Origin of the sequence: Ferrovibrio xuzhouensis, assembly GCF_042648965.1 — a bacterium.
Lineage (GTDB): Bacteria > Pseudomonadota > Alphaproteobacteria > Ferrovibrionales > Ferrovibrionaceae > Ferrovibrio > Ferrovibrio xuzhouensis.
Window position 1 is genome coordinate 220,805 of record NZ_JBHRYJ010000002.1, and the last position, 107,490, is coordinate 328,294.

At 66.8% G+C, this 107,490-nt stretch carries 114 protein-coding genes and 1 tRNA gene (2 of these 115 only partly in view); 61 read left to right on the forward strand and 54 right to left on the reverse strand.

The annotated features are described in order from the left end of the window. Together ACFOOQ_RS11095 and aceB are read right to left on the reverse strand one after the other, a co-directional pair. Positions 1-60 carry the start of a hypothetical protein gene (locus tag ACFOOQ_RS11095; protein WP_379726058.1) on the reverse strand. 249 nt of this gene lie to the left of the window's left edge, so only the first 60 of its 309 coding nucleotides appear in the window; it begins with the start codon at positions 58-60; its stop codon lies beyond the left edge, outside the window. Positions 61-248: 188 nt separating this feature from the next. Continuing rightward, complete coding sequence (aceB, locus tag ACFOOQ_RS11100; protein ID WP_379726061.1) at positions 249-1,859, reverse strand: malate synthase A; 1,611 nt, start codon at positions 1,857-1,859, stop codon at positions 249-251. Positions 1,860-2,101: 242 nt separating this feature from the next. On the opposite strand from aceB, the gene ACFOOQ_RS11105 reads away from it, so the two are divergent. Then, positions 2,102-3,016 carry a GntR family transcriptional regulator gene (locus tag ACFOOQ_RS11105; RefSeq protein ID WP_379726064.1) on the forward strand — a complete coding sequence of 305 codons (915 nt, stop codon included), beginning with the start codon at positions 2,102-2,104 and terminating at the stop codon, positions 3,014-3,016. 19 nt (positions 3,017-3,035) lie between these two features. Here the strand turns inward: ACFOOQ_RS11105 and ACFOOQ_RS11110 are convergent, their stop codons facing one another. Then, complete coding sequence (locus tag ACFOOQ_RS11110; protein WP_449265804.1) at positions 3,036-3,779, reverse strand: SDR family oxidoreductase; 744 nt, start codon at positions 3,777-3,779, stop codon at positions 3,036-3,038. A 129-nt stretch (positions 3,780-3,908) separates the two neighbouring features. On the opposite strand from ACFOOQ_RS11110, the gene ACFOOQ_RS11115 reads away from it, so the two are divergent. Next, positions 3,909-4,592 (forward strand): TetR/AcrR family transcriptional regulator, encoded by a 684-nt coding sequence (locus ACFOOQ_RS11115; RefSeq protein WP_379726067.1) that lies wholly within the window; start codon positions 3,909-3,911, stop codon positions 4,590-4,592. A 103-nt stretch (positions 4,593-4,695) separates the two neighbouring features. Further along, a complete protein-coding gene (locus ACFOOQ_RS11120) occupies positions 4,696-5,313 on the forward strand; it encodes a class I SAM-dependent methyltransferase (RefSeq protein ID WP_379726069.1) in 618 nt (205 codons plus the stop codon). Here the strand turns inward: ACFOOQ_RS11120 and puuE are convergent. Genes puuE through ACFOOQ_RS11135 form a run of 3 tightly spaced genes read right to left on the reverse strand, consistent with a single transcriptional unit; the run spans position 5,310 to position 8,793 of the window. After that, positions 5,310-6,308, reverse strand: a complete 999-nt coding sequence (gene puuE / locus ACFOOQ_RS11125) for an allantoinase PuuE (RefSeq protein WP_449265805.1) — start codon at positions 6,306-6,308, stop codon at positions 5,310-5,312. The two genes, ACFOOQ_RS11120 and puuE, sit on opposite strands and share 4 nt — an antisense overlap. 5 nt (positions 6,309-6,313) lie before the next feature. Next, positions 6,314-7,549: an ArgE/DapE family deacylase gene (locus tag ACFOOQ_RS11130; protein ID WP_379726072.1), complete on the reverse strand. Its 1,236-nt coding sequence runs from the start codon at positions 7,547-7,549 to the stop codon at positions 6,314-6,316. A gap of 8 nt (positions 7,550-7,557) precedes the next feature. Then, on the reverse strand, positions 7,558-8,793 hold the full coding sequence (locus ACFOOQ_RS11135; protein WP_379726075.1) for an allantoate amidohydrolase: 1,236 nt from the start codon (positions 8,791-8,793) through the stop codon (positions 7,558-7,560). 111 nt (positions 8,794-8,904) lie between these two features. On the opposite strand from ACFOOQ_RS11135, the gene ACFOOQ_RS11140 reads away from it, so the two are divergent. From ACFOOQ_RS11140 to ACFOOQ_RS11165, 6 genes are all read left to right on the forward strand, one after another. After that, positions 8,905-10,200, forward strand: a complete 1,296-nt coding sequence (locus tag ACFOOQ_RS11140) for a glycerate kinase type-2 family protein (RefSeq protein WP_379726078.1) — start codon at positions 8,905-8,907, stop codon at positions 10,198-10,200. A gap of 100 nt (positions 10,201-10,300) precedes the next feature. Continuing rightward, positions 10,301-10,852 carry a 2-oxo-4-hydroxy-4-carboxy-5-ureidoimidazoline decarboxylase gene (gene uraD, locus ACFOOQ_RS11145; RefSeq protein WP_379726081.1) on the forward strand — a complete coding sequence of 184 codons (552 nt, stop codon included), beginning with the start codon at positions 10,301-10,303 and terminating at the stop codon, positions 10,850-10,852. A gap of 18 nt (positions 10,853-10,870) precedes the next feature. After that, positions 10,871-11,224, forward strand: a complete 354-nt coding sequence (uraH, locus tag ACFOOQ_RS11150; RefSeq protein ID WP_379726084.1) for a hydroxyisourate hydrolase — start codon at positions 10,871-10,873, stop codon at positions 11,222-11,224. Between the two features lie 4 nt (positions 11,225-11,228). After that, positions 11,229-11,699, forward strand: coding sequence for a nucleoside deaminase (locus ACFOOQ_RS11155; protein ID WP_379726087.1), 471 nt, complete (start codon positions 11,229-11,231; stop codon positions 11,697-11,699). A gap of 40 nt (positions 11,700-11,739) precedes the next feature. After that, positions 11,740-12,288, forward strand: coding sequence for a Crp/Fnr family transcriptional regulator (locus tag ACFOOQ_RS11160; protein ID WP_379727543.1), 549 nt, complete (start codon positions 11,740-11,742; stop codon positions 12,286-12,288). Then, positions 12,285-12,857 carry a hypothetical protein gene (locus tag ACFOOQ_RS11165; RefSeq protein WP_379726090.1) on the forward strand — a complete coding sequence of 191 codons (573 nt, stop codon included), beginning with the start codon at positions 12,285-12,287 and terminating at the stop codon, positions 12,855-12,857. The genes ACFOOQ_RS11160 and ACFOOQ_RS11165 overlap by 4 nt, the downstream gene beginning before the upstream one ends. Before the next feature lie 21 nt (positions 12,858-12,878). Here the strand turns inward: ACFOOQ_RS11165 and ACFOOQ_RS11170 are convergent, their stop codons facing one another. The 4 genes from ACFOOQ_RS11170 to phnF all read right to left on the reverse strand — a co-directional run bounded on the left by ACFOOQ_RS11170 (position 12,879) and on the right by phnF (position 16,143). Beyond that, positions 12,879-14,066, reverse strand: coding sequence for a urate hydroxylase PuuD (locus ACFOOQ_RS11170; protein ID WP_379726093.1), 1,188 nt, complete (start codon positions 14,064-14,066; stop codon positions 12,879-12,881). A 108-nt stretch (positions 14,067-14,174) separates the two neighbouring features. Then, positions 14,175-14,756 (reverse strand): PAS domain-containing protein, encoded by a 582-nt coding sequence (locus tag ACFOOQ_RS11175; RefSeq protein WP_379726096.1) that lies wholly within the window; start codon positions 14,754-14,756, stop codon positions 14,175-14,177. A 27-nt stretch (positions 14,757-14,783) separates the two neighbouring features. Further along, the gene (locus ACFOOQ_RS11180) at positions 14,784-15,347 is read right to left on the reverse strand and encodes a tetratricopeptide repeat protein (protein WP_379726099.1); all 564 of its coding nucleotides are present in this window, start codon (positions 15,345-15,347) and stop codon (positions 14,784-14,786) included. 70 nt (positions 15,348-15,417) lie between these two features. Then, positions 15,418-16,143 carry a phosphonate metabolism transcriptional regulator PhnF gene (gene phnF / locus ACFOOQ_RS11185; protein ID WP_379726102.1) on the reverse strand — a complete coding sequence of 242 codons (726 nt, stop codon included), beginning with the start codon at positions 16,141-16,143 and terminating at the stop codon, positions 15,418-15,420. Positions 16,144-16,307: 164 nt separating this feature from the next. Here phnF and phnG point away from each other — a divergent pair, with 164 nt between their 5' ends. The 10 genes from phnG (at position 16,308) to ACFOOQ_RS11235 (ending at position 23,966) form a co-directional block, all read left to right on the forward strand. Beyond that, positions 16,308-16,805 carry a phosphonate C-P lyase system protein PhnG gene (gene phnG, locus ACFOOQ_RS11190; protein WP_379726105.1) on the forward strand — a complete coding sequence of 166 codons (498 nt, stop codon included), beginning with the start codon at positions 16,308-16,310 and terminating at the stop codon, positions 16,803-16,805. A 3-nt stretch (positions 16,806-16,808) separates the two neighbouring features. Then, positions 16,809-17,429: a phosphonate C-P lyase system protein PhnH gene (gene phnH, locus ACFOOQ_RS11195; RefSeq protein ID WP_379726108.1), complete on the forward strand. Its 621-nt coding sequence runs from the start codon at positions 16,809-16,811 to the stop codon at positions 17,427-17,429. A 1-nt stretch (position 17,430) separates the two neighbouring features. Beyond that, on the forward strand, positions 17,431-18,546 hold the full coding sequence (locus tag ACFOOQ_RS11200; RefSeq protein WP_379726111.1) for a carbon-phosphorus lyase complex subunit PhnI: 1,116 nt from the start codon (positions 17,431-17,433) through the stop codon (positions 18,544-18,546). Next, entirely contained in the window at positions 18,543-19,472 is a 930-nt protein-coding gene (locus ACFOOQ_RS11205; protein ID WP_449265806.1) for an alpha-D-ribose 1-methylphosphonate 5-phosphate C-P-lyase PhnJ, read from the forward strand. Before ACFOOQ_RS11200 ends, ACFOOQ_RS11205 begins: the two co-directional genes overlap by 4 nt. Positions 19,473-19,477: 5 nt before the next feature. Continuing rightward, the gene (phnK, locus tag ACFOOQ_RS11210) at positions 19,478-20,245 is read left to right on the forward strand and encodes a phosphonate C-P lyase system protein PhnK (protein WP_379727549.1); all 768 of its coding nucleotides are present in this window, start codon (positions 19,478-19,480) and stop codon (positions 20,243-20,245) included. Position 20,246: 1 nt separating this feature from the next. Next, positions 20,247-20,966 (forward strand): phosphonate C-P lyase system protein PhnL, encoded by a 720-nt coding sequence (phnL, locus tag ACFOOQ_RS11215; protein ID WP_379726114.1) that lies wholly within the window; start codon positions 20,247-20,249, stop codon positions 20,964-20,966. Further along, on the forward strand, positions 20,963-22,123 hold the full coding sequence (locus tag ACFOOQ_RS11220) for an alpha-D-ribose 1-methylphosphonate 5-triphosphate diphosphatase (RefSeq protein WP_379726117.1): 1,161 nt from the start codon (positions 20,963-20,965) through the stop codon (positions 22,121-22,123). Before phnL ends, ACFOOQ_RS11220 begins: the two co-directional genes overlap by 4 nt. A 24-nt stretch (positions 22,124-22,147) precedes the next feature. Beyond that, positions 22,148-22,699 carry a phosphonate degradation HD-domain oxygenase gene (locus ACFOOQ_RS11225; protein ID WP_379726120.1) on the forward strand — a complete coding sequence of 184 codons (552 nt, stop codon included), beginning with the start codon at positions 22,148-22,150 and terminating at the stop codon, positions 22,697-22,699. Positions 22,700-22,703: 4 nt separating this feature from the next. After that, complete coding sequence (gene phnN, locus ACFOOQ_RS11230) at positions 22,704-23,267, forward strand: phosphonate metabolism protein/1,5-bisphosphokinase (PRPP-forming) PhnN (protein WP_379726123.1); 564 nt, start codon at positions 22,704-22,706, stop codon at positions 23,265-23,267. A gap of 69 nt (positions 23,268-23,336) precedes the next feature. Then, on the forward strand, positions 23,337-23,966 hold the full coding sequence (locus ACFOOQ_RS11235) for a LysE family translocator (protein ID WP_379726126.1): 630 nt from the start codon (positions 23,337-23,339) through the stop codon (positions 23,964-23,966). A 9-nt stretch (positions 23,967-23,975) separates the two neighbouring features. Here ACFOOQ_RS11235 and ACFOOQ_RS11240 read toward each other — a convergent pair whose 3' ends face one another. After that, complete coding sequence (locus tag ACFOOQ_RS11240) at positions 23,976-24,671, reverse strand: DUF1045 domain-containing protein (RefSeq protein ID WP_379726129.1); 696 nt, start codon at positions 24,669-24,671, stop codon at positions 23,976-23,978. Between the two features lie 144 nt (positions 24,672-24,815). Between ACFOOQ_RS11240 and phnC the strand changes: the two genes are divergently transcribed. The 3 genes from phnC (at position 24,816) to phnE (ending at position 27,653) form a co-directional block, all read left to right on the forward strand. Continuing rightward, positions 24,816-25,703 (forward strand): phosphonate ABC transporter ATP-binding protein, encoded by an 888-nt coding sequence (gene phnC, locus ACFOOQ_RS11245; protein WP_379726132.1) that lies wholly within the window; start codon positions 24,816-24,818, stop codon positions 25,701-25,703. Positions 25,704-25,764: 61 nt separating this feature from the next. After that, positions 25,765-26,766, forward strand: a complete 1,002-nt coding sequence (phnD, locus tag ACFOOQ_RS11250) for a phosphonate ABC transporter substrate-binding protein (protein WP_379726134.1) — start codon at positions 25,765-25,767, stop codon at positions 26,764-26,766. A gap of 74 nt (positions 26,767-26,840) precedes the next feature. Next, positions 26,841-27,653 carry a phosphonate ABC transporter, permease protein PhnE gene (phnE, locus tag ACFOOQ_RS11255; RefSeq protein ID WP_379726137.1) on the forward strand — a complete coding sequence of 271 codons (813 nt, stop codon included), beginning with the start codon at positions 26,841-26,843 and terminating at the stop codon, positions 27,651-27,653. Positions 27,654-27,685: 32 nt separating this feature from the next. Here phnE and ACFOOQ_RS11260 read toward each other — a convergent pair whose 3' ends face one another. The 3 genes from ACFOOQ_RS11260 to ACFOOQ_RS11270 all read right to left on the reverse strand — a co-directional run bounded on the left by ACFOOQ_RS11260 (position 27,686) and on the right by ACFOOQ_RS11270 (position 28,771). Beyond that, complete coding sequence (locus ACFOOQ_RS11260) at positions 27,686-27,838, reverse strand: hypothetical protein (RefSeq protein WP_379726140.1); 153 nt, start codon at positions 27,836-27,838, stop codon at positions 27,686-27,688. A 96-nt stretch (positions 27,839-27,934) separates the two neighbouring features. Beyond that, positions 27,935-28,354, reverse strand: a complete 420-nt coding sequence (locus ACFOOQ_RS11265; protein ID WP_379726143.1) for an RT0821/Lpp0805 family surface protein — start codon at positions 28,352-28,354, stop codon at positions 27,935-27,937. 186 nt (positions 28,355-28,540) lie between these two features. Beyond that, positions 28,541-28,771: a YMGG-like glycine zipper-containing protein gene (locus ACFOOQ_RS11270; protein ID WP_379726146.1), complete on the reverse strand. Its 231-nt coding sequence runs from the start codon at positions 28,769-28,771 to the stop codon at positions 28,541-28,543. 443 nt (positions 28,772-29,214) lie between these two features. On the opposite strand from ACFOOQ_RS11270, the gene ACFOOQ_RS11275 reads away from it, so the two are divergent. From ACFOOQ_RS11275 to ACFOOQ_RS11285, 3 genes are read left to right on the forward strand one after another with little or no spacing between them, the layout of a single operon-like run. Next, the gene (locus ACFOOQ_RS11275; protein ID WP_379726150.1) at positions 29,215-29,646 is read left to right on the forward strand and encodes a hypothetical protein; all 432 of its coding nucleotides are present in this window, start codon (positions 29,215-29,217) and stop codon (positions 29,644-29,646) included. Then, the gene (locus ACFOOQ_RS11280; RefSeq protein WP_379726154.1) at positions 29,630-30,382 is read left to right on the forward strand and encodes a response regulator transcription factor; all 753 of its coding nucleotides are present in this window, start codon (positions 29,630-29,632) and stop codon (positions 30,380-30,382) included. The genes ACFOOQ_RS11275 and ACFOOQ_RS11280 overlap by 17 nt, the downstream gene beginning before the upstream one ends. Continuing rightward, the gene (locus ACFOOQ_RS11285; protein ID WP_379726157.1) at positions 30,375-31,886 is read left to right on the forward strand and encodes a sensor histidine kinase; all 1,512 of its coding nucleotides are present in this window, start codon (positions 30,375-30,377) and stop codon (positions 31,884-31,886) included. The genes ACFOOQ_RS11280 and ACFOOQ_RS11285 overlap by 8 nt, the downstream gene beginning before the upstream one ends. Positions 31,887-31,894: 8 nt before the next feature. On the opposite strand, the gene ACFOOQ_RS11290 is transcribed toward ACFOOQ_RS11285, so the two are convergent. Further along, positions 31,895-32,467 carry an HdeD family acid-resistance protein gene (locus ACFOOQ_RS11290; protein ID WP_379726160.1) on the reverse strand — a complete coding sequence of 191 codons (573 nt, stop codon included), beginning with the start codon at positions 32,465-32,467 and terminating at the stop codon, positions 31,895-31,897. Between the two features lie 121 nt (positions 32,468-32,588). On the opposite strand from ACFOOQ_RS11290, the gene ACFOOQ_RS11295 reads away from it, so the two are divergent. Next, entirely contained in the window at positions 32,589-33,608 is a 1,020-nt protein-coding gene (locus ACFOOQ_RS11295) for an adenosine deaminase (RefSeq protein WP_379726163.1), read from the forward strand. Here the strand turns inward: ACFOOQ_RS11295 and ACFOOQ_RS11300 are convergent. After that, entirely contained in the window at positions 33,598-34,497 is a 900-nt protein-coding gene (locus ACFOOQ_RS11300; protein ID WP_379726166.1) for a LysR substrate-binding domain-containing protein, read from the reverse strand. The two genes, ACFOOQ_RS11295 and ACFOOQ_RS11300, sit on opposite strands and share 11 nt — an antisense overlap. 162 nt (positions 34,498-34,659) lie before the next feature. Between ACFOOQ_RS11300 and ACFOOQ_RS11305 the strand changes: the two genes are divergently transcribed. Together ACFOOQ_RS11305 and ACFOOQ_RS11310 are read left to right on the forward strand one after the other, a co-directional pair. Beyond that, positions 34,660-35,853: an acyl-CoA dehydrogenase gene (locus ACFOOQ_RS11305; RefSeq protein ID WP_379726168.1), complete on the forward strand. Its 1,194-nt coding sequence runs from the start codon at positions 34,660-34,662 to the stop codon at positions 35,851-35,853. Positions 35,854-35,884: 31 nt separating this feature from the next. After that, positions 35,885-37,102: a CaiB/BaiF CoA transferase family protein gene (locus ACFOOQ_RS11310; RefSeq protein ID WP_379726171.1), complete on the forward strand. Its 1,218-nt coding sequence runs from the start codon at positions 35,885-35,887 to the stop codon at positions 37,100-37,102. Between the two features lie 25 nt (positions 37,103-37,127). Here ACFOOQ_RS11310 and ACFOOQ_RS11315 read toward each other — a convergent pair whose 3' ends face one another. Then, positions 37,128-38,093 (reverse strand): SAM-dependent methyltransferase, encoded by a 966-nt coding sequence (locus ACFOOQ_RS11315; RefSeq protein WP_379726173.1) that lies wholly within the window; start codon positions 38,091-38,093, stop codon positions 37,128-37,130. A gap of 481 nt (positions 38,094-38,574) precedes the next feature. Here ACFOOQ_RS11315 and ACFOOQ_RS11320 point away from each other — a divergent pair, with 481 nt between their 5' ends. Next, positions 38,575-39,741 carry a hypothetical protein gene (locus ACFOOQ_RS11320; RefSeq protein WP_379726176.1) on the forward strand — a complete coding sequence of 389 codons (1,167 nt, stop codon included), beginning with the start codon at positions 38,575-38,577 and terminating at the stop codon, positions 39,739-39,741. Positions 39,742-39,792: 51 nt separating this feature from the next. On the opposite strand, the gene ACFOOQ_RS11325 is transcribed toward ACFOOQ_RS11320, so the two are convergent. From ACFOOQ_RS11325 to ACFOOQ_RS11350, 6 genes are all read right to left on the reverse strand, one after another. After that, positions 39,793-40,287, reverse strand: coding sequence for a helix-turn-helix domain-containing protein (locus ACFOOQ_RS11325; RefSeq protein ID WP_379726179.1), 495 nt, complete (start codon positions 40,285-40,287; stop codon positions 39,793-39,795). Positions 40,288-40,337: 50 nt separating this feature from the next. Continuing rightward, positions 40,338-41,159, reverse strand: a complete 822-nt coding sequence (locus ACFOOQ_RS11330) for a hypothetical protein (protein WP_379726181.1) — start codon at positions 41,157-41,159, stop codon at positions 40,338-40,340. Positions 41,160-41,248: 89 nt separating this feature from the next. Next, on the reverse strand, positions 41,249-42,070 hold the full coding sequence (locus ACFOOQ_RS11335) for a hypothetical protein (protein ID WP_379726184.1): 822 nt from the start codon (positions 42,068-42,070) through the stop codon (positions 41,249-41,251). A gap of 232 nt (positions 42,071-42,302) precedes the next feature. Further along, complete coding sequence (gene metA / locus ACFOOQ_RS11340; protein WP_379726187.1) at positions 42,303-43,223, reverse strand: homoserine O-acetyltransferase MetA; 921 nt, start codon at positions 43,221-43,223, stop codon at positions 42,303-42,305. A 186-nt stretch (positions 43,224-43,409) separates the two neighbouring features. Beyond that, positions 43,410-43,483: transfer RNA gene (locus ACFOOQ_RS11345), tRNA-Gly, on the reverse strand. A gap of 36 nt (positions 43,484-43,519) precedes the next feature. Beyond that, positions 43,520-44,263, reverse strand: a complete 744-nt coding sequence (locus ACFOOQ_RS11350; RefSeq protein ID WP_379726190.1) for an ArsR/SmtB family transcription factor — start codon at positions 44,261-44,263, stop codon at positions 43,520-43,522. Between the two features lie 126 nt (positions 44,264-44,389). On the opposite strand from ACFOOQ_RS11350, the gene ACFOOQ_RS11355 reads away from it, so the two are divergent. Both ACFOOQ_RS11355 and ACFOOQ_RS11360 read left to right on the forward strand, forming a co-directional pair. Then, the gene (locus ACFOOQ_RS11355; protein WP_379726193.1) at positions 44,390-44,593 is read left to right on the forward strand and encodes a DUF1127 domain-containing protein; all 204 of its coding nucleotides are present in this window, start codon (positions 44,390-44,392) and stop codon (positions 44,591-44,593) included. A gap of 143 nt (positions 44,594-44,736) precedes the next feature. Continuing rightward, entirely contained in the window at positions 44,737-44,967 is a 231-nt protein-coding gene (locus tag ACFOOQ_RS11360) for a DUF1127 domain-containing protein (protein ID WP_379726196.1), read from the forward strand. 110 nt (positions 44,968-45,077) lie between these two features. Here the strand turns inward: ACFOOQ_RS11360 and ACFOOQ_RS11365 are convergent, their stop codons facing one another. Continuing rightward, on the reverse strand, positions 45,078-45,608 hold the full coding sequence (locus ACFOOQ_RS11365) for a PaaI family thioesterase (RefSeq protein WP_379726199.1): 531 nt from the start codon (positions 45,606-45,608) through the stop codon (positions 45,078-45,080). 135 nt (positions 45,609-45,743) lie between these two features. Here ACFOOQ_RS11365 and ACFOOQ_RS11370 point away from each other — a divergent pair, with 135 nt between their 5' ends. From ACFOOQ_RS11370 to ACFOOQ_RS11380, 3 genes are all read left to right on the forward strand, one after another. Next, on the forward strand, positions 45,744-46,262 hold the full coding sequence (locus tag ACFOOQ_RS11370; protein ID WP_379726202.1) for a MarR family winged helix-turn-helix transcriptional regulator: 519 nt from the start codon (positions 45,744-45,746) through the stop codon (positions 46,260-46,262). A gap of 158 nt (positions 46,263-46,420) precedes the next feature. Then, complete coding sequence (acs, locus tag ACFOOQ_RS11375) at positions 46,421-48,364, forward strand: acetate--CoA ligase (RefSeq protein WP_379726204.1); 1,944 nt, start codon at positions 46,421-46,423, stop codon at positions 48,362-48,364. A 159-nt stretch (positions 48,365-48,523) separates the two neighbouring features. Beyond that, complete coding sequence (locus tag ACFOOQ_RS11380; protein ID WP_379726207.1) at positions 48,524-48,757, forward strand: hypothetical protein; 234 nt, start codon at positions 48,524-48,526, stop codon at positions 48,755-48,757. On the opposite strand, the gene ACFOOQ_RS11385 is transcribed toward ACFOOQ_RS11380, so the two are convergent. Then, on the reverse strand, positions 48,750-50,867 hold the full coding sequence (locus tag ACFOOQ_RS11385; protein WP_379726210.1) for an FUSC family protein: 2,118 nt from the start codon (positions 50,865-50,867) through the stop codon (positions 48,750-48,752). The two genes, ACFOOQ_RS11380 and ACFOOQ_RS11385, sit on opposite strands and share 8 nt — an antisense overlap. Before the next feature lie 356 nt (positions 50,868-51,223). Between ACFOOQ_RS11385 and ACFOOQ_RS11390 the strand changes: the two genes are divergently transcribed. Beyond that, entirely contained in the window at positions 51,224-51,988 is a 765-nt protein-coding gene (locus tag ACFOOQ_RS11390; protein WP_379726213.1) for an outer membrane protein, read from the forward strand. A 126-nt stretch (positions 51,989-52,114) separates the two neighbouring features. Here the strand turns inward: ACFOOQ_RS11390 and ACFOOQ_RS11395 are convergent, their stop codons facing one another. After that, complete coding sequence (locus ACFOOQ_RS11395) at positions 52,115-52,624, reverse strand: GNAT family N-acetyltransferase (protein WP_379726216.1); 510 nt, start codon at positions 52,622-52,624, stop codon at positions 52,115-52,117. Positions 52,625-52,730: 106 nt separating this feature from the next. Between ACFOOQ_RS11395 and dgt the strand changes: the two genes are divergently transcribed. Together dgt and ACFOOQ_RS11405 are read left to right on the forward strand one after the other, a co-directional pair. Further along, a complete protein-coding gene (gene dgt / locus ACFOOQ_RS11400) occupies positions 52,731-54,038 on the forward strand; it encodes a dGTP triphosphohydrolase (RefSeq protein ID WP_379726219.1) in 1,308 nt (435 codons plus the stop codon). A gap of 131 nt (positions 54,039-54,169) precedes the next feature. After that, positions 54,170-55,288 carry a PQQ-dependent sugar dehydrogenase gene (locus ACFOOQ_RS11405; RefSeq protein WP_379726222.1) on the forward strand — a complete coding sequence of 373 codons (1,119 nt, stop codon included), beginning with the start codon at positions 54,170-54,172 and terminating at the stop codon, positions 55,286-55,288. 27 nt (positions 55,289-55,315) lie between these two features. On the opposite strand, the gene ACFOOQ_RS11410 is transcribed toward ACFOOQ_RS11405, so the two are convergent. After that, complete coding sequence (locus ACFOOQ_RS11410; protein WP_379726225.1) at positions 55,316-56,188, reverse strand: hypothetical protein; 873 nt, start codon at positions 56,186-56,188, stop codon at positions 55,316-55,318. Between the two features lie 91 nt (positions 56,189-56,279). Then, positions 56,280-57,689: an aspartate aminotransferase family protein gene (locus tag ACFOOQ_RS11415; RefSeq protein WP_379726228.1), complete on the reverse strand. Its 1,410-nt coding sequence runs from the start codon at positions 57,687-57,689 to the stop codon at positions 56,280-56,282. 126 nt (positions 57,690-57,815) lie between these two features. Here ACFOOQ_RS11415 and ACFOOQ_RS11420 point away from each other — a divergent pair, with 126 nt between their 5' ends. Beyond that, a complete protein-coding gene (locus tag ACFOOQ_RS11420; protein WP_379726231.1) occupies positions 57,816-58,748 on the forward strand; it encodes an alpha/beta hydrolase in 933 nt (310 codons plus the stop codon). A 6-nt stretch (positions 58,749-58,754) separates the two neighbouring features. Here the strand turns inward: ACFOOQ_RS11420 and ACFOOQ_RS11425 are convergent, their stop codons facing one another. The 11 genes from ACFOOQ_RS11425 to ACFOOQ_RS11475 all read right to left on the reverse strand — a co-directional run bounded on the left by ACFOOQ_RS11425 (position 58,755) and on the right by ACFOOQ_RS11475 (position 67,287). Then, on the reverse strand, positions 58,755-59,249 hold the full coding sequence (locus ACFOOQ_RS11425; protein ID WP_379726234.1) for a MarR family winged helix-turn-helix transcriptional regulator: 495 nt from the start codon (positions 59,247-59,249) through the stop codon (positions 58,755-58,757). A gap of 16 nt (positions 59,250-59,265) precedes the next feature. After that, complete coding sequence (locus tag ACFOOQ_RS11430; RefSeq protein ID WP_379726237.1) at positions 59,266-59,658, reverse strand: response regulator; 393 nt, start codon at positions 59,656-59,658, stop codon at positions 59,266-59,268. Between the two features lie 106 nt (positions 59,659-59,764). Further along, the gene (locus ACFOOQ_RS11435; protein ID WP_379726240.1) at positions 59,765-60,817 is read right to left on the reverse strand and encodes a protein-glutamate methylesterase/protein-glutamine glutaminase; all 1,053 of its coding nucleotides are present in this window, start codon (positions 60,815-60,817) and stop codon (positions 59,765-59,767) included. A 26-nt stretch (positions 60,818-60,843) separates the two neighbouring features. Beyond that, positions 60,844-61,731: a CheR family methyltransferase gene (locus ACFOOQ_RS11440; RefSeq protein ID WP_379726243.1), complete on the reverse strand. Its 888-nt coding sequence runs from the start codon at positions 61,729-61,731 to the stop codon at positions 60,844-60,846. Between the two features lie 23 nt (positions 61,732-61,754). Continuing rightward, entirely contained in the window at positions 61,755-62,312 is a 558-nt protein-coding gene (locus ACFOOQ_RS11445) for a chemotaxis protein CheW (protein ID WP_379726246.1), read from the reverse strand. A 15-nt stretch (positions 62,313-62,327) separates the two neighbouring features. Then, on the reverse strand, positions 62,328-64,586 hold the full coding sequence (locus ACFOOQ_RS11450) for a chemotaxis protein CheA (protein WP_379726249.1): 2,259 nt from the start codon (positions 64,584-64,586) through the stop codon (positions 62,328-62,330). A 39-nt stretch (positions 64,587-64,625) separates the two neighbouring features. Continuing rightward, positions 64,626-64,991: a response regulator gene (locus ACFOOQ_RS11455; protein ID WP_379726252.1), complete on the reverse strand. Its 366-nt coding sequence runs from the start codon at positions 64,989-64,991 to the stop codon at positions 64,626-64,628. After that, positions 64,988-65,302, reverse strand: coding sequence for an STAS domain-containing protein (locus ACFOOQ_RS11460; protein ID WP_379726255.1), 315 nt, complete (start codon positions 65,300-65,302; stop codon positions 64,988-64,990). The genes ACFOOQ_RS11455 and ACFOOQ_RS11460 overlap by 4 nt, the downstream gene beginning before the upstream one ends. A 174-nt stretch (positions 65,303-65,476) precedes the next feature. Continuing rightward, positions 65,477-65,932, reverse strand: coding sequence for a hypothetical protein (locus tag ACFOOQ_RS11465; RefSeq protein WP_379726258.1), 456 nt, complete (start codon positions 65,930-65,932; stop codon positions 65,477-65,479). Positions 65,933-66,105: 173 nt separating this feature from the next. After that, entirely contained in the window at positions 66,106-66,663 is a 558-nt protein-coding gene (locus ACFOOQ_RS11470) for a hypothetical protein (RefSeq protein WP_379726261.1), read from the reverse strand. Between the two features lie 99 nt (positions 66,664-66,762). Next, positions 66,763-67,287, reverse strand: coding sequence for a hypothetical protein (locus ACFOOQ_RS11475; protein ID WP_379726264.1), 525 nt, complete (start codon positions 67,285-67,287; stop codon positions 66,763-66,765). Between the two features lie 272 nt (positions 67,288-67,559). On the opposite strand from ACFOOQ_RS11475, the gene ACFOOQ_RS11480 reads away from it, so the two are divergent. From ACFOOQ_RS11480 to ACFOOQ_RS11495, 4 genes are all read left to right on the forward strand, one after another. Next, positions 67,560-68,765 (forward strand): pentapeptide repeat-containing protein, encoded by a 1,206-nt coding sequence (locus ACFOOQ_RS11480; protein ID WP_379726267.1) that lies wholly within the window; start codon positions 67,560-67,562, stop codon positions 68,763-68,765. Between the two features lie 10 nt (positions 68,766-68,775). Continuing rightward, positions 68,776-69,432: a chemoreceptor glutamine deamidase CheD gene (locus ACFOOQ_RS11485; RefSeq protein WP_379726270.1), complete on the forward strand. Its 657-nt coding sequence runs from the start codon at positions 68,776-68,778 to the stop codon at positions 69,430-69,432. A gap of 21 nt (positions 69,433-69,453) precedes the next feature. Continuing rightward, entirely contained in the window at positions 69,454-70,005 is a 552-nt protein-coding gene (locus tag ACFOOQ_RS11490; protein ID WP_379726273.1) for a response regulator, read from the forward strand. A gap of 121 nt (positions 70,006-70,126) precedes the next feature. Beyond that, entirely contained in the window at positions 70,127-70,531 is a 405-nt protein-coding gene (locus ACFOOQ_RS11495; protein ID WP_379726276.1) for a DUF2794 domain-containing protein, read from the forward strand. 114 nt (positions 70,532-70,645) lie between these two features. On the opposite strand, the gene ACFOOQ_RS11500 is transcribed toward ACFOOQ_RS11495, so the two are convergent. The 4 genes from ACFOOQ_RS11500 to ACFOOQ_RS11515 form a co-directional block, all read right to left on the reverse strand. Continuing rightward, entirely contained in the window at positions 70,646-70,864 is a 219-nt protein-coding gene (locus ACFOOQ_RS11500; RefSeq protein ID WP_379726279.1) for a hypothetical protein, read from the reverse strand. A gap of 159 nt (positions 70,865-71,023) precedes the next feature. Then, positions 71,024-72,331: a tetratricopeptide repeat protein gene (locus ACFOOQ_RS11505; RefSeq protein ID WP_379726282.1), complete on the reverse strand. Its 1,308-nt coding sequence runs from the start codon at positions 72,329-72,331 to the stop codon at positions 71,024-71,026. A gap of 26 nt (positions 72,332-72,357) precedes the next feature. Continuing rightward, positions 72,358-73,842: a M81 family metallopeptidase gene (locus tag ACFOOQ_RS11510; protein WP_379726285.1), complete on the reverse strand. Its 1,485-nt coding sequence runs from the start codon at positions 73,840-73,842 to the stop codon at positions 72,358-72,360. 178 nt (positions 73,843-74,020) lie between these two features. Beyond that, entirely contained in the window at positions 74,021-74,746 is a 726-nt protein-coding gene (locus tag ACFOOQ_RS11515) for a Bax inhibitor-1/YccA family protein (RefSeq protein WP_379726288.1), read from the reverse strand. Between the two features lie 242 nt (positions 74,747-74,988). Between ACFOOQ_RS11515 and ACFOOQ_RS11520 the strand changes: the two genes are divergently transcribed. Continuing rightward, complete coding sequence (locus ACFOOQ_RS11520) at positions 74,989-76,164, forward strand: Bcr/CflA family multidrug efflux MFS transporter (protein WP_379726291.1); 1,176 nt, start codon at positions 74,989-74,991, stop codon at positions 76,162-76,164. Here ACFOOQ_RS11520 and ACFOOQ_RS11525 read toward each other — a convergent pair. Together ACFOOQ_RS11525 and ACFOOQ_RS11530 are read right to left on the reverse strand one after the other, a co-directional pair. Further along, positions 76,161-78,671: an ABC transporter permease gene (locus ACFOOQ_RS11525; RefSeq protein WP_379726294.1), complete on the reverse strand. Its 2,511-nt coding sequence runs from the start codon at positions 78,669-78,671 to the stop codon at positions 76,161-76,163. The two genes, ACFOOQ_RS11520 and ACFOOQ_RS11525, sit on opposite strands and share 4 nt — an antisense overlap. Next, positions 78,672-79,403, reverse strand: coding sequence for an ABC transporter ATP-binding protein (locus tag ACFOOQ_RS11530; protein ID WP_379726297.1), 732 nt, complete (start codon positions 79,401-79,403; stop codon positions 78,672-78,674). A gap of 60 nt (positions 79,404-79,463) precedes the next feature. Here ACFOOQ_RS11530 and ACFOOQ_RS11535 point away from each other — a divergent pair, with 60 nt between their 5' ends. The 5 genes from ACFOOQ_RS11535 (at position 79,464) to ACFOOQ_RS11555 (ending at position 84,255) form a co-directional block, all read left to right on the forward strand. After that, a complete protein-coding gene (locus tag ACFOOQ_RS11535) occupies positions 79,464-80,105 on the forward strand; it encodes an arylesterase (RefSeq protein ID WP_379726300.1) in 642 nt (213 codons plus the stop codon). 90 nt (positions 80,106-80,195) lie between these two features. Further along, positions 80,196-81,251 (forward strand): NADP(H)-dependent aldo-keto reductase, encoded by a 1,056-nt coding sequence (locus tag ACFOOQ_RS11540; protein ID WP_379726303.1) that lies wholly within the window; start codon positions 80,196-80,198, stop codon positions 81,249-81,251. Positions 81,252-81,334: 83 nt separating this feature from the next. Continuing rightward, positions 81,335-81,973, forward strand: a complete 639-nt coding sequence (thpR, locus tag ACFOOQ_RS11545; RefSeq protein ID WP_379726306.1) for an RNA 2',3'-cyclic phosphodiesterase — start codon at positions 81,335-81,337, stop codon at positions 81,971-81,973. Then, complete coding sequence (cobB, locus tag ACFOOQ_RS11550; RefSeq protein WP_379726309.1) at positions 81,973-82,710, forward strand: Sir2 family NAD+-dependent deacetylase; 738 nt, start codon at positions 81,973-81,975, stop codon at positions 82,708-82,710. The genes thpR and cobB overlap by 1 nt, the downstream gene beginning before the upstream one ends. A gap of 132 nt (positions 82,711-82,842) precedes the next feature. Continuing rightward, positions 82,843-84,255: a sensor histidine kinase gene (locus ACFOOQ_RS11555; protein ID WP_379726312.1), complete on the forward strand. Its 1,413-nt coding sequence runs from the start codon at positions 82,843-82,845 to the stop codon at positions 84,253-84,255. A 6-nt stretch (positions 84,256-84,261) separates the two neighbouring features. Here ACFOOQ_RS11555 and ACFOOQ_RS11560 read toward each other — a convergent pair whose 3' ends face one another. Beyond that, positions 84,262-84,666 carry a metallopeptidase family protein gene (locus tag ACFOOQ_RS11560; protein WP_379726315.1) on the reverse strand — a complete coding sequence of 135 codons (405 nt, stop codon included), beginning with the start codon at positions 84,664-84,666 and terminating at the stop codon, positions 84,262-84,264. A gap of 69 nt (positions 84,667-84,735) precedes the next feature. On the opposite strand from ACFOOQ_RS11560, the gene ACFOOQ_RS11565 reads away from it, so the two are divergent. The 7 genes from ACFOOQ_RS11565 to ACFOOQ_RS11595 all read left to right on the forward strand — a co-directional run bounded on the left by ACFOOQ_RS11565 (position 84,736) and on the right by ACFOOQ_RS11595 (position 89,780). Then, complete coding sequence (locus ACFOOQ_RS11565) at positions 84,736-85,134, forward strand: 4a-hydroxytetrahydrobiopterin dehydratase (RefSeq protein ID WP_379726318.1); 399 nt, start codon at positions 84,736-84,738, stop codon at positions 85,132-85,134. Between the two features lie 4 nt (positions 85,135-85,138). Next, the gene (locus tag ACFOOQ_RS11570; RefSeq protein ID WP_379726321.1) at positions 85,139-85,747 is read left to right on the forward strand and encodes an SCO family protein; all 609 of its coding nucleotides are present in this window, start codon (positions 85,139-85,141) and stop codon (positions 85,745-85,747) included. A gap of 202 nt (positions 85,748-85,949) precedes the next feature. Then, a complete protein-coding gene (locus ACFOOQ_RS11575; protein WP_379726323.1) occupies positions 85,950-87,179 on the forward strand; it encodes a polyhydroxyalkanoate depolymerase in 1,230 nt (409 codons plus the stop codon). 57 nt (positions 87,180-87,236) lie between these two features. After that, positions 87,237-87,707: a YcgN family cysteine cluster protein gene (locus tag ACFOOQ_RS11580; protein WP_379726326.1), complete on the forward strand. Its 471-nt coding sequence runs from the start codon at positions 87,237-87,239 to the stop codon at positions 87,705-87,707. Between the two features lie 80 nt (positions 87,708-87,787). Next, positions 87,788-88,252 (forward strand): hypothetical protein, encoded by a 465-nt coding sequence (locus ACFOOQ_RS11585; RefSeq protein WP_379726329.1) that lies wholly within the window; start codon positions 87,788-87,790, stop codon positions 88,250-88,252. An 83-nt stretch (positions 88,253-88,335) separates the two neighbouring features. After that, positions 88,336-88,842 carry a KdsC family phosphatase gene (locus tag ACFOOQ_RS11590; protein WP_379726332.1) on the forward strand — a complete coding sequence of 169 codons (507 nt, stop codon included), beginning with the start codon at positions 88,336-88,338 and terminating at the stop codon, positions 88,840-88,842. 29 nt (positions 88,843-88,871) lie between these two features. Beyond that, positions 88,872-89,780 (forward strand): SDR family NAD(P)-dependent oxidoreductase, encoded by a 909-nt coding sequence (locus ACFOOQ_RS11595; protein WP_379726335.1) that lies wholly within the window; start codon positions 88,872-88,874, stop codon positions 89,778-89,780. On the opposite strand, the gene ACFOOQ_RS11600 is transcribed toward ACFOOQ_RS11595, so the two are convergent. After that, on the reverse strand, positions 89,777-91,084 hold the full coding sequence (locus ACFOOQ_RS11600) for a 3-deoxy-D-manno-octulosonic acid transferase (protein ID WP_379726338.1): 1,308 nt from the start codon (positions 91,082-91,084) through the stop codon (positions 89,777-89,779). The genes ACFOOQ_RS11595 and ACFOOQ_RS11600 overlap by 4 nt on opposite strands. An 88-nt stretch (positions 91,085-91,172) precedes the next feature. On the opposite strand from ACFOOQ_RS11600, the gene ACFOOQ_RS11605 reads away from it, so the two are divergent. Then, the gene (locus ACFOOQ_RS11605) at positions 91,173-91,943 is read left to right on the forward strand and encodes a crotonase/enoyl-CoA hydratase family protein (RefSeq protein ID WP_379726341.1); all 771 of its coding nucleotides are present in this window, start codon (positions 91,173-91,175) and stop codon (positions 91,941-91,943) included. Here ACFOOQ_RS11605 and mutY read toward each other — a convergent pair. Beyond that, positions 91,900-92,991 carry an A/G-specific adenine glycosylase gene (gene mutY, locus ACFOOQ_RS11610; RefSeq protein ID WP_379726344.1) on the reverse strand — a complete coding sequence of 364 codons (1,092 nt, stop codon included), beginning with the start codon at positions 92,989-92,991 and terminating at the stop codon, positions 91,900-91,902. The genes ACFOOQ_RS11605 and mutY overlap by 44 nt on opposite strands. 182 nt (positions 92,992-93,173) lie before the next feature. Here mutY and ACFOOQ_RS11615 point away from each other — a divergent pair, with 182 nt between their 5' ends. The 4 genes from ACFOOQ_RS11615 to ACFOOQ_RS11630 all read left to right on the forward strand — a co-directional run bounded on the left by ACFOOQ_RS11615 (position 93,174) and on the right by ACFOOQ_RS11630 (position 99,795). Next, positions 93,174-94,322 carry an ABC transporter substrate-binding protein gene (locus ACFOOQ_RS11615; protein WP_379726347.1) on the forward strand — a complete coding sequence of 383 codons (1,149 nt, stop codon included), beginning with the start codon at positions 93,174-93,176 and terminating at the stop codon, positions 94,320-94,322. 61 nt (positions 94,323-94,383) lie between these two features. Continuing rightward, complete coding sequence (locus ACFOOQ_RS11620; protein WP_379726351.1) at positions 94,384-94,899, forward strand: DUF721 domain-containing protein; 516 nt, start codon at positions 94,384-94,386, stop codon at positions 94,897-94,899. Between the two features lie 115 nt (positions 94,900-95,014). Next, complete coding sequence (locus ACFOOQ_RS11625) at positions 95,015-95,638, forward strand: DsbA family protein (RefSeq protein WP_379726354.1); 624 nt, start codon at positions 95,015-95,017, stop codon at positions 95,636-95,638. 32 nt (positions 95,639-95,670) lie between these two features. Beyond that, positions 95,671-99,795, forward strand: coding sequence for an AAA family ATPase (locus ACFOOQ_RS11630; RefSeq protein WP_379726357.1), 4,125 nt, complete (start codon positions 95,671-95,673; stop codon positions 99,793-99,795). Between the two features lie 128 nt (positions 99,796-99,923). Here the strand turns inward: ACFOOQ_RS11630 and ACFOOQ_RS11635 are convergent, their stop codons facing one another. The 6 genes from ACFOOQ_RS11635 to ACFOOQ_RS11660 all read right to left on the reverse strand — a co-directional run bounded on the left by ACFOOQ_RS11635 (position 99,924) and on the right by ACFOOQ_RS11660 (position 106,124). Beyond that, entirely contained in the window at positions 99,924-100,805 is an 882-nt protein-coding gene (locus ACFOOQ_RS11635) for a pentapeptide repeat-containing protein (RefSeq protein WP_379726360.1), read from the reverse strand. 242 nt (positions 100,806-101,047) lie between these two features. Beyond that, complete coding sequence (locus tag ACFOOQ_RS11640; protein ID WP_379726363.1) at positions 101,048-102,040, reverse strand: 2-hydroxyacid dehydrogenase; 993 nt, start codon at positions 102,038-102,040, stop codon at positions 101,048-101,050. 175 nt (positions 102,041-102,215) lie between these two features. Continuing rightward, a complete protein-coding gene (locus ACFOOQ_RS11645; RefSeq protein ID WP_379726366.1) occupies positions 102,216-102,884 on the reverse strand; it encodes a hypothetical protein in 669 nt (222 codons plus the stop codon). Positions 102,885-103,020: 136 nt separating this feature from the next. After that, on the reverse strand, positions 103,021-103,950 hold the full coding sequence (locus ACFOOQ_RS11650) for an Hsp33 family molecular chaperone (protein ID WP_379726369.1): 930 nt from the start codon (positions 103,948-103,950) through the stop codon (positions 103,021-103,023). 21 nt (positions 103,951-103,971) lie between these two features. Then, positions 103,972-104,934: an ornithine carbamoyltransferase gene (gene argF, locus ACFOOQ_RS11655; protein WP_379726372.1), complete on the reverse strand. Its 963-nt coding sequence runs from the start codon at positions 104,932-104,934 to the stop codon at positions 103,972-103,974. Further along, complete coding sequence (locus ACFOOQ_RS11660; protein WP_379726375.1) at positions 104,931-106,124, reverse strand: aspartate aminotransferase family protein; 1,194 nt, start codon at positions 106,122-106,124, stop codon at positions 104,931-104,933. The genes argF and ACFOOQ_RS11660 overlap by 4 nt, the downstream gene beginning before the upstream one ends. Positions 106,125-106,354: 230 nt before the next feature. Here ACFOOQ_RS11660 and ACFOOQ_RS11665 point away from each other — a divergent pair, with 230 nt between their 5' ends. Beyond that, positions 106,355-107,490: the 5' portion of an iron-containing alcohol dehydrogenase gene (locus ACFOOQ_RS11665; protein ID WP_379726378.1), read on the forward strand. It continues 31 nt past the right edge of the window; 1,136 of the gene's 1,167 nt are visible here — the first part of the coding sequence; the start codon lies at positions 106,355-106,357; its stop codon lies beyond the right edge, outside the window.

Sequence of the window (107,490 nt, forward strand, 5' to 3'; positions counted from 1 at the left end):
GCCGAGGCGCAGCACCGCGTCGGTTTCGTTCAGCGGCTTTTTGTCCGGTTTCTTCGCCATGATCAGTCTCCCGCACGTATGGTCTGCAGCGGCGGGACGGAATGCCCCGTCTACCGGAAAACCATCACGCCCGAATGCGGCGACAGCGCGCCGCCGGCGTGAGAAAAGCGGGACAAAGACGGGTCCGCAAAACAAAAAAGCCGGGCGGATTGCTCCGCCCGGCCTGACTTTTGCGGGTGGTCGCCAGCTTACATGCCTTGGGCGACGATCTCGTCGTAGGCGGGCAGGGTGAGGAATTCGGTGAACTCCTCGGCCAGGGCCAGCTTGCGGAAGATCGCGGCGGCCTCGGCATACTTGCCGCCGTCGAACTTGTCGGCGCCGACCATGTCGCGGGTCTTGGCCAGTTCTTCCTCGATGGTCTTTTCGATGAGGGCGGCATCGATCAGCCGGCCGTCATCGAGCTTGGACTTGTGGTGGCGCCACTGCCAGACCTGGGCGCGGCTGATTTCCGCGGTCGCGGCATCCTCCATCAGGTTGTACAGCGGCACGCAGCCGATGCCACGCAGCCAGGCTTCCAGATAGCCGATCGAGACATTGACGTTCTGGCGCAGGCCGGCCTCGCTGATGCTGCCGTTCGGCATCGCCAGCAGGTCCTTGGCCTCGACATGCACGTCCTGGCGCTGGCGGGCGATCTGGTTTGATTCCTTCATCACCGCGTCGAACTCGGCCTTGGCGATCGGCACGAGGCCCGGATGCGCCACCCAGGTGCCGTCATGGCCGTCGGTCGCCTCACGCTGCTTGTCGGCCGAGACCTTGGCCATCGCCTCGGCATTGGCCTTCTCGTCGTTCTTGATCGGGATCAGCGCCGCCATGCCGCCCATGGCATGCACGTTGCGGCGATGGCAGGTCTTGATCGCCAGCAGCGAGTAGTTGCGCATGAACGGCACCGTCATGGTGACCTGGCCGCGGTCGGGCAGCACGGCCCAGGGCTGCTTGGCGAATTTCTTGATGAAGCTGAAGATATAATCCCAGCGGCCGCAGTTCAGGCCGGCGGAATGGGTGCGCAGCTCGTAGAGGATCTCGTCCATCTCGAAGGCGGCGAGGATGGTCTCGATCAGCACGGTGCCGCGGATGGTACCGCGCGGCATCTTCAGCGTGTCCTCGGCGAAGTCGAACACCTGGTTCCACAGCCGGGCTTCCAGATGGCTTTCCATCTTCGGCAGGTAGAAATACGTGCCCTTGCCCTGGTCCTTGCGGATCTTGGCGTTGTGGAAGAAATACAGGCCGAAATCGAACAGGCCGCCCGACATCGGCACGCCGTCGACGATGACGTGCTTCTCCAGCAGGTGCCAGCCGCGCGGCCGCACGAACAGGGTGGCCGGCTTGGGGCCGAGCTTGTAGGCCTTGCCCGAGGTCGGGTCGGTGAAGTCGATGCTGCCCTTGTTGGCGTCGACCAGGTTGAACTGGCCGTCGATCATGTTCTCCCAGCTCGGCGTCGAGGCATCCTCGAAATCGGCCATGAAGACATAGGCGCCAGAGTTCAGCGCGTTGATGATCATCTTGCGGTCAACCGGACCGGTGATCTCGACGCGGCGGTCGAGGATGTCGGCCGGCAGCGGCGCCACCGTCCAGTCGCCGTCGCGGATATGCTTGGTCTCGGGCAGGAAGTCCGGCTTCTCGCCGGCATCGAGGCGGGCCTGGCGCTCGATGCGTTTCTGCAGCAGCTTCTTGCGCTCCGGGCCGAAGCGGCGCTCGAGCTCGACCACGAAGGCCAGCGCCTCGGGCGTGAGGATGGTTTCGAAGCCCGGCTTGAATGTGCCGGTGATCTGTACGCCCGGCATCTGCGGCCAACCCGTCATGGGGCTTTCTCCCTTTGCTATGTATGCGTCGACGGGCCAATTAATCCGCCAACTGATGATTTACGGCAAAATTTGTCTGACAACTTTTAACGGGTCCGGGGGGTGCCCGTCTAGCCGCGAACTGGACCGGGAATCGAAAAAACGTATACAGTCCGGGAGGAAATTGTCCGGCCGATTCGCCATTTGCCGCCCCGGCGGGTGGCGCCAACCCGGGCAGGACATCCAGCCAGGCAGGACACCAGATGGTGCAGGGCACCGCCAAGGCCGTAGCCAGACCGCGGAAGGACACCGCCGCTTCCGACGGCCCGGCTGCCGATAGAGCAGGTTCACGGCTGCGCAAAATCACCGCCGCCGAGATGCAGGCGGTGCCGGCGCTGGCCGGTCGCGCCGGGCGTCCGGTTCCGGCCAAGGCGGGCAGCCGCGGCAGCGGCCCGGCCGGACGGCCTCGTCCGGTGGACGACGCCACCATCTACGACAGCGTCTACACGGCGATCGTCGAACACATCATCATGCCGGGCACCAAGCTGCCGGAAGATGTGCTGGCGCGCGCCTTCGGGGTCAGCCGCACCCGCATCCGCAAGGTGCTGCAGGCGCTGGCGCACGACAATCTGGTCACGCTCCAGCACAACCGCGGGGCCTCGGTGGCCAAGCCGGGCGTGCAGGAGGCCCGTGAGGTGTTTGCCGCCCGTCGCGTGGTCGAGACCGGCATCGCCGCCGAACTGGCGCGCCGCGCCGCCGCCCGCCAGATTACGGCGGCGCAGATGGCGTCAATGCGGGCCTTCGTCGCCCGCGAGCATGCGGCCGAGACGGCGCGCGACCGCCGCCGTAGCATCAACCTGGCCGGCGAATTCCACCTCGAACTCGCCAAGCTGCTCGACAATGCCTCGCTGGCCGGTTTCCTGCGCGCCCTGGTATCGCGCACCTCGCTGATCATCGCGGTCTACGAGGCGCCGGGGAACAGCATGTGCAGCCATGAGGAGCACGGCATTCTGCTCGACCGGCTCGCTGCCGGCGATGCCACCGGTGCGGTGGCCTATATGGAAGAGCATCTGCAAAGGCTGGAAGACGGCCTTGACCTTGCTGCCGCGAGGCGGCGCCCCGTCGATTTGCAGGACGTCTTCGCCCGGCTCGCCACCGGTCCGAAGACCGGCGGCTGAACCGGGCCGGCTCTGTCCGTCAGGCGTTGATGCCGCCATCCACCGTGATCTGCGCGCCGGTGATATAGCTGGCACCCGGCCCGGCAAGAAACACCACCGTATCGGCAATTTCCTGCGGCCGGCCATAGCGGCCGAGCGCAGTCAGTGCCGTCATGGCGGGGGCATTCTCGCCATCGACCGGGTTCATGTCGGTATCGATCGGGCCGGGCTGCACGACATTCACCGTGATGCCGCGGGGCCCGAGGTCGCGCGCCAGGCCGCGCGTCATGCCGGTCATCGCCGCCTTGCTCATGGAATAGAGCGTGACGCCGGGGAAGCGCACATTTTCGCCCAGGCAGGAGCTGATGGTAATGATGCGGCCGCCCTCGGGCATCAGCGGGGCGGCAGCCAGCGCGGCCACATACGGTGCGCGGGTGTTGATCGCCACCATGCGCTCGATGTTCTCCAGCGAGTCGTCGCCATAGGCGACGCCGGCATTGTTGACCAGGATATCCAGCCGGCCGAGCGCCCTGGCGGCTTCGGTCACCGAGGCCTGCACGGCCCTGGCATCGGCGCTGTCGGCCTTGATCGCCACGGCCTTGCGGCCCAGCGCCTGGATCTCCTGCACCACCATCTGGGCCTTGTCGGGCGAGGCGCTGTAGGTGATGGCTACATCGGCACCGGCGGCGGCCAGCGCCCTGGCGGTGGCCGCGCCGATGCCCCGGCTGGCGCCGGTGACCAGTGCGGCCTTGCCCTGCAGGGCGGTGGAAGAAAACGTCGTCATGGGATGCCTCCATATATTATTTAGTGATCGGTACAGAATGAGGGGCGGAAGGTAGGGGCTTGCCGGCCGGGGTCAAGCGCTTTATTTATCGATCGATACAGAATTTGAATCAGATCGCAGGAAACGGTCATGGCCGTGCGCGCAGTCACATCCCGGAAGACGGGCGAGGCGAAGCCGAAAGGCCGGCCGCGCGGCTTCGACCGTGATGCGGCGTTGCAGGCGGCCATGCAGGTCTTCTGGCTGCGCGGTTATGAGGGGACCTCGCTCAGCGACCTGACCAAGGCCATGGGCATCAACGCGCCGAGCCTCTATGCGGCGTTCACCTGCAAGGAGGCGCTATTCGAGGAGGCACTGGAGCTTTACGAGACTGCCGAGGGCGCCTTGCCGCAGCGGCTGCTGCGGGAGGGCAAGACGGCGAAAGAGGGCTTCGCCGCCATGCTGCGTTTCTATGCCGGCTATTACGTCCAAACGGACCACCCGCCGGGCTGCATGGTAGTGCTGTCGGCCATCGTCGGTGCGCCTGAGAACAAGAGCGTGCGCGCCCTGATGACCAGGAGCCGCCGCGCGGCGATGGAGTCACTGGCGGACCGCGTCCGGCGCGGCCAGGCCGAGGGCGATGTGCCGGCGACCGCCGATGCCTCTGCGATAGCGGCCTTCTATACGACTCTGGTGCAGGGCATGTCGATCCAGGCGCGCGACGATGCGACCAGGAAGCAGCTGCTCGCCTCTGTCGAGATGGCGCTTGCCGCCTGGGACGGGTTGATGGCGGCGAAATCAGCGAAAGCGAAACCAGCCGGTCAGGTCAGATCCTGATGCTTCCCCGCGCGGTCAAGACATCTCCATGACGCTGTCTTGAGAAGGCGGCGACCTGCGCTATGTTCATCCGGCACGGCCATGTAACGGGCAGGAGCCGGCCATGGAAGACCTCAGAAAACACCACTGGACCGGCGTCTATGACCATAAGGCCGAAGACGAGGTCAGCTGGTTCCAGGCCTCGCCGCTGCGTTCGCTCGACTGGATCAGGGGATCGGTCGCCGGAACCGAGGCGCCGATCATCGACATTGGCGGTGGCGCCTCACGGCTGGTCGATGAGCTGGTTGCGGCCGGATATGGCGATGTCACCGTCCTCGACATCGCCGAGAGCGCATTGGCGAAGTCCCGAGCCCGCCTCGGGGGCGGTGCTGGTGGCGTCCGCTGGGTGGCTGCCGACATAACGGCATGGCGGCCGGAGCGGCAATACGACCTCTGGCATGACCGCGCGGTTTTCCATTTTCTTGTGGATGCCGCCGACCGTGCCGCCTATCTGGCGGCACTGGACAAGGGCACGAAGCCGGGCAGCCGCATCATCATTGCCACCTTTGCGCCTGACGGCCCGGAGCGCTGCAGCGGCCTCCCGGTGCAGCGTTATAGTCCGCAGACGCTGGCGAAGGTCTTCGGCGCCGGCTTCGATCTGCTGGACGCTGCCGGCGAGGAGCACCTGACGCCTGCCGGATCGGTGCAGCGTTTCCAGTACAGCCTGTTCGGGCGCCGCTAGCCCCGGTAGGGATGCACCTGCATCCAGTGGCGGGCGATGTCGATGCGGCGCGCGATCCACACCTTGTCGTGGCCCTGGATGTAATCCATCAGCCGGGCCAGCGCGGCGGCGCGGCCGGGCCGGCCGATCAGCCGGCAATGCAGCGCGATGGTCATCATCTTCGGCTGTCCCTGCTCGCCCTCGCGGTACAGCATGTCGAAGGCGTCCTTGACGTGGTTGTAGTAATCCACGCCGGTGGCGAAGCCGTGCAGCTGGCCGAACTTCATGTCGTTGTTGTCGAAGGTATAGGGCAGGATCAGCTGCGGTTTCTTGCCCACCGTGGTCCAGTAGGGCAGGTCGTCGTCGTAGGTGTCCGACGAGTAGACGAAGCCGCCATCCTCGGCGACCAGCTTCAGCGTGTTCTCCGAGAAGCGGCCGGTGTACCAGCCGAGCGGGCGCTGGCCGGTGGCCTGGCGGATCGCCTCGATGGCCAGCTTCATGTCGGCGCGTTCTTTCGCCAGCGGCATGGTGGCGTAGTCGAACCAGCGCCAGCCATGGCTGGCGACCTCGTGGCCAGCCTCGTGCATGGCGCGCGCCGCTTCCGGATTGCGCGCCACCGCCATGCCGACGGCCCATGACGTGAACTTGATGTCGCGTTCGGCGAACAGCCGCAGCACGCGCCAGACGCCGGCCCGCGCGCCGTAGTCGTAGACCGACTCGGTGGCATGGTCGCGCATCTTCACGCGTGGGGTGCCGCCGGGAATCTCGGTCAGGTAGGTCTCCGAGACCTTGTCGCCATGCAGCACGCTGCGCTCGCCGCCTTCTTCGTAGTTCAGCACGAAGCTGACCGCGACTTTCGCGCCGCCCGGCCATTTCGGATCGGGCGGATTGGGGCCGTAGCCGTAGAGATCGCGCGGATAGGGCTTGCTGCCGAGCGCCGCGGCGACGATATCCATTCTCTTCGTCGCAGGCTTCTTCTTCGGGGCGGCTTTCTTCGCGGCGGTCTTTTTGGCCATGGCTCTCAGCTCAGCAGTTCATAGAGGGTGCGGGCGACCACCTCGGTGGCCTTGTTGAGGTCGCTCAGGACCAGCTTCTCGTCGGCACGGTGGCCGTTGGCCTCCAGCAGGTTGCGCGGCCCGGCGCCGTACAGCACCGTCTTGACGCCCCTGGCCGAATAATGCCGCGCATCGGTATAGAGCGGGATGCCCTCGGTGCCGACCGGCTTGCCCATTACCGCTGTGGCGTTGCGGGTCAGGATGTCGATCAGTTTCTCCACGCCGGGCACCATGCCGAAGGGCCGCGCCAGCATGATGCGGATGACCTGTGCGGTGATGCCGGGCAGGTGTTCGACCGCATGGGAGACGAGGTTGCGCAGGTTGGTCTCGACCTGTTCGGGGTTTTCTTCCGGGATCATGCGACGGTCGAGCCGGAAGGTGACGCGGTCGGGTACCACATTGGTGTTGATGCCGCCCTTGATCAGGCCGACCACCAAGGTCGGCGAGGTGATGCCCCCGACCTGCGAATGGATCGCCGCCAAGGTGTCGCGATAGGCATAGAGCGCGTTCAGCACATGGACGGCGGCTTCCATCGCGTCATGACCGGTGTCGGGCCGTGCCGCATGGGCCGACTTGCCGTTGACCGTGACTTCCAGGTGCAGGCAGCCGTTATGGGCGGTGGTCACCGCGTAGGAGAAACCGGCCGAGAAGGCATAATCGGGCTTCGAGATGCCCTGTTCCAGCAGCCATTGTGGGCCAATGGCACCGCCGGCTTCCTCGTCGTAGGTTAGGTGCAGCTCGATGGTGCCCTTGATCGGTTTGGCGAGTTTTTCCAGCGCCAGCAGGGCATAGGCGTAAGTGACGAAGTCGGACTTGGAGACGGCGGCACCGCGGCCATACATCACGCCGTCTTTTACCACGGCCGCGTAGGGATCGACGCTCCAGCCCTCGCCCGGTGCCACCACGTCGCCATGGGCGTTCAGCGCCACGACCGGCCCGTCGCCGAATTTTTTCCGCACCACGAGATTGACGCAGGAGATCATGCCATTGGCCTTGACCAGGTCGTCCGGCACCGGATGGCGCTCGACAGTGAAGCCAAGGCCCTCCAGCAATTCGGCGGCGCGTTTGGCATGCGGCGCGCAGTCGCCCGGCGGGTTGTCGGAGGGCACCTTCACCAGCTCGGCCAGCATGCCAGCCATGGCATCGGCGTTGGTGGTGACGAAATCGTGGATGGTGGCGGCAACCGCCTTGTCGATGGTCATGGACGGGTTCAGTTCACGGGATGGAAGTTTTCGATGAAATGCAGCAGCGTGGCGGTCGCCAGCTCGACATCCTCGGCCAGCACGGCCTCGAGCGGATTGTGGCTGATGCCGCGCGTGCAGCGCATGAAGATCATGGCGACCGGACAAAGCGGGGCGAGGGTTGCGGCATCATGGCCGGCGCCGGACGGCAGCCGCATGGTCGGCACGCCCTGGGTCTTGATTGCCGCCTCGGCGGCATCCATCAGTCCCGGGTGGCAGGGTGTTGCCGTCGAGCGGTACAGCTCGGTCAGTTTGTGTTCGACATTGCGGCGGGCGCAGACGCGCGCGATCTCGGCGAATACGTCGTCGGCGGCGGCATCGCGCACTGAATCTTCCGCCGCGCGGATGTCCAGCGAGAAGACGGCCTTGCCGGGGATCACGTTCATGGCGCCGGGCAGCGCCTCCATCATGCCGACGGTGCCGACCAGCGTCTCCGTGCCGGTGCAGCGCGTCTCGACATAGGTGACGATCTCGGCCGCCGCGACCAGGGCATCCTGGCGCTGGCCCATCGGCACGGTGCCAGCATGGCCGGCCAGCCCGGTGATCTCGACGCGGATGCGCCGGGCGCCGGAAATCGCCGTGACCACGCCGAGCGCGAGGCCCTTGTTCTCCAGCACCGGGCCCTGCTCGATATGCAGTTCCATGAAGGCGGCGATGCTGCCGGGCCGGCGCGCGCAGCTGCCCACTTGCGCCGGATCAAGGCCGAAGGCCCGGTAGGCCTCGCCCATGCTGACGCCCTGCTTGTCTTTCGTCTCCAGCATGGCCGGATCAAAGGTGCCGGCGATGGCGCGGCTGCCGGCCATCGAGGCGCCGAAGCGGGTGCCTTCCTCGTTGGCGAAGCCGACCACCTCGATGGTATGCGGCAGCCGCACGCCGCGCCGGTGCAGGTCGGCAACGCAGGCCAGCGGCGCGATCACGCCCAGCATGCCGTCATACTTGCCGGCATTGCGCACGGTATCGAGATGCGAACCGCTCATCAGCACCGGGGCGTCGGGCGTGGCACCGGCATAGCGGCCGACCAGGTTGCCGGCGCTGTCATGCTCGACCTCCATGCCGGCCTCGCGCATCCACTGCGCCACGGTCTCGTGCGCCGCGCGATGCTCGGGCGTCAGGAAGGTCCGGCACAGGTAATCCGGGCTTTCGCTGATGCGGCCGAGTTCGTCCAGCTGGGCGAGCATGCGGTCGGCGAAGCGGAAGGCAGGCATCGGGGAGGGCTCCTTGCCGGATGATTGTATACAGTTTTTCGACCTTACACTGGCCGGTGATACTGGCCAAGGGCGCAGGCATGCATTAGCAACGGGATGGGAGAATAAAGCATGTCGTTCGAGCCCGAGTTACTGTTGCGCGCAATGTTCGAGGCCGCCCGCAAGGCAGCCGATCCTGCCGTCTGCGTGCCGCCGTTTCTGCCGGCCGCGCCGGTGCGCAAGGATGGCAGCTGGGGCCGCACCATCGTGGTCGGCGCCGGCAAGGCGGCGGCCAGCATGGCGCGCGCCGTCGAACTGGCCTGGCCGGAAAAGAATCACGATGCACCGCTCGAGGGTCTGGTGGTCACCCGCTACGGCCATGACGTGCCCTGCGACCGTATCATCGTCGTCGAGGCGGCTCATCCGGTGCCCGACAGTGCCGGCGAAAAGGCTGCCGCGCTGATCCTCGGCAAGGTGCAGGGGCTGACCGCCGACGATCTGGTGCTGTGCCTGATCTCGGGCGGCGGCTCGGCGCTGCTGGCGCTGCCGGCGCCGGGCCTGACCTTGGCCGACAAGCAGGCGGTGAACCAGGCCCTGCTGAAATCCGGCGCCAACATTGCCGAGATGAATTGCGTGCGCAAACATCTCTCGGCGATCAAGGGCGGCCGGCTGGCGGCCGCGGCGGCACCGGCCCAGGTGGTGTCGCTGCTGATCTCCGACGTGCCGGGCGACGATCCGGCGGTGATTGCTTCGGGTCCGACGGTGCCCGACCCGACCGATTTTGCCGAGGCACGCGCGGTGCTGGAGAAATACGCCATTGATCTGCCGCCGGCCGTGGCGAAGCATATGGCCGCGGCGGCGGACGAGACGCCCAAGCCCGGCGATCCGGCGTTCGAGCGGACCCGCACGGTGATGGTGGCGGCGCCGCAGATGGCGCTGGAGGCGGCAGCGAAAGTCGCCCGCGCCGCCGGTGTGACGCCGGTCATCCTCGGCGATGCCATCGAGGGCGAGGCCCGCGAGGTGGCGACCGTGATGGCCGGCATCGCCAGCCAGGTGCGCCGCCATGCCCAGCCGGCCGGGGTGCCCTGCGTGCTGCTATCGGGCGGCGAGACCACGGTGACGGTGCGCGGCAAGGGCCGCGGCGGCCGCAACGCCGAATTCCTCACCGCGCTGGGGGTGGCGCTGGACGGCGCCGAGGGGGTCTGGGCGCTGGCCGGCGATACCGACGGCATCGACGGCAGCGAGGATAATGCCGGCGCGCTGCTGACGCCCGACAGCGTTGCCCGGGCGGCGGCCAAGGGCGTGGATGCGAAGGCCTGCCTCGCCGACAACGACGGCTACAGCTTCTTCCAGGCGACCGGCGGGCTGATCATGACCGGGCCGACCCTGACCAATGTCAACGACTTTCGCGCCATTCTGGTTCTGTGATCCGGCGGGCAGCCCAGCCGGCATGACACGGCGGCGCTGGCCCCGCGGCCGGCGAAACTGTATACAGAAATACAGACGCTGACCGTCCTCCGCAGGGGCCATGACCGACTTCCCGCTCGTCCACACGGCGCTGACGCTCGCCGACCTCAACCGCATCGCGGCGCCGGATTTCGTCATCGCGCTCGACGGCATCTTCGAGCATTCGCCCTGGATCGCCGAGCGTGCGGTGGTGCGGCGGCCGTTCGGCAGCCTCGATGCCCTGCATGGCGCGCTGGTGGCGGCGATGTGGGCGGCCACCCCGGACGAACAGCGCGACCTGCTCTGCGCCCATCCGGAACTGGCCGGCAGGGAAGCCGATGCCGGCACGCTGACCGATCATTCGACCGGCGAGCAGGACAGCGCCGGGCTGACCCGGCTGAGCCCAGGCGAAAAGCAGCGCATCCTGCAGCTCAACGCGACCTACCGCGACCGTCACGGGTTTCCCTTTATCATCGCCGTGAAGCTGCGTACCAAGCGGCAGATCTTTGCCGAGTTCGAACGCCGCCTGAACAACACGCCCGACGTCGAATTCGGCACTGCGCTGGCCGAGGTGGGGCGCATTGCCCGCATCCGGCTCGACGCGCTGCTGTCGGCGGCACCGGTGCAGGCCTGACAGCATGGAGAGACCGCGATGGGCCGCCTGACCACTCATGTCCTCGACACCATGCATGGCCGGCCGGCCGCCGGCCTGACCATCGACCTCTATGCACTGGACGGCGACAGCCGCCGTCTGGTCAAACAGATCACCACCAACAGCGACGGCCGTGCCGACGCGCCGCTGCTGGACGGTCCGGAGTTCCGTGCCGGACGCTACGAGCTGGTCTTCCATGTGGCGCCGTATTTCCTGGCGCGCGGTGTCTATCTGCCCGATCCGCCCTTCCTCGACGCCGTGCCGATCCGTTTCGGCATCGCCGAGGAAGGCAGCCATTACCATGTGCCGCTGCTGGTCTCGCCGTGGAGTTTTTCCACCTATCGCGGCAGCTGACGTCATGGATCATGCCGGTTTCATGCGCCATGCCATCGCCTTGAGTCGCCGGCACATGCAGGCCGGCGACGGCGGGCCGTTCGGTGCGGTGATTGTGCTGGATGGCAAGATCGTCGGCGAAGGCTGGAACCGGGTGACCTCACAGAACGATCCGACCGCCCACGCCGAGGTGGTGGCGATCCGCGAAGCCTGCGGCCGGCTCAAGCGGTTCGATCTGCGCGGCGCCGTGCTCTATACGAGCTGCGAACCCTGTCCGATGTGTCTTGCCGCCACTTACTGGGCACGCATCGACCGGCTGTATTACGGCAACACCCAGGCCGATGCGGCGGCGATCGAGTTCGACGATGCCTTCCTCTATCGCGAGCTTGCCCTGCCGATGCCGCAGCGCAGCCTCCGGTGCGAGCAGATCCTGCACACGGAAGCGCGATCCGTATTCGAGGAATGGGCCGCGAAGCCCGACAAGGTGTGGTATTAGCGGCGCCCCGGACTGGCTCTCTCTTGTTCCGCCCGGCCGCCTGCGCCGTCGGACCCTCGCGGCCGGCGAGGTGGCATTCCGCCAGGGCGACCGGGCAACGGCGATTTTCCGGGTCGAAGCCGGCCGCTTTCGACTGGTCCGGCATCTTGAGGATGGAGCCGGTGTCGCGCTGCATGTGGCTCGTGTAGGCGAAACGTTTGCCGAGGCAGCGCTGTTTGCAGCCAGTTATCATTGTGATGCCGTGGCCGAGGTCGAGAGCGTGCTGCTGGCAGTCCCAAAAGCCGATTTGCTGGCGGCACTCACGCGCGAGCCGGAGGCAGCGCTTGGCTATGCCCGGCATCTCGGCCGCCAGGTGCGCGATCTGCGCGCACAGCTGGAATTGCGCAATATCCGGAATGCCCCGCAGCGGTTGCTGGCCTGGCTGCATCTGCATGCTTCAGGCGATCCGCCGGTCGTGATGCTGGATCGGCCCTGGACCGAGATCGCACCGGAACTCGGGCTGACGCATGAAGCCGTCTACCGGGCACTGGCGGCCTTGCAGAAGGCGCGGCGGATCCGCCGAAACAAGGATATGATCCGGATCATATGATGGTGCCATGGGCGGCAGTAGCATTCATTCGAATCACCGGGGATGCACCCATGTGCCTTGTTCGAATTCTGCTGGTTTCTGTGCTGATGGCCGGTGCGGCCGGCTTCGCTCTTGCGGCCGATGACATGCATCAGCATCAGCAACACATGCCCCAGCAACAGATGCCGATGGGTGACCGCGCGGCGCAGCAGGCAGCGTCGGATGAGCGGCAGCTGGTCACCTACCCCGAAGCCCTGCGGATCCGGACCCTCGCCAACATGCGTAATCACCTGCTGGCACTTTCCGAAATCCAGGAGGCGCTGGCCACAAGTGATTTCGACAAGGCGGCGGATATCGCCGAAAGCCGGCTTGGCATGAACTCGCTGAGCCTGCATGGCGCCCACGAGGTCGCGCCGTTCATGCCGGAGGGCATGCAGCTTGCCGGCACGGCGATGCATCATGCCGCCAGCCGGTTCGCCCTGGCAGCCAAGGATGCCGGAGTGACCGGCGACATGAAGTCGGCGCTGTCCGCCCTGGCCATGACGACGCAAGCCTGCACCGCCTGCCACAGCGCATACCGGCTGCAATAGGCTCGGTCGGAATCCGGAAGCTTAGTCGAGCGGCGCGCCGGCGGCGATCCAGGCGCCGATCTTCTGGCGCTCTTCCTCGGTCACCCCGGTGGCATTGCCCGGCGGCATCGTTTCGGTGCGCACCGCCTGCTGGTTGATCAGCGCGGCATAGCGTTTCAGCTGCTCCGGCGTTTCCAGCATGATGCCCTTCGGCGCCTCGGCGATGCCGTCGAAGGTCGGCTTGGCGGCGTGGCACGGCGTGCAGCGGCTGGCGGTGATCCGGTGCACCTCTTCGGCGCTGACGGCCTCGCCGAAGGCCTTCTTGCGCGGGTCCCAGTGGGTGAAGAACACCAGCCCGACCACCAGCAGGAAGGCGACGGCGAGGAATTCGTAGCGCCGGCCGCGGCCCTGGTTCTTCAGGTTGAAGAAATGCCGTACCAGGCCGCCGATCACCATCACCACGGCGAGGATCACCCAGCCGTAGGGATGGCCGTAGGTGATCGGGTAATGGTTGCTGATCATGGCGAACAGCACCGGCAGGGTCAGGTAGTTGTTGTGCAGCGAACGCTGCTTGGCCTGCTTGCCGTAAGTCGGGTCCGGTACCTGGCCGGCCAGCATCTCGGCCACCGCCTTACGCTGGTTCGGAATGATGTTATGCGCCACGTTGGCCGCCATGATGGTGCCGATCAGGGCGCCGACATGCAGGTAGGCGGCGCGCGCCGAGAAGATCTGGGTATAGCCCCAGGCCGCGGCGACCAGCAGCACGAAGCCGACGATGGCGAGCAGCGCGTCATTCTTGCCCAGCGGCGACTTGCACAGCAGGTCGTAGACGATCCAGCCGAGAAACAGCGAGGCGAGGCTGAGGCCGATTGCCTCGCCCTGGCTGAGCGGCAGCACCTTGGGGTCGATCAGATACAGGTCGGCGCCGACGTAATACAGCACGCCGAGCAGGAAGAAGCCACTGATCCAGGTGAAATAGGCCTCGTATTTGAACCAGTGCAGTTCCGGCGGCAGGTGCGCCGGCGCCACCGAGTATTTCTCGGTGAAATAAAAGCCGCCGCCATGGATCAGCCAAGCCTGGCCGAGCACGCCGGGCTGTTGGGTCTCGCCCTTGCGCAGCGAATTGTCGAGCCAGACGAAAAAGAAGGACGAGCCGATCCAGGCGATGCCGAAAATCAGGTGCATCCAGCGCAGCACCAGATTGAGCCATTCAAGGGCCAGGTCGGTCATGGGGGCAGGAACTCCGGGAGCGCGGTCGGGGCGGGCAGGCCGTTCAACCCGTAATGGCGCGCCCTGCGATCGTCAACCGGAATTGTGTACGATTTTCCGGGGCGTGCGTCAGCGGGCGCTGCGGTCGAAGTCGGTGCCGACATTGCCGGCCAGAAGCCGCGTGACCGTTCCGTCTGGTCCATGCAGGGGCAGCACCAGCCGGTGCCAGGTGTTCACGGTGATGTCGACCGGCATCTGATGCCAAGTGTAGACCGGCTGAGGGCGCAGCAGAACGGCCTGGTAAACGGCGATGAAAAACCGGCTGGCCAGCGAGCCGGTCGGCAGTTCCGAGGTGCACTTTCCCGTCATGTCGAAACCGGCGCGCTGCGCGATCTCGCTGCCATAGAGGCGATAGCGGTAATCGGCGCCGCCATCGAGAACATCCAGCAGCATGATATGGCCGAGCGCCGGCCGCATCTGCAGCGGATCGATCCGGTCCGGCGCGACGCGGCCAGCGATATCCTGCAGTCCCTGCCAGTAGCGCAGCAGAAAGGACAGCTGCGGCGTCGGCACCGCATGGGGCTCGGGGTTCCAGACCACGATCGGCGGATCGACGCCATAGCCGTCGAACAGGCCGGCGGCTGCCGTCAGCCGGCCGGCAATCAGGTCATCGCGAAGGGCGGCGAGGCGATCCTCGTCGGCGGTCGGCATTGGTCCTGGTTCCTGCGTTGAATTGCGTCAGTTTAGCCGACGCGGGCGGCCCGGCGCCAGTTGTGCCAGCACGGCGCGGACGCTGTCGAGATGCGGATTGATCGCCAGCGCCGCGGCAAAGGCCTCGGCGGCGGCGGCCATCTCGCCGTGGCGCAGGCAGATCTGGCCGAAACCGCAGATCGCGCCGAAATGGCGCGGTTCCAGTTCCAGCGTATGGCGGATGTCGGCCACGCTCTCGGCGTCGCGATGGGTCAGGTAGTAGAGAGTCGCTCGCTTGTTCCAGGCTTCCGCCCAGTCCGGCGCGGCGGCGACCAGGTCGTTAAGCTGGGTTTCGGCATCGCTAAAGCGGCGCTGGGCGATGGCGCCGATCGCCTGCTGCATGCGGTTTTCCAGGTGGGGATCGTCATGGGCGATCCAGATTGCCCAGATATCATCCTCGATGGCATGGGCGGCGGGGCCGGGCGGATCGGCCTGCAGGTTGCGGAACAACTCGCCAAGCCGGCCGCGACCGCCGGGCGCCGTACCGCGCGGCGGCGGGCGGCGCGGGCTCGCAAGGATGATCTTGAGTGTTTCGGCCAGCGGCAGGGACATCTCGGCTCGCCCTCCGGCTCCAGAAGATAGGTCTGATGCGGCCGGTGGCGAGGGCTGTTCCCGGTCTTCGCTATTCCCAGTGTTCGATGGTCAGGGTGACGTGATCGGCGGCGAACCGCGCGCGCACGAATTCCACCGGTTTTCCGCGCTCGTCGACATTGACGGTTTCGCTGACCAGCACCGGCCGGGTGCGTGGCAGTTCGAGCAGGCGGGCATCGCCGGCCGAGATCAGCCGTGCCGCCACCCGGGTCATGCGGCGGTGATAATCGGGGATGCCGGCCAGCTTGAGCGCGCCGGTGATCGAGCCGGCGCGGCGGAACAGTTCCGGCATGTCGGGAAAGCGGTCGGCGGCGAAGAAATGACTGCTGACGCCGACCGGGCGGTCGTCGGCCTTGTTGCGGGTCTCGATCTGCCACAGGGCGGCGCCGGTCGGGATGCCGAGCGCGCGGGCGATGTCGGCCGGTGCCGGCACATTGTCGGCCGACAGCAATTCGCGGGTCGGTTTCTTCTGACGGGTCAGCAGGTTCTCGGTGAAGCGGGTGCGCGGGCCCAGCGCATAATCCAGCGAGCCCTCGGCGACGAACATGCCGCGGCCCTGCTCGATGCTGACGATGCCCTGTTCGGCCAGCCGGTTCATCGCCTGGCGCACGGTATGGCGGTTGACGCCGAAGCTGTTGGCGAGCTGCTTTTCGGTCGGCAACTGGATGCCGGGTTTGTAATCGCCGCGGCGGATTGCCTGTTCCATGGCGGCGGCGATCTGCCGCCAGACTGCCATGCCGCTGCCGCGCTCGATCATCGGTTGCGCTCCGTCCGTCCTGCCGGCCGCGACGCGGCCATGTCATAAAAGATTCGCCCAAACATGGCTTGCTAAGACCCGGGTGTGGGGATAGATATATAGATGTCTAGACCAATTTAGACCTCTGCGCAAGTGGTCTGCATCGCCGGAGCCGAGATTTCACAATGACCGCCCAGCCGGACAGCCAAGCCAGCCCCAGCCCCGAAACCGTCGCCTCGGATGTTGGTGCGCGCCAGCGGCGCCTCGCCATCCTCGTCCGCACCGGCCGCGCCGAACTGGAGGCAGCCTGGAACGGCCTGGCCGACCAGCCGGCCTATCGTCGGCTGAAGGCGCCGGAAACCGGGCTGGCGATGATCCGGGCGCGCGCCGGCGGCGTCGGCCAGCGCTTCAATTTCGGCGAGATGACCATGACCCGCTGCGTGGTGGCGCTCGACGGTACGGGTGCCATGGGCGTGGGCTATGTCCAGGGCCGCGATGCCCGCAAGGCCGAACTGGTCGCGCTATTCGATGCGCTGAGCCTCGATGCCGCACGCTGCGCCGAGATTGAGCATGCTCTGATCGCGCCGGCGGAAGCCGCGCAGGTGGCGGCGCGGGCGGCGCGTGACGCCAAGGTGGCTGCCACCAAGGTCGATTTCTTCACCCTGGTTCGCGGCGAGGACTGATCCATGCAGCAGGACACGATGATCCCCACCGCACCCGCCCCCGGTTTCGCCGATGCAGTGCAGCAGAGCCAGCTTGCCTTCCGCGCTCTGCTCGATGCCATGGCGCGGCCCGGCCGTGTCGCTGCGATGCCGGGCGATATCGGCAATCCCGCCGGCATGGCGCCGGCGCTCGCCGCTGCGGCGCTGACGCTCTGCGATCTCGACACCCCGGTCTGGCTCGGGCCCGGCCTCGATACCGATGCCGTGCGCGGCTGGCTGCGTTTCCATACCGGCGCACCGCTGGCCGCCACGGCGGAGGCCGCCGATTTCGCGCTGCTCGATGCCGCCGCCGGCCTGCCGGCCCTCGATGTCTTCAGCCTCGGCAGCGATGCCGCGCCGGACCGCGGCGCCACCCTGCTGGTGCAGGTGGCTACCCTGGCGGGTGAAACGGCGATGACCTGGCGCGGCCCGGGTATCAAGGATGCCGTGACCATGCCGGTATGCGGTCTGCCGGCGGAAGTCTGGCGGGCGCGGGCGGCGCTGTCGGCGGAATTCCCGCGCGGCCTCGATCTCTATCTTTGTGCCGGCAGCAGTGTGATCGGCCTGCCGCGCAGCACCGCAATTTCCTTCACGACGGAGGCCTGACATGTATGTGGCAGTGAAGGGCGGCGAGACCGCCATCGGCAATGCCCATGCCCTGCTGGCCGAAGACCGGCGCGGCGACCCGGCCGAAGCCGAACTCGGCGTGGCGCAGATCCGTGAGCAGCTGTCGGGCGGCGTCGACCGGGTGATGACCGAAGGTTCGGTCTACGATCCCGATCTTGCGGCGCTGGCGCTGAAGCAGGCCCGCGGCGATCAGGTCGAGGCGATCTTCCTGCTGCGCGCCTACCGCACGACCCTGCCGCGGTTGGCGGTGACCCTGCCGATCGACACCGCGAAGATGCGGGTCTCGCGTCGCATCTCGTCCTGCTTCAAGGACATGCCGGGCGGCCAGCTGCTCGGGCCGACCTTCGACTACACCCACCGCCTGATCGACTTCGCCCTGCAGGCAGCTGGCGAGCCGCCGCAGGCGCCAGCCGGCGGCCAGCTTGCCGAAGCGATGCCGCAGGTGGTCGATCTGCTGAATGCCGAAGGCCTGATCGAGCGCGAAGACGCCGATGCCGCGGATGCGCCGGTGGGGGATCTTACCCGCGAGCCGCTGATGTTCCCGGCCGGCCGCGACGTGCGGCTGCAGAATCTGGCCCGTGCGGACGAGGGCTACCTGCTGGCGCTGGGCTATTCGACTCAGCGCGGCTACGCCAAGTCGCATCCCTTTGTGGGCGAAATCCGCTCTGGCGAGGTCGGCGTCGAGATCGACATCCCCGAACTCGGTTTTGCCGTCGACATCGGCGACATCACCGTCACCGAATGCCAGATGATCAACCAGTTCCGCGGCTCGAAGACCGAACCGCCGAAATTTACCCGCGGCTACGGTCTCGCCTTCGGCTATGCCGAGCGCAAGGCGATGGCGATGTCGTTGGTCGACCGCGCGCTGCGCGCCGAGGATCTCGGCGAGGACGTCACCGCGCCGGCACAGGATGCCGAATTCGTGCTCTACCATGCCGATAATGTCGAGGCCTCGGGCTTCGTGCAGCATCTCAAGCTGCCGCATCATGTCGACTTCCAGTCGGAACTGACCCTGGTGCGCCTGATGCGGGCCGAGGTGGAAGCCGCCGCGACGGCGTCGCCGCGGGAACCCGCTTTCGAGGAGGCTGCCCAGTGACCGTGCTGACGCAGGATTACCAGGCGACCGCCCAGACGCTGGACGGCTACAACTTCGCCTTCCTCGACGAGCAGACCAAGCGGATGATCCGCCGCGCCATCCTGAAAGCCGTGGCGATCCCCGGCTACCAGGTCCCCTTCGGCAGCCGCGAGATGCCGCTGCCCTATGGCTGGGGCACCGGTGGCATGCAGGTGACCGCGGCGGTGATCGGTGCCGCCGATGTGCTGAAGGTGATCGACCAGGGTGCCGATGATACCACCAACGCCGTGTCGATCCGCCGCTTCTTCGTGCGTATGACCGGCGTCGCCACCACCGAGAAGACGCGCGCCGCCACCCTGATCCAGACCCGCCACCGGGTGCCGGAAACGCCGCTGCACGAGGATCAGATCCTGGTCTACCAGGTGCCGATCCCGGAGCCGTTGCGCTGGCTGGAGCCGCGCGAGACCGAGACTCGCAAGATGCACGGCCTCAGCGAGTACGGCGTGATGCACGTCAAGCTGTACGAGGATATCTCGCATCATGGCCATATCTCGACCGCCTACGATTATCCGGTGATGGTGAACGGCCGCTACCTGATGCGCTGCTCGCCGATCCCGAAATTCGACACCCCGAAGCTGCATATGAATGCCGCGCTGCAGCTGTTCGGCGCCGGCCGCGAGAAGCGCATCTATGCCGTGCCGCCCTATACCGAGGTGAAGCCGCTCGATTTCGACGACCATCCCTTCGAGATCGAACGTTGGCCCGAGGCCTGCGCGCTCTGCGGTTCCGGTGACAGCTTCCTCGACGAGGTGATCCTCGACGACAAGGGCGGCCGGATGTTCGTCTGCTCGGATACCGATTACTGCGGCGAGCGTCAGGCCGCCGGCCATCGCGGTCGCATGGCGGCGCCATATGCAGAGTCTTCCTTGGGGAGTGCCGCGGAATGATCGATATGCCGCTGCTGAATATCGATAGGCTGACCAAGCGCTTCGGTCGCCAGACCGCCTGCCTCGACGTCTCCTTCGAGCTGTGGCCGGGCGAGGTGCTTGGCATCGTCGGCGAATCGGGCTCGGGCAAATCGACCCTGCTCAATTGCATCGCCGGGCGGATCACGGCCGATGAAGGCCACATCGACTACCGCACGGCCGATGGCACGATCATCGATCTCGCCACCGCGTCCGAGGCACAGCGCCGCCACCTGATGCGTACCGAATGGGGCTTCGTGCAGCAGCATGCCCGCGACGGCCTGCGCATGGGCTTTTCGGCCGGCGCCAATATCGGCGAACGGCTGATGGCGCTGGGCCAGAAGCATTATGGTAACCTGCGCGACACTTCGCTCGACTGGATGAATGCCGTCGAAATCCCGGCCGATCGCATTGACGACCTGCCGCGCACCTTTTCCGGCGGCATGCAGCAGCGCCTGCAGATCGCCCGCAACCTGGTGACCCGGCCGCGCATCGTGCTGATGGACGAGCCGACCGGCGGCCTCGATGTCTCGGTGCAGGCCCGCCTGCTCGACCTGCTGCGCCGGCTGGTGCAGGAATACCAGGTCGCCGTCATCGTGGTGACCCATGATCTCGGCGTCGCCCGCCTGCTGGCGCATCGTCTGATGGTGATGCGGCGTGGCGAGGTGGTCGAGGCCGGCCTGACCGACCAGCTGCTCGACGATCCGCAGCATGCCTATACCCAGCTGCTGGTCTCTTCGGTGCTGAGTGTCTGAGATGAGCATCATGGACATGACCGGAACCGAGATGATCCGCGTCGAGAATCTCGACAAGACCTTCACCCTGCACCTGCGCGGCGGCGTCGCCCTGCCGGTGCTGCGCGACACCTCGCTCAGCGTCGCGGCCGGCGAATGCGTCACCTTGCATGGCCCGTCCGGTGCAGGCAAGTCAACCCTGCTGCGTTCGATCTACGGCAACTACCGGCCGCAGGCCGGCCGCATCCTGATCCGGCATGACGGCGCACTGGCCAATATTGTCGGCGCGCCGGCCCGGCTGGTGCTCGATATCCGCCGCCGCACGCTGGGCTACGTGACCCAGTTCCTGCGGGTGATCCCGCGGGTCTCGACCGTCGATATCGTCGCCGAGCCGCTGCTGGCCCGCGGCCTGCCGGCGGCGGACGCCACGGCGCAGGCCCGCGCGCTGCTGGCCCGGCTGCAGATCGCCGAGAAGATGTGGGACCTGCCGCCCGCCACCTTCTCGGGCGGCGAGCAGCAGCGCATCAACATCGCCCGCGGCTTTGCCGCCGATTTCCCGATCCTGTTGCTCGACGAGCCGACCGCCTCGCTGGACGAGCGCAACCGCAAAATTGTCATAGATCTGATCAATGATGCGCGCGCGCGCGGGACAGCCATCGTCGCCATCGTGCATGATGCCGAAACCCGTGCCGCCATCACCACCCGCCTGTTGCCGCTGCAAGCCCATGGAGTTGCCGCATGATCTACGATCCCGGTTCCGAGTTGGCCGTCACCAACGCCCGGGTGGTCACCCGCGATGGCGTTGTCGAGGGCGGGAGCCTGCTGGCGCGTGACGGGGTGATCGCCGCGGTCGAGCCCGGGACGACGGCCGTGACCGGGGTGCTGGATTTCGGCGGCGACTATCTGCTGCCCGGCCTGGTCGAGCTGCATACCGACAACCTGGAAAAGCACTTCGCGCCGCGCCCCGGCGTGCGCTGGCCCGGCAACCTCGCGGTCATCGGCCATGACGCCCAGGTGGCGGCGGCCGGCATCACCACGGTGATGGATGCGATTTCGGTGGGCGACGTGCGCGACGGCTCGGTGCGCATGGAAATCTTGCGCGACATGATCGCCGCCATCGAGAAGGCGCAGAAGGCCGGCATGCTGCGGGCCGAGCACCTGCTGCACCTGCGCTGCGAGATTTCGTTTGCCACGATCATGGAGCTGGTCGAGCCGATGACCGAGCTGAGCTGGCTGAAGCTGATCTCGGTGATGGACCACACGCCGGGCCAGCGCCAGTTCGTCAAGCCGGAGAAATACCGCCAGTATTACCAGGGCAAATACGGTCTGACCGACGAGGCGATGGACAAGTTCATGGCCGGCCAGATCGCGGCCGGCGAGGCCAATGGCGCCGCCAACCGGCGCGCCATCGTCGCGCTGTGCCGCGCCAAGGGCCTGCCGCTGGCGAGCCACGATGATGCCACCGCCGAGCATGTGGCGGAAGCCGCCGCCGACGGCATGGTGGTGGCGGAATTCCCCACCACCCATGAGGCGGCCGAACTGTCGCGCCGGCATGGCATGAAGGTGATGATGGGCGGTCCCAACGTGGTGCGCGGCGGCTCGCATTCCGGCAACATCTCGGCGAAGTCGCTGGCCGAGAAGGGCCAGCTCGACATCATCTCGTCGGATTACGTGCCCTCCAGCATGCTGCAGTCGGCCTTCCTGCTGCCCGGACAGGTGCCTGGCGTCAGCCTGGCGCAGGCAGTGGCCATGGTCTCGGCCAATCCGGCAGAAGCCGTCGGCCTGACCGACCGCGGCGCGCTCGAGCCCGGCCGTCGCGCCGACATGATCCGGGTCAGCCTGATCGACGATACTCCGGTAGTGCGCAGCGTCTGGCGCGCCGGCCAGAGAGTGATGTGAGCCGGGTTATGTAAGGAACGGGACATGCCGATTCTCGATGAGATCATGATCCTGCTGGAAAAGGCCGGCGGCGAACGCTACGGCGGCGAGGCGATCAACCAACTCGAGCATGCCCTGCAATGCGCCATGCATGCCGAACGCATGGGCTCGACGCCGGAACTGGTCACCGCCTGCCTGCTGCACGACATCGGCCATCTGGTCGGCGCGGGCGACGAGGGGCTGGCGGCACAGGGCGTCGATGCCCGCCACGAGGATATCGCCGCGGTCTGGCTGCAGCAGTATTTCCCTGCTGCGGTGGTCGAGCCGGTGCGCCTGCATGTCGAGGCCAAGCGCTACCTGTGCCGTGCCGAGCCTACCTACTGGGCCGGCCTGTCGCAGGGCTCGAAGACCAGCCTGGAAGTGCAGGGCGGCATCCACAGCGAGGATGCGGCGGCGACCTTCATCGCGCAGCCCCATGCGGCGGATGCCGTGCTGCTGCGCCGCTGGGACGATGCGGCCAAGACGCCGAAGCTGAAAACGCCGGACCTTGCGCATTACCGGCCGATGGTCGCGGCTGCGCTGCGGCCGGCGGCCTGACGCAATGGCAGACGGACAGCGCGGCCGTCTGGTGCTGGTGGTCGGTCCCAGCGGGGTCGGCAAGGACAGCGTGATCGATGGTGCCCGTGTGGCGCTGGCCGGCCATGACGATGTCGTCTTCCCGCACCGGGTGATCACCCGGGCCGCCGGACTCGGCGGCGAGGATTACGTCGCGGTCTCGCCGCAGGCCTTTGCCGCCATGCAGGCGCGCGGCGATTTCGCGCTGTCCTGGGCGGCGCATGACCTGCAATACGGTATCCCGGCCACCATCGACGCCGATCTGGCTGCCGGAAAGCAGGTGGTGATCAATGTCTCGCGCGCCGTGATCGATGCCGCGCGCGCGAAGTATCCCGGCCTGCTGGTGGTGCTGATCACCGCCACGCCGGAAACCCTGCGCCGCCGGCTGACGGCGCGCGGCCGCGAGACTCCGGCGGAAATCGAGGAACGACTGGCCCGCGCCGCCGCCTTCACGCTCGGCGGCCCCGATGTCGTGGTGCTGAACAACGATGGCGCGCTGGGCGATGCCGTCACCCGCTTCACCAGCCTGCTGCAGAAAACCCCGGTCTGAATCGTTTTCCGGGACGCGGCGCATCTGCGGCATACTCCCGGCAGCCAGACACACCTGCCGGAGACTGCCATGGATGCCCTGCTGCCGCTGCTGAGTATCGTCGCCGCCATCGCCATCGGCGCAGCCAGCCCGGGGCCGAGCTTCGTGCTGGTGGCGCGTATCGCCGTGGCCGACCGGCGCGCCAGCGGCATCGCCGCGGCGCTCGGCATGGGGCTGGGCGGCGTGGCCTTCGCCAGCTTGGCACTGGCCGGCCTGATCGCGCTGCTGACCCGGGTCGAATGGCTTTATCTCGGCCTGCGCGTCGCCGGCGGCGGCTATCTGCTGTATCTCGCCTGGCGCCTGTGGCGCGGCGCCGGCCAGCCGTTGGCGCTGGGCGGGGCTACCGAACGGCCGCGCAGCCTGCGCCGCGCCTTCGTCCTCGGCCTGGTCACCCAGCTCAGCAACCCTAAGACCGCCGTGGTCTATGCCGGCATTTTCGCCGCCCTGCTGCCGGTCGCGCCGCCGCTGTGGCTGGCGCTTGTCCTGCCGCCGCTGATCTTCTGCGTCGAATGCGGCTGGTACTGTATCGTCGCCACGGCTTTCTCGGCAGCGCGGCCGCGTGCAGCCTATTTGCGCGGCAAGGGCTGGATCGACCGGCTGGCCGGCGGCGTGATGGGGCTGCTCGGCCTGCGGCTGATCGCCGGCAGCCTGCGCGGCTAGCGCCCAGGCCTATCCCGCGAGCGGATAACGGCCGACGACGCGGAAACCGGCGTCCGCTGCCGGCTGGACGAACAGGCAGAGCTCGGTCACGGCAAACGGCTTGCGGGTAAACGGGCGGGTTTCCTGCTCCAGGTGGCGCAGCAGGATGTCGCGCTGGGCCGGATCGGTGATCCGGCCGGTCAGCGTGAAATGCAGCCGGAAATCCTCCATCACATAGGGATAGCCCCAGGCCTGCAGGTTGGCCTCCTGCCGTGCGCTCAGGCCCGCGGCGCGGCGGCGTGCCAGTTCCGCCTCTGACGGCGGCGCGCGGAAACGGTCGAATGCCCGCACGCAGTCGGCGGCTAGCGCATCGATCTCCGGGGCGGGCGCCGAAGGGCGCAGGGCGAGGAAGTTGCCCAGCGCCGCGAGTTGCAGCGGCGGCAGGCGCAGCGGCCGGCGGGTTGCCGCAAATTTTTCGACGGCGACAATCAGCAGGCCGTCGTCGCAGCCTTCCGCCAGCCGGAAGGGCGGTTTCAGCGTGCCATGCAGGCCATAGCGCCGTGGGTCGGCGGTCAGGGCGGCGAGCTGCGCCGGCGGGATGCCGGCGACGCCGGCGGGCACCGGGCTCTCGCCGGTTTCCGGGTCCCAGCCGAGCCAGCCGGCGGCAAAGGCGTGCAGGGAATCGTCCGCCGGCGGAGCAATATAGAGGGCGAAACGCTGCGACACGGCAAAACTCCCTAGACCATTCGGGTATGGGTCCTGATTCCACGGACGCGGCCCGGCGATTTCACCCCTGCGACGCGCAACCGCAACAGAAGTGTCATGCGCCATTGTTATGGCTGCCGCACGCCCAGAACCCAAGGGGGATGCATGCCCGCCGCCATCGAGATTGCCCATCTATCGAAAACTTTCCGGACGGGCAAGCGTGCGCTGGACAACGTCGAGCTGGCGATCGCGCCGGGCGAGATGGTTGCCCTGATCGGCGCGTCGGGTTCGGGCAAGTCCACCCTGCTGCGCCATGTCGCCGGCCTGATGCCCGGCGACCGCGACGGCAGCGGCCGGATTTCGGTCAGCGGCAACATCGTGCAGCAGCATGGCCGCATTGCCGGCGATATCCGCAGCACCCGCGCCGGCATCGGCTTCATTTTCCAGCAATTCAACCTGGTCGGTCGCATGCGGGTGATCACCAATGTGCTGGCCGGCAATCTCGGCCGCATGCCGTTCTGGCGCACCGCCCTCGGCCTGTTCACCGACGAGCAGCGCCGCATCGCCGTGGCGGCACTTGACCGTGTCGGCATCGTGCAATGCGCCTTCCAGCGCGCCTCGACCCTGTCGGGCGGCCAGCAGCAGCGCGCCGCCATTGCCCGCGCGCTGGTACAGCGCGCCGAGGTCATCCTGGCCGACGAGCCGATCGCCTCGCTGGACCCGGAATCCTCGCGCAAGGTCATGGAGACGCTGGCCGACATCAATCGCAGCGACAATGTCACCGTGGTGGTGTCGCTGCACCAGGTCGATTTCGCCCTGAAATACTGCAGCCGCGTGGTTGCCCTGCGCGACGGCCATGTGATGTATGACGGGCCGGCCGCCGCGGTCACTTCGGCGTTGCTGCGCGGCATCTACGGCAACAACACCGACCTCGATTTCGGCACGCTCGACGGTGACCTGCCGCAACCGGCCGATGACAACAGGCCGGACGCCGAGATTCCCGCGGCCGGTGCCATGCGGGTCGTGCCGCGCATGCAGGCCCTGCTGGCCTGATCCGGCGCGACCAAGCCTTTCCGTATCCCTTACGCAGTACGAACAACAGGAGAGAGAAACCATGATTCGTCGCCACTTTCTGAAAGCCGCCGTTGCGGTGGCTGCGCTGGCCGGGGTCGCCGGTACCGCCCATGCCGCCGATCTCAAGGAGATCAATTTCGGGATCATCTCGACCGAGTCGAGCAGCAACCTGAAGAACATGTTCGAGCCTTTCCTGGCCGACATGGCCAAGCAGACCGGCAGGAAGATCAATGCCTTTTTCGCGCCGGATTATGCCGGCGTGATCGAGGGCATGCGCTTCAACAAGGTACAGGTGGCCTGGTTCGGCAATGCCTCGGCCATGCAGGCGATCGACCGTGCCGACGGCGAGATCTTCGTGCAGACCACCGCCAGTGACGGCTCGCCGGGCTACTGGTCGCTGCTGATCGTCAACAAGGACAGCCCGCTGAACAGCCTCGCCGACCTGCTGAAGCAGCCGGGCAAGTACACCTTCGGCAACGGTGATCCGAACTCGACCTCGGGCTTCCTGGTGCCGAGCTTCTACGTCTGGGGCCAGAACAAGGTCGACATCCGCAAGTTCTTCACCCGCACGGTGACCGCCAACCACGAGACCAACGCGCTGGCGGTGGCCAACAAGCAGGTCGATGTTGCCACCAACAACACCGAGAATCTCGATCGCCTGAAGAAGACCCAGCCGGAGAAGCTGAAGGAGATCAAGGTGATCTGGAAATCGCCGCTGATCCCGTCCGACCCGATCGTCTGGCGCAAGGACCTGTCGGATAACGACAAGAAGGTGCTCAAGACCTTCTTCACCAGCTATGGCACCGATGGCCACGGCAGCGCCGATCAGGTCGCCCACGAGAAGAAGGTGCTGAACGCCCTGCAGTGGGGTCCGTTCAAGGAATCGTCGAACCGCCAGTTGCTGCCGATCCGCCAGCTCGCGCTGTTCCGCGACAAGATCAAGCTTGAGGGCGATGCCAACATGAGCGCTGACGAGAAGGCAAAGAAAATCGCCGAGATCGACGCCAAGCTGGCCGAACTCAACAAGCAGATGGGTTCGTAATCACCTGCATGCCCGGCCGGGACGGCTTTGCCGTCCCGGCCATTCCTTTTTTCAAGCCAGTCGCGAGGTCGGCCATGGCCGTCACTGCCACCGTCATCCAGGACCATCCAATCCGGCCGCCGAAAACCGGCCTGAAGACGACGCTGGGGCGCAGCCTGATTTACGGTCTGCTCGCGGCCATGCTGATCTGGTCGTATCAGGGCGCCGAGATCGCGCCGGGCAAGCTGTTTGCCGATGCCGGCAACATCGTCACCTTCGCGCGCGACTTCTTCCCGCCCGACTTCCACGAGTGGCGCTATTACCTCGAGGAACTGGTCGTCACCCTGCATATCGCCATCTGGGGCACGCTGCTCGCCGTGATCTGCGCCGTGCCGCTCGGCCTGCTCGCCTCGTCCAATATCACGCCGGTCTGGGTGCACCAGCCGGTGCGCCGCGTCATGGATGCCTGCCGCGCCATCAACGAGATGGTATTTGCCATGCTGTTCGTGGTGGTGGTCGGCCTCGGGCCGTTTGCCGGCGCTATGGCGCTGTTCGTGCATACCACCGGCATTCTTGCCAAGCTGTTTTCCGAAGCTGTTGAGGCGATCGACCCGCAGCCGGTCGAGGGCATCCGCGCCACCGGCGCCAATGCCGTGGAAGAAGTGGTCTACGGGGTGATCCCGCAGGTCCTGCCACTCTGGGTATCGTATTCGCTGTACCGCTTCGAATCGAATATCCGGTCGGCGGCCGTGGTCGGCATGGTCGGCGCCGGCGGCATCGGCGTGGTGCTGTGGGAGGTGATCCGGGCCTTCCAGTTTGCCCAGACCTGCGCCGTGATGATCATGCTGATCCTGCTGGTCAGCGTCGTCGACGTGATCTCGTCGCAGGTGCGCAAGCTGCTGATCTAGAGTCGCCCATTTTACTGATGATCGCCGGCCGTTCAGTGCCGGGTGGCGGCCGTCGCATCCTTGCGTTGCCGCAGCAGGCGGCCACGCGCCGGCCGGCGCCGGCTGTCGCGCCGCGCGGCCAGTCGCGCCCGGGCCTTGGACAGGGCTTCTTGGGTGACATAGAGCAGCAGGGTGTTGGTCAGCATGACTGTCTCCGGCGATTGGCAGGCCTGCCCGTCCGACAGGGCCGCATCTGATACGGAAAGGGTAAACAAATTCTGCCCGGTCGCCCGGTTCAGGGACTAATGGCTACTGTGCCAGCTGCCGTCGGGCGTCCGGCAGGCGGTGCCCTGCATGCGCTCGCTGTGGCTGTCGAAACGGGCGCTGGCCTGGAAATCCCGGCAATAGCGGCCGTCGCGCTGGAAGGTGCCGAGCGGCATGACCGCATAGGCATAGCCGCCGGTGCCTCCGTACCATTGCACCGCCTTGCGGTCCGGGGCGTATTCGAGAATGCGGCCGACGCAATACCGGTCGAGACGATCCATGCCGAGCCCGACGGCACTGTCGGCGGGCAGGGCGGCACTGGCCGGCACATTGCGCATCAGGCTGCGTTCGCAGGTGCCGTGCTCGATGCCGTAGCTCGACGAATAGACGGCATAGCTGCCGGCGGTGCGGGATGCGGGGGGCGGCCAAGGAGTGACGGGAGCGGCCACCAGGGCCATGCGGGGGGCTGCAGGGGGTAGCGGATCCGCCATCGTCGCCCTGGATGTCAGAGGGATCAGGGCGACGATGGCAGCGGCCAAGCCGAGGGTGGGTCGGCGACTAGGCCGCGGCGCGGCGATGGAGGGGGTACTCCACCACGGGGTTGAGGCAGGCATGACGCGCCGCTCCGCTAAACTGTACGCGAATTACTTTTTCTTCTGCTCCTCATGGTACAGGAGACCACCGGCAGTACCGGCTGCGGCGCCGATCACGGCGCCGGTGACAACACTGCCGCCCGTCAGCAGCCCGATCGCGGCACCGGCACCGGTGCCGATCGCGGCGCCCGAAAGCGCCCGCTGCTGCTGGGTGTTCATGCCGCTGCAACCGGCGGCGACCAGCCCGACAAGGGCAAGACCGGCGATTTGCGACTTCAGCATCAGAGTCTCCTTTCCGAATGTCTCTGGCAGTCGATCCGCACTATGGATCCGGTGTCCTCTCGAAAAAGAAAATCCGGGGAGGTCGGGAGGTCACCGTCTGCTGCCCCAAGACTTAGACAAGGACGGATGCTCCGCAATGAGTATTTGAGTTCTTCCACGTTTTATTTCAGCAATCACAAGTATATCTCCGGAATATCACAGGTTTGTCACGGGTATTACTGAACAATTGCTTTAATCGTATCTTATCTATCTTTCAGGTAATTTTATAAACAGAGACTTGTCATGGCTTTTCACTTGAGGGCCGCTTGCGTATCGTCGCGGCTATGCCGATTCATCCCCCCCGTTGTCCTGCTGCGCTGCGCCCGCCGCGGTGCGCGGCTGCACGCCGTCGCTCTGCCGGATGGGGCCTTGCCGGATGGCCACTTGCCGCCGGACTTGCGCTGATGCTGGCCGGCTGCGACCTGCTGCACCTGTCCGGCAGCGAATCGCCCCCGCCGCCGGCTCCCCCGCCGGTCACCGAGCCGGCGCCGGCCGCCGTGCTGAAGCCAGCCATACCGGTACCGGCGACCAAGCCGCCGATTCCCTCAGGCGTGGCCCGGATTGTCACCGATGATCGCGGCCGCCCCCTGGTGATCGGCCTCAACCGTGATGCCCTGATTCGCCAGTTCGGCACGCCGGTTGTGGAACGCGAGGCTTCGCCGGCGCGCGTTCTGGAATTCCGCCATGAAAATTGCCTTCTGGCGGCCTACCTTTATTTCGATACCGCGCGAAACGACTTTTACGCGCTGCAATACGAGGTGAACGGATCGGTCGACCATAACGAGACCGCCGATCGCTGCCTGCTACGGATTGCCCGCAATGCCCCCCGCAGCTGAAACCGCCCGCCCTGTCAACGCCGGCCCGGCCATCGTCGCCGTCGTCGACGATGATCCGCTGTTCCGCGAGACCGTTTCGGCCAATCTCGCCGAGGCCGGCTATCGCGCCGCGGCCTTCTCGGGCGGCAACGCCCTGATGGAATGGCTCGTCCAGGGCAACCGGCCGGCGGCCCTGCTGCTCGACTGGCAGATGCCGGAGCAGGATGGCCCGGTGGTGCTTGAGAAACTGCGCAATGCCGGCTATGACCTGCCGGTGCTGTTCCTCACCGGGCTCAACCAGCCGATCTTCGAAGAGAAGGGACTGAAACTCGGCGCTGTCGATTTCGTCGACAAGAGCAAGAGTTTCGCCATCATCCTGCAGCGCATCCGCATCGCGATGACGGCGAAAAGCCCGAACGGCATGGCTGATGGCGATACCCTGCCGTCGAGCGGCGGCCTGCTGCTCGACGTGGCCAGTGCCCGTGCCGCCTGGAACGGTGCGCAGGTCGAACTGACCCATGGCGAATTCAAGGTGGTGCATCTGCTGGCACAGCGCATCGGCCGCGATGTCGGCTACCGCGAGATCTACGATGCCGTGCGCGGTGCCGGCTTCGAGGCTGGCCAGGGCCCCGACGGCTATCGCGCCAATGTCCGGGCCATGGTCAAGCGGATCCGCCAGAAGTTCCGCGATATCGATCCGGATTTCGACGCCATCGAGACCTATCCCGGTTTCGGCTACCGCTGGCGTCATGGCTGACCATGTCCGTGGCGCCAGCCGCCTGTGGCGTTCCCTGACTCTGCGGGCCGCCGTTGTGGTCGGCCTGTTCATTGCCCTGCCGTTCCTGCTCTACGCAACCTTCCGCCAGGCCGATGTCGACCGCCAGCAGCTGCTGTTGCAGAGCATTCGCGTCAAGGGGCTGACGGTCGGCCGCGTGCTGGAAGAACGTCTGCAGGGCGCCGATGCGATTCCGATGTTCAGGCTGGGCGAGGAACTGGCGCGGTTCCAGACCGACGGCATTGCCTTGCGGCTGCTGTTTCGGCCGCATGATGCGCCACCCGACAGCGGTTTCCTCTATGTCGCCTCGGCGCCGCCGGTGGCGCCCGACGACCTCGAATGGGAAAAACAGAAACTGGCCGATGCCGGCGTGCTCGACCGGCTTGGCCAGACCTGCGAAGGCGATGTGCCGCTGGCGTTGCGCTTCGATCGCGCCGACGGCCGACCGCAGCTGATCACCTCGATCACGCCGGTGCGCACGCGACGCGGCTGCTGGGCGCTGGTGATTTCCAACGACCTGACCGATGCGGCCGAACAACGGCTCGGTGAGCCCTACTGGCGGGCGCCGGAGGTGAGACTGGCGGCGGCATTGTATTTCGGCTTTGCCATCATCGTGCTGGCCATCGCCTTCGACCTGTGGCGCGGCCTGCGGCGCTTCGCCACCACCGCGCGCGGCGTTGCCGAACGGCGCATCGAGGGCCGCTTCGCCCAGCGCAACCGCCTGCCCGAGCTGGAGCCGGTGGCCGACGCCTTCGACCGCATGGAAGACAGCCTGCGCAGTACTGCCAGCGAATTGCGCCACGCCGCGGAAGAAAGCGCCCATGCCTTCAAGACGCCGCTGGGTACCATCCGCCAGGCGATGGTGCCGCTGCGCAACCGCGTCGCGGCCGAGGACCCGCGCAGCCAGCAGGCCCTGCAGGCGGTGGATGCGGCGCTCGACCGACTCGACGATCTGGTGCGCGCCGCCCGCCATCTTGACGATGCCGTGGCCGACCGGCTCGACCCGCCGCGCGAGGCGGTTGACCTCGAGGCGCTGGTTGAGGATGTCGTCGAGGCCTACAGCGCCGATGCCACCGCCCGCAATGTCGGCCTCGAAGGCGTGGTCGAGATCGCGGCGCTGGCGCCGATGGGCGGGAGGCTGATCGCCGATGCGCTCGGCCAGGTGATCGAGAACGCACTGAGCTTCTCGCCGCCCGAGGGCCGGGTGCGGGTGCGGCTCACCCGCAATGCCGGCCGCATTGCCATTGTCGTCGAGGACGAAGGGCCCGGCGTGCCGGCGGCCTGGCTGGCGCATATCTTCGAACGCCATGCCTCGTTCCGCGATGCGCCGCCGCCGCAGGATTTTGCCGAGCGCGGGCAGAATTTCGGCATCGGCCTATGGGTGGCGCGGCGCAATCTCGAGGCCGTCGGCGGTGACATCAGCGCCGCCAACCGGCCCGGCCGCGGCTTCGCCGTCAGCCTGATCATGTCAAAGGCCGCCGGCTGAGACCGCGTCTAGAGAATGCGGCGGTCGCGCTGGTGCTGCCGCCAGGCGAAGCCAAGCAGGGCGATGCCGACCAGCAGGGCGATCACGCCGATTACCCAGGTGGTGAGCACGGCGACGGCGCCGGGGAACAGCACCAGCAGCAGCCCGAAGGCGACGAGCAGGATGCCGCCCTTGCTGAGCGGCCAGTCGGGACCGATCTCGCGTTTCAGCCGCAGGCTGCCGGCGATCTCGATGATGCCGAAAATCAGCGCCCAGGCGGCCACCAGATAAAGCAGGAAGACGATGGTGGCGCCGGGCCACAGGACGCTGATCAGGCCGATCACGATGGCGGTGCCGGCGGTGAGGAACAGCAGGCCGCGCCGCATGTCGCCGGCCGGCAGCCGCAGGCCCGACAGCAGGCTGATGATACCGTCGACCAGGGCATAGGTGCCGAAGATCATCACCAGTACGCCGAGGCTGATACCCGGCCAAAAGATCGCCACCAGGCCGAACAGCAGGGCAGCCAGACCGCGCATGACGATCAGCCACCACATCCGGCTCGGCATCGGGGCGCCCGCCCCGGGCGGCATGCGTTCAACCATCTGCGGTCCTTTCCTGCTGTCCCGCTGCCAATATAGGGATACCGGGCGGTTTTTGCATCGTCGCGGATACCCCCGGCAAAGGGTCATTTGCCGCCGCGGCCAGCCGGCGTTAACCTGCGGCATGGCTGACCTGTCGGGTTTCATCGCCGGCCTGCCCAAGGCCGAACTGCATGTTCATATCGAGGGCACCTTCGAGCCCGAGCTGATGGTGGCGCTGGCCGCGCGCAACAAGGTCAGCCTGCCCTATGCCGATGTCGATGCGCTGCGTGCTGCCTACAGTTTCGGCAACCTGCAGGATTTCCTCGACCTCTACTATCAGGGCATGAATGTCCTGCAGCAGGAGCGCGACTATTACGATCTCGCCATGGCCTATCTGCGCCGTGCTGCCGGGCAGAATGTGCTGCATGCCGAGATCTTTTTCGATCCGCAGGGCCATACCGATCGCGGCATCGCCTTCCGCACGGTGATCGACGGCCTGTGGGCGGCCATGAAGGACGCCGAACGCGCGTTTGGCATCAGCACGGCGCTGATCCTCAGCTTCCTGCGCCACCTCGACGAGGCGGCGGCCGAACGCACGCTGGACGAGGCGCTGCCCTGGCGCGAACGGTTCATCGGCGTCGGCCTCGATTCCTCCGAGAAAGGCCATCCGCCGTCCAAGTTCCAGCGCGTCTTCGCCCGCGCCCGCAGCCTTGGCCTGAAAGCCGTCGCCCATGCCGGCGAGGAAGGGCCGCCGGCCTATGTGCACGAGGCGCTCGACCTGCTGCGGGTGCAGCGCATCGACCATGGCAACCGGGCGCTGGAAGACGCGGCCCTCGTCGCCCGGCTGGTGCGCGAGCAGATGCCGCTGACCGTCTGTCCGCTGTCCAACCTGCGGCTCTGCGTGGTCGATGACATGACGCGGCATCCCCTGCGCCGCATGCTGCAGGCCGGCCTGGTGGCGACGGTGAATTCCGACGACCCGGCTTATTTCGGCGGCTATGTGAACGAGAATTTCACCGCCGTGCAGCGGGCGCTCGGCCTCAGCCGCGACGAGATCGTCACGCTGGCCGGCAACGGCTTCCGCGCCGCCTTCCTCGACGACGCGGCAAAGCAGCGGTATCTGGCGGCGCTGGACTCCTACGTTGTGGCGGCTAGCGCCTGACCGCCTCCAGCAGCCAGTCGCGGAAGGCACGCAGGGCCGGATCGTTGCGCCGCGCTTCCGGATAGAACAGGCAGTAGGCCTGGTTACTGCCGAGGCTCTGCGGAAACGGGATCACCAGATCGCCGTTTTCCAGTTCGCGCTCGACCAGGAAGCGCGGCACGATGGCGGCCCCCATCCCGACCACCGCCGCCTGCACCACCATGGCGAACTGGCCGTAGCGCGGCCCCAGCGGCACCGGCGGGCAAGCGATGCCCTGCAGGGCGAACCAGTCGGGCCAGGTTTTGAGCCGCGTCGATTGCTGCAGCAGCGGGATGCGGAACAGGTCTTCAGGCTTGCGGATTTTGTGTTTCGCCAGCAGCCGGCGGCTCGCCACCGGCACCAGTTCCTCGTCGATCAGCTTGTCCATCACGGCGCTCGGCGGCGATACCAGATCGCCGAACGAGATCGCCGCATCCAGCGGCTCGGCGGCGAAATCAAAGCTTTCGATGCGGGTCGGCAGGTTGATGGTGATCTGCGGATGTTTCGCCGCGAAATCCGGCAGGCGCGGGATCAGCCAGCGGGTGCCGAAGGTCGGCAGGGTTGCGATGGTCAGGGTCGCCTGGCCGGTGCGAGCCGCCATGGTGTTGACCGTCGCCGTGCCGATGCGGCCCAAGGCGTCCTGCAGTTCGCGGGCATAGGCGGCGCCGGCCGGCGTCAGGACCACCCGCTGGCGGACGCGTTCGAACAGGGTCAGGCCGAGGATTTCCTCCAGCAGTTGCACCCGGCGGCTGATCGCCGCCTGGCTGATGTTCAGCTCGCGCGCGGCGGCCGTGAAGCTTTGATGCCGGGCAGCGGCCTCGAAGGCGGTCAGGGCCGACAGCGGCGGCAGGAAACGGCGGGGCAAGGCCACGGCGGGCTCCCGAGTTGATAACCATCAGTTATCAAGTAATAGCGAGAATTCGTTTGCGTGCCAACCGGCGCTCTGCCAGCTTGCCGGCCAACAAACCGGGGGCTAACTCCCTGTAAAATGCCCGTCCGGCCTTGCCGATTCTACCCTATCGAGGAAACCGCCATGAACGCCCAGAACCCGACCAGTCGCCCCAGCTTCCAGTGGGATGATCCGCTCAGCCTGGAGACCGAGCTGACCGAGGAAGAGCGTCTGGTGCGCGACACTGCGCGCGATTACTGTCAGGCCAAGCTGCTGCCGCGGGTGAAGGAAGCCTTCCGCGAGGAGAAGACCGACCCGTCGATCTTCCGCGAGATGGGCGAACTCGGCCTGCTCGGCCCGACCATCGAGGGCTATGGCTGCGCCGGCGCCTCCTATGTCGCCTATGGCCTGATCGCCCGCGAGGTCGAGGGCGTCGATTCCGGTTACCGCTCGATGATGAGCGTGCAGTCGAGCCTGGTGATGCATCCGATCTATGCCTACGGCTCGGAAGCCCAGCGCGAGAAATACCTGCCCAAGCTGGCGACCGGCGAATGGATCGGCTGTTTCGGCCTGACCGAGCCGGACCATGGCTCCGATCCGGGCGGCATGAAAACCCGGGCGAAGAAGGTCGATGGCGGTTACCAGCTGACCGGCAACAAGATGTGGATCTCGAATTCGCCGATCGCCGATGTCTTCGTGGTCTGGGGCAAGACCGAAGACGGCGTGATCCGCGGCTTCGTGCTGGAAAAGGGCATGAAGGGTCTCAGCGCACCGAAGATTTCCGGAAAGCTGTCGCTGCGCGCCTCGATCACCGGCGAGATCGTCATGGACAATGTCTTCGTGCCGGACGAGAACCTGCTGCCGAACGTGCAGGGCCTGAAGGGCCCCTTCGGCTGCCTGAACAGCGCCCGCTATGGCATCGCCTGGGGCGCCATGGGTGCGGCGGAGGCCTGCTGGCACCAGGCGCGCAACTACGTGCTGGAGCGCAAGCAGTTCGGCCGGCCGCTCGCCGCCAACCAGATCATCCAGCTGAAATTGGCCAACATGCAGACCGAAGTCGCGCTCGGCCTCAATGCCGCGCTGCGCGTCGGCCGCCTGAAGGACCAGGACAAGGCGGCGCCGGAAATGATCTCGCTGATCAAGCGCAACAACTGCGGCAAGGCGCTCGACATCGCCCGCATGGCGCGCGACATGCACGGCGGCAACGGCATCCATGAGGATTATCATGTGATGCGCCATCTGGTGAATCTGGAGACGGTCAACACCTACGAGGGCACGCATGACGTCCATGCGCTGATCCTCGGCCGGGCGCAGACCGGCATCCAGGCGTTCTTCTGATCCACCCCATCAGCCACTGACGGAGGGCGGCATGCGCGCGCTCGACGATATCGTCGTGCTCGATCTCAGCCGGGTGCTGGCCGGGCCCTGGTGCACCCAGAATCTGGCCGATCTCGGCGCCAGCGTGATCAAGGTAGAAAAGCCTGGCGCGGGCGACGATACCCGCGGCTGGGGGCCGCCGTTCCTGAAGGACCCGGAGACCGGCGCCCAGGCCGATGCGGCTTATTACCTGGCGGCCAATCGCGGCAAACGCTCGATCACCGTCGACATGGCGACGCCGGACGGCCAGAAGATCCTGCGCGATCTCGCCGCCAAGGCCGATGTCGTGGTCGAGAACTACAAGCTCGGCGGCCTGAAGAAATATGGCCTCGACTACGCCAGCCTGTCGAAAATCAATCCACGGCTGATCTACTGCTCGATTACCGGTTTCGGCCAGACCGGGCCCTATGCCCCGCGTGCCGGCTACGACTTCCTGATCCAGGGCATGGGCGGGCTGATGAGCGTGACCGGTGAGAAGGACGAATTCGGTGGCACGCCGCAGAAGGCCGGCGTGGCGCTCGCCGACATCATGACCGGGCTGTATTCGACCATCGCCATCCTCGGCGCCCTGCACCAGCGCGACCGCAGCGGCGCGGGCCAGTATATCGACATGGCGCTGCTCGACGTGCAGGTGGCGACGCTCGCCAACCAGGCGCTGTATTATCTCGTTTCCGGCAATGCGCCGGTGCGCATGGGCAATGGCCATGCCGCCGTGGTGCCCTATCAGGGTTTCCCGGTTGCCGACGGCTTTGTCATCATCGCGGTGGGCAACGACGGCCAGTTCGCCAAACTGGTCACCGAACTTGGCCACCCGGATTGGGCGACCGACCCGCGCTTCACCAGCAACGGCGCACGGGTCACCAATCGCGCGGCGCTGATCCCGCTGCTCGAGGCCGAGACGAAGCGCTACACGATGGCGGAACTGATCGCCGCCCTGGAAAAGCGCGGTGTGCCCTGCGGACCGATCAACACCGTCGACCGGGTTTTCGCCGATCCGCATGTGCAGGCACGTGGCCTGCAGAAGACGGTGCCGCACACGCAGCAGGGCACGGTACCCAGCGTCGCCAGCCCGCTGCGGCTGTCGGCCTCGCCGGTTTCTTACGATCACGGACCGCCGCTGCTCGGCGAGCATACCGACGAGGTGCTGCGCGAGCAGCTCGGCCTCGATGCCGCGCAGCTGGCCGGGCTGCGCGACAAGGGCGTGATCTGATCTTTTTTACGAGGCCGCGCCCCGATCATGCAGGAATGGCCGGCCGGGCCTGCCGCACGGTCTTGACCGGGCGTGTCGGCACGCGCGGCCGGCGGCCGTAATTGCGGTTCGCCCCGCTGGCCACCGAGATCAGCCGGTTGATCGGCATGGCTTCGCTTTCCGCTTTCGGGCGCGAGAAGAACAGCTCGGCATGGAACAGGCCTTCAGCCTCCTTGCCGGCCGGGCTGAGGTTCCGGCCCGACAGCGCGTCCAGCGTGCCGCGCATTTCCTCCTCGTCGCGAAAACGGCGCTGCACGAAAGTGGCGCCCTCGAATTTCTGCGTCACCAGGCCCTGGCGTTTCAGGGTCTGCGCGATGTCGCCGTAATCGAACATGCGCAGCACGAAGGAGGCGACCCAGGGCGCCTCGCCGTGGGCGGTGCAGGCCGCCAGCCTCTCGAAAGTGCGGTTGGAGACATAGCCGACGCAGCCGGTGGAGACGATCAGGTCGACCTTGGACAGTTCCTGCGCGGCCAGCGGCGAGATGTCCTCGTTCTCCAGATCGGCAACGATGCCGACATCGAGAATGCCGCAATCCTCGGCGTAGCGGACGGCCTCGCGCGAGATATCGAGGCCGATGACGCGGATATCGCGTTTCTTCGGCCAGGAGGCGAAATAATGGCGGTCGAGCCGCAGCACTTCTTCGGGCGCCGACGGCTGGTAGGTCAGGGTGTCGTACCGTTCGGCCAGATGATCGTAGTTGATGGCGTATTTCATCAGCGCGGCATTCACACCGTAGGAACAGCCGAGATCAAGCACCGTGATCGGCCCGCCGCCCTTCGCGCGCTGCCGCGCCTCGATCAACTGGTCGAACACCGGTCGCGCCAGATGCGGGATCACATAGCCGAGCGCGCCCAGCGTGCGGAAATAGGCGCGCGGATCGGGCTGCACATAGATTGCGGAGAAATCCGCCTTGCTGCGATTGATGGAGGAAAAATCTTCGGTGGCGGACATACGTGTCTCCCCTGAACGGCATCGAATTGTTGGCGCAAAAACATCGCCGGATGGCCTGACAGGATTGCCGGGCACGCGATGAAAATCGGATTTTGCTGTGTGCCTACGCAGGATAACCAAACACAGCGCGAGATGCAAAAAAAACTGGCCCGCAGTTTGCGCAGCATCGCGGCCGTCCTATCCACCGATATCCGCAAGATGTCACTATGTGTTTGAAACAAAGGCATTTGTGAAGAATGTCCGATACGCAGCCATATGGTGTCGCGCAATGTTTCATGCAACCGTCACGTCAAATGACAACCTGCGGAGTCGCGGTGGACCGGCATGCATAGCGGTGCCGGCCCGCATATAGAATCGTGCTCGCCGCCTGCAGATCGCCTGCCGCATAAGATATTCATCGGACGGCGCGGGCCAGAACGGCGAGGACTGAGCAATGTGGCGAGGAGCATCGGCGGGTATTGCGTGCAGCATGGCGCTGGCGGTGTTGCTCCTGTTGGTGAGCGGCGGCGCGCTCGCGGAGTCCGGGCCCGCCACGCGGCTGGCGATCTATACCGATGACTGGGACTGCGTCTATCCGCCGGCCATGGAGGACAATCTGTGTATCACCCTGAACGGCACCGACAAGATCGATGAAACCAGAGTGAAGCTGCGGATCGACGGTACGCCGGTCGATGTGCGGCCCCGGGTGATCGAGGGCTCGCGCCTTGTGATTTTTCCGCTGCTGTATGGTGCCGGCGACAGCGATGGCACCCGGAAACAGAACCGCGAGATGTGGTCCCGCCTGCTGGGGTCACCGTTTTCGGCGCCGCAGGTGATTGCCGTGCGGTTCGATCTCGAGGTCGCCGGCCGGCCGGTCGCCGGCGGGACAGAGAATGACGAGTTTCTGCAACCGACATTCCGGCTGCTGCGCTATGAACACGACTGGGTGATGTTCGGGTTTGCCGCGGCGGGGGTCATCGTTGCCGGCGTGATTCTCATGGGGGTTCGCAGCTCGGCCCTGCGAGACCGCAGTCCGGTCTGCCAGGTTGCGCTTGCCGACCTGCGGTTCAGCTTGGGCAAACTGCAGATGGCGATCTGGTTCTGCCTGATCTTCGCCGCCTTCGTGTTCATCTGGGCGGTAACCGGTGAACTCGGCTCGCTGACGTCGGAAACCTTCATCCTGCTCGGCATTTCGGCCGGCACCGCGCTGGGCTCGATTGCCGTCGACCAGACCAAGGCCTCGCCTGCGGCAACGGTGGAGGCGCAGCTTGGCGCCATCGGGTTGCGGGCGGCGCGCGACGTGGAAAGGCTGCGGCGGCTGATCGCGAACGGGCAGGGCGGCGATTTTGCCGGGCGCCATTTCGATCTGTCTGGCGCGGGCGGACCGGATTCAGAAGCGCCGCGGCTCACCCTGATGGATATCGAACGCAGTTATCGCGAGCTGACGGCGCCGTTCCGCACCCAGGGTTTTGTCCGCGATCTGGTCAACGACGCGACCGGCGCCACCGTGCACCGGTTCCAGATGCTGGCCTGGACGGCCATTCTTGGCGTGATCTACCTGTTCCGCGTCTACTGGGACCTGCAGATGCCGGAATTCGGCTCCAACCTGCTGACCCTGATGGGGATCAGCGGCGGCGTGTATCTGGGATTCAAGGTCCCCGAGCGCTGACCGCACCGGGCGCGCACCGGGCGCGCGGCGGTCGGGTCAGGCCGGTTTGAATCAGGCCGCGCCGCCCTCGGTCTCGGCCTCATCGGTCACATCGGAACAGGTTCGCACCATCTTGAAGATGGCTTCGCGCACATTGCGATCGCGGATGGCGCCGAAATAGCGGACGAGTTCCAGCGCCTGGCGGCGCGAGACCGGGGAGTTGTCCGAGGTTGCCGCAATATCGCCGGCCACCGCCGCCAGCGGATCGCCGGTATCCTGCGCGGCACCGTCGATCGGCATGCCGTCGAAGAAGTAGGACGGCGGCACGTTCAGGATCTGGGCGAACTGCTGCAGCCGGCTGGCGCCGATGCGGTTCAGGCCCTTCTCGTATTTCTGGATCTGCTGGAAGCTCAGGCTGACGGCCGCACCGAGCCGTTCCTGGCTGAAGCCCGCCAGTGTCCGGCAGGCCCGCAGCCGCGCCCCGACATGCACGTCATAGGGATTGGGCTTGCGGCGATTGGCGACGATGGTGCCGGCACCATGAGCAATCGGATCGATCATGTTCATTGACGGGTCCTTCCTGAAACCTTTGCGGTTGGAGTGGGTAGCGGGCGGTTTCAATGGAATTCGATCGGTTGGTCGAGGGCGATATCAAAGGGGATGGCGGCGACGAAACGATGCCAGAGCGGGATCGCCAGCCGGCGATAGCGCACGCCCGGCGCCGAGATCACATGGATGACCGGGCGGTCGGCCTGGATGATCTCGTGCATCTGCCGGTGCAGCAGCATGCCGTAGGTCAGGTCGCCGCGGTCGTTGAAGTGCAGGGAGCGCAGGTCGCGATCGACGGCGCTGCGATTGAACTTGATCGGCGTTTCCGAGGCGAAATGCGTGGCACGGATGGCATCGGAGCGGACATCCATGGCCAGCACATGGGTGTGGCTGAGCAGGCCCATCCCGGCCAGCGAGTCGAGAACATGCTGGCGCCCGTTCCGCAGCGCGGTGGCGATGTCGAGCAGGTCGCGGTCGGTGAGGTTGCGGGTCTCGCCGCGGATGACAAAGCCGGGAATGCTGAAACGCGCCGGGCCCGATGCCGCACCCAGCGTAAGCTGTTCGGCGTCAAACAACTCACTGCCCGAAGCGAACAGGTCGGCATTGACCTCCTGCAGCAGGCCGGGCAGGTCGCGCGGTTTCTCGGCGAACCAGAGATGCATGCGCCGGAGGTCGTCGAGGCTGAAGGTATTCTCGCCGGCGAACCAGGCGCGGATGGTGTCTTCGCCGCGGCCGATGCCGCGACTGAGGGCGACCAGGCTGTTGCCCTCGCCGATTTCGCGGCAGCGCCAGCGGACGGCGGCTTCCAGCCGCTGAGCGAGGGCGGCGTCGACCGGGCGGCCGGGGCCGCGGCGGATCGCTTCGGGGGAATCGGCAGAACGGCGCGGCACTGTCGGGTCGACCTCTGTTGCTGACGGCCATGTTAACAAATCAGGAGGATATATCCTTTTGGAAGGAATATATCCTCCTGACCGAGATGTCAACCTATTTTCATCATGGCTGAAATTGATTCCCGCACCGGTGGTGACGGGATGTGGTATTGGGGTCCTTCTCCGCGAGCGAATCGGCCGACAACCTCGTCGCGGCTGATGTGGACGAAGTACAGGTCCTCGTCATACCCGGTGCCCGGGAAATATGGTGCCGCCGCCTTGGCTTCATGAGCAAAACCATAGCCTTCGCGCGACAGGGCCAGCGCCCGGTGATGCGGCCGCACGAAGCCGATCAGGTGATCGCAGTGCAGCCGGCCGGCCAGATGGGCGTGGACCAGCTGGACCGCGAAGCCGATCAGGCCGCGCCGCCGCCAGCCCGGGTGCCCGGGATCGTCTGCCGAGGCGGGCCGTGGCGGCATCACCCAACCGCCACCGACATAGCCGAGCCGGCCATGCATCCGGCCGGCCGGGCCCTCGATGGCGATGTCCGGCGCCCAGAGCGGCAGCGAGCGGTCGGAAAAGATCCGCTGCTGCCGCAGCCAGGCCTGCAGGCCGCCACGCAGGCGCGGGGCATCGATCACCCGGCCGCAGCACATGGCGATGACATTCCGGTCGCCATCCAGAATCTGCACGCAGAAGAATGTCTCCGGCGTGAGTTCGGCGAAGGCGGCATCCAGCGGGCTGGCCGGATCGAAGCCTTCGACCCGGCGGAAGAAGTCGCGGAACTGATAAGCGTCGGTGTGGCATTTCACACCGAAGCCGGCGGCCAGAAGCTGGCGGATCATGGTGGCAACCTGGTTGCTGATGACCAGGTTGGCACCGGTTTTGGCCGATGAGAGGAAGGGTATGCCGATCGCGGTTGCGATTGTCATGATGCGCTCCATAGCGTTGTTGCGGGTGTATGCGGTCACCGGCCATGCCGGCGCCGGCCGGCTATAGGACCACGGGCGCGGAGCGCATCACATTTGAATTGCGGGGAGGATGACGGCGATCACCGCCGATCGACAAGACCGCAGGGCAGCCGGGGGTATACGGAGCGCGCGCCCATTCCCTTGCCGGCCGTGGCGGCGTCGCGCCCGCCGGGGATGACTGGAATCGCGACCGTCAGCGGCGGCCGATCGCATCCCTGTCAAACGGCGTGGTCTGGTAGAGCTGGTTGATCCAGTTGCCGAACAGCAGGTGGGCATGACTGCGCCAGCGGTTTTCCGGCTGGCGGGCCGGATCGTCCCTGGGAAAGTAGTTGCGCGGCGTCGCGATCGGCTTTCCGGCCGCGGCGTCGCGATGATACTCCTCGCTGAGCGAGTTCGAGTCGTATTCGATGTGATTGAACATATGCAGCGAGCGATGCGCCGGATCGTCCAGCAGGCAGAGACCTGCCTCGTCTGAATCCATCAGCACCACGAGCCCGCTGCCGGCCGGGATGTCGGCGCGGCGCACTTCGGTCCAGCGTGATACCGGAATCGCGAAATCGTCGGAAAAGCCGCGCAGGTAGGGCGAGGTCGGTGCCAGGTTGCGGTGGCGGTAGACGCCGAAGGCCTTCTCGTCCAGCAGGTATTTCGGCATACCATGGAAATGATGGGCGGCCGCCTGTGCACCCCAGCAGATGTGGAAGCTGCTGTGCACGTTGGTCTGGGTCCAGTCGAAGATGCGGCGCAGCTCGTCCCAGTAGGTCACCTGTTCGAAGGGCATGGTTTCCACCGGTGCGCCGGTGACGATGAAGCCGTCGAATTTCTCGGCGCGGATGTCTTCCCAGTCGCGGTAGAACGAGATGATGTGCTCGTTCGGCGTGTTGCGCGCGACATGGTTGGTGATCTTCACCAGGGTCAGCTCGACCTGCAGCGGCGTGGCGCCGAGCAGGCGGGCGAACTGCGTCTCGGTCCTGATCTTGTTCGGCATCAGGTTGAGCAGGCCGATGCGCATCGGCCGGATGTCCTGGCGCACCGCATCGGTCTCGCCCATGACCATGACGCCCTCGGCATCAAGCGTGGTGCGGGCGGGCAGGTTGTCGGGAATCTTGATCGGCATGGGCGTAGTCCGGTCTGGCTGCCGGTTGAGGCGGTGCTGAGAAGGGCGGGCGATGCGGCGGGCGAAACGGCTTTTTTGTCTGGCAGATTATATAGCTAGCGGCGGCCTTTGCCCAAGGCAGTGCCGGCCGTCACGGATGCGGCCCGGTTTTCAGGGGCGTGCGTCGATATCCGGGGTACGGCGGGATGGAGCGGGTGAGGGGAATCGAACCCCCGTCGTAAGCTTGGGAAGCTTCTGCTCTGCCATTGAGCTACACCCGCGGTCCGGCAGGACAATAGCCAACGGACGGGCGGCTTTCAACGGCTGCCGTCAGCCTCCGCCATCACCTGCGCCGCATCGATGCCGAACAGCGCTTTCAGGCCGGTTGCGCCGGCGGCGGTCAGCCGCAGCGCCCGGCTGTCGGCCCGGCGGGCGATCCAGCCGAGCTCGAAACAGCGGCCGGCGATGGCGGCGCCAAGTCCGCCGGCCAGATGCGGCACCCGCTCGCTCCAGTCGAGGCAGGGCCGGGCAAAGCCGCGCCGCTGTTTCGCCACGGTCGCGACATCGATGCCGAGTTTCGCCAGCAGCAGGTGCCCGGACGGGCTCACCTCATAATCATGGTCATGGCCGTCGCCGTCATGGCCCGGCAGCAGGCAGCCCTCATGCAGCAGATGGTCATGGATCTGCACGCCGAGCCGGCCGGCCAGATGGTCGTAGCAGGTGCGCGCGCTGCGCAGGGCGCCGGTCAGCGCGCTGTTGTGGCGGTGGCGCGGCAGCGGCCGTTCGCCGGCCAGCGCCATCAGGCTTTCGATGGTGCAGGCGACCAGGCTGTTGGCCAGCCGGTAATAGCGATGCCGGCCCTGCGCCAGCACGCTCAGCAGGTCGGCGGCCATCAGCTTGCCGAGATGGCCGCTGGCGGTCTGTGCGGTGACTCCGGCGATCAGCGCCAGTTCCTTGGCGGTGCGGGCACGGCCATCCATCAGGGCGCGCAGGATATTGGCGCGGGCGGGATCGCCGAGCAGGGCGGCGACGGTGGCGAATTGCGGCTCGGTGCTGGTCATGGCCGGACTCTAGGCCCGCGCGCCATGATGGTGCAATTGCGGATGCTTCGGTCGCGACCGAACCTTTGGCCGGTCCGGACCGGCTATACCGGCGCCATGCAGAAACCCGCCCCGGAGACCGATCCCATGACCGTCGCCATCGCCGCCGAAACCCGCCCCGGCATCCATGTCCCGTCGCTGCCCGATATCTTCCGCTGGCTGGTAGTGTTGCAGCGCCGCCACCGCGAACGGCTGCAACTCGCCGAGATGGACGATGCCGCGCTGCAGGACCTCGGGCTCAGCCGCTGCGACGTAATGGCGGAAATCCGCAAGCCGCGCTGGCGGCGCTGAACCGGGCGGCTGAGCGATGATGGTCCGGAAAAAGCGGACAGGTTGTGCGTTCGTGACGCCGATCACGTCCCGGCGCCCGGTCACCGTGGCGTCATGCGCGCAGGGTAAGCTGGCGGGACAAAATACAAAAACGGAGTCTCGCCATGTCCCAGACGATGATTGTCGCCCGGCTGCCGTCCCGCAGCCTGGCAGAGCGGCTCTGGTATCGGGCCGTCCGGAGTTTTCAGGCGTTCACGCGCGACGCGATCGCCGCGCAGCGTCTGCTCCGCGAGCGTGACCGGCTGGCTGAGCTGAGCGACGCGGCCCTGAAAGACATCGGCCTGACCCAGGCGGATGTCTGGGCCGAACTGCGCAAGCCGGTCTGGCGCCGCTGACGCGGGCATCAGATCGACCTGCCCGCGCCCGGCGGCTTTGCCGCCAGTATTATGCCTGTCGCGCAGAGCGCGACGGGGGCGTCAGATCGGCCCGCCCGCATGAGCGGGCGTCAGATCGGAAAGATCAGGCAGGTGGTGGTGCCGGTGGCATAGACCTTGCCCTTGGCATCGACGATGCGGCCTTCGGCGGTGCCGATGCGGCTGCCGACCTGGATGACTTTGCCTTCCGCATAGACGGCGCCGATCTGGTCGGTGATCGCGCGCAGCAGGCTGATCTTGTATTCTAGGGTGGTGTAGCCCGAGCCCTTGGGCAGCATCGATTGCACCGCGCAGGACATGCAGCTGTCGAGCAGCGTGCCGGCATAGCCGCCATGCACGCTGCCGATCGGGTTGTAATGCTGCTTCTCCGGCCGGGCGCCGAACACCACGCGGCCGGGCTCGGCCTCCTGGATCCACATGTTCATGATCTGCGCGATCGGCGCGCCGGGCAGCGTGCCGGCCATGATGCCGTGGAACAGCTGAAGGCCCGGCATCTCGCGCAGCTGCTCCACCGGCACCGGGGCATAGGCGCCACCTTCCGGCGGGCGACCATCGAAGGGCCATGCGGTGGCGGAAGCGGACTCTTTCGGGGCAGCGGACATCGGGAACTCCTGTGGCAGCGGCGGAGGGTGCCGCGCGGCCTGGGTCTGGGAAGGCTTCCGCCGGCCGGGGGATGGCTTGTCCGGACGGCATCTATCGTGTATATACACGATATGAATGTTGCCCGGCAAGCCTCGATGCATCCCGGCCCCGCCGCCGAAGCGATCCTGCCGCCGCCGACCCCGGACGGGCTGGAGGACTGCATCTGCTTCCTGCTGCGGGCCGCGGCGCGGCGCGCCAGCGCCCATTACGGCCGCCATCTCGCCCCCATTGGCCTCGGCTTGCCGCAGCATGCCGCGGTCGGCATGGCGGCCGCCTTCGAAAAGCGCAACGGCCGCCCGGCAACGATCACCGAGCTGGCCCGGGCGCTCGACCTCGACCGCACCACGCTGGCCCGCAACCTGAAGCCGATGGTGGCGGCCGGCCTCGTCACGGTGGAGCCGGCCGGCCGCGGCTCCGGCCAGCCCGGCCGGGCCAAGGCAGTGCGCGCCACCCGCGAGGGCCGGCAGGCCTATCGCGCCGGCATCGCACTATGGCGCCGGGCGCAGGACGAGATGCGCGCCCTGCTGGGCCGCGACTATGCCGGCCTGGTTGCCGGCCTCGCCGCCACGATCGCCGGCACCGCTGCCGTGACCACCGCCGTCGATCCCTTCTGACGGCCGCTTCGCGGGAAAAATCTGCCAGTCATCCCTATGCTTTAGTCGAAAGCGCGGGCAGCGCGGCTTGTCGCCCGGCGCCCTCCGTTGCATCATCCCGGATGATGAACACGCCGCCCGGCACGGGGCGGAAAAAAGACGCAGAAGGGAGGGCCGTCATGGCCGAGAACGAGCTGTTTCCGGTGTCGCAGGACTGGGCGAAGCGCGCCTGGGTGGATTCCGCGAAATACCAGGCCATGTATACCCGGTCGGTGCAGGACCCCCAGGGTTTCTGGGCCGAACACGGCAAGCGGGTCGACTGGATCAAGCCCTTCACCAAGGTGAAGGATGTCTCCTTCGACAAGTCCGACCTGCATATCCGCTGGTTTTACGATGGCGTGCTGAACGTCTCGGCCAACTGCATCGACCGCCACCTGGCCAAGCGGGCGAACCAGACCGCGATCATCTGGGAAGGCGACGATCCGGCCAAGTCGGCCAACATCACCTACCAGATGCTGCATGACGAAGTCTGCCGCATGGCGAACGTGATGAAAGCCCATGGCGTCAAGAAGGGCGACCGCGTCACCATCTACCTGCCGATGATCCCGGCCGCCGCCTATGCGATGCTGGCCTGCGCCCGTATCGGTGCCGTGCATTCCATCGTGTTCGGCGGCTTCTCGCCGGACAGCCTCGCCAACCGCATCCAGGACTGCGACAGCCAGTTCGTCATCACCGCCGACGAGGGCCTGCGCGGCGGCCGTCCGGTGCCGCTGAAGGCCAATACCGACGCGGCGCTGAAGACCTGTCCCGGCGTGAAGACGGTGCTGATGGTGCAGCATACCGGCGGCAAGGTCGGCTTCGAGCCCGGCCGCGACATCTGGTTCCACGAGGAAGCCGCGAAAGTGCCGGCGACCTGCGCGCCCGAGCCGATGGGCGCCGAGGACCCGCTGTTCATCCTCTATACCTCCGGCTCGACCGGCAAGCCGAAGGGCGTGCTGCATACCACCGGCGGCTACCTCGTCTTTGCCTCGATGACGCATCAATACGTCTTTGACTATCACGACGGCGATATCTATTGGTGCACCGCCGATGTCGGCTGGGTCACCGGCCACAGCTACATCGTCTACGGCCCGCTCGCCAATGGCGCCACCAGCCTGATGTTCGAGGGCGTGCCGAACTACCCGGATGCCTCGCGCTTCTGGCAGGTGATCGACAAGCACAAGGTCAACATCTTCTATACCGCGCCGACCGCCATCCGTGCCCTGATGCGCGAGGGCGAGGCACCGGTGAAGAAGACCAGTCGCGCGTCCTTACGCCTGCTCGGGTCGGTCGGCGAGCCGATCAATCCGGAAGCCTGGCTGTGGTATCACCGCGTGGTCGGCGACGGCCGTTGCCCGATTGTCGATACCTGGTGGCAGACCGAGACCGGCGGAATTCTCATCACCCCGCTGCCCGGCGCCATCGACCAGAAGCCGGGCTCGGCCACCAAGCCGTTCTTCGGCGTGAAACCCGAGATCGTCGATGGCGACGGCAAGGTGCTCGACGGCGCCACCGAGGGTAACCTGTGCATCGCCGACAGCTGGCCGGGCCAGATGCGCACGGTCTACGGCGACCACCAGCGCTTCATCGATACCTATTTCTCGACCTTCCCTGGCAAGTATTTCACCGGCGACGGCTGCCGCCGTGATGCCGACGGCTATTACTGGATCACCGGCCGCGTCGATGACGTGATCAACGTTTCCGGCCATCGCATGGGCACGGCGGAAGTCGAGAGTGCTTTGGTCGCCCATCTCAAGGTCGCCGAGGCCGCCGTGGTCGGCTATCCGCACGACATCAAGGGCCAGGGCATCTATGCCTATGTGACGCTCAAGGCCGGCATCCAGCCGACCGAGGAGCTGCGCAAGGAACTGGTCGCCCATGTGCGCCAGCAGATCGGCCCGATCGCCTCGCCCGACCTGATCCAGTGGGCGCCCGGCCTGCCGAAGACGCGCTCGGGCAAGATCATGCGCCGCATCCTGCGCAAGATCGCCGAGAACGAATTCTCCAGCCTCGGCGACACCAGCACCCTGGCCGATCCGGGCGTTGTCGACGATCTGGTCAGCAACCGCATGAACAAGGGCTAAGGCCCCCTCGCAACCGGCTTCTGCATCAGGCGCCCGGCTCCCGCCGGGCGTCTTTTTGCTGTGCCGCACGGTCACAGCATTGGCACAGCCGGGCGGGCACTCCTGCCGGACTGTGGGGTTTGGTGACTGGACGTCCACAGTCAGGAAAGGAGGACGGTCATGACAGCACACTCAACCCTCTCCGGCGCTGCCATGCGGCAGGACGGTATGCAGCCCGACAGCATGCGATCCGACAGTGAACGGCAGGATTACGACACCCGGCAACGCGTGATCTCCACCCGCGATGCCAGGGCCGGCATCGAACTGCACCGGATGCGCTATGTGCTGGCCTTCGGGCTGGCCGGTGCCATCGCCGCCTGCCTTGTCGTCTGGCTGGCGCTGGTGGTCAGCTGACCCGTAAGGCCCCGGCCATGCCGCGGATTTCGGCGGCTACCGCCAGCGTGCTGGCCAGCCGCTGCGGCAGGGTGGAATCGTTGCCGGGCTGGTGGTCGACCGCGGGCGCGGCCTCGTCGGCGGCTGGCTGGGCCAGCATCGCCTGCAGCCTTTCGCGATAGCCCGCCAGCAGGCCTTCGAGGTCTTCCGGCGCGTATTCGGCGCCATGCATGCGCAGCAGCACCTGCAGCGAGGCGAGATACGAGGCGAGCCGGTAATTGGCAGTGAGAAACCGCTGCAGCAGACCCTGGTCGTATTGACGGGCGCCCGGCTCGTCGGGCAGGCGGCGCAGCGCCCCGGCCAGGTCGCTGATGGCATCGAAGACCTGCTTGCGGCTCAGCCGGTAGGTCTGGTCGGCCGGATTGCGCTTGAGCGCCTGGCGGGCATAGTCGCGGTCGGCCTGCAGCAGGGCGGCGATGCGTCCCGGCAGGCCCTGGCGCTCCCAGACCGGCAGCATGAAACTGAAGGCGACGGCGATGGCGGCCCCGAGCGCCGTATCCACCAGGCGCACCAGCAGCAGGGAATCCGTGCCGGGATTGGAGAAATGCATGATCATCAGGGCCATGATGCAGGCCGATGTCGAGGTGACGCGATAGCGTACCGGCGCATAGGCATGCGAAAATCCGATGGCGATGAACGTCAGCGCCACAAGGGCCGGGTCGGGCAGCACATGCAGTGAAAAGGCGGCCAGCACGCAGCCGAGCAGGTTGCCGATCAGGCGGTCCTTCTGGCGCTGTCGCGTGGCGCTGTAGCTCGCCCGCATGATCACCGCCACCGTCAGCATGATCCAGCTCGAATGCGGCAGGTAGGGCTCCAGCAGCCGCAGCAGGATGAAGGCGGCCAGCATGGCGGCGCTGAGCCGCAGGGCATAGCGGAAGATCGGCGACCGCCAGCGCAACTGGCGCAGCAGGAAGCGCAGGCGCCAGGGCCGCGGCGGCAGGAAGGCGCCGAGGTCGATGCCGTCGAGCCGGGCCTGCGCGGCGGCCGGTTCGCGCACCACCTGCTGCAGCAGGGCCAACTGGTCCATGCCGAGGCGTATGGTCTCGATGCGGGCCTGCAGCACGGCAATCGCCTGCTGCTGCTCGGTATCGTCGAGCGGGGTTTCCGTCTGCAGCCGGTCGGCGAGGCCGCCGATTTCCTCGAAACGGCCCTGCAGCCGGCCGAAGGAGGGCGCCGGCTGGCCGTCGCGGATTTCCTGTGACAATTGGTCGAGCAGGTCGGCGCATTCGACGATACCGTCGCGGATCGCCGTCATCACGGTGGCCTTGCCGAGCCGGCCGCGCAGCAGCCAGTAATCGGTCTGGCTCGACAGGAAGGTCTCGAAGGCATCCAGCGCCGCGGCCAGCGCCGCGGCCCATTGCCGGTCACGGTCATCGTTCAGCCGCCGGAACACCAGGTTGCGCGCGGCCTGCACGCGTTCCATCAGCAGTACCTGCCGCTCGATCAAGGCCGTGAAGGTTTCGTCGATGCCGATGTCGATGTCATAGAGCTGCGCCTTCAGGCGGGCATAGTCGGCGAAGGCATGCAGCGTTTCGGCCAGCGCGAGCTGCTTGTGGCGGGCTTCCAGAAGCCAGCCGGCCACGACGCCATAGACCGCATAGGCGCCGCCGCCCAGCGTGAACAGCAGGGCATGCTGCAGGGCCGCGGCCTGGTCGGCGGGTGGCGTGCCGAGCGCGAAGACCATGGCGAGGATCAGCGTCATGCTGAGCGGCAGGGCTGGCCGGCCATAAATGGTGATGATGGCGCCGAAGAAGCTGACTGCGACGACGAAGAAGCCCATCAGCCAGGGGCCCATCAGCCAGGGCAGGGTCTCGGTCAGCCCGGTGACCAGGGTGATCAGGCCGCCAAGCACGAAGGCGACCAGGAAGCTGACCGGCTTGTGTTCCAGCGCATCGGGAATATCGGCGATGCTGGTGCAGACGGCGCCAGTGGCGACCGCGGCGGCCACCGTAGGGCCGCCGGCAAACCCGGCGGCGGCGGCGACAAGCAGCACGCCGACGGCGGCCGTGACGCCGCTGACCACCTGCTGCGAGGGCAGGCTCAGATTGGGCAGGCGAAGGGCGCGGGACATGGCGGGCATCGGACTGCCTTCAGCTTGCCATGATTCGATGCCGGCAGGCGACGGGAAATGACCGGCCAGGCGTGACCTGTGGCTCAGTCCTGCAGCATCTTCTGCAGGAAGACGAGATCGAGCCAGCGTTCGAATTTCCAGCCGGCGGCCCGGATCAGTCCGGCCCGCCGGTCAGTCCCCAGCAGTAGTTGGCTGATGCCCCAGCCGTGTTGCGCAAGACGGAGGGGAGTCTTGCCAGGGCGTTACATATATTTCTGTCCTCGATGTCTCAAATGTCCAGAGACGGCGTCGCAAGGGATGACAGCCGACAGGCGTAATGCCAATCTCGCCCTGTTAAATATAGCCGGGGGGCAGGTATGCGTGCGGCACTTATCGCTTTGATCGTTACGTTGGCGGGGGGAATCGGCAGCGGTGCCTTGGCGCAGCCGGCGCCCGGCGCCATCGACTGGTCGGGGTTTTATGTCAGCAGCCTCGCGGGCGCGACGAATGGCAACGCCGATATGAAGACGGTTACCGGACGGCTCCAGTACTTCGACGCGACCGATGCCGCGCAGATTGCCCGAGTCGGCAAGAATGATATCGACCAGTGGCGTCCGTCAGGCGGACTGGCGGGCGGCTATGGCGTGCAGTTCGGCAACGTCCTCGTCGGGATCGAGGTGAGCGCCAATACACTTTTCCTCGACGAAGAACACGTGAGGAGTGAGACTTACATAACAGTCCCCACCGCGCAGTTCAGAATTAAACAATCGGTCTCGGCCGACTGGATGGCGACATTGCGTCCCCGGCTGGGCTGGGCGCAGGACAACTGGCTGGGCTATGTCACCGGCGGCATTGCCGCCACGCAGATGAAGATGCACACCCTGTTTACCGATAACGCTTTCAGCGGGTATTCCGAAGCATCGAAATCGAAACTGGTGGCCGGCTGGAGCCTTGGCTTTGGCGGCGAATATGCGCTGGGCAACAACTGGTCGCTGCGGGGCGATTATCTCTTCACTCGGTTCGGAGAGGTCAACTCGGTGTCCGATGTCACCTCGACCAACAACTCGGGCGGCACGATGAACCACTCGGCCGATCTCGACGTCCATGGCCTGTTCATCGGTGTTACCTATCATTTCCACTAGGTCGCGCAGGCCCGGCAGTCCATCTTCGCAGATGGATTCAGATATGCACAGACTGTCCCGCACATCGGTCGCTGTCTCGCATATCGGCCAGGCATACCGGTAAGCGGGCCGCCGGGCGTGACCGGCTCAGTCCTGCAGCATCTTCTGCAGGAAGACGAGATCGAGCCAGCGTTCGAATTTCCAGCCGGCGGCCCGGATCAGTCCGGCCCGCGTGAAGCCCTGGGCCTCGTGCAGCCGCAAGCTGGCGGCATTCTCGGCGGTGATGCCGGCGATCATGGTGTGCAGGCCGCGCGTGCGGGCCAGACCGGTCAGCCGCGCCAGCAGCAGCTTGCCGATGCCCTGGCCGCGCCGGTCGGGGGCGATGTAGATGGCATTCTCCACCGTGTAGAGATAGGCCGGCCAGGGCCGGAACGGGCCGTAGCTGCAATAGCCGGCCACGGCGCCGCCGGGCCCGTCGGTGGCGACCAGCACCGGCAGGGTCTGCTCGGCCTTGGCGGCCAGCCAGGCGACCTGTGCGGCGACATCGCGCGGTGTGTAGTCGAAGACCGCCGTGGTATTCAGCACGGCGTCGTTGTAGATGGCGCGGATCGCCTCGGCATCGGCGGGCAGGGCGTCGCGGATCTCAATCTGGGGCATGACGGCGGGCCTCCGGCAGGGACGGCCTGTCCTAATATGCAGGCGGCGGCCGATCAATGGTCGCCGGCGATTCTCCGGGTCCGGCAAATATGCTAGCAACAGGGCCATGCTCTGGCTCGACACGCTGAAAAGCGGCCCCGAAGGCCGTCGCCTGCCGCAGGATGGCCGCTCGCCGTTCCAGCAGGATGCCGACCGCATTGTGTTCTCTTCGGCCTTCCGCCGCATGCAGGACAAGACCCAGGTGCATCCGCAGCCGCAGAGCGACTATGTGCGCACCCGGCTGACCCACTCCATGGAGGTCGCCTCGGTCGGCCGCTCGCTGGGCGGCCAGGTCGCCCGGCTGCTGTTCCGCGACGGGCTGGCGTCCGAAACCGCCCATCGCGACCTCGCCGCTGACCTTGGTGACATCATTGCCGCCGCCTGCCTGGCGCATGACATCGGCAATCCGCCGTTCGGCCATACCGGCGAGCAGGCGATCCAGACCTGGTTCGAGGCCCATCGCGAGGCGGCCTTCGCCGGCGAACTGTCGGCCGATGAGCAGGCCGATTTCCTGCTGTTCGAGGGCAATGCGCAGGGCTTCCGCATCCTCACCCGGCTGCAGATGGACCGCAACCAGGGCGGCATGCGGCTGATGGACGCCACGCTGGGCGCCTTCACCAAATATCCCTGCGGCGCGCTGCAACGGCAGGGCCGCGCCGCCACCTATATCGGCCGCAAGAAACACGGCTACAAGCAGAGCGAGGCGGATGTCTTCGCCGCACTGGCGGGCCGGCTTGCCCTGCCGGTCCTCGATGGTGCCGCGGGCGCCTGGCAGCGCCATCCGCTCGCCTATCTGGTCGAGGCCGCCGACGACATCTGCTACCGGGTGATCGACGTCGAGGATGGCGTCAAGCTCGGCCGCATCGGCTTCAGCGAGGCGGAAGAGATTTTCGTCGCCATCATCGGTACCGCGATGAGCGACCGCTACCGCACGCGCAGCAACGACGAGAAACTGTCGACCCTGCGCTCGCTCAGCATCGGTGCCCTGATCGACGCCTCATGCCGCGCCTTCGTCGATCCGGCGAACCGGTTTCTCGATGAAAAGTCCCTGATCGACCTGACGCCGCAGCATGCCGAGGCGAAGCGCCTGAAGGACCTGGCCATGGGCCGCGTCTATCGCTGGGAGCGGACGGTGACCGAGGAACTAAAGGGCATCACCATGCTGCACCGGCTGCTCGACCTGTTCATCGCGGCGATGAATGCCGGGCCGCAGCATGTCACCGCCCAGCGCCTGTTGTCGCTGGTGCCGCATTACGAGGCCGGCACGTCGCGCTACCAGCGGCTGCTGGCGGTCACCGATTACATCTCCGGCATGACCGACCGGTACGCCAAGGACACCGCCGAGCGGCTGCGCGAGGTCGTGCTGCCGGCCTGAGCCACCGTAGTCTGCAACTGGCGACATCGATCATCGATCTGTCATGCCGGAGGGGCTTGGCGCGGGCGCCGGCCGCCCCCAGATCATACGGGCCCCGTCTGATACAGGCCCGTCCTGTCCGGAGATCGCCCATGCGCCACCTCGCTCTCGTCACGGCTTCCGCCCTGCTGGCTATTCCCGCCCTTGCCGCCATGCCCGAAACCGCCAGCACGCAGGCTGGCCCGGTGCGGGTCGTCACCGTGGCGAAGGGGCTGGAACATCCCTGGGGATTCGCCTTCCTGCCCGATGGCCGCATGCTGGTCAGCGAACGGCCGGGCCGGCTGCGCCTGGTAGCGCCAGACGGCACGGTGTCGCCGCCGCTTGGCAATGTGCCGGCGGTCTATCATCGCGGCCAGGGCGGCCTGCTCGATGTCGCGCTGGATCCGGACTTCGCCCGCAACAGCCGGATCTATTTCACCTATGCCGAGCCCGGCGAAGGCGGCGCCGGCACCGCGCTGGCCAGCGCACGGCTGGCCGGCGACCGCCTCGAGACTGTCACCGTGCTGTTCCGCCAGCAGCCGAAGACCGGCGGCGGCAACCATTTCGGCAGCCGCGTGGTGGTCGGCCGTGACGGCATGCTGTGGCTGGGGCTGGGCGAACGCTACCAGCGCGACGAGGCGCAGGACCTCTCAAACTACCTCGGCAAGGTGATCCGTATCGCCCGCGACGGTAGCGTGCCGCCCGATAATCCCTTCGTTGGCCGTGCCGGCGCGCGACCGGAAATCTGGTCCTACGGCCATCGCAACATCCAGGGCATGGCGATCAACCCGCAGACCGGCGCCGTCTGGCTGCACGAGCACGGCCCGCGTGGCGGCGACGAGGTCAACACCCCGCAGGCCGGGCGCAATTACGGCTGGCCGGTGATCACCTACGGGATCGATTATTCCGGCGAGAAGATCGGCATCGGCACTGCGGCGCCGGGCATGGAACAGCCATTGCTGCACTGGACGCCGTCGATCGCGCCGGCGGGCATGGCCTTCTATACCGGGGGGAAGCTTCCGGCCTGGACCGGAAACCTGTTTGTCGGCTCGCTGAAATTCGGCAGCCTGCATCGCGTGGTGCTGGACGGCACCCGCGTCGTGGCCCAGGAACAGCTGCTGCGGGAAGTCGGCGAGAATATCCGCGACGTCCGCGACGGGCCGGATGGCTATCTCTATCTTGCCACCGACAATGCCGAGGGGCGCATCCTGCGGATCGAACCGGCAATCTGAACCGGAGCGGCCCGGCGAGGGCGCCGGTCAGCCCATTTCGCCGGTGTTTTCGTTGAAATTGTTGATCACGCGGTGCAGCACATCCAGCATGTTGCGCGCAATCGGGTCCTGACCGTTGAGGATCAGGGTCAGCGCGACGCGGGTGATGCTGAGCTTGGAGGCGATATTGTCGAGCGTGATGCCGCGTGCCTTGCAGGCGTCGTTGATCAGCTCGAAGGAGCCCTTGTCGAGAAAGACGCGGCCCCATTCGTCGCGGCCGGTCAGCCGGATCGGCCGGATTTCCGGCTTCTTGTCGACGGCGCGCCGCGGCTTCTGGGCCACGGCCTGCGTGCCGGTGCCGGCCGCCGGTGCCGGCCGCGATCCGCCGGAAACGGCACGATGCTGCGGGCGCCAGTCGGCGGCCCGCTCGAAGACTTCGAGCTGCGGCGCCTGGGCCATCAGATGCTCCAGCATCTTGCGCATATGCTCGAGCAGGGTGCCGGCGGTGCCATCGGCCTCGGGGCCGTCGACCAGCAGGCTGCTCAGTTCCTCGAGCCGCTTGAGCCGCGAGGCAAAGAATTCCCGCGCGCCATAGGGCAGGGCGGTCCGGGCCTCGATCAGGTTCTCGAGATAGCTCTGTTTGACGTCGATCTCGATTTTCAGGATCTTGGCGCGCACCTGCGTGACATAGCGGCGCAGTTCGTCGCGCCGGCCGGTCTTGAGCACCGACAGGCGGCCCTCGGCGGTTTCGGCCGCCTGGTGGAAATCATCCACCATGGTGGCGAACTTGCGGAAACCGGACACCGAATTGCGCTTTTCCTCGGCGCTCTCGGTGAACCGGAAAATCAGCAGGGCGCGCTGCTCGATGCGCGTGACCAGCTCATTGGCTTCCTGGTTATGGGCGTGATTGTCAGCGATCATGGCCGGCGAAGTTTTGTCCCGTCGAGGTTACATTAACCTTAACACGGCAGTTGTATCGGGCGAACGGAGAATCGCGCCGGCAGGCCGATTTTCAGGCCGCCGCGCGCAGATTGTTACGCTCCACCATCTCGGTGGCACGCTGCAGCGCCCGTTCGAACCGGTCGAACATCTCGTCGATCTCGCTTTCGGTGATGATCATCGGCGGGCAGAAGGCGAGCGTATCGCCCATCGCCCGCTGGATCAGGCCTTCCTCCTCGGCAAAGCTCATGCAGGCGGCACCGATGCCGGCCGCCGGCGCGAAGGGCCGGCGGGTGGCCTTGTCGGCGACCAGTTCCACGGCACCGATCAGGCCGACGCCGCGCGCCTCGCCGACCAGCGGATGGTCGGCCAGCTTGCGCAGCCGGGCCTGGAAGCGCGGCGACACCGTATTCACATGGCCGAGGATATCGCGCTCCTCGTAGAGTTCCAGGGCGCGCAGGGCGACGGCGGCGGCGACCGGATGGCCGCCGTAGGTGAAACCATGGCCGAAGGTGCCGATCTTGCCGGAATTGTCGCGGATGACCTCGTAGACATGCTCGGGCACCAGCACCGCCGAGATCGGCAGGTACGCACCGGACAGCTGCTTGGCGCAGCTGACGAAATCAGGCTGGTAGTCGAGGGTCTGGGCGCCCCACATCTTGCCGGTCCGGCCGAAGCCGCAGATCACCTCGTCGGAAATGCTGAGGACGTCGTGTTTTTTCAGCACGGCCTGAATCGCCGGATAATAGCCCTTGGGCGGCACGATGACGCCGCCGGCGCCCATCACCGGTTCGGCGAAGAAGGCGGCGATGCTGTCGGGCCCTTCCGCAGTGATGAAGGCATCGAGGTTGGCAGCCAGCCGGGCGACGAAATCGGCCTCGCTCTCGCCCGGTTCGGCAAAGCGGTAGTAATGCGGGCAGTCGACATGCTTGATGCGGGCGATCGGCAGGTCGAAATCGCGGTGGTTGCCGATCAGGCCGGTCAGGCTGGCGGTGGCGACGGTGACGCCGTGATAGCCCTTGGTGCGCGACAGGATGGTCTTCTTGTCGGGCTTGCCGCGGGCATTGTTGTAGTACCAGACCAGCTTGATCAGGGTGTCGTTGGCGCCCGAGCCGCCCTCGGCGAAGAACACCTTGCCGACCGGCACCGGGCTTAGGCTCTTCAGCTTCTCGGCCAGCGCGATCACCGGTGCCGTCGTCTTGTGACCGAAGCCATGGTAGTAGGGCAGTTTACGCATCTGCTCGACGGCGGCGTCGACCAGCGCCGGCTCGCTGAAGCCGAGCCCCGCGCACCACAGGCCGGCCATGCCCTCGATGTATTCCTTGCCCTGGTCGTCATAGACATAGATGCCCTTGCCGCGCTCGATCACCAGCGGCCCATTGGCCTCGTGCTTCACCATGTTGGTGTAGGGGTGCATCACATGGGCGATGTCCCTTGCCGCAAGGGAATTGGGCGAGCGGGCGGTGGCGGTCTGGGCGGTCATGGCAATCTCCGGGTGAGGTCGTCAGTAGACGGTGAAAATCGCCGCCTGTCAAAATCCGCGGGCGAAAAAACCGCCCCCGCAATCCACCCCTGTGAAAACCGCCGGGCGGCCGGTAGTGTTTCCGGCATGACCGGAGCGGATATCTCGCTGACCTCGCCGGCCGACGGGCTGGTCCTGCGCGGCTATGCCTGGCTGCCGGCCGGCACGCCGCAGGCCGCCGTGGTGATCGCCCATGGCATGGCCGAACATGCCGAGCGCTATGCCCGCTTTGCCGCGGCGCTGACCGCCGCGGGTTTCGCCGTCTACGCCTTCGACCATCGCGGCCATGGCCGCACGGCCCGCAGCGCTACCGAGCTCGGCCATTTCGCCGACCGTGACGGCTGGAACCGGGCCGTGGCCGACCTTGCCGCTGTCTGCGATCTGGCCGCCCAGCGCCATCCCGGCCTGCCGGTATTGCTGTTCGCCCATTCCATGGGTTCGTTCATGGCGCAGCAACTGCTCTACGAATACAGCGACCGGATCGCCGGCTGCGTGCTGTGCGGCTCCAACGGCAAGCCGCCGGCGCTTGCCGCCGCCGGCCGGCTGGTGGCGCGGGCGGAAAAGCTGCGCCATGGCGGCCGCGGCGTCAGCCTGCTGCTGCATAACCTGTCATTCGGTGCCTTCAACAAGCGCTTCGCGCCGGCGCGGACGGAATTCGACTGGCTGTCGCGCGACCCGGCCGAGGTCGACAAGTACATTGCCGATCCGCTCTGCGGCTTTCCGATCACCGTGCAGGCCTGGATCGACCTGCTGGACGGGCTGGAGGCGATGGCACGGCCGGAAAACCAGGCGCGAATCCCGAAGGCGATGCCGGTGCTGGTGATCGCCGGCAGCCTTGACTCGGTGTCTGGCGGCACCAAGGGGTTGCGGCAGCTGCTGGAGGCCTATGCGGCGGCCGGGCTGACCGCGGTCGGGCACAAATACTACGACGGCGCCCGCCATGAACTGCTGAACGAAACCAACCGCGACGCGGTGACCGCCGACATCATCGATTTTTTCCGCCGCTGCCTGGCCGGCTGAGCGGGCCTATTTGCGGCGGATGACGGCGCGTCCTGCCGGCTCTTCCGCCTCTGCCAGTTCCGGCACCGCCGCGAGGTTGCCGTAGAGCCGCTCCAGCTGGGCCTTCAGCACGGCGGTTTCGGCCTCGCTGAAGCCGGCCAGCGCGGTGCGCTCCAACTGTTCGGCGGCCGGGGTCAGGCGCGCCGCCAGGCTGTCGCCGGCAACGGTCAGGTGGATGGCAATGGCGCGGGCATCGTCGCTGTCGCGTTCCCGCGAGACCAGGCCTGCAGTCTCCATGCCGGCCACCAGGCGCGACAGGGTGGAAATCTCGATGCTGGTGCGCGCCGCCAGCTCGGTCAGGCGCAGGCCGCCGCGCTCGCGCAGGGCCGCCAGCACGCGCCAGTCCTGCAGCGACACGCCGGCCTGGCGTAGCACCAGGCCGAAATGATTGGCCATGGAGATGCCGGCGCGATTGATCAGGTAGGGAAGATAGCCGTCGAGACGCAGCGGTTTCTCGGCCATCGCCGGATCCGTGCGGTCAGGCGCCGAGCTTGCCCAGCACGGCCTCGATCTTCTGCTTCATCGTGGCGGCGTTGAACGGCTTGACCATGTAATTGTTAACGCCGGCCTGGATCGCCGTCTTGACCATTTCGGTGTCGCGCTGGCCGGTTGCCATGATGAACGGCATGCGCTTGGTCAGCGGATTGCTGCGGATGGTCTTCAGCAGGGTCAGGCCGTCCATCCCGTCCATGTTCCAGTCGGAGATGATCAGGTCGAATTTGTTCGAGCCGATGGAAACCAGAGCTTCGGCGCCGCTCTTGGCTTCGACAACATTCTTGATGCCGATCTCCTGCAGGCAATAGCGGGCAATGCCGCGCATGCTCATCTGGTCGTCGACAATCAAAACCCGAAGTGTGCTGGCCGAAGGCATATCGCCCCTCGCTCTATCCTCACGTATACAACTCTGGACCGCGTCGCCGGTCCGCGCCCGATTCAGCGCCTAAGACTATGGTATTTAGCGCAAAAACCAAGTCCCCTCAACGCTGTTTGCAGCGATTCAGAATCTCCGCGGCGACATGCCCGATGGCCACCTCCGCCTGCACGGCCCCCATCAGCTTGGCGGCCTTGGGCATGCCGTAGACCAGGCTGGTCGATTCGTCCTGCCCGATGGTCTGGGCGCCCGCCTCCAGCATCTTCTTAAGGCCGATGGCGCCGTCCTTGCCCATACCGGTCAGGATCACGCCGATGGCATTGTGGCCGGCATGTTCGGCGACCGAATTGAACAGGACGTCGACCGACGGGCGGTGCCCCGAGACCGGCGGATCATGGTTAAGCTTGGTGTAATAGTGGCCGCCGGAGCGGTGCAACGTCAGGTGATAGTCCCCCGGGGCGATATACACATGGCCGGGGAAGACCCGCACATTGTCCTTGGCCTCGGAGACGGCCACGGCCGACAGCGAATCGAGGCGGGCGGCGAAGCTGCCGGTGAACCGCGGCGGCATATGCTGGGTGATCAGGACCGGCGGGCTGTCCGGCGGCAGGATGGTGATCACTTCCTTCAGCGCCTCGACGCCGCCGGTCGACGAGCCGATGGCGACGATGATGTCGGTCGAATTGAAGCCGGGGCCGGGGGTCAGCCGTTTCGGCACCTGGCCCTCGGGCGGCCGGTTGCGCGCCACCACCCGGGCGGTGGCCGCCATCTTCACCTTGGCGATCAGCTCCAGCTTGATCTCTTCCAGGGCGTGCTTGATGTCCAGCGTCGGCTTGGGCACGAAGTCGACGGCGCCCATTTCCAGCGCCTGCATGGTGATGCCGGCGCCCTTCTGGGTCAGCGTCGAGACCATCACCACCGGCATCGGCCGCAGGCGCATGATCTTCTCGAGGAAGGAGATGCCGTCCATGTTGGGCATCTCGATGTCGAGGGTCAGGACATCCGGATTCAGTTCCTTGATCATCGTCCGGGCGATCAGCGGGTCCGGCGCGGCGCCGACGACCTCGATCTCCGGATCGCTGGTCAGCGCCGTGGTCAGCAGCTGCCGGATCAGCGCGCTGTCATCGATGACGAGGACTTTGATTCTTTTGCCGGCCACTGGCAGCGCTCCCGGATTTCCGCTGGTCAGGCGATCTTGCGATGGATATTGCGGCCGAGCAGCTTGAACCGCTCGGTGATGCCGAACAGATTCTCGGAATGGCCGATATAAAGGAACCCGCCCGGCACCAGAAGATTGGCGTAGCGCTCGAACAGCACGCGTTGGGTGTCCTTGTCGAAATAGATCACCACGTTGCGGCAGAAAATCGCGTCGAACGGGCCTTTCATGGGCCAGTTGCCGATCAGGTTCAGGTGCTTGAAGGTGATCAGGCTGCGGGCATCCTGCGTCACCCGGACCTTATCGGCGCCATGCGGCTCGAAATACTTGCGCGCAATGTCGGCCGGGATGCCTTCCTGCGAGGCGGCCGGGTAGACGCCCTCGGAACCGCGGCGCACCATCTCGGTATCGATATCGGTGGCCAGCACCTTGGCATCCCACTGCTTGATGTCGGGCATCGACTGCAGCAGCGTGATGGCGATCGAATGGGGCTCCTCGCCGGACGAGCAGCCGGCCGACCAGATGCGCAGGCGGCGGCCCTGGCTGACGGCGCGGGCGCGGACTTCCTGCAGCGCCGCCGTACCGAGATGCTCGAAGTGATGGTTCTCGCGGAAGAACTTGGTCAGGTTGGTGGTCAGCGCGTTCAGCGTGGTGCCGAGCTCGTCGACGCCGGCCGGCGTGCCGATGAATTCGATGTAATCGCGGAAGGTCTTGAACCCCAGCTTGCGCAGGCGCTTGGCCAGCCGGGCGTAGACCATGTTCTGCTTGGTCGGACCAAGCTCGATGCCGGTCTTTTCCTTCAGCATCGCCCGCAGATAGGCGTAGTCGTCCGTCGAGAAGCTGAACTCGCGGTCTTCCGACACGGCCGCTTCGGTCGCCGGCGGGCGTGTATCCCGGGATCTGGTGTCGGTTGCCATGGGCGTGGGCGCCGGGTGCGGCCTCAGGCCGCGCCGGCGGTCTCCGAGGGGCCGGTCAGCATCGGCTTGCCGGCGCTGTCAGCGGCTTCCAGCATGCGGCCGGCGAACATGCGCTCCAAGCCGATCAGGCCCACCATGCGCTCGCCGACGGTGATCAGGCCTTCCATGAAGCCGATGCCGTTGACCTGCTCCATGCTGGGCATCGGGCGGATCTCGTCTTCATTGATGGTGATGATGTCGGAGACCGCGTCGACCAGGATGCCGACGATGCGCGACGACACCGACACGATGATGACGACGTTGTATTTGGTCGGCTCGGTGCGCGGCATGCCGAAACGGGCGCGCAGGTCGAAGATCGGCACGATGGCGCCGCGCATGTTGATGACGCCGCGCACGACTTCCGGCGTATTCGGCAGCGGGGTGGTTTCCGACCAGGCGCGGATCTCGCGCACCGCCATGATGTCGACGCCGTATTCCTCGTTGCCGACGGTGAATGACACGAGCTGCACGGTCCGCCCGGAGCGGCCCTGTTCGTTACCGGCCGGGTGGCTGCCGTTACGCGGATCGGCTGACGATGCCATCGTGGCGCCTCCTGTTCATTCGCCGGCCGCGGCGGCCGCGATCTGGCGCTGGGCTGCGGCCGGGGCGGGACGCTGGGTGTCCTGTTCGGCGATATGCTTGATGCCGGCGACGTCGAGGATGAGCGAGACGCGGCCGTTGCCGAGGATGGTCGCGGCGCCGACGCCGCGGATCGGATCGAAATTCTCCTCCAGGCTTTTGATGACGACCTGCTGCTGGCCGACGATCTCGTCGACCACCAGGCCCATTTTGCCGCCATCCTCGAGCTCGACGATGATGACCAGCGCCTTGGTCGGGTCGTTGATGCCGTTCGGTACCTGGAAGACCCGGTGCAGGTAGACCAGCGGCACGTATTCGCCGCGGATGCGCAGCAGCTCGCTCTGGTTGGCCACCACGTTGATCTGCTCCGGCTCGGGCCGCAGGCTTTCGACGATATTGGCGAGCGGGATGATGTAGGACTGCTCGCCGACCCGCAGCACCATGCCATCGAGCACGGCCAGCGTCAGCGGCAGAGTCAGGATGAAGGACGATCCTTGACCGGGCCGCGACTGGATATGTACGCGGCCGCCGAGCGACTGGATGTTCTGGCGCACCACATCCATGCCGACGCCGCGACCGGAGATGTTGGATACCGTATCGGCGGTCGAGAAGCCGGGCAGGAAGATCAGGTTGTCGATTTCCTCGTTGCTCAGCACCGCATCCGGTGCGACCAGCTTCTTCTCCAGCGCCTTCTGCATCACCTTTTCGCGGTTGATGCCGCGGCCGTCATCGGTGATCTCGATGACGATGCGGCCGCCGCGCTGGTCGGCCGAGACATGAATCAGGCCCTCCGCCGGCTTGCCGGCGGCGGTGCGGTCGTCCGGGCCCTCAATGCCATGATCGCAGGAATTGCGGATCATGTGGGTCAGCGGATCGCCGAGCTGTTCGATCACCGTCTTGTCGATCTCGGTGTTCTCGCCGCTCATTTCGAGGCGGATCTTCTTGTTGGTCATCATCGCCAGTTCGCGCACCAGGCGCGGCAAGCGGGCGAACACGCTCTTGACCGGCTGGGCGCGCATCGCCATCACGCTTTCCTGCAGGTCGCGGATGTGATGGGACAGCTCGGCCAGGCCGTTGGCGAGTTCCGGATGCTGGTCGGCGTGCAGATGCTCGGTCTGCTGCGCGATCATCGCATGGGTGATGACCAGCTCGCCGACCATGTTGACCAGCTTGTCGACGCGGTCGAGATCGACGCGGATCGACCGCACCGCCTTGGTCTCGCCACCGCCACCGCCCGTGGCTGGGGCGGCCGGTGCGGCGCTTTCGGGCTTCGGGCCGGCCTTGGCGCCGGAAGTCGTCGCGGCCGGTGCCACAGTGGCGGGCTTGGCGGCTGCGGCCGGCGCTTCAGCCGGCTTTTTCGCTTCGGCGGCCGCGGCGGGCTTCTCGGCGGGCGGCTTGTCGGCCGGCGGGTTGAGGCAGGTGATCTCGAGGTCGCAGTCGTCGAGCACGAATTCGAAAACGTCGCGGATGGCGGCCTCGCCGCGGTCCGTCTCGATCTCGAAATCCCACTTGATATAGGCGCCCTCGGCCTGGATCTGGTCGAGCGGCGGCACACCGGAGGCGTCCGCCTTGGCCAGGAAGCCGCCCAGCTCGCGCAATTCGCGGATCAGGATCAGTGGCTCGTTGGCGCGCTGGTAGAGCGCGTCGCGCGGGGCGAATTTCACCAGGTATTTCAGCAGCGGGGCCTTGGCCGGGGCGGCTGCCGCTGCGGGCTCGGCGGCGGGCTCCGGTTCGGCCTCGGCCGCTGCTTCCGGCTCGGGCTCCGGGTCGGCGTTCAGGCTGCCGCCGGCCAGCTGGGCATCCAGCGCGGCAAGGGCGGCATCGGCGGCATGCGGGTCGGCATCGACGCCGATGCTGGCGGCGAGGTCGATCAGCGACTTGCGGCCTTCATTTTCGTGATCGGCCGGCAGTTCGGTATCGGTCTGGGCGGCGCGCACCAGATCGGACAGAATGTCGGCGCAATGCAGCACCAGCAGTACGGAATCCGGCGTCGGCTCCAGCCGGCCGTCGCGCATCAGGTCGAGCACGGTCTCGAAGATATGGGCGAAGGCAACCAGGCGGTCGAAGCCGAAGGCGCCGGCGCCGCCCTTGATCGAATGGATGGCGCGGAAGACGGCGTTCAGGGTGTTGTTGTCGCCCTCGCCGGACTGCAGGGCCATCAGGTGGCCTTCCAGGTCCCCCAGCAGTTCCTCGCACTCGGCGAAGAAGGTCTGTTTGAATTGGGCTAGGTCATCCATGGACGCGTCCTGCTTCTGCTCCGCGGCTCTGGTGCCGTGTTACGGGCTGACTTTGCGGATGACTTCCAGCAGCTTGCCGGGGTCGAAGGGTTTGACGATCCAGCCGGTGGCACCAGCGGCGCGGCCTTCCTGCTTTTTCGCCTGACTGCTTTCCGTCGTCAGGATCAGCACGGGAGTCGCCTTGTTTTTTGGCTTTTTCCGCAGTTCCTTGATGAAGGTGATGCCGTCCATCACCGGCATGTTGATGTCGGTGATGATGACGTCGATCTCGTTGGCGTCCAGCAGGTCGAGACCTTCCTGGCCGTTTTCGCCCTGAATGACCTCATAGCCGCCCTGCTTCAGCGCGAATTGCAGCATCTGCAGCATCGTCTTCGAGTCGTCGACGGTGAGAACCCTTTTGCTCATGTCTGTACCGGCCATTTCATGAGATACGAAAACAGGCCCAGATCGTCGAAGGCCGTGACAAAGGCATCGCTCGGCGACCGGATCACGAAGGGGATGCCGTGCTGCTCCATATGCTGGACGGCAGAGACCAGAATCTGTACGCAGGGCGTCGACAGACGGTCGACGGCCGCGGCATCGATCACAACCTTGCCGCCCTGAGCCATAATCTCGTGGAAACTGTGCAACAGCGGATCCGCGGCCCGCAAATCCATGCTGGCCACGAGACTGAGCTGGGTGGCGTCATCCGCCTTAGATATTGCGAAAGGATCCATTCCCTTCCCCCTCGGCAACCGGTGCCGGCTGCCCCGCTGCGGTCTGCCTACAGTGGCAAACAGCAGAATTGGCGACAGCCTAGCTGAGGGTCTGGCGGGACGGAAGGGGGATAGCGCGCAAGGTAACCAAAAAAACACTGCTGCATCCGAGGCTTCGGCAGCAGTCAGGTGGACTTACTGGGCGCGTCCGTGATTGATGGTCATGGCCTGGTGGGCCATCAGCGCCGCCTTGATTTCATGATAGCGCTGGCGCAGTTCCTGCCGGGTGCCACCGGCCAGCTGGAACATCAGCATGATGGCGCCTTCCAGATCGTCGGCGCAGCGGCCGACGCTTTCGATGTCGCCGTCGGACATCTCGGTTTCACCGAGCTGGCGCAGGTAATCGACGATCCACAGGGAATGGACGGCAAGTTGTGACAGCGACTGGCCGTGAAACCGGGTTTCGGTATTGAAGCGGTCCGCCATACGGGGCGGGGCGCCGGCAGGCTTCGCGTCGCTGCGGATGTCCTCGATATCCTCGGGGTCGATGTCGATCACCGGGTCGTCGCTGAAGTCGCCGGCCGCATAGCCTGCGTCTTCCTGACAGGCTTCGGCGTCGGTCTCTGCGAACAACCCTTGATTGAGATCCACGGACGTTCCTATCCTTGACGTTGGAGTCGGAGACGGAGGGGCGGGCCAAGCCCGATTCGTTTTGACCTTACCCGTGGCGAATCGGGGGGTCAAGGACAACCGCTAAATCAGGCGGTCAGGTCACAGAATGGCCACTAGGTATTGATTCCGTGAGGGCGTGGCCCTCCACAGGGTCAGCCGCGGCCGCCGATCCGCGCGCCGGTCTTGAGCACCACTTTTTCGAGGCCGTTGACCAGCTCGCGGCCGATCATGCCGCCATCGCCGCCGATTTTCTGGGTCAGCACCACGTTCAGCGCATCGATATGCGCGGTCACGATGGTCGGCACCACCTTGGTATCGGGGTGATCCAGGCAGTGTTCCAGGTAGTTGCTGAGATAGTGGGTGATCGTGGTGACCAGCGGGTAGCCGAAGGTGCCGCCCAGTCCCTTCATGTCCCAGCAGATGCGCAGCATGGTCTTGATGCCGGCGGGATCATCGAGGTTGGTCGACTTCAGCCGCTCGAAGCTTTCCTTCATGCGGTCGAGATCGGTGTCAGCCCATTTGGCATACATCTTGTGGCCCAGCACCTGAACGGCGATTTCCGCTTCCTTCAGGGCTTCCTTGTCGATGCCGCCACTGCCGACCTTCATCTTCAGGTAATTCGGCGGGGTCACGAACTCGGCCGACGGCTTGCCGGATGGCTTGTCTGCACCATCGGCGGGCGCCGTCTTTGCGCTGTTCTTGTCAGTCATCGACAACCTCGGAACGACGGCAATGCCGTCAGGGGTAACGGTCTGAGCCTAGTCATCCGGCGGCGCGGCTGCAACAGAAAGCCGCTCGCCAGACGGCAGCTAGAACAATTCCACTTCGCTCGACTTGTCCGTCGCCCGCCGGTTGTGGCGCGGCGCGGCGCCGTGCGGCGCTCCCATCAGGTAATGATGGAAATGTGTCCGCACCTGCTCCAGGGTCTGGCCGGCAATCAGGCCCTCGCCCCAGCCGGCGGCGCGTTCGGTCAGGCGCGGCGCCCAGTTACGGCCGGCTTGTTCGTGAATGATGTTCTCGACATAGCGGAGCGCGTTGATCACATGCTGCTGGCGCTGGTTGCGCAGGTCGTCGCCCTGCATCAGGGCGATGATCTCGCCCATTTCGGGCAGGGCAGGCTGCTGGGCGCCGAGTTCGAGCAGCTTGCGGGAAAACGCCTCGGCGGTCTCGGTCTGCATCTGCTGCAGATCCTCGATCTCTTCCTTGATGGCCAGCAGCACCAGGGCAATGAAATCGATCAGCTCACGGCCGGTTGCCGTTGCGGTCGGATTTTCGCCGCTGGTGCTGTTCGCCTTACCCTCTGGCAAAGTCTGCATGCTGTTGCGTTGCGGCATCCGCTCTTCCCCGTCGGCAATATTGTTCCACAAGCGGAGGGGATTTGCACCCATCAGCCCGCAGTTCGTCATGACCGCATGTAAGCAGCCGGGCCGCGGCACGAGGCATTAATTGTTGGAAAGGGCCGGGGCCCGACTGCAGGTTGTGTCCGAATTTCAACCTGCCAAAGCATTTGCAGCCTCCCGCCCGGCAGATCAAGATGCAGTGACTGGGAGTATAGCGCCCGGACAAAACATGCTAACTAGCAGTTCCGGCACGGACGATTAGGACAATGGATCCGATCGACATCAAAGAGATGCTGCACCACCATCACCTGTGGCTGAAAGGCATGCCCGCAGGGCGTCCGGCTGACTTCGCGGGACAGGATCTGACGGCTGCCGATCTGACGGGTGCCGACCTGCGCCGGGCCAGCTTCCGCGCCGCCAACCTGCGCGGCGCCCGGCTGGGCAAGGCCCAGCTTGCCCAGAGCGATTTCTTCAAGGCCGACCTGACCGGCGCCGACCTGACCGAGGCCGACCTGACGCGGGCCGATCTGCGCGGCGCTCTGCTGGAATCCGTCAACATGGCCGGCGCCAACCTGACCGGGGTAAACTTCCGCCGCGGCCTCGAAATCGGTGCCAACCCTTCGGCGGCTATCGAGGTGCTGCGCCAGAATGTGACCGGCAGCAATTTCGAGGGCGCGACCATGATCGGTGTCGATGCCCTTGGCGCCGATTTTTCTGGCAGCAATCTCGCCGGTGCCAATCTGCAGGATGCCGCGCTGACCGACTGCCAGCTGGTCAGTACCGATCTGTCGGGTGCCGATCTCGGCGGCGCCACCCTGGCTGGTGCCAACCTGGTCGGGGCCGAACTCAGCGGTGCCAATCTTGCCGGTGCCACCCTGCAGGGCGCCAATCTGACCGATGCCCATCTGCACGGCGTGGATCTCAGCGACGTCGAGGTCTTCGGTGCCAATGTGGCCATGGCCAATCTGACCGCTGCCCCTGTGGCGCCGCCCAAGCCGATGACCGAGGCGGAAGTCCAGGCCGCGCTGGCCGAGCACCAGCGCTGGGTGGATGGTGGCGACGGCAGCCCGGCCGTGCTGCGCGGCGCCGACCTGTCCGGCCTAGATCTCAGCGGCCGCAACCTTTCGGGCATCAAGCTGCGCGGGGCCACCCTGCGGGATACCGTGTTCGACGGCGCCACCTTCAAGTTCGCCGACCTGTCGGGCTGTGACATGCGCGGTGCCCGGGCCCGCGATGTCACATTTGCCGGCTGCAATCTGGCCGGGACCGACCTGCGCGGCGCCGATCTGGCCGGCAGCCGCTTCGACAGCACCGAAATCATCAGCGCCAAGGGCGAACGCACCGGGCGCCGGGTTTATACGGATCTTTCCAATGCCCGGCTGGCCAGTGCCAACTGCGCCGGCGTGGACTGGGCCGATGCCATCCTGCGCGATGTCAGCGGCCTTGAACACGATGTGGCCGTCAGTCCATGATGTGGGCGCGATGAACACGACGCCAGGCATCCTGCGCCGCCCGGCCGCCGGCGACTCCGGCGGCGGACCTGCGGGTTCGGGCGAGCGCCGACGCTATTTCGACCCGATGCTGAAGGTCAATGTCGTCCAGGTCTTCCAGGGCGACTTTTTCGTGTCCACGCGAACCGGTGAGATGCTGGCGACGGTTCTGGGCTCCTGCGTGGCCTCCTGCATCCGCGACCCGGTGGCCCAGGTCGGCGGCATGAACCACTTTCTGCTGCCCGACAAGGGAGGCGACACCAATCCGGATTTGCCGCTTTCCGCCTCTTTGCGGTACGGTAGCTACTCGATGGAACAGTTGATTAACGGAATACTGGCGGCCGGCGGCCGACGTGACCGGCTGGAGGTGAAAATCTTCGGCGGCGCCAACGTGCTGGCCGGCCTGCGCGGCATCGGCCACCAGAATGCCGATTTCGTCGAACGCTACCTCAAGGCGGAAGGCTTCAAGGTGGTGGCCGCCGACCTGCGCGGCAACCTGCCGCGCAAGGTGCAGTATTTCCCGTCGACCGGCGTGGTGCGCCTGAAGCATATCGAGGATGCCAGCGCGAAGACCGTGTTCCAGCGCGAGACCGCGAAAAAGATCACCGCCGTTCAGACGCAGTCCGGCAGCGTCGAACTGTTCGACTGACGCCGTTATCCGCGATCCGCCATGGCTTACAAACTCAACAACGTCGCAGTGCTGGTGGTCGACAGTAACCACAACCACATGCAGCTTATAAAAGAGGTTTTACGCCCGCTCGGCGTCAACCGCATCGCCGAGACGATGAATGCCAAGGATGCGCTGACCTATCTCGAAACCAACGTTGTCGATATCATCTTTACCGAGTGGCATATGGACGGCGAGATGGACGGCATCGGCTTCGTCGAATGGGTGCGCAAGAATCCGGCCTCGAAGAACGTGTTCGTGCCGATCATCATGGTGACGGCGCAGTCCGAGGAATGGAAGGTGATGAAGGCACGCGATGCCGGTGTCACCGAATTCCTGGTCAAGCCGTTTTCCGCCAAGACCATGGCGCGCCGGATCACCGTGGTGGTCGAGAACCCGCGCCAGTTCGTTCGCACCGACGAATTTTTCGGCCCCGATCGCCGCCGCCATGTGACCTCGAACTATACCGGCCAGGAGCGCCGCAAGGACCTGATGGCCAAGGGCGACCAGATGATGGACGACACGGCTGTCGAGGAACTGCTGAAGGAACTCTGAGTTTCCGCATCGCAGCATGGCGCAGAGTTGGCTTGACGCCGGTGGCGGCCGGGGCCAAGATTCCCACGATGAATTGCGAAATCCCGAAGTGCGAATCCCAGGGGAGGTCAGCCATTCCGGCATGAGTGAGGTGATCGCCTTGCACCAGTTTCGGCGTCCGGCGGCGCGGGATGAAATCCCGCCCCCGGCGGGCGCCGGCAGAGCGACAACCGGCAAGCCGGCGGCTGAACTGCCCGTCTTTTTCGACCGCCGCGAATTCCGCGCCATCCTCAATCTGTATGCCCGCATGGTCGGCATGGGCGAATGGCGTGATTATGCCATCGGCCATGACCGCGACAGCTGCAGCTTCGCGGTGTTCCGGCGCAGTGCCGACGGCGCCCTCTACCGGATCGTCAAGACACCCAAGCTGGCGCGCAAGCAGGGCGCCTTCGCCATCATCGGCCAGGGCGGCCGCATCCTGCGGCGTGGCCGCGACCTTGCGGTGATGCTGCGGTTCTTCGAGCCCAAGCGCGACGCCGCCGACTGACCGGCGGCTGGTCACACTCCATCTGGCTGCAAAACCATCCGGCTGCAAAAAAAGCCCCCATCTTGCGACGGGGGCCCGGTATTCGTTTCGAGACTTTTTTCGTGATGTCGGGGCTCAGGCCGCCTTCTTGGCCTTATGGGCCGGCTTCTTGGCCGTCTGCTTCTTGGCAGGGGTCTTCTTCTTGGCGACCTGCTTCTTGGCAGGGGCCTTCTTCTCGGCCTTCTGCGTGGTCTGCGCAGCGGCGTCGGAAGCGAGGAAGGCGGGGGCAACGGCACCGGCCAGGAAGCCAGTCATGACGAAGGCGGCGGCGATCGTCTTCACGCGGGTCAACATCGGGATGCATCCCTTTTAAAGTGCTGCCTCTCCGCCCGGGTTCGGCCTGTCTGGCAGCGAATCGGGTCGGACTGCATCGGCGCCATTCTCTGCCTGTGCCGAATTGCCGTCCATCGGCGCTGTGAACCTGCGACATCATGTCATGGAAAATTATACGGCTCAGCCGAGCGCGGCGAGGTCCCGGCGGTGCTTTGCCACGCCCGGGCGTTCGGCGGCACGCCTTTCCAGATGCGGCCGGATCGTCGCATGGGCACCGGCCTGCCGGCCGGCCTGCAGCCAGAGCTGCCAGAACAGGTCGCGCTGGGCGTGGCTGCCGCCGACCTGCTGCAGGCCGGCGAGCGCCGGCCCGAGCCGGTCGAAGGCGGCGGCCCAGTCGCCACGGCCAAAGGCGGCGACGCCCTCGGCCAGTGGCAGGCCGGTCTGGCACCAGATGCGACCGGTCAGCCGGTCGGACTGGCGCGCCACGTAATCCCGCAGGCTGTCGAGCAGGCTGCCGGCTGCGGCATCCCGCCCGGCGCGGGTCAGGGCCAGCAGGTAATGGGCATCGAGGAAGGGTTCGACATGCTCGGGCCCGCGCGCGGCGACATGAGCGGCGACATCCTGCCAGCGGTCGCCGGCATCGAGACCGGCAAACTCCAGCCGGACCAGCAGGGCGGCAGCATTCACCTGGTCCTGGCTGTAGCCCTTCAGCACACCCCAGACATGGTCATCGTAGAATTGCAGCGCGAGGTCGGGCCGGTCGGCATCGATGGCGAACAGGGCGGCATGCCACCAGTTATGGGTCAGCATGAAGGAATTGCGATCGGCCCAGGTCTCGGCCAGCCCGGTCATGAAGGCGAGGCCTTCGTCGCAGCGGCCCTGCGTCTCCATCACATGAGCCACCGCATGATGGGCCCAGGGTTCGGCGCGTTTCAGGTCGATGGCTTGCCGGCCGGCGTCCTCGGCCTCGTCCAGCCGGTTCATCTCTTCCAGCGCGAAGGCGCGCATGCCGTGCATCTCGGCCACCTGCCGGTGGGCGGGCAGGGTGGTCTCGGCGACTTCCAGCATGCCGGCAAGGTCGCCGACATGGAACATGTGGAACTGCGCCATCTTCACGGCGGCGAGGTCTTCCGGCCAGTGCGCGGCGATCTCGCGGCACAGCGCGATCGCCGCCTCGGCATCACCATCCGCCCAGGCGGCGGCCTGGCGATGCCACAGCCGCTCGCGTTCGGTGGATCGGGCCAGATGCGGGCCGGCCGCGGTCAGCCAGACGCGGGCCTTGTCCGGTCCGGCGCCGGTCTGCAGGAACAGCTCCAGCGCCGCGGCCTTGGCCTGCGCCATCACGCAGGCGGGGTCTGTGCGGGCCGCGTCCCAGATTGCCGCCGCCGTGGTGCCGTAGGTGATGAAGCTGGTGTCGAAGGTATCCAGCCCGGCGATGATCGCCGGATCGTCGGTGGCGACCGGCAGGCCCCAGCGGTCAGTCAGCATCTGGGCAGTATCCGAGGCGCATCCGGTCAGGCGTTCCAGTCATTGATGCGGTCGAGCGGATAGATCGGCCGGCGCAGTTTTTCGTATTTCAGGATGCTGTTGTCCGAGGTGGTGGCGCCTTCGCCGTCCAGCGTGAAGGTTGCTTTGGCCAGCGGCGCGAAGCCGGCACGGTAATGGATGCGCGATTTCAGCAGCAGGTAGCGCTTGTGCTCGGGGTCGATGCCAACCGAGCGGAACACGCCGGTATCCCAGGGCTCGTGATGGCGCGAGACGACGACGATCTGCATGCGGCCGTCGACCTCGAGCACCGCGGTCGGCCCCATCATCACCTTGAAGCCGGTATACATCGGCCCGCGCACGATCCACTCGCCGTCGGTAATCGTGCGCACCCGGCCGGTCAGTTTCAGTGGCTTGCCCTTCAGGCCGAGTGCCGGAATATCGCTCTTGCCGCCCAGCTCCAGCGTGACGGTGGCGCCGATACCGGCCTTCTGCATGGCCTGCACGGCCTCCGGGTCCCACACGGCGCCGACGGCGACATCCTCGAGGCCCTGGCGCAGCACCTCCGCGATCACCTTCATCACATCCTGGGTGCCGCCCGAGCCGCAATTGTCGGCATGGTCGAGCAGGATCACCGGGCCATCACTCAGTTGCTTGGCCTTGGCGACGCTCTCGGCGAGGTCGCGGTGCTGGTAGATGTGAATGTCGCGCTTGTCCCAGACCTTGGCGGCGATGCGGTCGGCGGCGGCATCGGCCTGGGCCTGGTCGTCGCCGACCGTGATCACCGTGGTACCGGCGTCACGGATATCGGCCATGGCAAAGCCGCCGAACACGCTGGCCGCCGGCAGGCCGGCGGCCTCTTCCGCGCAGCAGGCGGCGATGGCCGATTTCATCGGCTCGTCGTCGGTGCCCTGGCACAGCGTCTGCGATAGCAGCGGCAACTGGCGCAGTGCCATGGCCGGCGCCTTGCGCTGGCCGGCGATCACCGGCATGACGACGCGGCCGATGCGGTCGGCCACCACGTCCATGTCGACATGGGGATAGGTCTTGTAGCCGATCAGCGCCGTGCAGTTGCCGACCATCTTCGGGGTCAGGTTGCAGTGCAGGTCGAGGGTGACGGCGATCGGCAGCTCCGGCGCGATGGCGCGGATCTGTTCCAGCAGGGTGCCTTCGCCATCCTCGGTGCCCTCGACCACCATGGCGCCATGCAGGTCGAGCAGGCAGCCGTCGCAGCCGGCCCGGACGGCCGCGAGGATCGGGTCGGTCATCCGCTGGTAGGCATCGGCGGTGACCAGGCCGCCCGGCATCGCCTCGGCGGCCATAGGCAGCACCACCTCGGCGCCGTAGTCGCGGGCCAGCTTGAGGTAGACGCCGAGCGGCATGTTGGTCTTGCCATAGGCATCGATGGCAGCCTGGCCGGTATAGAGGCCCCAGGATTCGAACCGGGCCCAGTCGGTGACGATCGGCGAGAAGGTGTTGGTCTCGTGCTTCATCATCGCCAGGACGAGTTTCATGGGGCGGGGCTTCCTTTTTGCGGTTAATTCGTAGGCAGACAAATGAAAGCTTAAATCTGCGGCAGCCGTCTTGTCACGGGGGAAGCGGCGCTTTCCGTGGCTCTGGCAAAGAAAAAGGCCCCGGCGGTTTCCCGCCGGGGCCTCGACTTATGCTTCTCGAGTGTTAAGCGCGGAAGCTTTAGTTGTTGCGCTGGCCGAACAACTGCAGCAGGGCCATGAAGATGTTCAGGAAGTTCACATACAGCGACGTGGCGCCGAACACCGCCTGCTTGGTCTGGATCTCGGCCGGGTCGCCTTCATAGAACTCCGACTTGATCCGCTGGGTATCGAAAGCGGTCAGGCCGGTGAACACCAGCACGGTGATCGCCGAGATGGCGAACTGCAGGCCGGTCGAATGCAGGAACATGTTCACCACGCTGGCGATGACCAGGCCGATCACGCCCATGAACAGGAAGCTGCCCATGCCGGTCAGGTCGCGCTTGGTGGTGTAGCCGTACAGGCTCATGGCCGCGAACATGCCGGCGGTGATGAAGAAGATGCGCAGGATCGACTGGCCGGTATAGACGAGGAAGATCGTCGACAGCGACAGGCCCATGGTGGCGGTAAACGCCCAGTAGAGGCCCTGCACGGCGCCGGCCGACATCTTGTTGGCGCCGAAGCTCATCACCAGCAGCAGGCCGATCGGCGCCAGCATGACGACGATGCCGAGACCGCTGCCGAAAATCGCCTGCATGAAGGCCGGCGACTGCGACGCAAGCACGGCCACGATGGCGCTGAGCGCCAGACCGGAAGCCATGTAATTGTAGACCCGCAGCATATAGGCGCGGAGCGCCTGATCGACCACACCCCGGTCGATCGTTGTGGCGCCGTAGCCATAGCGCGGCTGATTGAACGGCGTCGACATGGTTTGCCTCCTCAAGCAATGGTTTGCGAATGGTATATTGGCAGTCCCTGAGGTCTTTTCAAGGCCGCAGTATTCGACTTTGGTAGGGATAAGTCATTCATCTGCCAAGATTTCCTGCGGCCTGTTGTCGCGTCCCGATCGCTCCGGCACCGCCCCTGCCGGACTCGTCGGCCGGCGGAGGATCGGCTAGAAGGGGCCCCGCGCCCGGCAAATTTGCCGATTTACCGAGAAGATCGCTTTTAATGACCCGTTCCGTTCCGCTGATCATCGTCACGCTGGGCGCGCTCAGCGCCTTCACGCCGCTGGCCGTCGACATGTATCTGCCGGCCCTGCCGGCGCTGGCGGAGGATTTTGCTGCCGATGCCGGGCAGGTCCAGCTCACCCTGTCGGTATTCATGGCCGGCATGGCCGGCGGCCAGCTGCTCTACGGTCCGGTCAGCGACCGTTTCGGCCGCAAGCTGCCGCTGCTGGCCGGCGCGCTGCTGTTCGTCGCCGCCTCGCTCGGCTGCGCGCTGGCACCCGGGCTCGATGCGCTGATCGGCCTGCGGCTGCTGCAGGCGCTGGGTGGCTGCGCCGGCGTTGTCATTGCCCGCGCCATGGTGCGCGACCTCTTCGCCCCGCAGGAGGCCGCCCGGGTCTTCTCGCTGCTGATGCTGGTCACCGGCATCGCGCCCATCGTGGCGCCGCTGATCGGCGGCTACCTGCTGACCTGGTTCGGCTGGCCGTCGATCTTCGTCATGCTCGCTGGCACCGGCGCGCTGGCGCTGGTGGCGGCGCAGATCTCGCTGCCCGAGACACGGCCGGCCGGCGGCCGGCTGACGCTCGGCTCGGCGCTGCGCAGCTACGGCCTGCTGTTCACCGACCGCAACTACGTTGGCTTCGCGCTGTCGAACGGACTGTCGATGGGCAGCCTGTTCACCTACATCGCCGGCTCGCCCTTTGTGTTCATCAGCCTGTTCGGCCTGCCGGCCGAGCAGTTCGGCTGGCTGTTCGGTGCCAATGCCTGCGCCATCCTGATGGCGGCGCAGGTCAATCGCCGCCTGTTGCGCCGTTACGGCGCGGCCAGCCTGCTGACGGCCGGTTCGGCGATTGCCGCCGTCGCCGCGCTGGTGCTGGTCGTCTTCGCCGCCGGCGGTGCCGGCATCTGGGGCATCGCCCCGCCGCTGACCGTGGTGGTGGCGATGACCGGCATGGTGCTGCCCAACGGCGTCGCCTGCGCCATGGCGAGCCAGGGCGAACGCGCCGGCAGCGCCGCGGCTTTGCTCGGCAGCCTGCAGTATCTCTGCGGCGGCACGGCGGTGACCCTGCTCGGCCTGTGGCCCGCTGGCAGCGCGGTGCCGATGGCGACGACGATGGCGGCCTGCGCGGTGACCGGCTTTACCACCCGCCTGCTGGTGACGCGGCGCCCGGCGCCTTAAGCCGTCCGCAACAGCGGCGCCGGTCGGGCCGCCAGCGCCTGCCATGCGCCGATCAGGCCGAGCAGCAGCATGGCGGCGACACCGCCGAGCGCGGTCAGCGCCGCGGTGCCCGGCGCCAGCACGAAGGGCGCATTCATCATCTGGGTGACCATGGCCCAGGCGGCGACCCAGCCGAGCAGGAAAGCGACACTGGCGCCGACCAGGCCGATCAGGCCGTATTCGATCAGATGCGCGGTCAGGATGTCGCGCCGCGTGGCGCCGAGCGCCTTGAGGATGGCGCTTTCCTTCAGTCGCCGGCGGTGTTCGGCGGCCAGCGCCCCGGCCAGCACGAAGATGCCGGCGACCAGCGTTACGGCGGCCGCGCCGCGCACCGCGCCGCCCAGCTTTTCGACGATGTCGTTCAGCTCGGTCAGCACATCCTTCATGCGCACCACGGTGATGTTGGGAAAGCGCCGGGTGACGGCGCGGAACAGGCCGGTCTCGGCCGCGCCGTCGGCCTTCACGGTGGCGAGTAGGGTATGCGGCGCGCGCTCGATCAGGCCCGGCGAGAAGACCAGCACGTAGTTGATGCCGAACGAGGTCCAGTCGACACGGCGGATATTGGCGATCTTCGCGGTGATGTCGCGGCCCATCACGTTGATGGTCAGCGTGTCGCCGACCCACAGGCCGAGGCCGCGCGCGGCGCGTTCCTCCAGCGAGATCAGCGGCGGGCCGTCGTAATCGTCCGGCCACCAGTCGCCGGCGACGAGCGTCGAACCGTCTGGCAGCTTGCGGGCATAGGTGACGCCGCGGTCGCCCTGCAGCACCCAGCGCTGGTCGGGTGGCACCTGCACCTGGTCGGCTGGCACATCCCTGATGCGGGTGATACGGCCGCGTAGGTTCGGCACGGTCTCCAGGTCGCGGGTGCCCGGGATGCCGGCGACGGTGGCGCGGAAGTCGTCCATCTGGGCGGGCTGGATGTCGACGAAAAAGAAGGCCGGTGCCTCGTCGGGCAGGCGGTCCTCGACCTGGGCATGCAGGTTGCCCTCGACCAGCGCGATGGCGACCAGCAGTGTCAGCGAGACGCCGAGCGACAGCAGCAAAGCGGTGGTTGCCGCGCCCGGCCGGTGCAGGCCGGCCAGCGCCAGCCGCAGTCGCACGCCATGGGCCGGCGTGGCGCGGCGGGCGATGGCGGCGAGCGCCAGCGCCAGCAGGCGGAACAGCACGAAGGCGGCAATCGCGCCGATCACGAAGACCAGCGCGAAGCGGCGCTCGTCGGTGCCGAGCACGGCGAGTGCCGCCAGCAGGGTGAAGACGGCGGCGGTGGCAATCAGATAGGCCGGGCGCGGCAGGCGGCGGTTCGGCGCCACCAGGTCGCGGTAGAGCGCGGCCGGGCGGATGTCGGCGGCGCGCGCCAGCGGCCAGATGGTGAAGGCCAGTGCCACCAGCAGGCCGTAAACGGCCGCCAGCAGCAGCGGTTGCCAGTAGATACCGGGTACCAGCGGCAGCGGCAGCACCGCGGCCAGCGATCCGGCGGCCAGGTTCGGTACTGCGGCACCGATCACAAGGCCGAGCAGGATGCCGACGGCGGCCAGCAGCAAGGTCTGCCACAGGTAGACGCGGAAGATCAGCCCGGTGGTGGCGCCCAGCGATTTCAGCGTGGCAATGGTCGGCGTCTTGCCGTCGAGATGGGCATGCACCGCATTGGCGACACCGACACCGCCGATCAGCAGCGAGGTCAGGCCGATCAGCACCAGGAACAGCGCGGCGCGGTCGAGGAAGCGCTGGATGCCGGGGCTGCCGTCGCGCCAGTTGCGGATGCGCCAGCCGGCCGTGCCGAAATCCTGTTCCGCCGTCGCCGTCACGGTCGCGGCGGTCAGGCCGGGAGAGAGTTTCACCCGGTAATGCCAGTAGGCGAGGCTGCCCGGCTGGATCAGCTGGGTTGCCGGCAGGGCGGCACCGGCGATCATCACCCGCGGCCCGAGCGTCAGGCCCTCGGTGGCGCGGTCGGGTTCGCGCGCGATCACCGCGCGGATGACGAACTCACCCTCGCCAAGCCGGATATGGTCGCCGACCCTGGCCTCCAGGCGATCCAGCGCCTGCGGATCGACGACAGCGCCCCACAGGCCGTCGCGGCGCGCCAGCAGGTCTGTGAGCTTACCGTCCTGCTCCAGCGCGATGCGGCCGTAGAGCGGATAAGCATCGTCGACGGCCTTGAGCTCGACCAGCGTGCTCTGGTCGCTGCGCGGTGCCGTAGCCATGGCGCGCATCTGCACGGTTTCGGCCACGGCACCCTGCCGATCGAGGAAGGCGCGTTCTTCCGTCGTGGCCGGGCGATGGATCAGGCGGAATTCGATATCGCCGCCCAGCAGGCTGCGGCCGTCACGCTGCAGCCCGGCATCGATCGATGCCGACAGCGTGCCGATGCCGGCGATCACCGCGACGCCGAGCGCCAGGCAGGCGACAAACAGGCGGAAGCCGCGCAGGCCGCCCCGCAACTCCCGCAGCGACAGGCGCAGCGACAGCATCTATTCGGCTGCCTTGCGGTGCGCCGGTGTGGCCTCGCGCGCCGTAATGCTGTGGATGCGTCCATCCTCGATGCGCACCACGCGGTCGCACAGGGCGGCCAGCGCCTCGTCGTGGGTGATCAGGATCAGGGTGGAATTCAGCCGTGCCGCCTCGCCGAACATCAGGTCTATGATGGTATGCCCGGTGGTGCCGTCGAGGTTGCCGGTCGGCTCGTCGGCCAGCAGCAGGGCCGGGCGCGGCGCGACGGCGCGGGCGAGCGCCACGCGCTGCTGCTCGCCGCCGGACAGCTGTGCCGGGTAATGCGTCTCACGCTGGCCGAGGCCGACCTGCACCAGCGCCGCACGGGCGCGCTCGAGAGCATCGGCCGCGCCTGCCAGTTCCAGCGGCACGGCGACGTTTTCCAGCGCGGTCATGGTCGGGATCAGGTGAAAGCTCTGGAACACGATGCCGACCTGGGCGCGCCGCCACAGGGCCAACCGGTCCTCGCTCAGGTCGTTGAGTGCGGCGCCGGCCACCGTGACGCTGCCGGCGGTGACCTTCTCGAGGCCGGCCAGCACGGCGAGCAGGGTGGACTTGCCGGAGCCGGACGGGCCGATGATGCCAACGCGCTCGCCGGCGGCGACCTCAAGGTCGATGCCGCGCAGGATATCGACCGGTCCGGCCGTGCTGGCGAGGGTCAGGCGGACGTCCTGCAACTGGACAATCGGCCGTTCGGCATCAGATAACGTCATATCCGGTGTCTATCCTAACCATCAGGGCAGGGGATTTTGCAGTCTCACGGACAATATGGGGTGTTCCGGCGCTGCCGCAATGCAGCTTTTCCGCTGGCGGTGATCCTGGTCACGCTGCTGGCGCCGCTGCGGGCTGTCCCGGCACAGGCGGCCGCGATCCGCCTGCTGGCCTTCGGCGACAGCCTGACGGCGGGCTACAACCTGCCGCCCGATGCGGCCTTTCCGGTGCAGCTGGAAAACGCGCTGAAGGCGAAGGGCCTCGATATCAGCGTGATCAATGCCGGCGTGTCGGGCGATACGACGTCGGCGGCGCTGTCGCGGGTCGACTGGGCGCTGGCGGACAAGCCGACCCATGCGCTGGTGGAACTCGGCGCCAATGACATGCTGCGCGGCCTGTCACCCGAACAGGCCGAAGCCAATATCGACGCCATCATCGTGAAACTGCAGCAGGCCGGCGTGAAGGTGATGCTGGCCGGCATGCTGGCGGCGCCCAATCTGGGCGCCGACTACGGCCGGCGCTTCGACGGCATGTATGCGCGCTTGGCGGCGAAGCGCCATGTGCCGCTTTACCCGTTCTTTCTCGACGGCGTGGCGGCCAATCCGCAGCTCGTCTTGGGCGACGGCATGCACCCCAACCGCGAGGGCGTAGCGGTGATTGTGACCCATATATTACCCCAGATTTTGGGGTTTCTCGGGCAATAACCGCAATTCGTTGTTGTAAATTTAAGGGTGTGCCGACAATATAATCGTGCCGCCGCTTTGGTCGGGATTGTTCGAGTTGGGAGTTAAGTCATGGATTTTCGTGCTTTAGGCCGTACCGACATCAAGGTCAGCCTGATTTGCCTCGGGACCATGACGTGGGGCGAGCAGAATACCGAGGCCGATGCCCATGCCCAGCTCGATTATGCCCTCGACCGCGGTATCAATTTCATCGACGCTGCCGAAATGTATCCGGTGCCGCCGCGCGCCGAGACGCAGGGCCGCACCGAGCGCCATATCGGCACCTGGCTGAAGGCACGCGGCAACCGCGACAAGGTGGTGATCGCCACCAAGGTGGCCGGTCGCGGCGGCGGCCCGCGCGGCGATTTCGCATGGTTACGCAATGACGGCCAGCCGCCCAACCTGACGCGTGCCCAGATCATGGAAGCGGTCGACAAGAGTCTGTCGCGGCTGCAGACCGATTACATCGATCTCTACCAGACCCACTGGCCGGATCGTTCGACCAACAATTTCGGCAAGGCCGAGTACAGGCACGCCGAGGAGGAGACGGTCGCCATCGTGGAGACCGTCGCGACGCTGACCGAACTGGTGAAGGCCGGCAAGGTCCGCAGCTTCGGCGTCTCCAACGAGACCCCTTGGGGCGTCGCCGAGCATCTGCGCGCCGCCGGCAGCAAGGGGCTGGACTACGTCGCGTCGATCCAGAATCCCTACAGCCTGCTGAATCGCTGGTACGAGGTCGGCCTGGCCGAATTTGCCCATCGCGAGGCGGTCGGCCTGCTGGCCTATTCGCCGCTCGCCATGGGCGTGCTGTCGGGCAAGTATCTCGGTGGCGCCAAGCCGCCGGGCGCGCGGCTGACCCTGTTCAGCCGTTTCACCCGCTACAGCAATCCGCAGGTCGAGCGGGCCACCGAGCGCTATGTCGCTCTGGCCCGCCAGCATGGTCTGGATCCGGCGCAGATGGCGCTGGCCTATGTGAACACCCGGCCGTTCCTGACCGCCAACATCATCGGCGCCACCACCATGGAACAGCTCAAGGCCGATATCGACAGCATCGACGTGAAACTTTCGCAGGAGGTACTGGACGGCATCGAGGCGATCCATCGCGATCAACCGAACCCGGGCGCCTGATCCTGCCGCCCGCCACGGCGGGCGTAAGGAGGCGGCGGCTCGATCCTGGGCGTGAAGCGCCCGTTCCAGCGGAGGGCACAGCCATGATCCGCTTGTTCGTCGCCGTAAGCTTCCCCGACGATGTCCGTCGGTCCCTCGCAGCCCTGTGTGCCGGCGTGCCCGGTGCGCGCTGGGCCAATCCGGACCAGTTCCATCTGACGCTGCGCTTTGTCGGCGAAGTCGATGGCCGGATCGCCCGTGCCGTTTATGAGGAACTCGACGGCATCACGATGCCTGCCTTCGATCTCAGCCTGTTCGGCGTCGGCACCTTCGGTGATCGTCGCAAGGCCCATACGCTATGGGCCGGAGTGCGGCCGAGTCCGGGCCTCAGCCGCCTGCAGGAAAAGGTCGACAATGCCGCGCTGCGGGCCGGCCTGCCGCCGGATCGGCGCAAATTCAGCCCCCATGTAACGCTGGCGCGGCTGAACAATGCACCGTTCGACCGCATCGGCGCCTTTCTCAGCCATCATGCCCTGTATGCGGCACCAAGCTTCACCTGCGACCGCTTCACGCTGTATTCCAGTTTCCTGTCGTCGTCCGGTGCGATCTACACGCCGGAACAGGTCTACCGCCTCGATGGCGGCCTGGCCGACGACAGCATGGACTGGATGGCTGACGAGGCCGCGGCCTGGGCAGAAGACGAGGAGCTGTCCGCCATCGGCGGTGCTGTTGCCTACGGCTGATGAATGTCGTGACGGGCAACCGCTTCCGCTCGCTGGTGGTCCTGACCGGTGCCGGGGTCTCGGCGGAATCGGGCCTCGGCACCTTTCGCGACAAGGACGGGCTGTGGACGCAGTATGACCTGAACGACGTGGCGACGCCCGAAGGCTTCATGCGCAACCCGGCGCTGGTGCATGCCTTCTATAACGCGCGGCGCCGCAACCTGCTCGACGCCGTGCCGAATGCCGCCCATCTGGCGCTGGCTGAACTCGAGCGGCAGTGGCCCGGCGATTTCCTGCTGGTCACCCAGAATGTCGACGACCTGCATGAACGCGCCGGGTCGCGCGACCTGCTGCACATGCATGGCGAGCTGCGGAAAATCCGCTGCGAGAATTGCGGCGATATCGTTGCCTGGGAGGCTGATCTCGACCAGGCGACGGACTGTGCGCGTTGCCGTGTCGGGGGCTACCTGCGACCCCATGTGGTCTGGTTCGGCGAGATGCCACTCTACATGGAGCGGGTCTATGCCGCCCTCGAAGGCTGCGACCTGTTCCTCTCCATCGGCACCTCGGGTCTGGTTTATCCGGCGGCCGGCTTCGTGGCGGAGGTGCGCCGGGCCGGCCGGGCGCATACGGTGGAACTCAATCTCGAGGCCTCGGACGGCCATTCGCTGTTTGCCGAGCGTTTGTACGGCCCGGCCACCGAGATCGTGCCCGCCTATGTGGCGCGCCTGCTGGGGCTGCAGCCGCAGGCATCGTGACGCCACTGCGCCGGGCAGACACCTGCGGTAACGCGGCCGCCCGACTGCCGGTCATTAAGGTAGAGCGCGGGCCGGCGCGCCAGTTCCCTATTGCGATGCTGCGCCGGGCTGCCTAGCCTGAGCGGGACCGCCATGACTGCAGCCCCGCACGCCTCCCGTTCCGCCCCGTTGCGATGGTACGACAGCACCTTCGCCGACGCCGTCATCGAAGCGGATTTCCAGCGCAGCGAGATCGCCGGCGTGCTGCTGTATTCGCGGACCGCGATCGGCCTTGCCGCCATCCTGTTCCTGTCCTTCGGGATTACCGACTGGCTGTTCGCGCCGGCGCAGGCCCCGAAGCTGACCTTCGTGCGGATGGTGGTGGTGGCGGTGCTGCTGGGCTGCTACCTCGTCATGCATATGCCGGGTCCGGCGCGGCGCGGCCAGATTCCGATGCTGGTCGCGGCCCTGGCCATCGGCACTGGTTTCGTCGCCGTGGTGGCGCTGACCCCGATGCCGTTGCGTGGGCTCTATCTCGACTGCGTGATCCTGGTGATCATGGGCATCTTCGTGGTGTTGCGGCTCGGCGTGCTGCAGGCGGTGCTGATCGAGGTGGCGGTGATTGCCCTGTTCGACCTGATCTGCCTCACCGTGATCTGGAGCGGCATGCGGGATTTCGTCGTGTTGCAGCTGATGCTCTTTGCTGCTTTTGCCATCGGCCTGTTCTGCAATTACGTGTCCGAGCGGCAGCGGCGCATGGCCTATCTCGGCCGCGCCGAAGCCGAGCACCATGCCGCCAGCCTGCAGGCCGCGTTGCGCCGCACCGCCGAGGCGCAGATGCATGCCGAACAGGCTGCCCGGGTGAAGACCGATTTCGTGGCTCATGTCAGCCACGAGCTGCGCACGCCGCTGAATGCCGTGATCGGCTTCGGCGAGGTGCTGGAAAAGCAGATCTTCGGCCCGCTCGGCCATCCGAAATACGCCGAATATGCCCGTGACATCCGCGAAAGCGGCCAGCATCTGCTGTCGCTGATCAACGATGTGCTCGACCTGTCGAAGATCGAGGCCGGCCGCATGGAGCTGCATCGCGAGGCGCTGTCGCCGCAGGAACTGGTGCGGGCGAGCCTGGTGCTGGTCTCCGGCCTCGCCCAGGCACGCGGCACCGCGGTGCGGGTCGAGATGTCCGACGATCTGCCGGCCGTGTTCGGCGATGCCCGGGCGATCAAGCAGATGCTGGTCAACCTGCTGTCGAATGCGCTCAAGTTTGCGCCGCCGGGCGGCGACGTCCGCATCGTCGCCGGCAGCGGTTCGGGCGGCATCATGCTGGCGGTCAGCGACGATGGCCCGGGCATGACGCCGGAACAGCAGGAGGTGGCACTGACCCCCTTTGGCCAGGTCAGCGGCATGATCGCCGGCAGCGAACGCGGTACCGGCCTCGGGCTGGCGCTGGCCAACCGGCTGGCCGAACTGCATGGCGCGCCGCTCGATATCCGCAGCACGCCGGGGCGCGGCACCCGCGTGGCCTTTCGCCTGCCGCTGGCCGCGGCTGTGGCCGCCGCGCAGTAGCGCCGCTCAGTCGGCTTCGGCTTCGATCCGCTCGATATCGTCGTCGGACAGGCCGAGGTGATGGCCGATTTCGTGGATCAGCACATGGCGCACGACCCGGCGCAGGCTCTCGCCGGTTTCGCACCAGTAATCCAGCAGCGGCCGGCGGTAGAGGAAGATCATCGCCGGCAGGGTGCCGGTATCGCCGCGTATCTCCGCCGTCAGGCTGCCACCGCGATACAGGCCGAGCAGGTCGAACGGACTTTCACAGCCCATCTCGTCGAGCGTCTGGTCATCGGGGAAATCATCGACCCGCATCGGCACGCCGTCGATGAAACGGCCGAGCGCCGGGCGCAGGCGGCGCAGCTCGGCCTCGCCGATGGCGGCCAGATCGTCGAGGCTGGGGGGTATCCGGCTGTCACTAGCGGTCATGCGGCGGATCGTCCCATCTCGACAGTGTGAAGCCGGGCGCGGTTGCTGGGCCTGCCCCGGCGCGCTAGCTTGCCCGCGACGCAGAAGAAACCCGGCCGCGCTGCGGCCAGCGGGAAGCCCGGCCGCCTTGCGGCCAGTGGGGAGAATGGCATGGCCATAGCGAAACTGGAAGGCGCCGCCCGCGCCGCCGCATTGCAGGCCCTGGCCGGCTGGCGGCCGGTCGACGGCGACCGCGATGCCATCGTGAAGAACTTCCGCTTTGCCGATTTCAACACGGCCTTCGGCTTCATGAGCCGGGTCGCCCTGATGGCCGAGAAGCTCGACCATCACCCGGAATGGTTCAATGTCTACAACCGCGTCGAGATCACGCTGACCACGCATGATGCCGGCGGCCTCAGCCAGCGCGACCTGGACCTCGGCCGTTTCATTGATGCGGCGGCCACGGCGCTCGGTGCCAGGACGGAGTGAGATCATGAGTGCTGCCCAACGCGGCCTGAAACGCGGCCTGCTGATCGTTGCCGTGCTGGTTCTGGTCGGCATCGCCGGCTTTGCCGCCGTGCGCTGGCTGGCGCCGAGCCAGGAGCAGAGCGCCGGCGCGGCCAGCATCGGCGGGCCGTTCCAGCTGACCAATCAGGATGGCCAGCCGGTCAGCGACCAGACCTATGCCGGCAAACTGATGCTGGTCTATTTCGGCTACACCAACTGCCCGGATATCTGCCCGACGGCGCTGCAGACCATCGCGATTGCCATGGACGATCTCGGCGCGGCCGGTGACAAGGTGCAGCCGATCCTGATCACCGTCGATCCCGAGCGCGACACGGCGCCGGTGCTGAAGGAATACGTGCAGGCCTTCCACAAGCGGCTGGTCGGTCTGACCGGCACGCCGGAGCAGATCGCCAAGGTCGCCAAGGAATACCGGGTCTATTACCAGAAGGTGCCGCTGAAGAATTCCAGCCTCGGCTATTCCATGGACCATTCCGGCTTCACCTACCTGATGGACGGCCAAGGGCGCTATCTCACCCATTTCCGCCACGACGTGACCCCGGAAGAGCTGGCGCAGCGCGTCAAGGCGAGACTCTGAACCGTCTTGCCTGTTTAACAGGCTGGTCACAATTTATGCTGCACTGCAAAATTTAATTGTGCGGGTGCGGAGGAAAGCGGTTAAGATCGCTCCCGCCGTCGACTCGCGACATCCGGTCGACCGTCTCTTAACGCTTTTTGTTGCAGTGTCATGACGCGTCCAGCCGCGGGCTGAACCGTCACCGGCAGAAGGGTGGGACCTGATGCTCTACCAGCTTTTCGAACTCCAGCATGCGGCCCTTCAGCCAGTGCGCGCGCTCGCCGAGGCCCAGGCCCAGGCGCTCAAGCTGCCCTATTTGCCGATGAACTACACCGCCGCCGCCCGCACCTGGGCGGCCGGCCTCGAACTGTTCGGCAACATCACCCGGCGTTACCCGAAGCCGGCCTTCGGCCTGGCCGCCACCACGGTCGACGGCGTCGCGTGCAAGGTCACCGAGCGCATCGTGCTGCGCTATCCGTTCTGCCAGATCATCCATTTCGCGCGCGAGGGCTGCGAGGACCGCAACGATCCCAAGCTGCTGATCGTGGCGCCGCTGTCGGGTCACTATGCCACGCTGCTGCGCGGCACCGTCGAGGCGATGCTGCCGAACCACGAGGTCTATATCACCGACTGGATCGACGCCCGCGACGTGCCGCTGGGCGACGGTGCCTTCGATCTCGATGATTACATCGACTATGTGCGCGAGTTTCTCGATCATCTCGGCCCCGGCTGCCATGTGATGGCGGTGTGCCAGCCTTCGGTGCCGGTGCTGGCCGCCGTGGCGCTGATGTCCGCCATGAAGGACCCGAACACGCCGCGCTCGATGACCCTGATGGGCGGGCCGATCGACACCCGGCTCAGCCCGACGGTGCCGAACGACCTGGCGCAGGAGCATTCCATCGAATGGTTCGAGCACAGCGTGATCCAGCGCGTGCCGCTGCCCCATGCCGGTTTCATGCGGCCGGTCTATCCGGGCTTCATCCAGCTCACCGGCTTCATGACCATGAATATCGACCGCCATGTCGGTGCCCATGTGCGGCTGTACCATCACCTGATCAAGGGCGACGGCGACGGCACCCGGGCGCATAACGATTTCTACGACGAGTATCTCGCGGTCATGGACCTGCCGGCGGAATATTACCTGCAGACGGTCAAGAGCGTGTTCCAGGACCACGACCTGCCTTTGGGCCGCATGACCTGCCGCGGCGACCTGGTCGATCCGGCGGCGATCCGCAAGACCGCCCTGCTGACCGTCGAGGGCGAGAAGGACGACATCACCGGGCTGGGCCAGACCATGGCGGCGCATGACCTGTGCAAGAACATCCCGGCCCAGAAGCGCGCCCACCACATGCAGCCCGGCGTCGGCCATTACGGCGTGTTCAACGGCCGCCGCTGGCGCGAGCAGATCGCGCCCAAGGTCACCGCCTTCATCCGCCAGCACGACCACGACTGATCGCTGGCATGCGGCGGGCGGCGTGACAGCCGCCGCCGCGCCGCCTAGACTGCCGCCATGCCCCGTACCCTGCCATTCTGGCGCCGCAAGCGCCTCGAACAGATGTCGCCTGCCGAATGGGAGTCGCTGTGCGACGGCTGCGGCAAATGCTGCCTCTACCGCCTCGAGGACGAAGCGGCCGGCACGCTGGAGCAGACCAACGTCGCCTGCAAGCTGCTGAACTGCGCCTCCGGCCAGTGCAGCAATTACCCGAAGCGCAAGAAACTGGTGCCCGACTGCATCCAGCTCACCCCGGCCAAGGTGCGCAAGATGAACTGGCTGCCCAAGACCTGCGCCTATCGCCTGGTCGCCTTGGGCAAGGATCTGCCATGGTGGCATCACCTGAAAAGCGGGAGCCGCGAGACGGTCTACCAGGCCGGCATGTCGGTGGCCGGCCGCTGCATTTCGGAAAAGCATGCCGGCGAGCTGGAAGACCATATCGTCTACTGGCTCGACGGCCCGAGCCCGCCCAAGCCGAAAAAACCCTGAAAAGCCGGCGCTTTCCCGCCAGCTGCCGGGCCTGTGCCGGCGGGCACAGATTTGCCCCGATCACGCCCCATATTACCGGTATGGCAACGATGGTGGCGAAGGCGATGATGCATATCCGTGGCATGCGGTTGGCCAGCCTCATTCTGGCTGGCCTGCTGGTGGCGATCCAGCCGGCAGCGGCGCAGCAGGACCCGGGCCTCGAAATCCAGCGCAGGGCCCAGCAGGATTTCGAGCGCCAGCAGCAGCAGCGCGATCTCGACTATCAGGGCTTCCTGCAGCGCCAGCAGAGCGAATCGCTGCGCCAGGACCAGAATCGCCAGCAGCAGATGCAGCAGGACCTGCGCCGCTCGGAAGACGGCCTGCGCCTGCCCGACAATGCGGATGCGGCGCGTCTGCGCGCCCTGCAGCAGCGGCGTGCAGACGAGGCACAGCAGCGCCAGCTCGACAACCAGCGCCGGCAGATCGATGCCCGGAACCGGCAGCTGCAGAACGACCAGCGCCGGCTGGAGACCCAGCAGCGGCTCGACCGCCTCACCAAGCCCTGAACTCCTGCACTTGACGCCGCGTCACGACTGGCGCGGCGGCCCGCTTCCCCGTTAATCTCCCGGGCGCAAGGAGATTGAATCCGATGTCCCAGATTCTCGATGCCGATCTGATCGCCAGATTCCGGTCCATCCGGCTGCTGTCGCTCGATCTCGACGGCACGCTGACCGATGGCGGCCTGTATTACGCCGACGACGGCTCGGAGCTGCGCAAGTTTTTCGTGCAGGACGGCTTCGGCATCCTGCTGGTCAAGGAGGCCGGCATCGAGGTCTGCCTGATCACCATGAGCGACACGCCGGCGATCCAGAAGCGCATCGACCGGCTGAAGATCCGCTTCGGTCATATGGGCGTGCGTGACAAGCTGCCGAAGCTGCAGGCGATCTGTGCCGAGCTCGGCATCGGCCTCGACCAGGTCTGCCATGTTGCCGACGACCTGAACGACCTCGACGTGATGCAGGCGGTCGGCCTGCCGGTTGCCGTCGCCAATGCGCGGCCGCAGGTCAAGGCCGCTGCCGCCTATGTCACCGGGGCCCTGGGTGGCCATGGCGCGGTGCGCGAGGTCTGCGACCTGCTGCTCGAATACAAAGTCTGATCGCGAAAGAGAACCAAGGAGGAAACAGGATGGCCATCGATTTCCAGGGCCGCGTTGCAATCGTCACCGGCGCCGGCGCCGGGCTGGGCCGCAGCCATGCGCTGCTGCTGGCCGGGCGCGGCGCGAAAGTCGTCGTCAACGATCTGGGCGGCGCGGTCGACGGCACCGGCGGGTCGTCCCGGGCGGCCGACCAGGTGGTGGCCGAGATCAAGGCCGCCGGTGGCGAGGCGGTCGCCTCCTATGACAGCGTGTCCGATCCGGCGGCGGCGGCGAATATCGTCAAGATCGCCACCGATGCCTTCGGCCGCCTCGATATTGTGGTCAACAATGCCGGCATCCTGCGCGACAAGACCTTCGCCAAGATGGAACTGGCCGATTTCGACACCGTGGTCGACGTGCATTTCCTCGGCTCGGCCTATGTCACCAAGGCGGCCTGGCCGGTAATGCAGCAGCAGAATTACGGCCGCATCGTCATGACTTCGTCGAATTCCGGTCTCTTCGGCAATTTCGGCCAGTCGAATTACGCCGGCGCCAAGATGGCCGTGGTCGGCCTGATGAATTCGCTGAAGCAGGAAGGCGCCAAATACGGCATCCTGGTCAACACCATCGCGCCGGTGGCGGCCACGCGGATGACCGAGGCGTTGCTGCCGCCGCCGCTGCTGCCGCATCTGAAGCCGGAATACGTCAGCCAGGCGGTCGCCTATCTCTGCTCGGAAGCCTGCACGGCGACCGGCGACATCATCTCGGCCGGTGCCGGATTTTACGCCAAGATGCAGATCATGGAATCGCAGGGCATGTTCTTCGGCATCGATGCCAAGGTCACCGTCGAGGATTTCGCCGCCAATTACGCCAAGATCACCGATATGGCGAAGCCGCAGCATTTCGGCTCGTCGATGGAGGAAGTCGCCCACATCGCCAAGCCGTTCGTCGGCTCCTAAACCGGCAGGCGCGCCAGCGCCGCTTCGGCCAGGGTCTCGATCACCTGGCTCTGCGCTGCCGCATGGGCCTGGGCGGCGGCGCCCATCGCCTCGCAGCGCGGCGGTTCGGCCAGCAGGATGCCGGCGGCGGCGGCCAGTTCCGCCTCGTCGGCGACCTGCAGGGCGCCGCCGGCATCCAGCAGGCCGGCCTCGGCTTCGCTGAAATTGAACATCGACGGGCCGAACAGCACGGCGCAGCCGAGCCGCGCCGGCTCCAGCGGATTCTGTCCGCCGTGCGGGATCAGCGAGCCACCCATGAAGACCAGCGGGCAGAGCCGGTACCACAGGCCGAGTTCACCCAGCGTATCGGCAATGTAAAGTCCGGTCGCCGGCACCACCTCATCGCCGCGCGAACACAGGGCGACGGCATGGCCGGCTGCGGCGAGCGTCGCCGCGATCTCCGGACCGCGCTGCGGATGGCGCGGTACGATCAGGGTCAGCAGGTCGGGGAAGCGGCGGGCCAGATCGGCATGCACGCGGGCGATCACGTCTTCCTCGCCGGGATGGGTGCTGGCGGCGAGCCAGCGCGGCCGCTGGCCCAGCCGCATCTGCCAGTCGACCACGGCCTCGGCATCGGCCGGGAGCGGCGGTGCTGCCTGCTTCAGGTTGCCGGCCTCGATCACATCAACAACGCCGAGCCGGCGCAGCCGTGCCGCATCCTGCGCGGTCTGCGCATAGACGGCGCGGAACGCAGCCAGCAGCCAGTGCACCGTACCGGGCAGCCGTTCCCAGCGTCGGCACGAGCGTTCCGACATCCGCGCATTGACCAGCAGGGCGGCGATGCCACGATGTTTCAGTTCGGCCAGCATGCCGGGCCACAAATCTGATTCGCTCCACAGCACCAGATCGGGCCGCCAGTGATCGAGAAAGCGGTCGATGGCACCGGGCAGGTCGAGCGGAAGATACTGGTGGATGACATTGGCGCCGCCGCGTTTTCGCGCCAGTTCAGCCGAGGTGACGGTGCCGGTCGTTAGCAGCAGGGTAAGGTCGGGCCGCAGTTCGTGCAGGTGGTGCAGTAGCGGCAGCAGGGCCTGTGCCTCGCCGACGCTGGCGCCATGGCACCAGATCAGTTGCCCGGACGGGCGCGGCAGCGACGCGCGGCCGCTGCGCTCGTGCAGGCGCGCCGGATCTTCCTTGCCGCGCCGGGCGCGGCGCTGCAGCCACAGCCGCACGAAAGGACCGAGCAGGTGCCCGGTGCCACGCCACAGCCATCGCCGCCAGTCGTTCATCGCATCGATGTAGCAGATAATTTCCGGGCTGCACATTGCCGCAGTGCAACGTGCAGGAAAAGCTTGCTCCGCCGCGATGGCACTGTCAGCCTGAGGCCAGTTTTGTAACATGAGGGGGAGTGCCATGGCCGTGCATGTCGAGCGCAAGGATGCGGTGACGACAATCATTCTGGATCGTCCCGCGGCGCGCAATGCCGTGGACCGCCCGACGGCGGATGCGTTGCGCCAGGCCTTCAAGGATTTCGATGTCGACGAGACCGCCCGCGTCGCCGTGCTGTGGGGGGCGGGCGGCCATTTCTGTGCCGGCGCCGACCTCAAGGCGGTGGCCGATGGCGACAACCGCAACGACGTCTCGCCGGAAGGTGAGGGCCCGATGGGGCCGACCCGGCTGATGATGTCCAAGCCGGTCATCGCCGCGGTCTCGGGCTATGCCGTTGCCGGCGGGCTGGAGCTGGCCCTGTGGTGCGATCTGCGCGTCGCCGAGGAGGATGCGGTCTTCGGCGTGTTCTGCCGGCGCTGGGGCGTGCCGCTGATCGACGGCGGCACCGTGCGGCTGCCGCGCCTGATCGGCCACAGCCGGGCGCTCGACATGATCCTGACCGGCCGGCCGGTGCCGGCCGACGAAGCGCTGCAGTTCGGCCTCGCCAACCGCGTCGTGCCGAAGGGGCAGGCGCGTGAAGCCGCCGAGGCGCTGGCCGCCGAGATCGCCCGCTTCCCGCAGGCCTGCATGCGGGCCGACCGGGCATCGAGCTACACGCAGTGGCACCTGTCGCTTGATGCCGCCCTGCATGACGAGGCCGAAAGCGGCCTGCCGATCATCAGCGAGGAAGCGATTGGCGGCGCCGCCCGCTTCAAGGGCGGCCTTGGCCGCGGCGGGGATTTCTCTTCGATTTAGGCGCGCTGTCTGGCAGCAGGCCGAGCATCTTTTTCATCACCGTGGGCAGCACAGCTTCGGCCGGCTGTTGCCACAGGCCGTCGAGTTTCGTGGCGGCCGCCGCACCGATGCGGCCATGCACCGCGGTGATGGCGAGCGCGAAATGGGTGAAGACATGCTCGGCGCGGCCGGGCAGCGGTGCCCAGGCAATGCGCGCGGCCGGCGCATGGTCGGCGATGTCGTCGGCCGGCCAGGGTGTGTCGTGCCATGGCGTGCTCGGCACTTCCAGCATGCCGCCGAGCAGGCCGCTGGGCGGCCGGCGGCGCAGCAGCACGGCACCATCCGGCCGCTGCAGCAGGAAAGCGGTGGCATGGCGCTGTGGCCGCGCCGCTTTCGCTGTCTTGCGCGGCAACCCGGCGGCGATGCCGCGCGCCCGCGCGATGCAGGGGGCCTGCAAGGGGCAGAGCAGGCAGTCGGGACTGCGCGGCGTGCACACCGTGGCACCGAGGTCCATCATGGCTTGCGCGAAATCGCCGGGGCGTTGCTGCGGCGTCACCTGTTCGGCCAGCCGGCGCAATTCCGGCTTGGCCTGCGGCAGCGGAGTCTCGACGGCGAACAGCCGCGCCAGCACGCGCTCGACATTGCCGTCCAGCACGGCGGCCGGGCGGTCGAAGGCGATGGCGGCGATGGCGGCGGCGGTATAGGCGCCGATGCCGGGCAGCTCCAGCAGGCCGTCCACCGTGTCCGGGAATATGCCGCCGAGTCGTTCGCTCACCGCCTGCGCGCATTTGTGCAGGTTGCGGGCGCGGGCGTAATAGCCAAGCCCGGCCCAGGCCTCCATCACCTCGTCCACCGGCGCGGCGGCGAGGTCATGCACGCTCGGCCAGCGGGCGAGGAATCTGGCGAAATACGGCATCACCGCCGGCACGGTGGTCTGTTGCAGCATGATCTCGCTGAGCCAGACCCGGTAGGGCTCCGGCGCCGGCTGGCCCGGCGGGCTGCGCCAAGGCAGGCGGCGATGCTGGCGGTCGTACCAGGCCAGCACCACCGGCGCGATGGCGGCATCCACAGCGGGGCCGGCCGGAACAGGGCCAGTCTGTGTTATCGGGCGGTCACGACGGCGGGGCATGGTGCGCGACCTTAAGGTGCCACCCGGCACGGCGGCAAGCCGCTTGGCCGGCACGGATGCCGCAGCTATCCTGCCGTGGTCAGGGCAGACAGGTGGAAGTCATGGGGGAAGTCATGCGTATCATGCGGTCCAGTATCGCGGCAGCGGCAGTTCTGTTGTTCAGTCCTCTGGCGCTGGCGGCGCCGCCGGGCGACATCGTCATCGGCACTATCACCGACCTGTCGGGTCCGGCGGCGGTCTATGGCCAGGCGGTGGTCGATGCCATGCGGCTGCGCCTCGATGCGGTCAATGCCGCCGGCGGCATCCGCGGCCGCAAGCTGCGGCTGGTCGTCGAGGATCACCAGTTCCAGGTGCCGCGCGCCGTGCAGGCCGCCAACAAGCTGATCAATCGCGACCATGTGGTCGCCATGGTCGGCAATCTGGGTACCGCCCAGGTCGACGCCATCCTCCCGCTGCTGCGCAAGGCCGGCATCCCCAACCTGTTTCCGATGGCCGCCAGCCGCGACCTCGTGCAGGGCAAGGATTCGATCAGCTGGATTTCCGGCTCGCTGTATTACGACCAGATCCGCACCGGCGTGAAATGGATGCTGGCCGAAAAGCACAAGCAGGCCGTCTGCGTGCTGGCCCAGGCCACCGATTATGGCCGCGAGGTGCAGCAGGCCGTCCACGACCAGCTCGCGCTCACTGGCCAGAGCGTGAAGGCGGTGGTTACCCACCGGCCGACCGATACCGATTTCACTGCGCCGGTGACGAAGCTGCGCGATGCCGGCTGCGACCTTGTGGTGATGGCAACCCTGCTGCGCGACACCATCCTGCCGATGGCGACGGCGCGTACCATGGGCTGGACCGATGTCGATTTCCTCGGGCCGTCGACCACCTACGACTATCTGCTGGCCGCCGCGCCCGGCGGTGCCACCCAGGGCCTGTACAGCGTCTCCTCGGTGGTGCTGCCCTACCGCGACAAGGCCGATGCGACGGTCGCCGGCTGGATGGATGCCTACAAGGCGCGTTTCGGCATGGCGCCCAATGCCGCATCGATTTACGGCGCCACCCTGATCGATCTCGCGGTGCTGGCGCTCGACCGCTCCGGCGGCGATGCCTCGCTGCCAAAGATCGCCGCCGCCGTGCGCTCGATCCACGGCTTCCGCGACCTGTTCGGCGGCACCACGCAGGATTTCTCCGGTGGCGCCCGCCAGGGTACCCGGCAGGCCTACATCTACCGGTTGGAAGGCGGCCGCTACCGCCAGCTCGGCGACGCCACCGGCTATTGAACTTGGTGGCTACTTGAGCCTAACGGCAGCGCGGGGCCGGTATCCGGGCTAGACTGCTGCGATGAGCAAGGACGAGAAATCCCGGCCCGATCCCGATCGCCGCTTCAATGCGCCCAAGGCGCTCGGGGTCAGCCTCGGCCGGCTGACCCGGCCGGCGCTGAAAAAGCGCGGCGCGGCGTTCGGCGACATCTTGGCGCGCTGGCGCGAGATCGCCGGGCCGATGCTGGCAGCCGAAACCCAGCCCGAGCGGCTGATCTATGCCGCCGGCGCCGGCGCCGGGGCGACCTTGGAGATCGCGGTCAGCCCCGCTTTCGCGCTTGAGGTGCAGCACCTGACCCCGCTGATCATCGACAAGATCAACGGCTATTTCGGCTATCGCGCGGTGGCCGGCCTGCGGCTGAAGCAGATGCCGATTCGGCAGCCCGAGTCGGCCGCAGCCCCGAGTCGCATCATCCGCCCACTGACCGCTGACGAGCAGGCACGGCTGGCCGCCATGCTGGACGGAGTTGTCGACCGCGACCTGCGCCAAGCGCTTGAGAAGCTTGGCCGATCACTTCTTGGTGCACAGCGCCGCTGAGGCCCTCCGCGCCTTGAGTGCGCCAGATTCTTGTGGATAACGAGAGAGTCCGGTTGCAGCCCGGATCGGCCCATCCATAAAATGCCCCCAACATCTTGGGGGTAGGAGCATCCCTATGAAATATATACAGCGTTTCCTCGTTGCTCTGACCCTGAGCCTTGCGGCCTTTGCGGGGTCTGGCGCCCTGTCCGGCGCCCGCGCCGAGGACAAGGACCCGCGCCTGCAGGACATGGTGCTGGGCAAGGCCGATGCCCCGGTGACCATCATCGAATATGCCTCGATGACCTGCCCGCATTGCGCCCATTTCGCCGAGACGGTCCTGCCGGACCTCAAGAAGGATTACATCGACACCGGCAAGGTGAAGCTGATCTTCCGCGACTTCCCGCTCGACCAGATGGCCTATTTCGGCTCGGTGCTGGCGCGCTGCGCCGGCCCGACGAAGTATTTCACCTATCTCGACGTCATCTTCGCCCAGCAGGCGGCCTGGATCAGCAACGACCAGCAGACCACCATCAACAACCTGAAACAGATCGGCCGGCTCGGTGGTCTGCCTGCCGAACAGTTCGACAAGTGCCTCGCCGACAAGGCGATGGGCGAATACATCCTGAATTCCCGCCTCGAGGGGAACCAGAAGTTCAAGGTCAATTCGACGCCGACCCTGATCATCAATGGCGACGTCGAACCCGGCGTGCCGTCCTACGACGAGCTGCGCAAGAAGCTCGACAAGCTGGCCAAGTAAGGCCGGCCCGTCACCACGAAAGGTAAGTCCCCGTGCAGTTCACCAAGTTGCGCTTGTCCGGTTTCAAGTCCTTCGTCGAGCCGACGGATTTCATCATCCATCCCGGCCTGACCGGGGTCGTCGGGCCGAATGGCTGTGGCAAGTCGAACCTGGTGGAAGCGTTGCGCTGGGTGATGGGCGAGAATTCCGCCAAGCGGATGCGCGGTTCCGGCATGGACGACATGATCTTTGCCGGAACCGCGACGCGCCCTGCCCGCAACGTGGCGGAAGTGACGCTGACCTTGGACAACGCCACGCGGACGGCGCCGGCGGCCTTCAACGAGCAGGAAGTGCTCGAGATCACCCGCAAGATCGAGCGCGAGAAAGGCTCGGACTACGCGATCAACGGCAACGACGTGCGCATGCGCGACGTGCAGCTGCTGTTCGCCGATCTCGCGTCCGGCGCCAATTCGCCGGCCATGGTCAGCCAGGGCCGCGTCGGCGCGCTGATCAACGCCAAGCCGACCGACCGCCGCATGCTGCTGGAAGAGGCGGCCGGCATTTCCGGCCTGCATTCGCGCCGGCATGAGGCCGAACTGCGGCTGAAGGCGGCCGAGCAGAATCTGGAGCGCGTGGTCGATGTGATCGGCCAGCTCGACAACCAGTTGCAGTCGCTTAAACGACAGGCCCGCCAGGCCAGCCGCTACCGCAACATCGCCGGCCAGATCCGCAAGACCGAGGCGATCCTCTACCACCTCAAGCATGCCGCGCTGAAGCAGGCGCTGGCCGATGCCGAACACGCCCTGCAGGAAGCCGACCGCCAGGTCGCCGACCGCACCCTGCAGGTCTCGGAGGCGCACGAGGCCGAGCGCATCGCCGCCGAAGCCCTGCCGCCGCTGCGCCAGCACGAGGCCGAGGCCGGTGCCAGGCTGCATCGCCTGGCCGTGGCCCGCGACGGGCTCGATGCCGAGGAGGCGCGCGCCCGCGAGGCCGCCGAACAGATCCGCCAGCGGCTGGCCCAGATCGCCTCCGACAGCGACCGCGAGACCGCCCTGTCGCAGGAGGCCGAAGCCACCGTCGCCCGCCTCGATGCGGAAAACCAGGAACTGGAAACCCTGCGCGCCGGCGAGCCCGAGGCCCAGGCCGGTGCCGAGGCGGCCGTGGCCGAAGCCCAGGGCAAGGTCGAGGAACGCCAGGGCGAGCTCGACACGCTGACCGACCGCGCCGCCCAGGAACAGGCGAGCCGCGCCCGGCTGCGCCAGGCGATCGAAGACGCCGAACGCCGGCTGGCGCGGCTGAATGGCCGCATCGAGGAAATCACCGCCGAAGAGACCCGCCTCAGCGAGCGCACCGAAGCCGTCGCCGAGACCGAGGCGGCGAACAGCGAGGTCGAAGCCAGGCAACTCGCCATCGAGGAAGCCCGCGAGTTGCTGGAGATGACCGAGGCCGAGCAGACCGGCAAGGTCGATGCCGCGCGCCAGGCCTATGAGACCATCGAGGCCGAACAGGCCCGCCTGATCGAGGCCGCCCGGGCCGCCCTGGAAGCGGTCGAGGCCGAGCATGCGCAGAAGATCGAGGCCGTCCGTGCCACGCTTGCCAGCGTGCAGGCCGAACACGAGCAGAAGATCGAGGCGGCGCGCAGCGGCCTGAATGCCGTCGAAGGCGAGCATGCGCAGAAGATCGAGGTTGCCCGCGCCGGCCTGAACAGCGTCGAGGCCGAACATGGCGGCCGCATCGCCGAGGCCCGGCGCGGCGTCGAGACGGCGGAGGCGACCCGCGCCGAGGTCGGCGGCGCCGAGGAAGCCGCCCGTGATGCCTGGCAGGGTGTGCAGGGCGAATTGACCCGACTGAAGGCGGAAGAGGCCGGCCTCACCAAGCTGCTCAAGATCGACGAGAGCAACCTGTTCCCGCCGCTGATCGACCAGGTCAGCGTCGCACCGGGCTGGGAAAAGGCGCTCGGCGCCGCGCTGGCCGACGAACTGAACGCCGCCACCGACCGCAACGCGCCGATGCACTGGGATGCCTTGCCGCCGCTGACCGATGCGCCGGCGCTGCCGGCCGGCGTCACGCCGCTGGCGGCCCATGTCACCGGCCCCGCCGCGCTGCAGCGCCGCCTCAGCCAGATCGGCGTGGTCGCCGATGATGCCGATGGTGCGCGCCTGCGCGAGCAGCTGCGTCTCGGCCAGCGGCTGGTGTCGAAATCCGGTGCGCTGTGGCGCTGGGACGGCTTCACGGTGAAGGCCGGCGCGCCGACCTCGGCCTCGATCCGGCTGGAACAGCGCAACCGCCTCGCCGACCTGCGCGAGGAACTGCGCGGCCTCGAAGTCCGCCTCGCCGATGCGCAGGCCGCCTATGCCGAGGCCAAGCAGGCCACCGAAGCAGCCGCCCAGGCCGAGCGCAACGCCCGCCAGGCGGTGCAGGCCGCCGAAGACAGCCGCAACGAGGCGCGCCAGCAGGCGGCTGCCGTCGTGCAGACCGCCGAGCAGGCCCGCAACGAAGCGCGCCAGCAGGCCGCCGCTATTGTGCAGACGGCCGAACGGGCCGCCGCCGAGGCGCGCGACCATGCGGCCCAGGCGGTCGGTGTCGCCGAACGCGAACGCCAGTCCGCCCGCGACCGCGCCAACCAGGGCGTCGTTCAGGCCGAGCGCGAACGCCAGTCCGCCCGCGAGCGCGGCACCCAGGGCATCGCTGCCGCCGAACGCGACCGCCAGAGCGCGCGCGAGCAGGCCAGCCAGGCCCTCGCCCGTGCCGATCGCGAACTGGCCGTCGCCCGCGATCGCCAGGCCGAGCTGGTGCGCAAGGAAGCCGAGCGCCAGTCGCGGCTCGCCGCGCTGGCCGAACAGAAGCAGCAGACCGCAGCCGAGGCCGCCGAGACCGATGCGGCCCGGGTCGCCGAGACCGAGGCGCTGGCCGCCCTGCCGCCGGAAGAGGAAGTCCGCGGGCTGATCGCCATGGTGCGCGACGAGGTCAATGCGCTGCGCCAGGCGCTGGCCGAGCGCCGTGCCGCGCTGGAACAACTGCGCCGCGACGCCGAGGCGCGCGGCCGCCGGCTTGAGGCCATCGTCGTCGAACGCCGCAACGCGGCGGCGCGCAACGACAGCGCCGGCCAGCAGATCGCCCAGCTCGCGGCGCGGCGCGGCGAGGCCGAGACCGAACTGGCGAAGTTCGAGCAGATCCCGCTCGAGATCGAAGGCCGCCGCAGCGGCCTGCTGGATGAGCTCGCCAAGGCTGAGGCCGAGCGCCAGCTCGCCGCCGACCAGCTCGCCAATGCCGAAGCCGCGCAGCAGCTCGCCGCCCGCACCGCCCGCGAGATCGAGCAGATGCTGGCCAGCATCCGCGAGGAGCGCGTGCGGGCCCAGTCCGATCTCGAACACCAGCAGGTCAGCCTCGACGAACTGGCGATCCGCGTGCGCGAGACGCTCGACTGCACGCTCGATGCCGTGCTGCAGGCCGGCGAGGTCGGCGACGACGAGGACTTCCCGGAGCTGCCGCAGGTGGAGACCCGGCTCGAGCGGCTGCGCAAGGAGCGCGACAACATGGGTCCGGTCAACCTGCGCGCCGAGCTCGAGGCCAACGAGGTGGAAGAGAAGCTGACCACCCTGCAGACCGAGCAGACCGATCTGGTCGACGCCATCGAAAAGCTGCGCCAGGGCATCACCAGCCTGAACCGCGAGGGCCGCGAACGCCTGCTCGACGCCTTCGAGAAGGTGAACGGCCATTTCCAGAAACTGTTCGTCGAGGTGTTCGGCGGCGGCAAGGCGCATCTGCAACTCGTCGAATCCGACGACCCGCTGCAGGCCGGCCTCGAAATCTATGCCTCGCCGCCGGGCAAGCGGCTGCAGATCATGTCGCTGCTGTCGGGCGGCGAGCAGGCGCTGACCGCGCTGTCGCTGCTGTTCGCGGTGTTCCTCACCAACCCGGCGCCGATCTGCGTGCTCGACGAGGTGGACGCCCCGCTCGACGACGCCAACGTGGAGCGCCTGTGCAACCTGATGGAAGCGATGGCGCGGCAGACGGTGAATCTCGGCGAGGGCACCCGCTTCGTGGTGGTCACCCACCATCCGATCACCATGGCGCGCATGGACCGGCTGTTCGGCGTCACCATGGCCGAACGCGGCGTCTCGCAGCTGGTCTCGGTCGATCTCGCCGGCGCCGAAGCGATGAAGGCGACGGGGTAACCTGTCGCACAGCAGTCTCCAAAGGAACGTCGTGCCCGCGGAAGCGGGCATCCCGTTTCTGTGTCAGCAACGGGACCCCGGCGCGCGCTGACGCTTGGCCGGGGAGACGGCTGCATTCTGGACGTCTACTAAAGGCTTCCCACCGGGTGGAAGCCGAAGGTGCCGTCCATCATGGCGCCGCGAAAGTCGGTACCGGCGATCTTGGCGCGCGCCAGGTTGGCACCGCGCAGGTCGGTGCAGATCAGCCGTGCATGGTTGAGGTCGGCGCCGGCCAGGTTGGCACCGGCGAGATCGGCGCCGCTGAGGTCGCTGTCGGCGAGGTTGGCGCCGGCGAGATACAGGCCGCGCATCTCGGCGCGCATGCCGCGGGCACCGTTGCTCGCGATCCAGGCGGCATGGTCGGCGATAATGGCGCGCAACTCTTCGGGCGCCAGCGGCAGCGGCGCGGCGCCGCCGGCCTCGGCGATGGCATCGGCCATGCCTGGCGCGAGGTCGGCTAGCGCGAAACTGGCGCCGCGCAGGTCGGCGCCACGGAAGCTGACGCCATCCAGCCGGGCGAATGAAAAATTCGTGTCCTGAAGATTGGCCTTCTCGAAGGCGGCGTGTTCCAGCGAGGCGCCGCTGAACGAGGTGCCGGTGATGGTGGCGCCGCTCATGCGGGTGACGCGGGCCTCGCCGCCCTCGGGCCGGTAGGGGCCGAGCTGGGCCTCGTTGAAGCGCGTCTGGTGCAGCATGGCGCGGCTGAGGTCGGCGCCGCGCAGATCGGCGCGGGCGAAGTTGGCCGTCGAGAGGTCGGCGGCGCTGAGATCGCAGCCGGTCAGTTCGCTCTGGCTGAAATCCGCCTCGCGCAGATCCGAGCAGGACAGGCCGCAGAACCGCATCACCGCCCGGTGCAGGTTGCGCCGGCGCAGCATGATCGGGCCGAAGTCGGTGCGTTCGAGCTGCAGCTGGCGGCCGAGCCGCACCGAACCGCTCAGCGACATCACATAGCGGCCGTGCGACTCGATCATGTCGCCCAGGTGCGATGGCGCGGGGGAGTAGGCGGGCGATGACATCATGCGGACCGGGGGCCAGGCGCGGCCCGACAGCCGGGCCGGCCCGGGCAGAATGGGGCAGGCGGATTTTCGCTGTCAATCACTGGATGGGTTGCACAACCGCCGGCGGAAGACGGGTGGGCAGACGGCTGCCCAGAGCAGGCTGAATAACTGAGCAGGCGGGCCCTAGAGCAGGCCAATCCTAGAGCAGGCCAATCCTAGAGCAGGCCGGCGATCACCCGGTCGGGCGGCGCATGGCCGTCGGCGAAGGTCTTGATGTTGATGATGACCTTCTCGCCCATGTCGACGCGGCCTTCCAGGGTGGCCGAGCCCATATGCGGCAGCAGCAGCACGTTCTCGAGTTCCAGCAGCTTGGGGTTCACCGCCGGCTCGTGCTCGAACACGTCGAGGCCGGCGCCGGCGATCTCGCCCTTGCGCAGCTTGCGCACCAGGGCGTTCTCGTCGATCACTTCGCCGCGCGCGGTATTGACGATATAGGCCTGCGGCTGCAGCAGGTCGAGCCGGCGTGCCGACAGCAGATGGAAGGTCGCCGGCGTATGCGGGCAGTTGACCGAGATGATGTCCATGCGGGCCAGCATCTGGTCGAGGCTTTCCCAGTAGGTCGCCTCCAGCTCCTGCTCGACGCTCTCATGCACGCGCTTGCGGTTGTGGTAGTGGATCGACAGGCCGAAGGCCTTGGCGCGGCGGGCGACCGCCTGGCCGATGCGGCCCATGCCGATGATGCCGAGCCGCTTGCCCCAGATGCGCTTGCCGAGCATCCAGGTCGGCGACCAGCCCTCGAACTTGCCGGCCTGCAGCGCGTTGGCGCCCTCGACCAGCCGGCGCGGCACCGCCAGGATCAGCGCCATGGTCATGTCGGCAGTGTCTTCGGTCAGCACGCCGGGCGTGTTGGTGACGGTGATGCCGCGCTGGCGGGCGGCGGCCAGGTCGATATGGTCGACGCCGGTGCCGAAATTGGCGATCAGGCGGAAATTCGGGCTGGCATGGGCAAGGACGGCACCGTCGATGCGGTCGGTGATGGTCGGCACCAGCACGTCGGCGGTTTTCACCGCCTCGATCAGCTCGGGCTGCGACAGCGGTTTGTCGGCCACGTTGAGCCGGGTATCAAACAGCTCCATCATCCGGGTTTCGATCGGATCCGGCAGTTTCCGGGTCACAATCACCAGAGGGCGCTTCTTTGGCGTCGGCATGGCAGGCGTTTCCGGCTCCGCAGAGGATGGGGGCGTTGGCCCTCTCTAGCAGATCGACCCGACCGAGACAAACCTCGGCCGGGCCGAAATCGGCTGCCCCAGCGGAAACGGCAAATCTGCCGGGGGGATATGGTCCGTTCGCGTACGAACGGCCGTGATTACAACGGTTTAGCGATTAACGGACATACAGCGGCATATACTGGCGAATATTGCTCTCAAGCTCGCGGTCGACGTCCTGCATGGTCGCCTTGACCAGATCGTAGAGCAGCTTGTCGCGGTCGTTGAGCGTGGCCTTCTCGCCGATGGTGTTGGACCGCTTGGCCGAAGACGTGGCGGTGGCGATACGGAAGCCGCGGGCGTCGCGCAGTTCGACGGTCATGCCGACATCGACGGTGAAGCGGGCGACCTGGTCCTCGGTGAAGCTGCCCTTGATGCCCGGGGTCTTCTTCAGGTCCTCTTCGGTGACGCTGGCATTCTTGATCGTCACGGTGACGCGGTAGGGCTGGCTGTTGTCCAGCAGGATGCGGTCGCGCGCCCAGCGCTGGGCGACCAGCACCGGCGACTGCGGCACGGTCAGCTCGATATGCGGCGGCTGTGCCGAGGGCTGGTATTCCTGGATGGTCTCGACCGAGCTGGCGGCAAAGGTCAGTTTGGGTTCGTCGGCGAAGGTGATCTCGGGGAAGATCGGCTTTTCCGGTGCCGTGGAGCAGGCGGCCAGCAGGGCAGTGAAGCCCAGGGCCGCGGCGCCGCGCAAAACCTGGCGCCGGGCAACGGGGCTGCGAAATGCGGATTCAGGAAAAGCGGATGCGGAAAGAACGCGGCTGCGGGAGGGCAGGAGGTTCATGGCGGTTTCTCCTTGTTTTTCGGCGCCCAGATAGACGGGGAAATTGGGGCGGATTCAAGGCCCGGCCATGGCCAAAGCCGGGCATCCGGCGCTGCTCCGTGCCGGGACAACCCCGTGGCTGGGTCGCCGGCAGCCGTTACCGGGGTTGCTGGCGGCGGACCGCTTCGGCCGGGAAGTCGTAGGCCGCCGAACAGAACTGGCAGGTCACCGAGATGACGCCATCGACGGCCATCTCCTCGATCTCGTCGGGCGCGAAGGACGCGAGGATGCCGCGCACCTTGTCGGCCGAGCAGGTGCAGGCATTGTCGAGCGGCGCGGTGTCGAACACCCGCACGCCGTCTTCATGGAACAGCCGGTAGAGCAGGTCGTTATGCCCGAGCACCGGGTCGCTCAGTTCGGCTGGCGTGGCGGTCGACAGCAGGGCGGTCACCTTCTCCCAGGCCAGCTCGCGTTCCTCGGCCATCAGGCCGCCGGGCTGCAGCGGCAGTTGCTGCAGCAGGATGCCGCCGGCGCGCCAGTGTCGCCGGCCGGAGGCGTCCTTGCGATGGCTGGCGGCCAGCGCGACCCGGGCATTGAGCTGTTCCGACTGGGAAAAATAGGTATGGGCGGCCTCGGCCAGCGTCGAGCCCGACAGGTCGACGATGCCCTGGTAGCGTTCCATGTCGTCGCCGGCCGGGTCGATGGTAAAGGCTAGATGGCCCTTGCCGAGCAGCAGGGGCACGATGCCTGCGGTGCCGCCGGGGCCGAGCTGCAGGCCGTCGAGCTGTTCGGCGTCGAAACTGGCATAGCCGCGCAGGTGGCCCGGGGTGCGGCAGTCGGCGACCAGCAATGAGACCGGGCCATTGCCCTTGGCCTGCAGGGTGAAGGTGCCGTCGAATTTCAGCGCCGTGGCCATGGTGGCCGCCAGCGCCACCGCCTCGGCGACCAGCTGTGCCACCGGCTCGGGATAGGCATGCCGGCTCAGCAGGCGGTCAAGCGCCGGCCCCAGCCGCACCATGCGGCCGCGCACGTCGCACTGCTCGATCTGGAACGGCAGCGTCAGGTCATCGAAAATCGGATCGTTCACAACGGGACTATATAACCAGAGTCAGGCGCCGAAACACCAGGCGAGGATGGCTTTCTGCACATGCAGGCGATTTTCCGCCTCTTCAAAGACCACCGAGCGCGGCCCGTCGATCACCTCGGGCGTCACCTCCTCGCCGCGGTGGGCCGGCAGGCAATGCATAAAAATCGCGTCTTTCGCGGCTTTTCCGATCAGGGCGGCATTGACCTGGTAGGGGGCGAGGATTTTGTGCCGGCGCTCGGCATCTTTCATGCCCATCGACACCCAGGTGTCGGTGATGACGCAGGCGGCGTCCGAGACCGCCGCGGCCGGGTCCTCGGTGACGAAGATCTGGCCCTGGCGTTCGGCTGCCCAGGCCAGCACCTTTTTCTCGGGCGCCAGTTCGGCCGGGCAGGCGAGGTCGAGACGAAACCCGAATTGCACGGCGGCATGGATCAGCGAGGTCGCCATGTTGTTGCCGTCGCCGACCCAGGCAAGCTTGCGGCCGCGGATCGGGCCGGCCTTTTCCTCGAAGGTCATCACATCGGCCATCACCTGGCAGGGATGGCTGTCGTCGGTCAGGCCGTTGATGACCGGGACGCTGGCATTGGCGGCCAGTTCCAGCAGGTTTTTCGTCTTGCCGGTGCGCATCATGATGGCATCGACATTGGCCGACAGGATGCGCGCGGTATCGGCCACCGTCTCGCCGCGGCCGATCTGCAGGTCGTCGGCGCGCAGCACGATGGTCTCGCCGCCGAGCTGGCGCATGGCGCTGTCGAAGCTGAGCCGGGTGCGGGTCGACGGCTTCTCGAAGATCATCGCCAGAATCCGGTCGGCGGCCGGGTGGTCGGGTTCCACCGCGCCCTTCGGCTTGCCCTTGCGGCCGGCCTTCATGCGCGCGGCATGGTCGAGGATGCCGCGCAGCACGGCAGGCTCGAAGTCGCTGAGATCGAGGAAATGCCGGATGCCGGAAGCGGCCGCCGCGATATTGGCGACGGCGGCGGTCATGCCGCCGCTCCTGCCTTGCCCGCCGCACGCAGGCGCTGGCAGGCCGCCTCGAGGCGGTTGACGCCTTCGGCGAGGTCCTTTTCCGGGATGGTCAGCGGCGGCATCAGGCGCACGGTGTTGTCGCCGGCCAGCACGCCGAGCAGATGCTCCTCGCGCATCGCCGCGGCGACGTCGCTGTTCAGCGGCTTGCATTTCAGCGCCATCAGGAAACCCTGGCCGCGGATCTCCTCGACGATGTCGGGATAGCGGTCGGCCAGCATGGTCAACTGCTGCTTGAAATACGACGCCCGTGTCTGCACGCCGTCAAAGAAGCCGGGCTCCAGCATCACGTCGAGCACGGCATTGGCCGCCACCATCGCCATGATGTTGCCGCCGAAGGTGGTGCCATGGGTGCCGGGCGCCATGCCCGACGCCGCTTCCTCGGTGGCCAGCACGGCACCGACCGGGAAGCCGCCGCCCAAGCCCTTGGCCAGCGACATGATGTCCGGCGTGATGCCCGACCATTCATGGGCGAACAGCTTGCCGGTGCGGCCCATGCCGGTCTGGATTTCGTCGAGAATCAGCAGCAGGCCCTTGTCGTCGCACAGCTTGCGGATCGCCCGCATCATCTCGGGCTCCACCGTGCGGATGCCGCCTTCGCCCTGGATCGGCTCGATCATCACTGCCGCGGTCTCGCCGGTGATGGCCGCCTTCAGGGCGGCCAGGTCGAGCGGCACCTGGTCGAAGCCATTCACCTTCTCGCCGAAACCCTCAAGGTATTTCTTGTTGTTGGTCGCCGCCAGCATGGCAAGCGTGCGGCCGTGGAAGCAGCCCTCGAAAGTGATGATGCGCCATTTCTCAGGCTGGCCCTTCGACGCGAAATACTTGCGCGCGATCTTGACTGCACCCTCGTTCGCCTCGGCGCCCGAATTGCAGAAGAACGCCTTGTCGGCAAAGGAATTGGCGACCAGCCGGCTGGCCAGTTTCTCCTGCTCGGGCGACCTGAACAGGTTGGAGACATGCCACAGTTTCGCGGCCTGCTCCTGGATCGCCCGGACCAGATGCGGGTGGCTGTGGCCGAGCGCGGTCACCGCGATGCCGGAGCCGAAGTCGAGATAACGTCGACCGTCGGCGGTGTAGAGGTAAGGACCCTCGCCCCGCTCGAACGCGAGGTCCACCCTCGCGTAAGTCGACATCAATGCTTCGCTCACGACACGGCTCCTTCGATGCCGCACCCCGGACCATCCGGGGCGCATAAAATGATGACGCCAGCCCCGGCTTTTCGCTGGCCGGGCTGGCGGGAAGGCAGGACTCTAAGGGCCTGCAAACGCTTAGTCAATTCGGCCATTGTCAGCCGACAATGCCGCAGGGGAGGGCTGGCCGTTCCCGCCGGGGCGGTGCTAGTGTCTGGAAAACATCAGGAATTACCGGAGGAGCCGCCATGACCAGCCTGAGCTTCGAGACCACCCGACGGGTCTATTGCGAGCCCGGCGCCAGCACGAAACTGGGTGCCCTGATGGCCGAACTGGGCGCGACCCGGGTCATGCTGGTGACCGACCCCGGCGTCATGAAACTCGGCCTGCCGGACGCCGCGCTGGCCAGCCTGAAAGCCGCCGGCATCGCAGTGGTGATCTATGACAAGACCGAGGCCGACCCGCCCGAGCGGCTGGTGCATGATGCGGCGGCGGCGGCCCGGGCGCACAGGACCGATGGCGTCGTCGGTTTCGGCGGCGGCAGTTCGATGGACATCGCCAAGCTGGTCGCCCTGCTGGGCAACAGCGACCAGCCGCTCGCCGAGATGTACGGCATCGGCAACGCGAAAGGCCGGCGCCTGCCGCTGGTGCAGGTGCCGACCACGGCGGGTACCGGTTCGGAAGTCACCGGCATCTCGATCATCACCACCGGCGAGAGCGAGAAGAAGGGCGTGGTCTCGCCCCTGCTGCTGCCCGACATTGCCCTGCTGGATGCCGATCTCACGCTCGGGCTGCCGCGCGGCGTGACGGCGGCGACCGGCGTCGACGCCATGGTGCATGCGATCGAGGCCTATACCTCGAAGCACAAGAAAAACCCGATGTCGGATGCGCTGGCCCGCGAGGCCCTGCGGCAGCTGTCGAAGAATATCCGCATCGTCTGCAGCCCCGAGGGCGCGAAGGACCGCAACGCCCGGTCCGAGATGCTGCTCGGTGCCATGCTGGCCGGGATGAGCTTCGCCAATTCGCCGGTTGCCGCCGTGCATGCGCTGGCCTATCCGGTGGGCGGGCATTTCCATGTGCCGCATGGCCTGTCGAATGCCCTGATGCTGCCTCATGTGCTGCGCTTCAACCTCGAGGTCGAGACCGCCGCCGCGCAATATGCCGAGCTGGCGCCGATCCTGCTGTCGAGCAAGAGTTTCGCTTCGGCATCGGCGGGTGCCGGAGCGTTGCTGGCAGAGCTTGAGGCCATTATCGACGACGTGAAGCTGGAAAAGCAGCTGCGACAGGTCGGCATCAGCCACAACCACCTGCCGATGCTGGCCAAGGATGCGATGAACCAGCAGCGCCTGCTGGTCAACAACCCGCGCGAGATCGGCTACGACGA

Bases quoted from the DNA above. Each gene is read 5' to 3' on its own strand.
- ACFOOQ_RS11140 (WP_379726078.1), top strand. From the start codon at position 8,905: ATGTCGTTCGAGCCCGAGTTACTGTTGCGCGCAATGTTCGAGGCCGCC.
- ACFOOQ_RS11280 (WP_379726154.1), top strand. From the start codon at position 29,630: ATGCCCCCCGCAGCTGAAACCGCCCGCCCTGTCAACGCCGGCCCGGCC.
- phnG (WP_379726105.1), top strand. From the start codon at position 16,308: ATGACCGCCCAGCCGGACAGCCAAGCCAGCCCCAGCCCCGAAACCGTC.
- puuE (WP_449265805.1), bottom strand. From the start codon at position 6,308: ATGGCCAAAAAGACCGCCGCGAAGAAAGCCGCCCCGAAGAAGAAGCCT.
- ACFOOQ_RS11275 (WP_379726150.1), top strand. From the start codon at position 29,215: ATGCTGGCCGGCTGCGACCTGCTGCACCTGTCCGGCAGCGAATCGCCC.
- ACFOOQ_RS11620 (WP_379726351.1), top strand. From the start codon at position 94,384: ATGAGCAAGGACGAGAAATCCCGGCCCGATCCCGATCGCCGCTTCAAT.
- ACFOOQ_RS11530 (WP_379726297.1), bottom strand. From the start codon at position 79,403: ATGACGTTATCTGATGCCGAACGGCCGATTGTCCAGTTGCAGGACGTC.
- ACFOOQ_RS11555 (WP_379726312.1), top strand. From the start codon at position 82,843: ATGACTGCAGCCCCGCACGCCTCCCGTTCCGCCCCGTTGCGATGGTAC.
- ACFOOQ_RS11520 (WP_379726291.1), top strand. From the start codon at position 74,989: ATGACCCGTTCCGTTCCGCTGATCATCGTCACGCTGGGCGCGCTCAGC.
- ACFOOQ_RS11420 (WP_379726231.1), top strand. From the start codon at position 57,816: ATGACCGGAGCGGATATCTCGCTGACCTCGCCGGCCGACGGGCTGGTC.
- phnL (WP_379726114.1), top strand. From the start codon at position 20,247: ATGAGCATCATGGACATGACCGGAACCGAGATGATCCGCGTCGAGAAT.
- ACFOOQ_RS11505 (WP_379726282.1), bottom strand. From the start codon at position 72,331: ATGCTGACTGACCGCTGGGGCCTGCCGGTCGCCACCGACGATCCGGCG.
- ACFOOQ_RS11515 (WP_379726288.1), bottom strand. From the start codon at position 74,746: ATGTCGACGCCGTTCAATCAGCCGCGCTATGGCTACGGCGCCACAACG.
- thpR (WP_379726306.1), top strand. From the start codon at position 81,335: ATGATCCGCTTGTTCGTCGCCGTAAGCTTCCCCGACGATGTCCGTCGG.
- metA (WP_379726187.1), bottom strand. From the start codon at position 43,223: ATGCCGATCAAGATTCCCGACAACCTGCCCGCCCGCACCACGCTTGAT.
- ACFOOQ_RS11405 (WP_379726222.1), top strand. From the start codon at position 54,170: ATGCGCCACCTCGCTCTCGTCACGGCTTCCGCCCTGCTGGCTATTCCC.
- phnK (WP_379727549.1), top strand. From the start codon at position 19,478: ATGCCGCTGCTGAATATCGATAGGCTGACCAAGCGCTTCGGTCGCCAG.
- uraD (WP_379726081.1), top strand. From the start codon at position 10,301: ATGACCGACTTCCCGCTCGTCCACACGGCGCTGACGCTCGCCGACCTC.
- ACFOOQ_RS11355 (WP_379726193.1), top strand. From the start codon at position 44,390: ATGACCGTCGCCATCGCCGCCGAAACCCGCCCCGGCATCCATGTCCCG.
- ACFOOQ_RS11445 (WP_379726246.1), bottom strand. From the start codon at position 62,312: ATGGCATCGTCAGCCGATCCGCGTAACGGCAGCCACCCGGCCGGTAAC.
- ACFOOQ_RS11600 (WP_379726338.1), bottom strand. From the start codon at position 91,084: ATGTGCAGCCCGGAAATTATCTGCTACATCGATGCGATGAACGACTGG.
- ACFOOQ_RS11170 (WP_379726093.1), bottom strand. From the start codon at position 14,066: ATGACCGACCTGGCCCTTGAATGGCTCAATCTGGTGCTGCGCTGGATG.
- ACFOOQ_RS11450 (WP_379726249.1), bottom strand. From the start codon at position 64,586: ATGGATGACCTAGCCCAATTCAAACAGACCTTCTTCGCCGAGTGCGAG.
- phnN (WP_379726123.1), top strand. From the start codon at position 22,704: ATGGCAGACGGACAGCGCGGCCGTCTGGTGCTGGTGGTCGGTCCCAGC.
- acs (WP_379726204.1), top strand. From the start codon at position 46,421: ATGGCCGAGAACGAGCTGTTTCCGGTGTCGCAGGACTGGGCGAAGCGC.
- ACFOOQ_RS11335 (WP_379726184.1), bottom strand. From the start codon at position 42,070: ATGACAATCGCAACCGCGATCGGCATACCCTTCCTCTCATCGGCCAAA.
- dgt (WP_379726219.1), top strand. From the start codon at position 52,731: ATGCTCTGGCTCGACACGCTGAAAAGCGGCCCCGAAGGCCGTCGCCTG.
- ACFOOQ_RS11350 (WP_379726190.1), bottom strand. From the start codon at position 44,263: ATGACCAGCACCGAGCCGCAATTCGCCACCGTCGCCGCCCTGCTCGGC.
- ACFOOQ_RS11455 (WP_379726252.1), bottom strand. From the start codon at position 64,991: ATGAGCAAAAGGGTTCTCACCGTCGACGACTCGAAGACGATGCTGCAG.
- phnD (WP_379726134.1), top strand. From the start codon at position 25,765: ATGATTCGTCGCCACTTTCTGAAAGCCGCCGTTGCGGTGGCTGCGCTG.
- ACFOOQ_RS11585 (WP_379726329.1), top strand. From the start codon at position 87,788: ATGGCAACGATGGTGGCGAAGGCGATGATGCATATCCGTGGCATGCGG.
- ACFOOQ_RS11395 (WP_379726216.1), bottom strand. From the start codon at position 52,624: ATGCCCCAGATTGAGATCCGCGACGCCCTGCCCGCCGATGCCGAGGCG.
- ACFOOQ_RS11580 (WP_379726326.1), top strand. From the start codon at position 87,237: ATGCCCCGTACCCTGCCATTCTGGCGCCGCAAGCGCCTCGAACAGATG.
- ACFOOQ_RS11440 (WP_379726243.1), bottom strand. From the start codon at position 61,731: ATGGCAACCGACACCAGATCCCGGGATACACGCCCGCCGGCGACCGAA.
- phnE (WP_379726137.1), top strand. From the start codon at position 26,841: ATGGCCGTCACTGCCACCGTCATCCAGGACCATCCAATCCGGCCGCCG.
- ACFOOQ_RS11180 (WP_379726099.1), bottom strand. From the start codon at position 15,347: ATGTCCCTGCCGCTGGCCGAAACACTCAAGATCATCCTTGCGAGCCCG.
- ACFOOQ_RS11360 (WP_379726196.1), top strand. From the start codon at position 44,737: ATGTCCCAGACGATGATTGTCGCCCGGCTGCCGTCCCGCAGCCTGGCA.
- ACFOOQ_RS11165 (WP_379726090.1), top strand. From the start codon at position 12,285: ATGATGGTGCCATGGGCGGCAGTAGCATTCATTCGAATCACCGGGGAT.
- ACFOOQ_RS11135 (WP_379726075.1), bottom strand. From the start codon at position 8,793: ATGCCTGCCTTCCGCTTCGCCGACCGCATGCTCGCCCAGCTGGACGAA.
- ACFOOQ_RS11510 (WP_379726285.1), bottom strand. From the start codon at position 73,842: ATGAAACTCGTCCTGGCGATGATGAAGCACGAGACCAACACCTTCTCG.
- ACFOOQ_RS11265 (WP_379726143.1), bottom strand. From the start codon at position 28,354: ATGGCCCTGGTGGCCGCTCCCGTCACTCCTTGGCCGCCCCCCGCATCC.
- ACFOOQ_RS11570 (WP_379726321.1), top strand. From the start codon at position 85,139: ATGAGTGCTGCCCAACGCGGCCTGAAACGCGGCCTGCTGATCGTTGCC.
- ACFOOQ_RS11500 (WP_379726279.1), bottom strand. From the start codon at position 70,864: ATGTTGACCCGCGTGAAGACGATCGCCGCCGCCTTCGTCATGACTGGC.
- ACFOOQ_RS11260 (WP_379726140.1), bottom strand. From the start codon at position 27,838: ATGCTGACCAACACCCTGCTGCTCTATGTCACCCAAGAAGCCCTGTCC.
- ACFOOQ_RS11525 (WP_379726294.1), bottom strand. From the start codon at position 78,671: ATGCTGTCGCTGCGCCTGTCGCTGCGGGAGTTGCGGGGCGGCCTGCGC.
- ACFOOQ_RS11480 (WP_379726267.1), top strand. From the start codon at position 67,560: ATGGATCCGATCGACATCAAAGAGATGCTGCACCACCATCACCTGTGG.
- ACFOOQ_RS11635 (WP_379726360.1), bottom strand. From the start codon at position 100,805: ATGATCGAGTCGCACGGCCGCTATGTGATGTCGCTGAGCGGTTCGGTG.
- ACFOOQ_RS11285 (WP_379726157.1), top strand. From the start codon at position 30,375: ATGGCTGACCATGTCCGTGGCGCCAGCCGCCTGTGGCGTTCCCTGACT.
- ACFOOQ_RS11325 (WP_379726179.1), bottom strand. From the start codon at position 40,287: ATGAACATGATCGATCCGATTGCTCATGGTGCCGGCACCATCGTCGCC.
- ACFOOQ_RS11175 (WP_379726096.1), bottom strand. From the start codon at position 14,756: ATGCCGACCGCCGACGAGGATCGCCTCGCCGCCCTTCGCGATGACCTG.
- ACFOOQ_RS11615 (WP_379726347.1), top strand. From the start codon at position 93,174: ATGCGGTCCAGTATCGCGGCAGCGGCAGTTCTGTTGTTCAGTCCTCTG.
- ACFOOQ_RS11415 (WP_379726228.1), bottom strand. From the start codon at position 57,689: ATGACCGCCCAGACCGCCACCGCCCGCTCGCCCAATTCCCTTGCGGCA.
- ACFOOQ_RS11290 (WP_379726160.1), bottom strand. From the start codon at position 32,467: ATGGTTGAACGCATGCCGCCCGGGGCGGGCGCCCCGATGCCGAGCCGG.
- phnF (WP_379726102.1), bottom strand. From the start codon at position 16,143: ATGATCGAGCGCGGCAGCGGCATGGCAGTCTGGCGGCAGATCGCCGCC.
- ACFOOQ_RS11155 (WP_379726087.1), top strand. From the start codon at position 11,229: ATGGATCATGCCGGTTTCATGCGCCATGCCATCGCCTTGAGTCGCCGG.
- phnH (WP_379726108.1), top strand. From the start codon at position 16,809: ATGCAGCAGGACACGATGATCCCCACCGCACCCGCCCCCGGTTTCGCC.
- ACFOOQ_RS11225 (WP_379726120.1), top strand. From the start codon at position 22,148: ATGCCGATTCTCGATGAGATCATGATCCTGCTGGAAAAGGCCGGCGGC.
- ACFOOQ_RS11385 (WP_379726210.1), bottom strand. From the start codon at position 50,867: ATGTCCCGCGCCCTTCGCCTGCCCAATCTGAGCCTGCCCTCGCAGCAG.
- ACFOOQ_RS11475 (WP_379726264.1), bottom strand. From the start codon at position 67,287: ATGCCGCAACGCAACAGCATGCAGACTTTGCCAGAGGGTAAGGCGAAC.
- ACFOOQ_RS11315 (WP_379726173.1), bottom strand. From the start codon at position 38,093: ATGTCCGCCACCGAAGATTTTTCCTCCATCAATCGCAGCAAGGCGGAT.
- ACFOOQ_RS11120 (WP_379726069.1), top strand. From the start codon at position 4,696: ATGGAAGACCTCAGAAAACACCACTGGACCGGCGTCTATGACCATAAG.
- ACFOOQ_RS11110 (WP_449265804.1), bottom strand. From the start codon at position 3,779: ATGACGACGTTTTCTTCCACCGCCCTGCAGGGCAAGGCCGCACTGGTC.
- ACFOOQ_RS11640 (WP_379726363.1), bottom strand. From the start codon at position 102,040: ATGCCGACGCCAAAGAAGCGCCCTCTGGTGATTGTGACCCGGAAACTG.
- ACFOOQ_RS11485 (WP_379726270.1), top strand. From the start codon at position 68,776: ATGAACACGACGCCAGGCATCCTGCGCCGCCCGGCCGCCGGCGACTCC.
- ACFOOQ_RS11310 (WP_379726171.1), top strand. From the start codon at position 35,885: ATGCGCGCGCTCGACGATATCGTCGTGCTCGATCTCAGCCGGGTGCTG.
- ACFOOQ_RS11460 (WP_379726255.1), bottom strand. From the start codon at position 65,302: ATGGATCCTTTCGCAATATCTAAGGCGGATGACGCCACCCAGCTCAGT.
- ACFOOQ_RS11495 (WP_379726276.1), top strand. From the start codon at position 70,127: ATGAGTGAGGTGATCGCCTTGCACCAGTTTCGGCGTCCGGCGGCGCGG.
- ACFOOQ_RS11595 (WP_379726335.1), top strand. From the start codon at position 88,872: ATGGCCATCGATTTCCAGGGCCGCGTTGCAATCGTCACCGGCGCCGGC.
- ACFOOQ_RS11295 (WP_379726163.1), top strand. From the start codon at position 32,589: ATGGCTGACCTGTCGGGTTTCATCGCCGGCCTGCCCAAGGCCGAACTG.
- ACFOOQ_RS11560 (WP_379726315.1), bottom strand. From the start codon at position 84,666: ATGACCGCTAGTGACAGCCGGATACCCCCCAGCCTCGACGATCTGGCC.
- ACFOOQ_RS11575 (WP_379726323.1), top strand. From the start codon at position 85,950: ATGCTCTACCAGCTTTTCGAACTCCAGCATGCGGCCCTTCAGCCAGTG.
- ACFOOQ_RS11365 (WP_379726199.1), bottom strand. From the start codon at position 45,608: ATGTCCGCTGCCCCGAAAGAGTCCGCTTCCGCCACCGCATGGCCCTTC.
- ACFOOQ_RS11370 (WP_379726202.1), top strand. From the start codon at position 45,744: ATGCATCCCGGCCCCGCCGCCGAAGCGATCCTGCCGCCGCCGACCCCG.
- ACFOOQ_RS11605 (WP_379726341.1), top strand. From the start codon at position 91,173: ATGGCCGTGCATGTCGAGCGCAAGGATGCGGTGACGACAATCATTCTG.
- ACFOOQ_RS11390 (WP_379726213.1), top strand. From the start codon at position 51,224: ATGCGTGCGGCACTTATCGCTTTGATCGTTACGTTGGCGGGGGGAATC.
- ACFOOQ_RS11105 (WP_379726064.1), top strand. From the start codon at position 2,102: ATGGTGCAGGGCACCGCCAAGGCCGTAGCCAGACCGCGGAAGGACACC.
- ACFOOQ_RS11410 (WP_379726225.1), bottom strand. From the start codon at position 56,188: ATGATCGCTGACAATCACGCCCATAACCAGGAAGCCAATGAGCTGGTC.
- ACFOOQ_RS11115 (WP_379726067.1), top strand. From the start codon at position 3,909: ATGGCCGTGCGCGCAGTCACATCCCGGAAGACGGGCGAGGCGAAGCCG.
- ACFOOQ_RS11490 (WP_379726273.1), top strand. From the start codon at position 69,454: ATGGCTTACAAACTCAACAACGTCGCAGTGCTGGTGGTCGACAGTAAC.
- ACFOOQ_RS11130 (WP_379726072.1), bottom strand. From the start codon at position 7,549: ATGACCATCGACAAGGCGGTTGCCGCCACCATCCACGATTTCGTCACC.
- ACFOOQ_RS11540 (WP_379726303.1), top strand. From the start codon at position 80,196: ATGGATTTTCGTGCTTTAGGCCGTACCGACATCAAGGTCAGCCTGATT.
- phnC (WP_379726132.1), top strand. From the start codon at position 24,816: ATGCCCGCCGCCATCGAGATTGCCCATCTATCGAAAACTTTCCGGACG.
- ACFOOQ_RS11645 (WP_379726366.1), bottom strand. From the start codon at position 102,884: ATGAACCTCCTGCCCTCCCGCAGCCGCGTTCTTTCCGCATCCGCTTTT.
- uraH (WP_379726084.1), top strand. From the start codon at position 10,871: ATGGGCCGCCTGACCACTCATGTCCTCGACACCATGCATGGCCGGCCG.
- ACFOOQ_RS11200 (WP_379726111.1), top strand. From the start codon at position 17,431: ATGTATGTGGCAGTGAAGGGCGGCGAGACCGCCATCGGCAATGCCCAT.
- ACFOOQ_RS11470 (WP_379726261.1), bottom strand. From the start codon at position 66,663: ATGACTGACAAGAACAGCGCAAAGACGGCGCCCGCCGATGGTGCAGAC.
- ACFOOQ_RS11380 (WP_379726207.1), top strand. From the start codon at position 48,524: ATGACAGCACACTCAACCCTCTCCGGCGCTGCCATGCGGCAGGACGGT.
- ACFOOQ_RS11270 (WP_379726146.1), bottom strand. From the start codon at position 28,771: ATGCTGAAGTCGCAAATCGCCGGTCTTGCCCTTGTCGGGCTGGTCGCC.
- ACFOOQ_RS11425 (WP_379726234.1), bottom strand. From the start codon at position 59,249: ATGGCCGAGAAACCGCTGCGTCTCGACGGCTATCTTCCCTACCTGATC.
- cobB (WP_379726309.1), top strand. From the start codon at position 81,973: ATGAATGTCGTGACGGGCAACCGCTTCCGCTCGCTGGTGGTCCTGACC.
- argF (WP_379726372.1), bottom strand. From the start codon at position 104,934: ATGACCGCCGCCGTCGCCAATATCGCGGCGGCCGCTTCCGGCATCCGG.
- ACFOOQ_RS11235 (WP_379726126.1), top strand. From the start codon at position 23,337: ATGGATGCCCTGCTGCCGCTGCTGAGTATCGTCGCCGCCATCGCCATC.
- ACFOOQ_RS11305 (WP_379726168.1), top strand. From the start codon at position 34,660: ATGAACGCCCAGAACCCGACCAGTCGCCCCAGCTTCCAGTGGGATGAT.
- ACFOOQ_RS11625 (WP_379726354.1), top strand. From the start codon at position 95,015: ATGAAATATATACAGCGTTTCCTCGTTGCTCTGACCCTGAGCCTTGCG.
- ACFOOQ_RS11430 (WP_379726237.1), bottom strand. From the start codon at position 59,658: ATGCCTTCGGCCAGCACACTTCGGGTTTTGATTGTCGACGACCAGATG.
- aceB (WP_379726061.1), bottom strand. From the start codon at position 1,859: ATGACGGGTTGGCCGCAGATGCCGGGCGTACAGATCACCGGCACATTC.
- ACFOOQ_RS11220 (WP_379726117.1), top strand. From the start codon at position 20,963: ATGATCTACGATCCCGGTTCCGAGTTGGCCGTCACCAACGCCCGGGTG.
- ACFOOQ_RS11590 (WP_379726332.1), top strand. From the start codon at position 88,336: ATGTCCCAGATTCTCGATGCCGATCTGATCGCCAGATTCCGGTCCATC.